Source organism: Erwinia wuhanensis (genome assembly GCF_030484085.1).
Taxonomy (GTDB): domain Bacteria; phylum Pseudomonadota; class Gammaproteobacteria; order Enterobacterales; family Enterobacteriaceae; genus Erwinia; species Erwinia aeris.
Genome location: NZ_JAUJUH010000001.1, coordinates 57672 through 173014, shown reverse-complemented (window position 1 = coordinate 173014; position 115343 = coordinate 57672). Strand labels below are relative to the sequence as shown.

Annotated in this window: 114 protein-coding genes and 1 pseudogene (2 of these 115 cut by a window edge); 38 read left to right on the top strand and 77 right to left on the bottom strand. The window is 55.3% G+C overall.

The annotated features are described in order from the left end of the window. Positions 1-602, top strand: partial view of a septum site-determining protein MinD gene (gene minD / locus QZH36_RS00795; RefSeq protein WP_125287791.1) — the 3' portion only. The gene continues 211 nt to the left of window position 1, outside the view; the window shows 602 of its 813 coding nt (coding positions 212-813); the start codon falls outside the window, past its left edge; it ends in the stop codon at positions 600-602. A 3-nt stretch (positions 603-605) separates the two neighbouring features. Continuing rightward, the gene (gene minE / locus QZH36_RS00790) at positions 606-875 is read left to right on the top strand and encodes a cell division topological specificity factor MinE (protein ID WP_253453681.1); all 270 of its coding nucleotides are present in this window, start codon (positions 606-608) and stop codon (positions 873-875) included. Between the two features lie 67 nt (positions 876-942). On the opposite strand, the gene rnd is transcribed toward minE, so the two are convergent. The 6 genes from rnd to QZH36_RS00760 form a co-directional block, all read right to left on the bottom strand. After that, positions 943-2049: a ribonuclease D gene (rnd, locus tag QZH36_RS00785; protein WP_301729718.1), complete on the bottom strand. Its 1107-nt coding sequence runs from the start codon at positions 2047-2049 to the stop codon at positions 943-945. Positions 2050-2158: 109 nt separating this feature from the next. Beyond that, positions 2159-3835: a long-chain-fatty-acid--CoA ligase FadD gene (gene fadD, locus QZH36_RS00780; protein WP_253453677.1), complete on the bottom strand. Its 1677-nt coding sequence runs from the start codon at positions 3833-3835 to the stop codon at positions 2159-2161. A 210-nt stretch (positions 3836-4045) separates the two neighbouring features. Further along, positions 4046-4645, bottom strand: coding sequence for a Slp family lipoprotein (locus QZH36_RS00775; RefSeq protein WP_253453674.1), 600 nt, complete (start codon positions 4643-4645; stop codon positions 4046-4048). Positions 4646-4755: 110 nt separating this feature from the next. Then, complete coding sequence (gene tsaB, locus QZH36_RS00770; RefSeq protein ID WP_253453671.1) at positions 4756-5451, bottom strand: tRNA (adenosine(37)-N6)-threonylcarbamoyltransferase complex dimerization subunit type 1 TsaB; 696 nt, start codon at positions 5449-5451, stop codon at positions 4756-4758. Between the two features lie 61 nt (positions 5452-5512). Beyond that, positions 5513-7414, bottom strand: coding sequence for a DNA repair helicase YoaA (yoaA, locus tag QZH36_RS00765; protein ID WP_253453668.1), 1902 nt, complete (start codon positions 7412-7414; stop codon positions 5513-5515). Positions 7415-7913: 499 nt separating this feature from the next. Continuing rightward, positions 7914-8333, bottom strand: a complete 420-nt coding sequence (locus QZH36_RS00760; RefSeq protein WP_253453664.1) for a DUF4186 domain-containing protein — start codon at positions 8331-8333, stop codon at positions 7914-7916. 138 nt (positions 8334-8471) lie between these two features. Between QZH36_RS00760 and QZH36_RS00755 the strand changes: the two genes are divergently transcribed. Continuing rightward, positions 8472-8816: a RidA family protein gene (locus QZH36_RS00755; RefSeq protein WP_301252791.1), complete on the top strand. Its 345-nt coding sequence runs from the start codon at positions 8472-8474 to the stop codon at positions 8814-8816. Positions 8817-8848: 32 nt separating this feature from the next. Here the strand turns inward: QZH36_RS00755 and QZH36_RS00750 are convergent, their stop codons facing one another. Continuing rightward, positions 8849-9100 carry a YoaH family protein gene (locus QZH36_RS00750; protein ID WP_253460853.1) on the bottom strand — a complete coding sequence of 84 codons (252 nt, stop codon included), beginning with the start codon at positions 9098-9100 and terminating at the stop codon, positions 8849-8851. Positions 9101-9210: 110 nt separating this feature from the next. Between QZH36_RS00750 and pabB the strand changes: the two genes are divergently transcribed. The 4 genes from pabB to pdeD all read left to right on the top strand — a co-directional run bounded on the left by pabB (position 9211) and on the right by pdeD (position 14561). Further along, positions 9211-10572, top strand: coding sequence for an aminodeoxychorismate synthase component 1 (gene pabB, locus QZH36_RS00745; protein WP_301729458.1), 1362 nt, complete (start codon positions 9211-9213; stop codon positions 10570-10572). After that, positions 10565-11137, top strand: coding sequence for a CoA pyrophosphatase (locus tag QZH36_RS00740; RefSeq protein WP_253460847.1), 573 nt, complete (start codon positions 10565-10567; stop codon positions 11135-11137). The genes pabB and QZH36_RS00740 overlap by 8 nt, the downstream gene beginning before the upstream one ends. 332 nt (positions 11138-11469) lie before the next feature. Continuing rightward, positions 11470-12834: an L-serine ammonia-lyase gene (gene sdaA, locus QZH36_RS00735; protein ID WP_253460844.1), complete on the top strand. Its 1365-nt coding sequence runs from the start codon at positions 11470-11472 to the stop codon at positions 12832-12834. A gap of 164 nt (positions 12835-12998) precedes the next feature. Continuing rightward, positions 12999-14561, top strand: coding sequence for a cyclic di-3',5'-guanosine monophosphate phosphodiesterase PdeD (gene pdeD / locus QZH36_RS00730; protein ID WP_301729457.1), 1563 nt, complete (start codon positions 12999-13001; stop codon positions 14559-14561). A 13-nt stretch (positions 14562-14574) separates the two neighbouring features. Here pdeD and QZH36_RS00725 read toward each other — a convergent pair whose 3' ends face one another. From QZH36_RS00725 to QZH36_RS00700, 6 genes are all read right to left on the bottom strand, one after another. Continuing rightward, positions 14575-16134 (bottom strand): TerC family protein, encoded by a 1560-nt coding sequence (locus QZH36_RS00725; RefSeq protein WP_301729456.1) that lies wholly within the window; start codon positions 16132-16134, stop codon positions 14575-14577. A 282-nt stretch (positions 16135-16416) separates the two neighbouring features. Next, positions 16417-17277, bottom strand: a complete 861-nt coding sequence (gene rlmA, locus QZH36_RS00720) for a 23S rRNA (guanine(745)-N(1))-methyltransferase (protein WP_301252796.1) — start codon at positions 17275-17277, stop codon at positions 16417-16419. 160 nt (positions 17278-17437) lie between these two features. Beyond that, complete coding sequence (gene cspE, locus QZH36_RS00715) at positions 17438-17647, bottom strand: transcription antiterminator/RNA stability regulator CspE (RefSeq protein ID WP_001062678.1); 210 nt, start codon at positions 17645-17647, stop codon at positions 17438-17440. A 53-nt stretch (positions 17648-17700) separates the two neighbouring features. Next, a complete protein-coding gene (locus QZH36_RS00710; protein ID WP_253461303.1) occupies positions 17701-17802 on the bottom strand; it encodes a DUF2627 domain-containing protein in 102 nt (33 codons plus the stop codon). 543 nt (positions 17803-18345) lie between these two features. After that, the gene (locus tag QZH36_RS00705; protein ID WP_301729455.1) at positions 18346-19344 is read right to left on the bottom strand and encodes an MBL fold metallo-hydrolase; all 999 of its coding nucleotides are present in this window, start codon (positions 19342-19344) and stop codon (positions 18346-18348) included. Positions 19345-19368: 24 nt separating this feature from the next. Beyond that, positions 19369-19620 (bottom strand): YebO family protein, encoded by a 252-nt coding sequence (locus QZH36_RS00700; RefSeq protein WP_301729454.1) that lies wholly within the window; start codon positions 19618-19620, stop codon positions 19369-19371. 205 nt (positions 19621-19825) lie between these two features. Here QZH36_RS00700 and QZH36_RS00695 point away from each other — a divergent pair, with 205 nt between their 5' ends. After that, positions 19826-20062 carry a YobH family protein gene (locus QZH36_RS00695; RefSeq protein WP_253460826.1) on the top strand — a complete coding sequence of 79 codons (237 nt, stop codon included), beginning with the start codon at positions 19826-19828 and terminating at the stop codon, positions 20060-20062. A 35-nt stretch (positions 20063-20097) separates the two neighbouring features. Here the strand turns inward: QZH36_RS00695 and kdgR are convergent, their stop codons facing one another. Then, entirely contained in the window at positions 20098-20889 is a 792-nt protein-coding gene (gene kdgR / locus QZH36_RS00690; protein ID WP_253460823.1) for a DNA-binding transcriptional regulator KdgR, read from the bottom strand. Between the two features lie 161 nt (positions 20890-21050). Here kdgR and QZH36_RS00685 point away from each other — a divergent pair, with 161 nt between their 5' ends. Further along, entirely contained in the window at positions 21051-22466 is a 1416-nt protein-coding gene (locus tag QZH36_RS00685) for an MFS transporter (RefSeq protein ID WP_437177820.1), read from the top strand. A 51-nt stretch (positions 22467-22517) separates the two neighbouring features. Here the strand turns inward: QZH36_RS00685 and htpX are convergent, their stop codons facing one another. From htpX to msrC, 4 genes are all read right to left on the bottom strand, one after another. Further along, entirely contained in the window at positions 22518-23399 is an 882-nt protein-coding gene (gene htpX / locus QZH36_RS00680) for a protease HtpX (RefSeq protein ID WP_125287812.1), read from the bottom strand. 233 nt (positions 23400-23632) lie between these two features. Beyond that, positions 23633-25660 (bottom strand): carboxy terminal-processing peptidase, encoded by a 2028-nt coding sequence (gene prc, locus QZH36_RS00675; RefSeq protein ID WP_301729453.1) that lies wholly within the window; start codon positions 25658-25660, stop codon positions 23633-23635. Positions 25661-25679: 19 nt separating this feature from the next. Next, positions 25680-26360: an RNA chaperone ProQ gene (gene proQ, locus QZH36_RS00670; RefSeq protein WP_125287814.1), complete on the bottom strand. Its 681-nt coding sequence runs from the start codon at positions 26358-26360 to the stop codon at positions 25680-25682. 96 nt (positions 26361-26456) lie between these two features. Beyond that, positions 26457-26957 carry a free L-methionine (R)-S-oxide reductase MsrC gene (gene msrC / locus QZH36_RS00665; protein WP_253460817.1) on the bottom strand — a complete coding sequence of 167 codons (501 nt, stop codon included), beginning with the start codon at positions 26955-26957 and terminating at the stop codon, positions 26457-26459. Positions 26958-27154: 197 nt separating this feature from the next. Between msrC and yebS the strand changes: the two genes are divergently transcribed. The 3 genes from yebS (at position 27155) to rsmF (ending at position 32528) form a co-directional block, all read left to right on the top strand. Then, positions 27155-28399, top strand: a complete 1245-nt coding sequence (gene yebS, locus QZH36_RS00660; protein ID WP_253460815.1) for a membrane integrity lipid transport subunit YebS — start codon at positions 27155-27157, stop codon at positions 28397-28399. Next, positions 28368-31004, top strand: coding sequence for a PqiB family protein (locus tag QZH36_RS00655; RefSeq protein ID WP_253460812.1), 2637 nt, complete (start codon positions 28368-28370; stop codon positions 31002-31004). Before yebS ends, QZH36_RS00655 begins: the two co-directional genes overlap by 32 nt. An 87-nt stretch (positions 31005-31091) precedes the next feature. Next, positions 31092-32528 carry a 16S rRNA (cytosine(1407)-C(5))-methyltransferase RsmF gene (gene rsmF, locus QZH36_RS00650; RefSeq protein ID WP_301729452.1) on the top strand — a complete coding sequence of 479 codons (1437 nt, stop codon included), beginning with the start codon at positions 31092-31094 and terminating at the stop codon, positions 32526-32528. A 3-nt stretch (positions 32529-32531) separates the two neighbouring features. Here rsmF and QZH36_RS00645 read toward each other — a convergent pair whose 3' ends face one another. From QZH36_RS00645 to QZH36_RS00630, 4 genes are all read right to left on the bottom strand, one after another. Further along, on the bottom strand, positions 32532-33179 hold the full coding sequence (locus tag QZH36_RS00645) for a metallophosphoesterase (RefSeq protein ID WP_253460810.1): 648 nt from the start codon (positions 33177-33179) through the stop codon (positions 32532-32534). Positions 33180-33382: 203 nt separating this feature from the next. Next, the gene (yjbD, locus tag QZH36_RS00640) at positions 33383-33682 is read right to left on the bottom strand and encodes a DUF3811 domain-containing protein (protein WP_125287823.1); all 300 of its coding nucleotides are present in this window, start codon (positions 33680-33682) and stop codon (positions 33383-33385) included. A gap of 278 nt (positions 33683-33960) precedes the next feature. Next, positions 33961-34158, bottom strand: a complete 198-nt coding sequence (locus tag QZH36_RS00635; protein WP_253460807.1) for a hypothetical protein — start codon at positions 34156-34158, stop codon at positions 33961-33963. Positions 34159-34278: 120 nt separating this feature from the next. Next, positions 34279-34479 carry a hypothetical protein gene (locus QZH36_RS00630; protein ID WP_253460804.1) on the bottom strand — a complete coding sequence of 67 codons (201 nt, stop codon included), beginning with the start codon at positions 34477-34479 and terminating at the stop codon, positions 34279-34281. A 174-nt stretch (positions 34480-34653) separates the two neighbouring features. Here QZH36_RS00630 and QZH36_RS00625 point away from each other — a divergent pair, with 174 nt between their 5' ends. Next, a complete protein-coding gene (locus QZH36_RS00625) occupies positions 34654-34824 on the top strand; it encodes a hypothetical protein (RefSeq protein WP_253460801.1) in 171 nt (56 codons plus the stop codon). 278 nt (positions 34825-35102) lie between these two features. On the opposite strand, the gene QZH36_RS00620 is transcribed toward QZH36_RS00625, so the two are convergent. Further along, complete coding sequence (locus tag QZH36_RS00620) at positions 35103-35564, bottom strand: OB-fold protein (protein ID WP_253460798.1); 462 nt, start codon at positions 35562-35564, stop codon at positions 35103-35105. Between the two features lie 261 nt (positions 35565-35825). Between QZH36_RS00620 and QZH36_RS00615 the strand changes: the two genes are divergently transcribed. Beyond that, entirely contained in the window at positions 35826-36077 is a 252-nt protein-coding gene (locus tag QZH36_RS00615) for a hypothetical protein (RefSeq protein ID WP_253460795.1), read from the top strand. A 355-nt stretch (positions 36078-36432) separates the two neighbouring features. On the opposite strand, the gene QZH36_RS00610 is transcribed toward QZH36_RS00615, so the two are convergent. Next, positions 36433-36852, bottom strand: a complete 420-nt coding sequence (locus tag QZH36_RS00610) for a PH domain-containing protein (RefSeq protein ID WP_253460792.1) — start codon at positions 36850-36852, stop codon at positions 36433-36435. Between the two features lie 582 nt (positions 36853-37434). On the opposite strand from QZH36_RS00610, the pseudogene QZH36_RS00605 reads away from it, so the two are divergent. Then, positions 37435-37649: pseudogene (locus QZH36_RS00605) on the top strand (site-specific integrase); the annotation flags it as partial. Between the two features lie 347 nt (positions 37650-37996). On the opposite strand, the gene QZH36_RS00600 reads toward QZH36_RS00605, so the two are convergent. Genes QZH36_RS00600 through yobA form a run of 3 tightly spaced genes read right to left on the bottom strand, consistent with a single transcriptional unit; the run spans position 37997 to position 39636 of the window. Continuing rightward, positions 37997-38335, bottom strand: coding sequence for a YebY family protein (locus QZH36_RS00600; protein ID WP_125287886.1), 339 nt, complete (start codon positions 38333-38335; stop codon positions 37997-37999). 49 nt (positions 38336-38384) lie between these two features. After that, positions 38385-39263, bottom strand: coding sequence for a copper homeostasis membrane protein CopD (copD, locus tag QZH36_RS00595; RefSeq protein WP_301729451.1), 879 nt, complete (start codon positions 39261-39263; stop codon positions 38385-38387). Between the two features lies 1 nt (position 39264). Next, positions 39265-39636 carry a CopC domain-containing protein YobA gene (yobA, locus tag QZH36_RS00590; RefSeq protein WP_370734224.1) on the bottom strand — a complete coding sequence of 124 codons (372 nt, stop codon included), beginning with the start codon at positions 39634-39636 and terminating at the stop codon, positions 39265-39267. 149 nt (positions 39637-39785) lie between these two features. On the opposite strand from yobA, the gene QZH36_RS00585 reads away from it, so the two are divergent. The 3 genes from QZH36_RS00585 to exoX all read left to right on the top strand — a co-directional run bounded on the left by QZH36_RS00585 (position 39786) and on the right by exoX (position 41524). Beyond that, on the top strand, positions 39786-40016 hold the full coding sequence (locus QZH36_RS00585; protein WP_125287889.1) for a DNA polymerase III subunit theta: 231 nt from the start codon (positions 39786-39788) through the stop codon (positions 40014-40016). Between the two features lie 74 nt (positions 40017-40090). After that, positions 40091-40849 carry a carbon-nitrogen hydrolase family protein gene (locus QZH36_RS00580; RefSeq protein ID WP_253460783.1) on the top strand — a complete coding sequence of 253 codons (759 nt, stop codon included), beginning with the start codon at positions 40091-40093 and terminating at the stop codon, positions 40847-40849. A gap of 12 nt (positions 40850-40861) precedes the next feature. Then, positions 40862-41524, top strand: coding sequence for an exodeoxyribonuclease X (gene exoX / locus QZH36_RS00575; protein ID WP_301729450.1), 663 nt, complete (start codon positions 40862-40864; stop codon positions 41522-41524). Here the strand turns inward: exoX and QZH36_RS00570 are convergent. Together QZH36_RS00570 and QZH36_RS00565 are read right to left on the bottom strand one after the other, a co-directional pair. Continuing rightward, positions 41521-43584 carry a prolyl oligopeptidase family serine peptidase gene (locus tag QZH36_RS00570; protein ID WP_301252254.1) on the bottom strand — a complete coding sequence of 688 codons (2064 nt, stop codon included), beginning with the start codon at positions 43582-43584 and terminating at the stop codon, positions 41521-41523. The genes exoX and QZH36_RS00570 overlap by 4 nt on opposite strands. A 138-nt stretch (positions 43585-43722) precedes the next feature. Then, the gene (locus tag QZH36_RS00565; protein WP_301729449.1) at positions 43723-44367 is read right to left on the bottom strand and encodes a tellurite resistance TerB family protein; all 645 of its coding nucleotides are present in this window, start codon (positions 44365-44367) and stop codon (positions 43723-43725) included. A gap of 208 nt (positions 44368-44575) precedes the next feature. On the opposite strand from QZH36_RS00565, the gene QZH36_RS00560 reads away from it, so the two are divergent. Further along, positions 44576-45406, top strand: coding sequence for a sugar phosphate isomerase/epimerase family protein (locus QZH36_RS00560; RefSeq protein ID WP_301729448.1), 831 nt, complete (start codon positions 44576-44578; stop codon positions 45404-45406). Between the two features lie 153 nt (positions 45407-45559). Here QZH36_RS00560 and QZH36_RS00555 read toward each other — a convergent pair whose 3' ends face one another. Next, positions 45560-45922 carry a YebG family protein gene (locus QZH36_RS00555; protein ID WP_301252185.1) on the bottom strand — a complete coding sequence of 121 codons (363 nt, stop codon included), beginning with the start codon at positions 45920-45922 and terminating at the stop codon, positions 45560-45562. 138 nt (positions 45923-46060) lie between these two features. On the opposite strand from QZH36_RS00555, the gene purT reads away from it, so the two are divergent. Further along, positions 46061-47239: a formate-dependent phosphoribosylglycinamide formyltransferase gene (gene purT / locus QZH36_RS00550; RefSeq protein ID WP_301729447.1), complete on the top strand. Its 1179-nt coding sequence runs from the start codon at positions 46061-46063 to the stop codon at positions 47237-47239. Between the two features lie 233 nt (positions 47240-47472). Here purT and QZH36_RS00545 read toward each other — a convergent pair whose 3' ends face one another. The 10 genes from QZH36_RS00545 to QZH36_RS00500 form a co-directional block, all read right to left on the bottom strand. Beyond that, complete coding sequence (locus tag QZH36_RS00545; protein ID WP_253460768.1) at positions 47473-48111, bottom strand: bifunctional 4-hydroxy-2-oxoglutarate aldolase/2-dehydro-3-deoxy-phosphogluconate aldolase; 639 nt, start codon at positions 48109-48111, stop codon at positions 47473-47475. A gap of 207 nt (positions 48112-48318) precedes the next feature. Next, positions 48319-49794 carry a glucose-6-phosphate dehydrogenase gene (gene zwf / locus QZH36_RS00540; protein ID WP_301252187.1) on the bottom strand — a complete coding sequence of 492 codons (1476 nt, stop codon included), beginning with the start codon at positions 49792-49794 and terminating at the stop codon, positions 48319-48321. Between the two features lie 491 nt (positions 49795-50285). Next, positions 50286-51509 (bottom strand): MFS transporter, encoded by a 1224-nt coding sequence (locus QZH36_RS00535; protein WP_301729446.1) that lies wholly within the window; start codon positions 51507-51509, stop codon positions 50286-50288. A gap of 18 nt (positions 51510-51527) precedes the next feature. Then, on the bottom strand, positions 51528-52796 hold the full coding sequence (locus tag QZH36_RS00530; RefSeq protein WP_301729445.1) for an ATP-grasp domain-containing protein: 1269 nt from the start codon (positions 52794-52796) through the stop codon (positions 51528-51530). Positions 52797-52953: 157 nt separating this feature from the next. Then, a complete protein-coding gene (locus QZH36_RS00525; protein WP_253460755.1) occupies positions 52954-54138 on the bottom strand; it encodes an aminotransferase-like domain-containing protein in 1185 nt (394 codons plus the stop codon). Positions 54139-54339: 201 nt separating this feature from the next. Beyond that, complete coding sequence (locus QZH36_RS00520; RefSeq protein ID WP_253460752.1) at positions 54340-54687, bottom strand: hypothetical protein; 348 nt, start codon at positions 54685-54687, stop codon at positions 54340-54342. 4 nt (positions 54688-54691) lie between these two features. After that, positions 54692-55675, bottom strand: a complete 984-nt coding sequence (locus QZH36_RS00515; RefSeq protein ID WP_253460749.1) for a TauD/TfdA family dioxygenase — start codon at positions 55673-55675, stop codon at positions 54692-54694. Between the two features lie 46 nt (positions 55676-55721). Then, complete coding sequence (locus QZH36_RS00510; RefSeq protein WP_253460746.1) at positions 55722-56453, bottom strand: SDR family NAD(P)-dependent oxidoreductase; 732 nt, start codon at positions 56451-56453, stop codon at positions 55722-55724. Continuing rightward, the gene (locus QZH36_RS00505; RefSeq protein WP_301252192.1) at positions 56437-57162 is read right to left on the bottom strand and encodes a 2OG-Fe dioxygenase family protein; all 726 of its coding nucleotides are present in this window, start codon (positions 57160-57162) and stop codon (positions 56437-56439) included. Before QZH36_RS00505 ends, QZH36_RS00510 begins: the two co-directional genes overlap by 17 nt. A gap of 4 nt (positions 57163-57166) precedes the next feature. Next, a complete protein-coding gene (locus tag QZH36_RS00500) occupies positions 57167-57997 on the bottom strand; it encodes a hypothetical protein (protein ID WP_253460740.1) in 831 nt (276 codons plus the stop codon). 660 nt (positions 57998-58657) lie between these two features. On the opposite strand from QZH36_RS00500, the gene pyk reads away from it, so the two are divergent. Continuing rightward, the gene (gene pyk, locus QZH36_RS00495; RefSeq protein WP_125287906.1) at positions 58658-60100 is read left to right on the top strand and encodes a pyruvate kinase; all 1443 of its coding nucleotides are present in this window, start codon (positions 58658-58660) and stop codon (positions 60098-60100) included. Positions 60101-60251: 151 nt separating this feature from the next. Further along, positions 60252-61481 carry an MFS transporter gene (locus QZH36_RS00490; RefSeq protein ID WP_301729444.1) on the top strand — a complete coding sequence of 410 codons (1230 nt, stop codon included), beginning with the start codon at positions 60252-60254 and terminating at the stop codon, positions 61479-61481. Positions 61482-61510: 29 nt separating this feature from the next. Here the strand turns inward: QZH36_RS00490 and lpxM are convergent, their stop codons facing one another. From lpxM to znuA, 3 genes are all read right to left on the bottom strand, one after another. Continuing rightward, positions 61511-62479 carry a lauroyl-Kdo(2)-lipid IV(A) myristoyltransferase gene (gene lpxM, locus QZH36_RS00485; RefSeq protein WP_301729443.1) on the bottom strand — a complete coding sequence of 323 codons (969 nt, stop codon included), beginning with the start codon at positions 62477-62479 and terminating at the stop codon, positions 61511-61513. A gap of 128 nt (positions 62480-62607) precedes the next feature. Next, positions 62608-63939 carry a murein DD-endopeptidase MepM gene (gene mepM, locus QZH36_RS00480; RefSeq protein ID WP_253460731.1) on the bottom strand — a complete coding sequence of 444 codons (1332 nt, stop codon included), beginning with the start codon at positions 63937-63939 and terminating at the stop codon, positions 62608-62610. Between the two features lie 12 nt (positions 63940-63951). Further along, complete coding sequence (znuA, locus tag QZH36_RS00475) at positions 63952-64899, bottom strand: zinc ABC transporter substrate-binding protein ZnuA (protein WP_253460729.1); 948 nt, start codon at positions 64897-64899, stop codon at positions 63952-63954. Positions 64900-64976: 77 nt separating this feature from the next. Between znuA and znuC the strand changes: the two genes are divergently transcribed. Both znuC and znuB read left to right on the top strand, forming a co-directional pair. Next, the gene (gene znuC / locus QZH36_RS00470) at positions 64977-65729 is read left to right on the top strand and encodes a zinc ABC transporter ATP-binding protein ZnuC (protein ID WP_253460726.1); all 753 of its coding nucleotides are present in this window, start codon (positions 64977-64979) and stop codon (positions 65727-65729) included. Further along, positions 65726-66511, top strand: coding sequence for a zinc ABC transporter permease subunit ZnuB (gene znuB, locus QZH36_RS00465; RefSeq protein ID WP_301729442.1), 786 nt, complete (start codon positions 65726-65728; stop codon positions 66509-66511). The genes znuC and znuB overlap by 4 nt, the downstream gene beginning before the upstream one ends. Before the next feature lie 54 nt (positions 66512-66565). Here the strand turns inward: znuB and ruvB are convergent, their stop codons facing one another. The 6 genes from ruvB to aspS form a co-directional block, all read right to left on the bottom strand. Next, on the bottom strand, positions 66566-67570 hold the full coding sequence (gene ruvB / locus QZH36_RS00460; RefSeq protein ID WP_125287913.1) for a Holliday junction branch migration DNA helicase RuvB: 1005 nt from the start codon (positions 67568-67570) through the stop codon (positions 66566-66568). Positions 67571-67578: 8 nt separating this feature from the next. Continuing rightward, a complete protein-coding gene (ruvA, locus tag QZH36_RS00455) occupies positions 67579-68196 on the bottom strand; it encodes a Holliday junction branch migration protein RuvA (protein WP_125287914.1) in 618 nt (205 codons plus the stop codon). A gap of 73 nt (positions 68197-68269) precedes the next feature. Then, positions 68270-68794: a crossover junction endodeoxyribonuclease RuvC gene (gene ruvC / locus QZH36_RS00450; RefSeq protein WP_253460721.1), complete on the bottom strand. Its 525-nt coding sequence runs from the start codon at positions 68792-68794 to the stop codon at positions 68270-68272. A 34-nt stretch (positions 68795-68828) separates the two neighbouring features. Beyond that, positions 68829-69572, bottom strand: coding sequence for a YebC/PmpR family DNA-binding transcriptional regulator (locus tag QZH36_RS00445; RefSeq protein WP_125287916.1), 744 nt, complete (start codon positions 69570-69572; stop codon positions 68829-68831). A gap of 178 nt (positions 69573-69750) precedes the next feature. Beyond that, positions 69751-70185 carry a dihydroneopterin triphosphate diphosphatase gene (gene nudB, locus QZH36_RS00440; RefSeq protein WP_253460715.1) on the bottom strand — a complete coding sequence of 145 codons (435 nt, stop codon included), beginning with the start codon at positions 70183-70185 and terminating at the stop codon, positions 69751-69753. Between the two features lies 1 nt (position 70186). After that, positions 70187-71965 (bottom strand): aspartate--tRNA ligase, encoded by a 1779-nt coding sequence (gene aspS / locus QZH36_RS00435; protein ID WP_301729441.1) that lies wholly within the window; start codon positions 71963-71965, stop codon positions 70187-70189. Between the two features lie 267 nt (positions 71966-72232). Between aspS and QZH36_RS00430 the strand changes: the two genes are divergently transcribed. From QZH36_RS00430 to cmoB, 5 genes are all read left to right on the top strand, one after another. Beyond that, complete coding sequence (locus tag QZH36_RS00430) at positions 72233-72796, top strand: hydrolase (protein WP_301729440.1); 564 nt, start codon at positions 72233-72235, stop codon at positions 72794-72796. Positions 72797-72853: 57 nt separating this feature from the next. Continuing rightward, positions 72854-73678, top strand: a complete 825-nt coding sequence (locus QZH36_RS00425; protein WP_301252219.1) for a DUF72 domain-containing protein — start codon at positions 72854-72856, stop codon at positions 73676-73678. An 85-nt stretch (positions 73679-73763) separates the two neighbouring features. Further along, a complete protein-coding gene (locus QZH36_RS00420) occupies positions 73764-74159 on the top strand; it encodes an MAPEG family protein (RefSeq protein WP_253460703.1) in 396 nt (131 codons plus the stop codon). Between the two features lie 73 nt (positions 74160-74232). Continuing rightward, positions 74233-74973: a carboxy-S-adenosyl-L-methionine synthase CmoA gene (cmoA, locus tag QZH36_RS00415; protein WP_125287922.1), complete on the top strand. Its 741-nt coding sequence runs from the start codon at positions 74233-74235 to the stop codon at positions 74971-74973. Next, a complete protein-coding gene (gene cmoB / locus QZH36_RS00410) occupies positions 74970-75938 on the top strand; it encodes a tRNA 5-methoxyuridine(34)/uridine 5-oxyacetic acid(34) synthase CmoB (RefSeq protein ID WP_253461296.1) in 969 nt (322 codons plus the stop codon). Before cmoA ends, cmoB begins: the two co-directional genes overlap by 4 nt. A gap of 260 nt (positions 75939-76198) precedes the next feature. Here cmoB and QZH36_RS00405 read toward each other — a convergent pair whose 3' ends face one another. Next, positions 76199-76816, bottom strand: coding sequence for a LysE family translocator (locus QZH36_RS00405; RefSeq protein ID WP_301252220.1), 618 nt, complete (start codon positions 76814-76816; stop codon positions 76199-76201). A gap of 152 nt (positions 76817-76968) precedes the next feature. Here QZH36_RS00405 and QZH36_RS00400 point away from each other — a divergent pair, with 152 nt between their 5' ends. Further along, on the top strand, positions 76969-78066 hold the full coding sequence (locus QZH36_RS00400; protein WP_301729439.1) for a glycerol dehydrogenase: 1098 nt from the start codon (positions 76969-76971) through the stop codon (positions 78064-78066). A 19-nt stretch (positions 78067-78085) separates the two neighbouring features. Here QZH36_RS00400 and QZH36_RS00395 read toward each other — a convergent pair whose 3' ends face one another. Then, positions 78086-78928 carry a hypothetical protein gene (locus tag QZH36_RS00395; protein WP_301252223.1) on the bottom strand — a complete coding sequence of 281 codons (843 nt, stop codon included), beginning with the start codon at positions 78926-78928 and terminating at the stop codon, positions 78086-78088. Between the two features lie 157 nt (positions 78929-79085). Next, on the bottom strand, positions 79086-79847 hold the full coding sequence (gene cutC, locus QZH36_RS00390) for a copper homeostasis protein CutC (RefSeq protein WP_253460691.1): 762 nt from the start codon (positions 79845-79847) through the stop codon (positions 79086-79088). Between the two features lie 100 nt (positions 79848-79947). Here cutC and QZH36_RS00385 point away from each other — a divergent pair, with 100 nt between their 5' ends. Next, positions 79948-81096, top strand: coding sequence for a MalY/PatB family protein (locus tag QZH36_RS00385; RefSeq protein WP_301729438.1), 1149 nt, complete (start codon positions 79948-79950; stop codon positions 81094-81096). Here QZH36_RS00385 and QZH36_RS00380 read toward each other — a convergent pair. After that, a complete protein-coding gene (locus QZH36_RS00380; protein ID WP_301729437.1) occupies positions 81085-81651 on the bottom strand; it encodes a VOC family protein in 567 nt (188 codons plus the stop codon). The two genes, QZH36_RS00385 and QZH36_RS00380, sit on opposite strands and share 12 nt — an antisense overlap. A 306-nt stretch (positions 81652-81957) precedes the next feature. Between QZH36_RS00380 and QZH36_RS00375 the strand changes: the two genes are divergently transcribed. Beyond that, the gene (locus QZH36_RS00375) at positions 81958-82086 is read left to right on the top strand and encodes a hypothetical protein (RefSeq protein WP_301252226.1); all 129 of its coding nucleotides are present in this window, start codon (positions 81958-81960) and stop codon (positions 82084-82086) included. A 196-nt stretch (positions 82087-82282) separates the two neighbouring features. Then, entirely contained in the window at positions 82283-84013 is a 1731-nt protein-coding gene (argS, locus tag QZH36_RS00370) for an arginine--tRNA ligase (RefSeq protein ID WP_301729436.1), read from the top strand. 78 nt (positions 84014-84091) lie between these two features. Here argS and QZH36_RS00365 read toward each other — a convergent pair whose 3' ends face one another. Together QZH36_RS00365 and QZH36_RS00360 are read right to left on the bottom strand one after the other, a co-directional pair. Continuing rightward, complete coding sequence (locus QZH36_RS00365) at positions 84092-84613, bottom strand: hypothetical protein (RefSeq protein ID WP_301729435.1); 522 nt, start codon at positions 84611-84613, stop codon at positions 84092-84094. Then, positions 84610-84969 carry a tlde1 domain-containing protein gene (locus QZH36_RS00360; RefSeq protein WP_301729434.1) on the bottom strand — a complete coding sequence of 120 codons (360 nt, stop codon included), beginning with the start codon at positions 84967-84969 and terminating at the stop codon, positions 84610-84612. Before QZH36_RS00360 ends, QZH36_RS00365 begins: the two co-directional genes overlap by 4 nt. An 869-nt stretch (positions 84970-85838) precedes the next feature. Here QZH36_RS00360 and QZH36_RS00355 point away from each other — a divergent pair. After that, positions 85839-86153, top strand: a complete 315-nt coding sequence (locus tag QZH36_RS00355; protein ID WP_301729433.1) for a hypothetical protein — start codon at positions 85839-85841, stop codon at positions 86151-86153. Between the two features lie 559 nt (positions 86154-86712). Here QZH36_RS00355 and flhE read toward each other — a convergent pair. The 21 genes from flhE to QZH36_RS00250 form a co-directional block, all read right to left on the bottom strand. Next, on the bottom strand, positions 86713-87105 hold the full coding sequence (gene flhE, locus QZH36_RS00350; protein WP_301252233.1) for a flagellar protein FlhE: 393 nt from the start codon (positions 87103-87105) through the stop codon (positions 86713-86715). Further along, positions 87105-89186, bottom strand: coding sequence for a flagellar biosynthesis protein FlhA (gene flhA, locus QZH36_RS00345; RefSeq protein WP_253460668.1), 2082 nt, complete (start codon positions 89184-89186; stop codon positions 87105-87107). Before flhA ends, flhE begins: the two co-directional genes overlap by 1 nt. Then, a complete protein-coding gene (gene flhB / locus QZH36_RS00340) occupies positions 89186-90331 on the bottom strand; it encodes a flagellar biosynthesis protein FlhB (protein WP_253460665.1) in 1146 nt (381 codons plus the stop codon). The genes flhA and flhB overlap by 1 nt, the downstream gene beginning before the upstream one ends. Before the next feature lie 157 nt (positions 90332-90488). Then, a complete protein-coding gene (gene cheZ / locus QZH36_RS00335) occupies positions 90489-91133 on the bottom strand; it encodes a protein phosphatase CheZ (RefSeq protein WP_125287937.1) in 645 nt (214 codons plus the stop codon). Positions 91134-91142: 9 nt separating this feature from the next. Further along, the gene (gene cheY / locus QZH36_RS00330) at positions 91143-91532 is read right to left on the bottom strand and encodes a chemotaxis response regulator CheY (protein WP_034935773.1); all 390 of its coding nucleotides are present in this window, start codon (positions 91530-91532) and stop codon (positions 91143-91145) included. A 41-nt stretch (positions 91533-91573) separates the two neighbouring features. Further along, on the bottom strand, positions 91574-92623 hold the full coding sequence (locus QZH36_RS00325) for a protein-glutamate methylesterase/protein-glutamine glutaminase (protein ID WP_253460662.1): 1050 nt from the start codon (positions 92621-92623) through the stop codon (positions 91574-91576). After that, positions 92623-93489 carry a protein-glutamate O-methyltransferase CheR gene (gene cheR / locus QZH36_RS00320; RefSeq protein WP_301252236.1) on the bottom strand — a complete coding sequence of 289 codons (867 nt, stop codon included), beginning with the start codon at positions 93487-93489 and terminating at the stop codon, positions 92623-92625. The genes QZH36_RS00325 and cheR overlap by 1 nt, the downstream gene beginning before the upstream one ends. Before the next feature lie 332 nt (positions 93490-93821). Continuing rightward, a complete protein-coding gene (locus tag QZH36_RS00315; protein WP_253460655.1) occupies positions 93822-95480 on the bottom strand; it encodes a methyl-accepting chemotaxis protein in 1659 nt (552 codons plus the stop codon). Positions 95481-95795: 315 nt separating this feature from the next. Then, a complete protein-coding gene (locus QZH36_RS00310) occupies positions 95796-97457 on the bottom strand; it encodes a methyl-accepting chemotaxis protein (protein ID WP_301729432.1) in 1662 nt (553 codons plus the stop codon). A gap of 208 nt (positions 97458-97665) precedes the next feature. Further along, positions 97666-98163, bottom strand: a complete 498-nt coding sequence (gene cheW / locus QZH36_RS00305) for a chemotaxis protein CheW (RefSeq protein ID WP_125287941.1) — start codon at positions 98161-98163, stop codon at positions 97666-97668. Between the two features lie 24 nt (positions 98164-98187). Further along, on the bottom strand, positions 98188-100173 hold the full coding sequence (cheA, locus tag QZH36_RS00300) for a chemotaxis protein CheA (RefSeq protein ID WP_301252255.1): 1986 nt from the start codon (positions 100171-100173) through the stop codon (positions 98188-98190). Between the two features lie 10 nt (positions 100174-100183). After that, positions 100184-101209, bottom strand: coding sequence for a flagellar motor protein MotB (gene motB / locus QZH36_RS00295; RefSeq protein WP_253460650.1), 1026 nt, complete (start codon positions 101207-101209; stop codon positions 100184-100186). Then, positions 101206-102084, bottom strand: a complete 879-nt coding sequence (motA, locus tag QZH36_RS00290; RefSeq protein WP_125287943.1) for a flagellar motor stator protein MotA — start codon at positions 102082-102084, stop codon at positions 101206-101208. Before motA ends, motB begins: the two co-directional genes overlap by 4 nt. Before the next feature lie 129 nt (positions 102085-102213). Next, on the bottom strand, positions 102214-102792 hold the full coding sequence (flhC, locus tag QZH36_RS00285) for a flagellar transcriptional regulator FlhC (RefSeq protein WP_125287944.1): 579 nt from the start codon (positions 102790-102792) through the stop codon (positions 102214-102216). Then, complete coding sequence (gene flhD / locus QZH36_RS00280) at positions 102792-103145, bottom strand: flagellar transcriptional regulator FlhD (protein ID WP_253460647.1); 354 nt, start codon at positions 103143-103145, stop codon at positions 102792-102794. The genes flhC and flhD overlap by 1 nt, the downstream gene beginning before the upstream one ends. 931 nt (positions 103146-104076) lie before the next feature. After that, complete coding sequence (otsA, locus tag QZH36_RS00275; RefSeq protein ID WP_253460644.1) at positions 104077-105501, bottom strand: alpha,alpha-trehalose-phosphate synthase; 1425 nt, start codon at positions 105499-105501, stop codon at positions 104077-104079. Beyond that, positions 105476-106279: a trehalose-phosphatase gene (gene otsB / locus QZH36_RS00270; protein ID WP_253460640.1), complete on the bottom strand. Its 804-nt coding sequence runs from the start codon at positions 106277-106279 to the stop codon at positions 105476-105478. The genes otsA and otsB overlap by 26 nt, the downstream gene beginning before the upstream one ends. 427 nt (positions 106280-106706) lie before the next feature. Continuing rightward, positions 106707-107879 (bottom strand): HD-GYP domain-containing protein, encoded by a 1173-nt coding sequence (locus tag QZH36_RS00265; RefSeq protein WP_253460637.1) that lies wholly within the window; start codon positions 107877-107879, stop codon positions 106707-106709. A 214-nt stretch (positions 107880-108093) separates the two neighbouring features. After that, complete coding sequence (locus tag QZH36_RS00260) at positions 108094-108345, bottom strand: hypothetical protein (protein ID WP_301729431.1); 252 nt, start codon at positions 108343-108345, stop codon at positions 108094-108096. A gap of 115 nt (positions 108346-108460) precedes the next feature. Then, positions 108461-108709, bottom strand: a complete 249-nt coding sequence (ycgZ, locus tag QZH36_RS00255; RefSeq protein ID WP_253460631.1) for a regulatory protein YcgZ — start codon at positions 108707-108709, stop codon at positions 108461-108463. 294 nt (positions 108710-109003) lie between these two features. Beyond that, the gene (locus QZH36_RS00250; protein ID WP_253460628.1) at positions 109004-109918 is read right to left on the bottom strand and encodes a manganese catalase family protein; all 915 of its coding nucleotides are present in this window, start codon (positions 109916-109918) and stop codon (positions 109004-109006) included. 503 nt (positions 109919-110421) lie between these two features. On the opposite strand from QZH36_RS00250, the gene QZH36_RS00245 reads away from it, so the two are divergent. Together QZH36_RS00245 and QZH36_RS00240 are read left to right on the top strand one after the other, a co-directional pair. After that, entirely contained in the window at positions 110422-111507 is a 1086-nt protein-coding gene (locus QZH36_RS00245) for an aldo/keto reductase (RefSeq protein WP_301729430.1), read from the top strand. A gap of 215 nt (positions 111508-111722) precedes the next feature. After that, the gene (locus QZH36_RS00240) at positions 111723-112607 is read left to right on the top strand and encodes an ROK family protein (RefSeq protein ID WP_301729429.1); all 885 of its coding nucleotides are present in this window, start codon (positions 111723-111725) and stop codon (positions 112605-112607) included. Between the two features lie 221 nt (positions 112608-112828). Here QZH36_RS00240 and QZH36_RS00235 read toward each other — a convergent pair whose 3' ends face one another. Beyond that, positions 112829-113521: a DUF421 domain-containing protein gene (locus QZH36_RS00235; RefSeq protein ID WP_253460619.1), complete on the bottom strand. Its 693-nt coding sequence runs from the start codon at positions 113519-113521 to the stop codon at positions 112829-112831. Between the two features lie 365 nt (positions 113522-113886). Here QZH36_RS00235 and umuD point away from each other — a divergent pair, with 365 nt between their 5' ends. Together umuD and umuC are read left to right on the top strand one after the other, a co-directional pair. Beyond that, positions 113887-114321 (top strand): translesion error-prone DNA polymerase V autoproteolytic subunit, encoded by a 435-nt coding sequence (umuD, locus tag QZH36_RS00230; RefSeq protein ID WP_253460616.1) that lies wholly within the window; start codon positions 113887-113889, stop codon positions 114319-114321. Continuing rightward, a protein-coding gene (gene umuC, locus QZH36_RS00225; RefSeq protein WP_301729428.1) for a translesion error-prone DNA polymerase V subunit UmuC crosses the window boundary here: on the top strand, positions 114305-115343 show its 5' portion. It continues 224 nt past the right edge of the window; the window shows 1039 of its 1263 coding nt (coding positions 1-1039); it begins with the start codon at positions 114305-114307; its stop codon lies beyond the right edge, outside the window. The genes umuD and umuC overlap by 17 nt, the downstream gene beginning before the upstream one ends.

The window sequence follows — 115343 nt, the reverse complement described above, 5'->3', positions numbered from 1 at the left end:
ATCAGGCGCTGATTAAAGATAAGCGTACTGAAAATCTGTTTATCCTGCCTGCTTCACAGACGCGTGACAAAGATGCCCTGACCCGCGAAGGCGTGGAAAAAGTGCTTAACGATTTAGCCACGATGGCGTTTGATTTCATCGTATGCGATTCACCGGCGGGTATTGAAACCGGCGCGCTGATGGCGCTCTATTTCGCTGACGAAGCGATTATCACCACCAACCCGGAAGTCTCCTCTGTCCGCGACTCCGACCGTATTCTCGGCATTCTCTCTTCCAAGTCTCGCCGCGCGGAAAACGGTCAGGATCCGATTAAAGAACATCTGCTGCTCACCCGTTACAATCCGGGGCGCGTTAGCCGCGGCGATATGCTGAGCATGGAAGACGTGCTGGAGATCCTGCGCATTCCGCTGGCGGGCGTGATCCCTGAAGATCAGTCCGTGCTGCGCGCATCTAACCAGGGCGAACCGGTCATTCTGGATATCGATTCCGACGCGGGCAAAGCCTATGCCGATACCGTCGATCGTCTTCTGGGTGAAGAACGTCCCTTCCGCTTCATTGAAGAAGAGAAGAAGGGTTTCCTGAAACGCCTGTTTGGGGGATAAAACATGGCCTTACTTGATTTCTTTTTATCCCGTAAAAAAAGCACAGCCAATATAGCCAAGGAACGGCTGCAGATTATCGTGGCGGAGCGCAGGAGGGGCGACGCCGAGCCTCACTATCTGCCGCAGCTGAAAAGAGACATTCTGGAAGTTATCTGCAAATACGTGAAGATCGATCCGGAAATGCTGAGCGTTAAACTGGATCAGAAAGATGACGATATCTCCATTCTGGAGCTTAACGTGACGCTGCCCGAGGCAGAAGAAACCCCGAAATGAGCCTTTGCCACGCCTGACTTTCCCCTGCCTGTTTGCAGGGGAAAAGGGCTGCGGGCAGCCCGCGTCGTTAATAATCTGCCAGCAACGCCAGAATGTCGTCGCGCAGCAGATCGCCCCGCCAGCCGTCGAGCAGCTCCGGCGTCCCCATCGGTTTCAGCTTCCAGTGCCAGTTCAGCAGCTGATTAATCTGCCGCCGCGAGGCCAGCAGTTCCTGACTGACGCCGTTTTTCTCCGCCGCTTCCGCCATTAGTGCCTTCAGCGCTTTAAAGACTTTTTTATAGGCGGGATTGTCGATCAGGTTAGCGACCGGCTCTGGCAGTTCGCTTTCCGGCAGCGCATTGGCCTGCGCCACCATCGCCACCAGCGCCTTGCCGTGGAATCGTATTTCCTGGCCGCCCAGGCCAAGGTGATCCAGTTCGCCCAGCGAACCCGGCATATACCGCGCCACCTTCCAGAGGTTCTCTTCCCGCACCACAAAATTCACGGCCATGTCTTTTTCACGCGCCAGCTCCAGACGCCATGCGGCCATCAGGCGCAGCGCGGCAAGCTGGCGAGGACGCAGCTGCCAGGCATTGGCGATGTCGCGCCAGGCCTCTTCCGGCACCACAACGGTACGGCGACGCTGACACAGCAGGCCACACTCGTTCAGCGCGGCGTCGAGCCGACCGGCAGCTTCGGCTTCCGCCATCAGTTTCTGCGCAATCGGCAGCAGATACCAGACGTCCGCGGCGGCATAGTGACACTGCTTTTCCGTCAGCGGACGCGCCAGCCAGTCGGTGCGCGATTCGCTCTTATCCAGCGCGATGCCGGTAAAAGATTCCACAATGGTGGCAAAACCGCAGGAGAGCGGCCGGCCGGTGAAAGCAGCCAGGATTTGCGTATCAATCATCGGTTCCGGCAGCACGCCATACTCATGCAGGAAAACTTCCAAATCCTCGCTGCCCGCGTGCAGATATTTAATGACGTTTTGATCGAGGAGCAGCTCACGAAACGGCGTCCATTCGCTGATGGGCAGCGGATCGATCAGTGAAACCCGCTCGCCGTCAAACAGCTGAATCAGTCCAAGGCCGGGATAATAGGTGCGGGTGCGAACAAACTCGGTGTCCAGCGCCACGGCGGGAACCTGACGGGCGGCCTGGCACACTTCGGCCAGCGCCTCGTTGGTGGTTATCATGGTGTAATTCAAGGTGATCCTCTCGCTGCGGCTTCTTGTGCCTCAGTGTGGTTCAATAAAAACGCCGGCTTAACCGGCGTAGAAGTTACTGGCGTGCGCCTGACTACGGCTACGGCGTCGTTTTTGCCGACGCGTCGCGCAGCTCGCGGCGCAAAATTTTGCCGACGTTGGTTTTCGGCAGCTCGTCGCGGAATTCGACAATCTTAGGAATTTTATATCCGGTCAGATGCTTCTTACAGTGGGCGATTAACTCTTCTTTGGTCAGCGAGGCGTCTTTTTTTACCACGCAGATCTTCACCGTCTCGCCTGCTACCGCATCAGGAACGCCTACCGCCGCCGCCTCGCGCACTTTGGGATGCAGCATAGCCACATCTTCGATCTCATTAGGATAAACGTTAAAACCGGAAACCAGAATCATATCTTTTTTCCGATCGACGATGCGAATAAATCCTTCCGCATCGACGGTAACAATGTCGCCGCTGTGCAGCCAGCCGTTTTTCAGCACCTCGCCGGTGGCCTGCGGATGATTCCAGTAGCCCGGCATAACCTGCGGCCCTTTAATGCAAAGCTCGCCCGGTTCGCCCGGCGCTACCTCGTTACCCTCGCCGTCCACGATGCGGATATCGGTCGACGGCACCGGCAGGCCGATGCTGCCGCTGTGGTAACGGATATCGTAAGGATTCACCGAAACCAGCGGCGAACACTCCGTCAGGCCGTAACCTTCCAGCAGATAATGACCGGTAAGCTTCTCCCAGCGTTCGGCAACGGCTTTCTGCACGGCCATGCCGCCGCCCGCCGATAGCGACAGGCTGGAAAAATCCAGCTGCTGGAAGTCTTTGTCGTTCAACAGCGCGTTAAAAAGCGTGTTGACGCCGGTAATGGCGGTAAAGCGGTTTTTCGCCAGCTCTTTCACCAGCCCCGGAATATCGCGCGGATTGGTGATCAGCAGGTTCGCCCCGCCCAGATCGATAAACAGCAGGCAGTTCACCGTCAGCGCGAAAATATGATAAAGCGGCAAGGCGGTCACTACCGTTTCTTCGCCCGCTTTCAGCAGCGAGCCATAGGTCGCCTTGGTCTGCTCCAGGTTGGCCTGCATATTGCGATGGGTCAGCATCGCCCCTTTCGCCACGCCTGTCGTCCCGCCCGTATACTGCAAAAAAGCCAGATCGTCGTTCACGATCGCAGGCCGGACATACTGCATCCGGTAGCCTTCTTGCAGCACGCGACGGAAGGAGATAGCGCCCGGCAGATGGTATTTCGGCACCATCCGCTTGATATAGCGCACCACAAAATTAACCAGCGTGCCCTTAGCCGGGGAAAGCTGGTCGCCCAACCGGGTCAGGATCACGTGCTTAAGCTGCGTTTTCGCTACCACTTTTTCCAGCGTATGGGCGAAGTTTGACACGATGACGATGGCGCTGGCGCCGCTGTCGTTAAGCTGGTGCTCCAGCTCGCGCGGCGTATAGAGTGGATTGACGTTAACAACAATCATGCCTGCACGCAGAACGCCAAACAGCGCAATCGGATACTGCAACAGGTTGGGCATCATCAGCGCGACGCGATCGCCCTTTTTCAGTCCCAGTCCCTGCTGGAGATAGGCGGCGAAAGCCCGGCTGCGCTCTTCCAGTTTACGATAGGTCATCGCCTGGCCCATGTTCATAAAGGCGGGCCTGTCGGCATAGCGGTTAGCGGCGTGTTCGAAAAGATCGATCAGGGAAGGATAACGATCGGCATCGATTTCTGCGGGAACATCTGCAGGGTAGCGGTTCAGCCAAACCTTATTCAAGGAAACACCTCGGAAACTCAACGTTGTCGTCATCACAACCTCTTAACTGCTCCATCTGTTAACATTATATTAACTCAGCGTACCAGTTTGCTGGCCCGTTCCGTTTTGAGGTTGCGAAGCATATCACTAATTTCTTCTCGTTTTGAGAAGCCAAAAAATAACCCGACGGCCGGAAACCAGCCGTCGGGTCTGTAACGCTCGGTCTGAGCGCTATTCGGTCAGGATAGTTTGCACTTCCGCTGGCCCTGGATTATAGAACATCATTCCCGGCGGCGGGCCCCAGTAGCCGCCACGATGGCGACCGCGCGGCGGGCCATACCAGATCCAGGGATCCATCGGCGGCTGCGGTGAAACAACCTGCTGCGTCAGGCGCCAGCGCTGATAGCCCGTCACGGCGACCGTGACAAACTGGTAGCTCGCCTGGCCGATTTCGCCCTTTTCCGTGCCTTTGATCGTACCGACAACCGTCACCATCTGATTATTGAGGTCGACAGGATCGACAAAGCCGTTGATATCCGCATAAATACGGCCAATCGACGGACTGCCCAGCAGCGGACGCGCAAAATCGTCCAGCCGCATGGCGGCAATCTCCAGCCGGGTCGAGCCGTTCTGATTGGTGACCTTCACCACCTTGCCGCCAAAGCGCGACTCCTGGCCGACATACAGCTGCGGCGCATTCAGCACCCGCGCCAAATCCTGCTGCGGCGTAGGCGAATGCCCTTTGACGGAATCCGGCACGCTGGCGCAGCCCGCCAGCAGCAGGGAGATTAACAGCAAACTACCTGACCGCAATAACCGTTTATTACGCATAAAAACTCTCCAGGGATACTAGTCACTTTGACTCCTTTCGGGCCAATTAGTTGCTGAGTTTTTCTCTGCCCGGCTCGTTTCACGCAGCTTAAGGCGCGGCGCGGCCAGACTTATTCCCTGCCCGGCAGCTTTTTCCAGGTGACTTCGTTGCGCAGGTAGGTCGGTTCCGCCTCTTCCGGCAGCACCGTATTGCCTGCCGCCAGCTCAAGCGCCGCCAACGGGATCATATCTTCCGCACAGGGCAGCGTTACCTCGGTCGCCTGTAAGGTCAGCGTACTCTCCGCGCTCAGCTGCGGATACGCCTGCCAGCCGGTTCCCACCATCGCCCAGCTACCGTTCAGCTGCGTCATACGCGCCAGCGCGTCCTCTGGTTTGAGCACCGCTTCGGTCTCTTCTCCCTGCCAGACGCCCTGCTCGTCGCGCTGATACTGTGCCCAGTACACTTCGCCCATACGCGCATCTATCGCGGCCAGCACGCGATCGGCGCCCTGTAAACGCCAGGCGCTCTGCGCCATGGTCTTCAGCGTCGACACGCCGATTAACGGCAGCGCCGCGCCCAAAGCCAGCCCCTGCGCGATGCCGGTTCCGATACGGACGCCGGTAAAGCTGCCCGGCCCTTTACCGAAGGCCAGTCCGTCCAGTTCGTTCAGGGTCAGCGCTTCTTGTTGCAGCTGCGCCTGCACCAGCGGCAGGATACGTTGCGTATGTTCGCGGGCGCACAGCTCAAAATGCGCCGTGACCTTGCCATTATTCAGCAACGCGACCGAACAGGCCTCGGTGGCCGTATCAATAGCTAAAATTCGCATGGATTTTTACCTCAGGCGGGACAAAATTTTCGGCGCGCAGCATAGCATACTGCGCGGGTAATTACTGCGGCCGCAGGAAATCCACCGCCTGTTGAATATCCCGCGTACGCGGCGTGGGCGGCAGGCTGTTCAGAAACACCGCGCCGTAGGGACGCATCACCAGGCGGTTATCGCAGATCACCAGCACGCCGCGATCGTCAACGTCGCGGATCAGGCGGCCGACGCCCTGTTTAAGCGTGATAACCGCGTCCGGCAGCTGCACCTCGTCAAACGGATCGCCGCCGCGCAGCTTACAGTCTTCCATGCGCGCTTTCAGCAAGGGATCGTCAGGCGAGGTAAACGGCAGCTTGTCGATAATGACCAGCGACAGCGCATCGCCGCGCACGTCCACCCCTTCCCAGAAGCTGCTGGTCGCCACCAGCACCGCGTTGCCTGCCGCGATAAACTGTTTTAACAGCTCGCCTTTGCTGGTTTCTCCCTGTAGTAATACGGGCAGCGTCAGCATGGCGCGGAACTGCTCGGCCAGCTCGCGCATCATCTGATGCGAGGTACAAAGGAAGAAGCAGCGGCCGTTGTTAGCCTCGATCAGCGGCAGCAACATGCGCGCCAGCTGTCTGGCGCCACCGGGCTGATTGGGCGAAGGCAGATTGCGCGGCACGCACAGCAGCGCCTGGCTGGCGAAATCGAACGGGCTATTAAGGATCAGCGTTTCTGCGCCAGCGACGCCCAGCCTTTCAACAAAGTGGGTCATCTGCTCATTCACCGCCAGCGTGGCGGAGGTGAAAATCCAGCTGGCTGGGCGCTCGTCCATTACTTCCCGGAAGCGATCCGATACCGACAGCGGCGTCAGCGCCAGCACAAAATGGCGGCTGTTGCACTCATACCAGTAGCTGAAACCGGGCTGCGAGACATCTTTCAGCCGCTTCAGCCTGCCGCGATAGAGCGCCGCCCGTTCAAAGGCCGCATCCAGCAGCGCCGAACGGCCCAGCGACAGCTTCGCGACGTCATAACAAAGCTCCAGCGCATCGTCCAGCAGCAGCAGCGCGCGCTGAATATTGGCGTTATTAAGGACTTCCCGCAGATTGCCGCGAAAGCCGGGATCGCCCAGCGCCAGGCGGAAATCCTGCGCGCTTTGCGCCAGCCGATCGGCAGATTTTTGCAGCTGCTGGGCGTCACGCACCTCGGTGCGATAGGCGATGGTAATGTCTTTGGCGAGATCCAGCAGCTGCTTGCTGGAAAGCTGCTGGCCGAAGTACTGGCTGGCGATATCCGGCACCTGATGCGCTTCATCAAAGATCATCACGTCCGCCTCCGGGATCAGCTCCGCAAAACCGCTCTCTTTTACCACCATATCGGCCAGAAAGAGATGATGGTTCACCACCACCACATCCGCGTCCATCGCTTTGCGGCGCGCTTTCACCACGAAACAGTCCTGATAGAGAGGACAGTCGCTGCCCAGGCAGTTGTCATTGGTGCTGGTGACCAGCGGCCAGACCGGGCTGTCTTCCGCCACGCCGCCGCAGGTGCTGATATCGCCGTCCACCGTTTCGCTCGACCAGCCGCGCAGGTGCACCAGATCGCTCATCGCCTGTGCCGCCAGCTCGCCGCCCGCCATCGACTGCTGCTCCAGCCGCTCCAGGCAGAGGTAGTTCGAGCGCCCTTTCAGCAGCGCCAGTTTCCCTTTAAATGCTAATGCACGGGCGACCGTAGGCAAATCGCGGCTGTAAAGCTGATCCTGAAGCGCTTTAGATCCGGTAGAAATAATGACTTTTTTACCCGAGCGCAGCGCCGGTGCCAGATAGGCATAGGTTTTGCCGGTTCCGGTGCCCGCTTCTACTACCAGCTCGCGCTTGTTATCGATGGCCGTTGTGACCGCCTCCGCCATCAGGCGCTGAGGTTCGCGTGGCTTAAAGCCTGGAATGGCCTGCGCCAGCGCGCCGTCTGCTGCAAAATCGTTTACCACGTATCCTCACCGCCCGTTAAAAAAAGCAGGCTATTATGGCAGTATTACCGTAAGGATACAAACCAATACAAATCAAAAGGTTATAGCTGAATCAGGCATGTTATGCCGCGAACGGACACAAAGAAAGGGGGTCAGAAAAGGAGGAGGCTGCGCCACTGTAGCGAGGCGCTTATAGTATTAACACTGCTTTATTTTCCCTGGTGAAAGAATCATCTTTAGCGGTGTGGGTAAGGCCAGCTATGATCCCAGCCCGACGCCGAAAGCAAGCCGGTCGCGATAAAATAGACCAGCAAAACCGCAAAAACGGCTATGGCTATTTTTTCAATTAAAACAATAATCTTAGAAGATTGCATACGAATACCCCTTATTTTACCAGTGGATTTGCCTGCCAGAGCAAAACTAGAATGTTACCGGTAAAATCGCAAGCCTTTCCCTTTATCAATTCAATTAACTTTGTTAATGCATATTTCGTTTTTATAGCCACATCCCGCCACGGGCCTTACAGCAGCCTGAGCTGTTTATCCTTTGTCGGGTCTTTTTTGCGGCGCGGCGCGGGAGGCTGCGGCCGCTGCATCTCCAGCCGCAGCCAGTGCAGGATCGCCTGCACAACCCACGCCTGCTGCGCTGCCGTTAGCGGCTGGTGCGCAGGTATCTGGTGCCATTTGCTCAGGCAGCCGCGACAGCAGGTGGCCGTGGCATGCTGGGCAATAAATACCGGATGACCGCGCATCGGCGTTTGCTTGCCGTCATTAACAGGCTCTGCGGGAGCAAGGCGCTCACGAATAAAGTCAGCAGCATGCGCGACGATCTCCTCTTCGCCCTTGTCCAGGCAATAGCGGTATTCGCGGTGGCCTAAATGGAATTTTTGCCGAAACGGCGAGCGCGACAGGCGCAGAAAAAGATCGTCAATGGCGGGCATAATCAATCCAGGCAGAAAAAGTAAGGCAGAGCGCCAGCATAGCATTCTCCTGCCGCCGACAGGAATGCTGAGGGATGACAACCACGCAGGCATTATGCCAGGCTATCGGCCACTAAAGTGATAACAAGAGAGAACCTGATGCCTATTGATCGTCTTGACCCGGAACACCGCATGTCGGAAGCGGTTGTGCATAACGATACGATTTATTACACCAGCGTGCCGGAAAACCTGGACGAGGACGCCGAAGCGCAGACGGCTAACGCGCTGGCGGTAATCGACCGCATCCTGACCCGCCTGGGCTCGGATAAAAGCCGTATTCTGGACGCCACTATTTTTCTGGTACACAAAGAGGATTTTCCGGCGATGAACCGCGCCTGGGACGCCTGGGTGTCGCCAGGCAACGCGCCGGTGCGCTGCACCGTGCAGGCCGGCCTGATGAACCCGAAATATCTGGTTGAGATCAAGATCGTCGCCGCCAGATAAACTTATGGCGCACCGGGCGGTGCGCCATTTACTTACTCTTCTTCTTCGTCGTCAGCGTGGTGAGCGTCGTGGTAGTTAGCCCGCTCGCGCGCCTCGTCTTCATCCTCTTCATCTTCATCGTCAAAACGAACGGCAATCATCTCGCCCGTGTGCGTTTCGCGAATTTCAGCCGCCACCAGCTGGATAGCCTGTCCGCTGCTCATGCCGTCGGCCATCAGCTCCTGGATACGCTCCACTGCCTGCTGTTGCTGCTCAAGCGACAGCGCCGGTAAACCACTAATCATAATTGCTCCTGTTTCAGTCGCGGGAATTATTCCACGCGTAACAAACAGATGCCAGCAGCAGAAAAATATGTCAGGCTTGCTGCCTGTTTTAGTTCTGATCTGCCTTAATCATGCCACCTGTTTATTATCCTCTGGAGTATACGCCCGAATCGCTCGGGGATCTGTTTACTGTTATCGCCCATCAGCCCTGGGCGATGCTGCTGGACTCCGGCTTTGCGGAACACAGCGACAATCGCTTCGATATTATGGTCGCCGACCCCGTCGCCACGCTGACCACCTGCGGCGGTCTGACCTGCGTAGTACGTGACGGCCTGGTGACGGAAAGCGAACAGGATCCGCTCGTTCTGCTGCATCAGACGTTGCAGGAGAGCAATTTGCAGGCGGCTGAAAGCAGCGACTACCCTTTTCAGGGCGGCGCGCTGGGGCTGTTCGGCTACGATCTGGGGCGGCGGTTCGAGAAGCTGCCGCAGCGGGCGAAGCCGGATTTAACCACGCCGGATATGGCCGTGGGCATTTACGACTGGGCGCTGATTGCCGATCACCATCGCCAGACCCTGACGCTGATCACGCATGGCGACGCCGCGCAACGGCTGCGCTGGCTTGATGAACAAACGCCGCAGGTGCCCGAGCCTTTTCGCCTGACCAGCGCCTGGGCTTCCAATATGAGTCGTGAAGCCTACGGCGAGAAGTTCCGTCAGGTGCAGGCGTGGCTGCGCAGCGGCGACTGCTATCAAATCAATCTGGCCCAGCGCTTTCAGGCCAGCTACAGCGGCGATGAATGGCAGGCATACAGATCGCTGACCCGCCAGAACCGCGCGCCCTTCAGCGCCTTTCTTCGCCTGCCGGACAGCGCCATCTTAAGCCTTTCGCCCGAACGCTTTCTGCATATGGCGGCGGGCGAAATCGAAACCCGCCCAATTAAGGGCACGCTGCCGCGCCTGAGCGATCCCCAGGCCGATCGCCGTCAGGCGGAGAAGCTGGCGCAGTCGCCTAAGGATCGGGCGGAAAACCTGATGATTGTCGACCTGCTGCGCAACGATATTGGCCGCGTAGCCGTACCCGGCACGGTAAAAGTGCCGGAGCTGTTTGTCGTAGAGCCTTTCCCGGCGGTGCATCATCTGGTCAGTACCATTACCGGCACGCTGAAACCCGGGCTTACGGCCTGCGATCTGCTGCGCGCCTGTTTCCCTGGCGGATCTATCACCGGTGCGCCTAAAGTACGGGCAATGGCTATTATCGATGAGCTTGAACCGCACCGCCGCAACGCCTGGTGCGGCAGCATCGGTTATCTCAGCGTCTGCGGCCGCATGGATACCAGCATCACCATCCGCACCCTGACGGCGGAAAACGGCCAGCTTTACTGTACCGCTGGCGGCGGTATCGTGGCCGACAGCGACGAGCAGTCGGAATATCAGGAAACGTTCGATAAGGTAAACCGCATTCTTCCCTGTCTGGAGCACTATCATGCCTGACGCGTCACCGGCGCTGGAGCGTTTTATCACCCGTTTTCAGCTACAGCGGCCCGAGCCTGCCGTGCCTCAGCTGCCCACGCGCCAGGCGGCGGTGCTGGTGCCGATTATTAACCGTCCGCGTCCTGCGCTGCTGCTGACCCGACGCGCCGCCACGCTGCGCAAGCATGCCGGGCAGGTCGCCTTCCCCGGCGGGATGCGGGATAATGAAGATCGGTCACTGATTTACACCGCGCTGCGCGAAGCGCAGGAAGAGGTCGCTATTCCGCCTGAAAGCGTAAAGGTGATCGGCGTGCTGCCGCCCGTGACCAGCAGCACCGGTTTTCAGGTTACGCCGGTAGTAGGCATTCTGCCTGATAATCTTGCCTGGCACGCCAATGAAGCGGAGGTGGAATCGGTTTTTGAGATGCCGCTTCAGGAAGCACTCCGGCTGGGGCGCTATGCACCGCTGGATATCCAGCGCCACGGCATAACGCACCGGATCTGGCTTTCCTGGTTTGACGACTATTTTATTTGGGGCATGACCGCGGGCATTATCCGCCAGCTCAGCCTACAGGTAACAGAGTAGCGGTTTCGCACAAAATAGCGTCGCTTGCCCGCTTTGCCAGAGCTTTACAGCAAAACGGCAAAGAAATTCCCTCTTTTAGTTTGCCTTACCCCTTCACAATTAGCGTAAATCCTTTATATTGCAGCGCAAAAGACCGGCCCCGAATCATAGCGGGCCGGTTTTTGTTTGCCTTAGTTCAGGTCAGGCAGAAAAAAGCAGCGGACGCCAGTGTGATGCAGCCCGCAATAACTTTTCTGTCTGCAGAAGATTAGTTTATTTCATGCGACTATCGTTCACATGATGATTACCATTAAATATTATCCAGCGATTAACTGCGGACCCGGGAGCAGAATGTGATTAGCGTTTTCGACATGTTTAAGATCGGCATAGGCCCATCCAGTTCCCATACGGTGGGGCCGATGAAAGCCGGCAAACAGTTTGTTGACGATCTGGTCAGCCTGGGCAAATTAACCGATGTGACGCGCATCGCCGTCGACGTTTACGGTTCGCTTTCTCTGACCGGTAAAGGGCACCACACCGATATCGCGATTATTATGGGCCTGTCGGGCGCCTCGCCGGAAAGTGTGGATATCGACGGCATTCCGGCCTTTATTCGTGATGTAGAGGCGCGACAGCGTCTGCTGCTGGCCGGCGGCGCGCACGAAGTCGATTTTCCACGCGAAGGCGGCATGGTGTTTCGCAGCGATAATCTCTCCCTGCATGAAAACGGTATGCGCATTCATGCCTTCTCGGGCGACGAGCTGATTTACAGCAAAACCTACTATTCCATCGGCGGCGGCTTTATCGTCGATGAAGAGCATTTCGGCCAGTCCACGCTGAACGAAGTGTCGGTGCCCTATCCGTTCAACTCAGCGAAAGAGATGCTGGCCCACTGTCATGAAACCGGCCTGTCGCTTTCCGGTATGGTGATGAAGAACGAACTGGCGCTGCACAGCCGGGCGGAGATCGAACACTATTTCGCGGACGTCTGGCAGAGCATGCGCGACTGTATCGATCGCGGCCTGAATACCGAAGGCGTTCTGCCTGGCCCGCTGCGCGTACCGCGCCGCGCCGCCGCGCTGCGCCGTTTGCTGGTTTCCTCCGACAAACTTTCCAGCGATCCTATGAACGTGATCGACTGGGTAAACATGTTTGCGCTGGCCGTTAACGAAGAGAACGCGGCGGGCGGCCGGGTGGTGACGGCCCCAACCAACGGCGCCTGCGGCATCGTGCCGGCCGTGCTGGCCTATTACGATCACTTTATCGCTTCGGTCAGTCCCGATATTTTTATCCGCTATTTTATGGCGGCGGGCGCTGTCGGCATCCTGTACAAGATGAACGCCTCGATTTCCGGCGCGGAAGTGGGCTGCCAGGGCGAGGTCGGCGTGGCCTGTTCAATGGCGGCGGCGGGTCTGGCCGAGCTGCTGGGCGCCAGCCCGGAGCAGGTTTGCGTGGCGGCGGAAATCGGCATGGAGCACAACCTGGGCCTGACCTGCGATCCGGTTGCGGGTCAGGTGCAGGTTCCCTGCATCGAACGTAACGCCATTGCTTCGGTAAAAGCGATTAACTCCGCGCGCATGGCGATGCGGCGTACCAGCGAGGCACGCGTTTCGCTGGATAAAGTGATCGAAACGATGTATGAAACCGGCAAGGATATGAACGCCAAATACCGTGAAACTTCTCGCGGCGGCCTGGCGATAAAAGTACAGTGTGACTGATTTTTCGCCAGCGCCTTCTGCGGCGCTGGCGCTTTCCTTTTCCCCTCTCTTTCTGCTGTTGGCAACCCGCTGTTTAACCCCGTTTTTCATTTCTCAGGACTAAACTTAATCTTACTTTTGCCGATAACAGGCTGGTTCGCGTTTCGCTTTAAGGATGGTCATTAATGCAAGTGTCACAGGAAGCCACTGGGGCGTTTCGCCGCAGACGCTTGTTAATTGCTGTGGTAGTCGCCGCACTGGTGCTTATCCTTACCCTGGCTTTACGCTTTATCGTCGAAAAAAATCATATCGAAAAGCTGTCGCACACTTTTGCCAGCAAAGCGATCCAGCGTTTCGATCGCCTTTTTTCGCCGCTTGACGTGGCGGCTAATAATACGCTGGGGCTGGTGGGCCTGCCGTGCGATCAGGTTCGTTTTCCGCTGGTAGAAAAGCTGGCCTCGCTGCAAACCGTGCGATCAATTATCCTGGTCGATCGGGACAATATGTACTGTTCCAGCATTTATGGCAGTACCAATCTTGCCTTCAGCGCCACCTATCCCGAACTGGCCGTAAACAATCAGCGAATGTTGCTAAGCACCGACGATCATCTGCTTAAGGGATCACCGGTACTGCTGCTGTGGACGCCGCTGGAAGCAGGCAACAGGGCCGGGATCCTGCAACTCGTTAATATCGAGCTGATGAGCAACTACCTGCTTGAGCCTGAGTTGCCGTGGGTGGAACGCGTTATTTTCAACGTAGGCGAACACAGCCTGGAATACGGCAATCCCCTGATTGAAAAAGCGCTGCCGTCCGAGGATGAAGTCAGCTATCAGGACGCCTCGCTGCGCTATCCTTTTTCCGTCACGCTGTATGGGCCGGCGCCCGCCAGGCTGGCGCTGCTGGCGCTGCCTGAACAGCTGCCGCTGGCGCTGCTGCTGAGCCTGCTGTCCGGCTACATTGTCTGGCTGGCGACCGCGAACCGCATGAGCCTTGCCTGGCAGATCAGCTACGGCATTAACGCGCGTGAATTTATGGTGTACTGCCAGCCGCTGATTAACGCCCGCAGCGGCGAATGCGAAGGCATCGAGCTGCTGCTGCGCTGGCATAACGACCGCCAGGGCTGGGTATCGCCAGATCTTTTTATTCCGCTGGCCGAGCGGCATAATTTAATCGCGCCGCTGACGCGTTATGTGTTAACCGAGGTGGTCAGCCAGCTGCCGCTGCTGCCGGCCCGCTCCGATTTCCATATTGCCATCAACGTCGCTTCCAGCCATTTTCATGACCGGCAAATCGTGACGGATTTGAAGCAGCTCTGGTGGCCGGCGAACCCGGCTCCGCAGCTGATTGTGGAACTGACCGAGCGCGATGCGCTGCCGGAGGTTGACCAGCGCGTGGTGGCTCAGCTGCGCCAGAACGGCGTGAAGCTGGCGATTGACGATTTCGGCACCGGCCACAGTTCGCTCTCCTATCTGAAAACGCTTAGCCCGGACGTGCTGAAAATCGATAAGGTTTTTACCGCGGCGATAGGGACAGACGCGATTAACGCGACCGTTACGGATATGGTGATTTCCCTGGCGCAGCGGCTGAATATCAGCCTGGTTGCGGAAGGCGTGGAAACGGCAGCTCAGGCGGCCTACCTGCGTGAGAAAGGCGTGGATGTGTTGCAGGGATATCTGTTTGCCCGACCGATGCCGCTGGAAAGTTTCCCTCAGTGGCTTAGCGAACATCAGCCGCCCGGCGGCGGCTGATGTTTCGTCAGGTTTAGCCTTCTTCCACCGGGGCTTTTTCCCGCGTCACGCGGACCAGATCAATACGATAGTCGGTAGCAGAGACAATCTGGAAGGCGAACGGCGGCAGTGCTATTACCTCGCCCGCCTGGGGCAGCTGGCCTTTCTGGGCAATCAGCAGTCCCGCCAGCGAAGCATGATCGTCTGCCGGCTTCACCAGCATCTGGGTATCCAGCAGCTGCTGCAAAGAATGCAGATCGGTGCCGCCCTTCACCAGCCAGCCTTCGCCATCAGCGACGATATCAGGCGTTTCATCCTCATCCGGGAACTCGCCCGCAATCGCCTCCAGCACGTCCAGCGGCGTTATCAGACCCTGCACCACGCCGAACTCATTGCTTACCACCACAAAGCTGCCCCTGGCGCGACGCAGCACGCCCAGCAGATTGATCGGATCCAGCGTTTCCGGCACGATCACCGGCGGCATAGCGGCAGCGTAGGTGGCAACATCAATGCCCTGCTCCAGGGCCACCAGCAGCTCTTTTGCCCGCACGACGCCGACAATCTCATCCAGCTCTCCCCGGCAGACGGGGAACAGGCTGTGCGGCGTATCCAGCAGCTGCACGCGGATTTCATCCGCCGGACGCTCGGCGTTGACCCAGGAAATATCGCCGCGCGGCGTCATAATGCTGCGTACCGAGCGCGAGGCCAGCGTCAGCACGCCGTTAATCATATAGCGCTCTTCATCTTTAAAGGTTTCCTGCGGCATCAGCTTGAGGGTTTCGCTCTCCTGTTCGCCGTTATCCGTATGGCCGCCGCGTCGTCCCCCCATAAGCCGCTGAATAGCTTCGGCGGTACGCTCACGCATCGGTCTTTTGGACTGATGGCGAAGAAAATTCACCCGCGCGATCTGATTAAACAGCTCGATCAGAATAGAGAAGCCGATAGCCGCGTAGAGGTAGCCTTTTGGAATATGGAAGCCAAAGCCTTCCGCCACCAGGCTAAGCCCGATCATCAACAGGAAGCTGAGGCAGAGCACCACGACCGTAGGATGCGCGTTGACAAACCGGGTCAGCGGTTTTGAGGCCAGCAGCATCACGCCCATCGCGATCACCACCGCCGTCATCATAATCGCCAGGTTGTTGACCATGCCAACGGCAGTGATTACCGCATCCAGCGAGAAGACGGCATCCAGCACTACAATCTGGATAACCACGGACCAAAAGCTGGCATAGCCCTTAGCGCCTCCGCCCATGTGCTCACGGTTTTCCAGCCTTTCATGCAGCTCCATCGTCGCTTTGAACAGCAGAAAGAAACCGCCGACCAGCAGGATCAGATCGCGCCCCGAAAAGCTGAAATCCGCGACGCTGAACAACGGACGCGTCAGGGTCACCATCCAGGAGATCAGAGAAAGCAGACCCAGGCGCATAATCAGCGCCAGAGACAGGCCTATCAGACGGGCTTTATCACGCTGCTTTGGCGGCAGCTTATCGGCCAGGATGGCGATAAAAACCAGGTTATCTATTCCCAACACGATTTCAAGGACGACCAGCGTCAGCAGACCGGCCCAGATTGACGGGTCTAAGAGAAATTCCATGACAGGCTCCGAACAGAGATAGGGGAAAAAGAAACTGGCAACACCATCGCGCAGCTTATGGCTGGATACAAGGAAAGATAAGCGCCATCAAAAGGCAAAGTCAGAGTGGCCGCGTAGGCCGGTGGCTTAGTTAAACAACTTCGGTGACGATCCATAGGGAGGGCGCAGGCCCGTGGCTCCTGTAAAAATTAAGGAGTTCTACTGTAAACAGCGCAAGGGACAACGTCAAAATATTTGCTTACATTTACAGAAGACCGTTCTGTAACAAACGGCCCTGCTCCGCTATTCGCCAGAAGAAGGCGCCTCTGCCTGCTGCGCAGCCTCAGGCTTTTCCTTTTGCCACAGGCGCAGCGTAAAGTCCGTTTCAACCTCAAACGACGGCGTGGTAGCCAGTACGCCCCAGACTTCAGGACGGGCGCGCCACGCAAAAGGCGTCATCTGCAAGAGTGCGGCGGACGTCTCACTGTTAAGGCTCATTAAATAATTAAGCGAATGCTGCTCTACCAGCGTAAAGCCCGGCAACGCTTCGGGCGTTTCATCATGCAGGCGTGCTTCCTGATAGATTAGCTCTTTGAACTGCAGCAGGTGACGCGGCCCCGGCGTAACGGTCAGGACGTAGCCGTGGGGCTTTACTACCCGCGCCAGCTCCTCCGCCTTGCAGGGCGCATAGATACGCAGCACGGCATCAAACTGTTCGCTGGCAAACGGCAACCGGTGGCTGGACGCCACGCAAAAACGAACGTTGCGATAGCGTTTAGCGCCAGCACGCACCGCGACTCTGGATACATCCAGCGCGTGGACTTCCGCCTCGCCGTTTTTTTGCAGCATATCGGCCACCGCGTGGGTGTAGTAGCCTTCGCCACAGCCAATATCGAGCACGCTGGCGTTTTCGGGCGGCAGGATGCGCTGGAAAATATCGCAGACGCTGGACTGGAGAGGCTGATAGTGCCCGGCATCCAGAAATTCACGTCGCGCCTGCATCATCTCGGCGCTGTCGCCCGGCTGCTTCGATCGCTTGTGCTGCACCGGCAGCAGATTGACGTAGCCCTCTTTTGCCCGATCGAACTGATGCCGGTTTTCACATCGCCAGCCGGAAGCATCGGGCAGCAAGGGATGATGGCAAAGCGGGCAAAGATAAGACATAACAACTCTCCGGTAACGTTAAGAGCGGCAGTTTACCGGAAATATGCAGGCCAGGGCAGGTTTTCATGGCCGGAAAGGAAAAAGCCCCGCCGATACCGGCAGGGCTTTATTATTCTGATGCTTGCCTGAACCGTCGCGCGGGCAACGGCAAGATCGAAAATTAGATAGCGGTGACGTTCACAGCAGCAGGGCCTTTCTGGCCGTCCTGAATTTCGAACTCAACGTTCTGGCCTTCAGCCAGAGTTTTGAAGCCATTGCCCTGGATAGCAGAGAAGTGTACGAACACGTCTTTGCTGCCGTCTGCAGGGGTAATGAAGCCAAAACCTTTAGACTCGTTGAACCACTTAACCTGACCTTTAATCTTTGCCATTTTGCAAATTCCTTAGAGTGTTAATTCGCCCGGGGGCGTGACGTACAGAAAAATCAGAGACACAACTGCATGAGGCATAAATTAAGGCTCGGCAAGGAAGCGGTATTCAACGTAACGTCTTTACTCAGAACTTCTTTACTGAAGATGCCATACATAAACAGAACTGTACCCCGTTTTACCAAAAGCGTTATCACATATTCGATTATTAATGGCAAGTCATTTTTATAAGGTCGTCGGACTGTCGCACATATTTGAAACGTCTGCGGCACTTATTGCACATCAACAAAGGAATTATTGAACGTCGCCAGAGTAAAACCGAATGGCACAGGCCCGTCGGTCATGCAATTTTCTAAGCACATCTTAGCCTGCCGCCGCTGCCAAGTCTACGGCTTCTCGCTGCGCTCCGGGCGATTTTCCATCTGGCTTATTGCAGAAATATGACATTGCTTACTCAAAAATCTTCATTTAAAGATGGCTCCGCGCCACGCAAAATTAGAATGGCATTGGGGTATCAAAAGGAGCATATGGTTCATATTTAAATTTAAACTGCACCAAAATCAGGAAAATGTATTTTTGCCTGCCCCATTTAAATGCAGCCTCCTTCCCGATTAATTGCCATTAGTACCATCAATCTATTTGGATTAACCGGCATTGATATCAGCGCGTACGCATTTTAAATTCCCTTACCAGGATTATTCTTAATTTATATTTTTAAGGGGCATCCTCGCGCCAATTTTCCACGCGCTGAAACGGTGCTCGTCCAGCTTTGCTGCCTGCATCTTTTCGCTCAGCACGCGCGGCGGCTCGTCCAGCGATTCGTCCGCCAGCTCGAATACGCCCCAATGAATGGGAATGGTGACGGGCTGGCCCAGCGCCTGATGTAGCGAAATGGCCTCGTCCGGATCCATATGCTGTCCGCGCATAAACCACTGCGGCGCATAAGCGCCCGTTGGCAAAGCAGCCAGGTTGAAAGGCCCCAGCCTGCGCGGGATCGCCAGCAGCCTTTCGGAATAGCCGCTGTCGCCGCTGAACCAGAAATTTACGCCCTGACTCTTTACTACCCAACCGCACCATAAAGAGCGGTTGCGATCCCAGGGCGTACGCATACTCCAGTGACGCGCCGGAACGGCAAAGATCTGCATTTCGCGATCGGTGACGCTTTCCCACCAGTCCAGCTGCGTGACCTTTTTCGCCCCGCGTTTTTTAAACCAGGGCGCCAGCCCCAGCGGCACCACAAAATGCACGTCCGGAAAATGACGCAGGATCAGTTTGATGGTAGGCCAGTCAAGATGGTCGTAATGGCTGTGCGAAATCAGTACGCGATCCAACGCGGGCAGGTCTTCGACTTTCAGCGCGGCAGGCGTTTTGCGCTGCGGCCCGTAAAATTGGAGCGGCGACGCGCGCGACGCCAGCGCGGGATCGATCAGCGTGTATTTGCCCGAGGTGCGCAGCAGCAGGCAGGCATGGCCCAGCCACCAGACGGCATCCTCCTCGCCGCTTAAATCGGCAGGCTGCCACCACTGACGAATAAACGCATCGTAGCCCTGCGCCGGTGGAAAAGGCAGCCCCTGCGCCTTGCGCTCTTTGCGCCAGCGCTGTAAATCACCGGGCTGGCGGAGATCCTGTTCAGGGTTACGGAAGCCTTCCGGCGTGTGGTGCGCTTTTTGCGGATCGTACCAGGGGTTTTGCCAGGCCATACGGTGCTCCTTGTGCCGGAGCGATTAGCGCTCCGGAATTAAACGAATAAAATCAGTCTCATTGTTATCTTCAGCCGGCACCTGCCGCGCGCCGACAAGCTTTATCAGCAGCTGGTTCTGCCGTTTCTGCTCGTCAAGCAGCTCCTCCAGCAGGCGGATCTGTTCATTAGCTCTGACGCTGGCGCGAGTAATAAAAAACCAGGCGACCAGCCCGACAAGCATAATGCCGATAAGCAAGCCGGCTCCCGCCGCGCCATTGGCGACCTCGTTTAACATACCTATACTCCTGATGTTACATATAATTATAATGAGCCGAATTTTACCTGCTCATCAACGAATTGATAGCGCGCTGATGGAAATTTAGGAACCTTCGCGCAGGCTTTATGGCGGCACTGCTGTATGCTGACAATGTTTTGCGTATCTGCTCACAATGTACTGGCGTCGGCGACTACGGGAAAGGCCGACGCATAAAGGAGAAAGCATGAAATTTTTTGTTCGTCTTGTTGGCCTGCTGGTCGTGATTTGGCTGGCTCTGCTGGTCACCGGCTATGGCGTACTGGCCGGAAGCCATAAGAATGTCGCAGGGATGGGGCTGCAATGCCAGTATCTTACCGCTCGCGGCATGACCACCGCCCAGTATCTGCACAGCGACAGCGGCATTGTCGGCGTCACCGACTGCCCTTTGCTGAAAAAAAGCAGTGAAGTGATCGATAACTGAAACCGCGACGGGCCGAGTGCTGTCGGCCCGTCGGTTCAGAAAGGATAGTCCCGATAGCCCATCTGTTCCGATATCAGCCTGCCCGCACGGTGCAGCATCGCAACATAGTTGCCCTTCTCTTCTTCCGTAAAACGGATGGTCGGGAAGGAGATGCTCAGTCCGGCAATCACCACGCCAAAGCGATCGAATATCGGCACGGCAATGCAGCGCAATCCCTCTTCCTGTTCTTCGTTATCTTCGCCAAAGCCCTGTGCGCGTACCCGTTCCAGCTGGGTTATCAGCGCGTCCGTAGACGTAAGCGTGCGGGAGGTATTCTTCTGAAAGCTGACCTCTGCCAGGATGCTTTTCACCTCTTCCGGATCGCGCCAGGCCAATAGCACTTTACCAATAGCGGTGCTGTAAAGCGGATTGCGTCGGCCAATGCGCGAGTACATGCGCAGATTGTAAAGCGAGTCGATTTTGTGAATATAAACAATACTGTCTTCTTCCAGCGCGCCCAGGTGGATCGTCTCGCGGGTGAGGCGGGAAAGTTCGCGCATCTGGATATCGGCGCTGCGTATCAGATCGACATTCTGTAACGCCTTTGCGCCCAGCTCAAACAGCTTCAGGGTCAGGCTATATTTTTCCGTGTCGCCTTCCTGCGCAACGTAGCCCAGCGACTTCATGGTCTGTAAAAAACGATAAACGGTGCTTTTCGACATCATCACCCGCTGTGACAGCTCGGTAATGCCGTGCGCTCGCTCTTCGCCTAACGCCTGTAAAATGCCAAACACTTTCAGTACGGAAGAGACCGAATCGGGCTGTTTATCCACCTCATCCTTCGCCATAACGCTTTTGCCTTATTGTTTTATAAAAAATGGAACACTATTCCCAGTATACTTTTTGCCGCAGCGGCAGCGCAACGCTAACCTGTCGGCAGCACAGACACATTTGCTGATGGTTGAGCGCGCTGAATAAATGGTAAGGCAAGGAAAAAATCATTAGCATTATGATATTCACTCTCCTGACTATTTTCTCTATGCCGCAAACTCTTCCATCGGATGGCCTGCCCGTTCCGCAGCGCTATGGCGCGATTTTAGCTATCGCACTGGGTATTACCGTTGCCGTGCTGGACGGCGCTATCGCCAACGTGGCGCTGCCAACTATTGCCCGCGATCTTCAGGCCAGTCCGGCGGCCTCGATCTGGATCGTCAACGCCTATCAGCTGGCGATTATCGTCTCGCTGCTTTCGCTCTCTTTTCTGGGCGATATCCTGGGCTACCGCCGCGTCTATCAGTGTGGACTGGTGGTATTTACCTGTACCTCGCTGTTCTGCGCGTTTTCCGACTCGCTGGGCATGTTGACCTTCGCCAGGGTGCTGCAGGGTTTTGGCGGCGCGGCACTGATGAGCGTGAACACCGCGCTGATCCGCATCATTTATCCGCAGCGCTACCTGGGGCGCGGAATGGGCATTAACTCCCTCATCGTCGCCGTCTCAACCGCCGCTGGCCCGACCGTGGCCGCTGCCGTGCTCTCTGTCGCCTCCTGGCAATGGCTGTTCCTGATTAACGTGCCGGTAGGCCTCGGCGCGCTATTTCTCGCCTTCCGCTTTCTACCCGATAATCCGCAAAAAGCCAGCGAACAGCGCTTTGATATTCCCAGTGCCATCATGAACGCGCTGACGTTTGGCCTGTTAATCTCTGCGCTGAGCGGTTTCGCCCAGGGTCAGAGCGGCAAACTGGTTGCGGCGGAACTGGTCGCGCTGGTAGTTATTGGCGTGGTGTTTATTCGTCGGCAGCTGCGGCTGCCGGTGCCGCTGCTGCCGGTCGACCTGCTGCGTATCCCGGTATTCTCGCTGTCGCTCGGCACCTCGGTATGCTCCTTTTGCGCGCAGATGCTGGCGATGGTGTCGCTGCCGTTTTTTCTGCAAACCGTGCTGCATCGCGACGAGGTAGCGACAGGCCTGCTGCTGACGCCGTGGCCGCTGGCAACGATGGTGATGGCACCAATAGCGGGCAGACTCATCGAGCGCTACCATGCCGGGCTGTTGGGCGCTATAGGGCTGGGATGCTTTGCTATCGGCCTGTTTTCGCTGGCGCTACTGCCAGCTTCGCCGGATAACTGGAACATTATCTGGCGCATGATGATCTGCGGCGCGGGCTTTGGCCTGTTTCAGTCGCCCAACAACCACACTATTATCAGTTCGGCGCCACGTCATCGCAGCGGTGGCGCGAGCGGCATGTTGGGCACGGCGCGCCTGCTGGGTCAAACCAGCGGCGCGGCGCTGGTCGCGTTAATGTTCAATCTGTTCAGCGATCAGGGCACGCACGCCTCGCTGCTGCTGGCGGGGGGATTTTCTACGCTGGCCGCCATCGTCAGCGCGCTTCGGCTGACGCAGCCGGGGCCGCAACAGAAAGCGGGCTGATCGACAGGCAAAAAAATGCCGGTCAGCGACCGGCATTTATCATCTTAACGACTATTTCAGGTACTGGCCGCTGCGCAGCGCCTCGATACGCTTATCCAGCGGTGGATGCGACATAAACAGCTCGCTCAGCGACTTCGATTTGCCGTTAATGCAGAACGCCATCATGGTGCTTGCTTCCTGCGGCTCATAGCTGGTTTTCAGACGTTGCAGCGCGGCGATCATTTTCTCGCGGCCAACCAGACGCGCCGAACCGGCATCGGCATGGTATTCACGATGGCGCGAGAACCACATGGTGATAATGCTGGCCAGAATACCGAACACCAGCTCCAGCACCATCGACACCGCAAAATAGACCAGCGGGTTGCCGTTGCTGCTTTCGCCCTCTTCGCGATCGCCCGACATAAAGCCTGCGGCTATCTGCGCGATAATACGCGAGATAAAGATCACAAAGGTGTTTACCACGCCCTGGATCAGCGTCATCGTCACCATATCGCCGTTGGCGATATGGCTGATCTCATGCGCCAGCACCGCCTCGGCCTCATCGCGGTTCATGTTTTGCAGCAGCCCGGTAGAAACCGCAACCAGTGAGGCATCGCGGCGCGCGCCGGTAGCAAAGGCATTAATGTCCGGCGCATGATAAATAGCGACCTGCGGCATAGCAATGCCCGCCTGCTGCGCCTGTCCGGCAATGGTCTGCATCAGCCAGCGCTCGGTTTCGTTACGTGGCTGCTCAATGACCTCACCGCCTACGGAGCGCAGCGCCATCCATTTAGACATCAGCAGTGAGACAAACGCACCGCCAAAGCCAAACAGACCCGCCATGATCATCAGGCCCTGAACACTGCTTGACTGAATTCCCGTCAGACTGAGGATCAGTCCAAAAACCAACATTACGCCCAGGTTGGTTAACAGGAAAAGCGCAATACGCATCATAAAATTTCTTCTTCCTCAGTTAAAAAATCGCTTATAGCGGATAACTATCCTATGGGCGCGGCAAAACATTTCAAGCGGCAAAGGGCATTAAGTGTCTAAAAAGACATAACTTTACATTTTGTCTTAACTTTTAACGTTCAGGAAAACATTGACTGTCAGGAAAGGCAAAGTTACCGCGTGGATTGGGAAAGTTCAGGTAAAAATAAGGCACAGCTTGCGCTGTGCCCTGGTGGTTATTTGGTGCTCTGGCTTTTTTCCAGCTGCGCCAGATCATTGGCGATACTGACCGTTTCGTCCAGGTAAGGATCCGGCTCTTTGTAATCCTTCGGCAGATCCTCAAGCTTCGCCAGCGGCTTTTTGCCTTCCACTTTAAAGCGGGCGTTGATCCGCTCCAGCCGCAGCGCGTCATCCTCGTGATTTTCTTTCTCGCGCTCGGCAAGATTCAGCGAGATGATATTGCGCTTATCCTTCATCGCGTTGAAGCGGGCAATATCTTTCAGGATGTACTGGAACTCCATATCCTTCGCGATACGATCCTGATGCGTCTTGAGCAGCTGCGGGATCAGCGGTTTAACATCGCCGGTTTTGGTATAGGCCGCCGCATCAATGCTGTCCCACGGCAGCGCGTTATCCTCGAATTTCTCACCGGTTTCCACCGCTTCCACGCCGGTCGGCATCAGCAGATCCGGCGTAACGCCTTTACGCTGGGTACTGCCGCCGTTAACGCGGTAGAACTTCTGGATGGTGTAGGTGATGGATCCCAGCGCAGGCCATTCGGGACGCAGCATCTGATCGTAGATACGGTTCAGCGAGCGATACTGCTGCACGGTGCCTTTACCAAAGGTCGGTTCACCGACGATCAGCGCGCGACCATAATCCTGCATGGCGGCGGCAAAGATCTCGGAAGCCGAGGCGCTGAAACGGTCTACCAGCACCACCAGCGGGCCTTTATAGTAAACCATGCTGTCGGTATCGCTGTCCTGACGCACCTTGCCGTTGTTATCGCGCACCTGCACCACCGGGCCGCCCGGAATAAACAGGCCGGAAAGCGATACCGCCTCCGTCAGCGCCCCGCCGCCGTTGGTACGCAGGTCGATCACTACGCTGTCGACATTCTGCTTCTGCAGCTTTTGCAGCTGCACTTTAACATCGTCGGTCAGACCCACGTAGAAGCCCGGAATATCCAGTACGCCGACCTTCTCTTTGCCGACGTTATGCACGCTCATTTTCACCGCGCGATCTTCCAGACGGATTTTTTCACGGGTCAGCGTAATAATACGGGTTTTGGTGCCCTTGCCGGCCGGCAGGATCTCCAGACGCACTTTGCTGCCTTTCGGGCCTTTAATCTGCGCCACGACGTCATCCAGACGCCAGCCGATCACGTCCTGAACCGGTTTGCCGGGCTGGCCGACGCCGACGATACGATCGCCCACGGTAATCGCTTTGCTTTTGGCTGCCGGGCCGCCCGCAACCATGGAGTTGATCACGGTGTAATCATCATCCATTTGCAGTACGGCGCCGATACCTTCCAGCGACAGACTCATTTCAGTATTGAACTGATCGGTATTGCGCGGAGACAGGTAGCTGGTATGCGGATCGATTTCACGCGCGAAAGCGGTCATCGCCAGCTGGAAAACGTCCTCGCTATTGCTCTGCGCCAGACGGCGGATAGCAAACTGATAGCGCTTGGTGAGAACCTCGCGGATCTCCTTTTCCTCTTTGCCCGTCAGCTTCAGGCTCAGCTCGTCATATTTGACTTTGGCATCCCAAAGCTGGTTCAGCTCCGCAGTGGTTTGCGGCCAGGGTGCCTTGCTGCGGTCGATATCAATAGTATCGTGACCGCTAAAATTCATCGGCTTGTTCAGCACCGTCAGCGCGTATTGATAGCGCTCAAAACGGCGTTTCTGCGCCAGGTTATATAAATCGTAAAAAACATCCAGCTGACCCGATTTCAGTTCATCGCCCAGCGTGGTTTTTTTGGTGTTGTACTGCGCCACGTCAGAAGCCAGCAGCACATTGTGGTTGTAGTCCAACAGATTCAGATAGCGGGCGAAAATTTTCGCGGAGAAATCTTTATCCAGGTCGAACTGACGATAGTGGGAACGCGTAAAGCGCGACGTCACGCGCTCGCTGACGGTCGCGTGCTGCGGTTCCTGATGAAGCTGCGGAATTTGCTCGGCGCGCGTAATAGCATCGGCGGCGAAAACATGTCCGGTAAACAACAGTGCAGCAATAACGGTGGTTTTAAAAAAGTTGTTCATGCCCTGATTGGCCTCCGTATCAGAACTGCAAGTGTTCTGCGCGCACTATCATTGCCAGGCCGGAAGCCAGCTGTACCCGGACGCCATCTTTTGTAATCTCAAGAATGGTTGCATCCATCGCACTTTTGCCTGCCGTGACTTTGATGTTTTGACCCACCTGCAATGCTGCGGTATCCGTAACGGGTGTCGTGCGTTGCGGTTGGCGTTCTGCGGAAGGCGCGCGGCCAGGATTACGCTGCGGCTTGCTGCGTGCGGCCCGAGGCTGCTCGCCTTCAGCAGAAGGTTTACGAACCGGCTTGCGTGGACGACGAGGGGCAGTTTCTTCACCCGCTTCGCGTTTTTTCGCCTGCTGCTGCTCGCGCTGCGCCTGAACGCGCGCCTTGGCCTCTTCGAGCTGCTTACGGGCGTGTTCCACGTGCTGCTCGTCCAGAACGCCGCAGGCGTTGCCGTCCAGGTCAACGCGGGTGGCACCAGCTTTGATGCCGTATAAATAGCGCCAGCTTGAAGTATAAAGGCGCAGCGCGGAACGAAGCTGAGTTTTACTCAGGCCCATTTCGCCCTGCACGCGGTCGACTAAATCCTGAAAGATGCCGATTTTTAGCGGTCGCGCTTCGCCTTCGGCACTGAAGCACTGTGGGAACCGCTCCGCCAGAAAGGCGATTACTTCTTTACTGCTATTCAACTTAGGTTGATTTTCCATGAAATTTCCTGATTACAACGGGTTTGCCAACCAGCGCAGGCATGAACAGGCGTCATTATAATGACACCATCAGCAAATGCTACGTGATCCAGCACTTTAGCTGCGTTTCATGTGAATAAATTTTTCCACGTCCGTGCCGGCAAGCACTTCACACAGCCCGTCAACCAGCGTAATCAGCCCGTTTTCGTCTTCCTGGTCGAAGCGATTATATTCCACGCTGTCGATATCCAGTACGCCGATCGTCTCGCCGTTTACCACCAGCGGCAGCACGATTTCGGCATTGCTGGCCGCGTCGCAGGCAATATGCCCGGGGAAGGCATGGACGTCGTCCACGCGCTGTACGGCGCTCTCCGCCACCGCCGTTCCGCAGACGCCGCGGCCTACCGGAATGCGTACGCAGGCGATTTTGCCCTGAAACGGTCCCAGCACCAGGGTCTTCTCTTCCGTCAGCAGATAAAACCCGGCCCAGTTAACGCCTTCAAGGCGCTCAAACAGCAGCGCGCTGCAGTTGCCCATCGCGGCCAGAAAACTGGTTTCGCCGGCGATAAGCGCGCGTAAATCACGATTGAGATCCGAGTAAAATTCTTTTTTAGTCATTTTTTAACCATTATTAAAACTGTTACGAAGCCCGGAATGGCTTCGCCTGATAAAATAAGCATTAAATGTCCAGACGGACAAGGTGAATGATTCCGTTAGTTAATATACCCTTGTTGGTCTGAAGCTTTAAAAACAAACGTAAGAGTGGTTCGCCGGGGCGATTTTGCCTGACCGTACCCTGCAAATCCGGATAATTCGTGAAAATATACGCTATCAGCCAAATTCTGCCTCAGGAACGTTATCAGCGTTGTCCGCAATGCGATACCCTTTTTTCCTTACCAGATGTTAAATCGAACCAGTCGGCGCACTGCCCGCGCTGCAACGCCCGTATCCTTAACGGACGCGACTGGTCGATGACGCGGCTGGCGGCAATGGCCGTCACTATGCTGCTGCTGATGCCGTTTGCCTTTAGCGAACCGCTGCTGACTATCCGGCTGCTGGGCACCACTATCCGCGCCAGCCTGCTGGAAGGCATTATCCAGATGGCGCAGCAGGGCAACGTGATTACCGCCTCTATGGTGGCCTTTTGCACCATCGGCGCGCCCGCCACGCTGGTGGCGTCAATCGGCTGGCTTTTTTTTGGTGACCGGCTGGGTTTAAATTTGCGGCCGGTGCTGCTGATGCTCGATCGGCTGAAAGAGTGGGTCATGCTGGATATCTATCTGGTCGGTATCGCCGTCGCTTCTATCAAGGTGCAGGACTATGCGGATATCAATCCCGGCACCGGCCTGCTCGCCTTTCTGTCGCTGGCCGCGCTGAGCCTGGTGACGCTTATTCATATCAACGTTGAACAGCTGTGGCATCGCTTTTATCCGCAGCCGCAGCCGCATATCGCCCCCGAGCAGCTGCGCGTTTGCCTGAACTGCCATCATACCGGCCTGCCTGACGAACGGGGCCGCTGCCCGCGCTGCCATACGCCGCTACGACTGCGTCGTCGCCACAGCCTGCAAAAATCCTGGGCGGCGCTGATCTCTGCGGTGGTATTGCTGATCCCGGCCAATCTGCTGCCGATTTCCGTTATTTATCTCAACGGCGCGCGCCAGGAGGATACTATTCTTTCCGGTATTCTTTCGCTCGCTTCCGGCAATATTCCGGTAGCGATCGTGGTTTTTATCGCCAGTATCCTGGTGCCTTTCACCAAGGTTATCGTGCTGCTGACGCTGCTGCTCAGCATCCATTTTAAATGTGAACAGGGTCTGAAAACGCGCGTTCGTCTGCTGCGGGTAGTTACCTGGGTCGGACGCTGGTCTATGCTGGACCTGTTTGTTATCGCCTTAACCATGTCGCTGGTGAATCGCGACCAGCTTCTGGCTTTTACTATGGGACCGGCTGCCTTCTATTTTGGCTCAGCGGTTATTCTTACTATCCTTGCCGTCGAGTGGCTGGATAGCCGTTTACTTTGGGATGCACATGCAACAGGAAACGCCGACTACACCGACTAGCGCACGCGTGAAAAGCCGCCGCAAAATTTCGCCGTTCTGGCTGCTGCCTTTGATTGCGCTGTTGATAGCGGGCTGGCTCGTCTGGAACAATTACCAGGAGCGCGGCACCACGGTTACCATCGATTTCGCCACCGCTGACGGCATTGTGCCTGGCCGAACGCCGGTGCGCTATCAGGGCGTCGAGGTGGGTCTGGTGCAGGGCATCAGCATGACTGACGATCTGCGCACCATTAAGATCAAGGCCAGCATCAAGAGCGATATGAAAGACGCGCTGCGCGATAAAACGCAGTTCTGGCTGGTGACGCCGAAAGCGTCACTGGCGGGCGTGTCGGGCCTGGATGCGCTGGTGGGCGGCAACTATATCGGCATGATGCCGGGCAAAGGCAAGCCGCAGGAGCATTTTGTGGCGCTGGATACGCAGCCGAAATATCGCATGAACACGGGCGAGATGATGATCCATCTGCACGCCGCCGATTTAAGCTCGCTGAATACCGGCTCGCTGGTCTATTTCCGTAAAATCCCGGTTGGCCGCGTCTATGACTACAGCATCAACCCTGGCAATCAGGGCGTAACCGTTGACGTGCTGATCGAGCGCCGATTCACCAACCTGGTGAAAAAAGAGAGCCGCTTCTGGAACGTCTCCGGGGTGAAGGCCGATGTGGGCCTGAGCGGTGCCAAAGTGCAGCTGGAGAGCCTGGCGGCACTGGTCAACGGTGCGATTGCGTTTGACTCGCCAGCCGACTCCGCGCAGGCAAAAAGCGATGACAGCTATCAGCTCTACCCGGATTTGGCGCACAGCCATCGCGGCGTGATTATCACGCTTGACCTGCCCGGCGGCAAAAACCTGAAGGCGGGCAGCACGCCGCTGATGTATCAGGGACTGGAGGTCGGCACGCTAACCGCGCTGAACTTACAGCCCGACGGCAAGGTAAAAGGCGAACTGACCATCGATCCGTCGGTAACCGGCCTGATGCGTACCGGCACCCGCATTGAGATGCGCAGCCCCAAAATCACCCTCGCCGATACCAGCCTCAGCAGTCTGTTGACCGGCAGCACGCTCGAACTGGTGCCTGGCGAAGGCGAACCGCAGGATCGCTTTACCGTGCTGCAAAGCAACGAGTCGCTGCTGCAACGGCCTGACACGCTGGAAGTGAAGCTGACCGCGCCGGAAAGCTACGGTATCGATGCGGGCCAGCCCGTGATGCTGCACGGGATGCAGATTGGCCAGGTGGTCAGCCGCAAGCTCAATGAAAAAGGCGTGAATTTTATTATCGCTGTTACGCCTGAGTATCGCGAACTGGTGCACGGCGACAGCAAGTTTATTATCAACAGTCGGCTGGACGTTAAGCTGGGGCTGGACGGTATGGAAGTGCTGGGCGCCAGCGCACGCGAATGGATCGACGGCGGCATTCGCCTGGATCCCGGCAGCAAGGGCGCGCCAAAAGAGAGCTATCCGCTGTTTGCTAATGCGGAAAAAGCCGCCGAAGGCATCACCACCAACCAGCTGCCTACCACCCTGACGCTGACCGCCAACAGCCTGCCGGATATTCAGGCCGGTTCAGTGGTGCTCTATCGTAAGTTTCAGGTCGGCGAGATCGTGGAGGTCACGCCAAGAGCTAACGAGTTCGACGTGCGCGTGCATATCAAGCCGGAATACCGCAAGCTGCTGACGCCGAACAGCGTATTCTGGTCGGAAGGCGGCGCGCGCGTGCAGCTTAACGGCAGCGGCCTGACCGTGCAGGCTTCGCCGCTTAACCGCGCGCTGAAGGGCGCGATCAGCTTTGATAACCTCAGCGGCGCCGGTGCGGGCCTGACGAGTAAAGACAAGCGCACGCTGTTTGAATCAGAAACGGCGGCCAGAGCGGTCGGCAGTCAGATTACGCTGCATACCTACGACGCCAGCAAGCTCTCCTCAGGGATGCCTATCCGCTATCTCGGCATCACCATCGGCCAGCTGGAATCTCTGGCGCTCAATAACGACAAGAATCAGGTGATTGCCAAAGCCGTGCTTTATCCGGAATACGTACAGGATTTCGCGCGGCTGGGCAGCCGGTTCTCGGTAGTGTCGCCGGAGATTTCCGCAGCGGGCGTTAATCATCTGGATACCCTGCTCCAGCCTTATATCAATGTCGATCCCGGCAAAGGCCGCGCGCAGCGCACCTTTGAACTACAGGAATCAACCATTACCGACGCACGCTATCTGGATGGTCTGAACGTGGTGCTGGACGCGCCTGAAGGCGGCTCGCTGTCTGTCGGTACGCCGGTACTGTTCCGGGGAATCGAGGTCGGTACGGTAACGGGCACCTCGCTGGGATCGATGGCCGATCGCGTGCAGATTACGCTACGCATCAGCAAAAAATACCAGCATCTGGTGCGCAATAACTCGGTGTTCTGGCTGGCCTCCGGCTACAACTTCAAGTTTGGCCTGATTGGCGGCGTGGTGAAAACCGGCACCTTCCAACAGTTTATTCAGGGCGGCATTCAGTTTGCCACCCCGCCGACCGTGCCGCTGGCACCACAGGCCACCAGCGGCAAGCATTATCTGCTGGAGGACGAGGAGCCGAAAGACTGGCGTAAATGGGGCACGGCGCTGCCGGCAAAATAATCGAAACGGGCAGCCTGGCTGCCCGTTTTTTTTGCCGCCGCAGAGTGTGATAAACTCGCCCCACTTTATTGCCAGCGGAATCTTTCAGTGTCTTCTTCTTCACGCGTGTACTTCCCGGATCTTTTCTTAAATCAGATGCGCGAGCTGCTGCCCGACAGCGCCGAGTTCGAGCAGTTTATTGCCTTCAGCCAGCAGCCGCTGCGCCGCAGCCTGCGCGTTAATACCTTGAAAATCAGCGTTGAGGCGTTTCTGGCGCTGGTCGAGCCTTATCAATGGGCGCTGACGCCCGTCCCCTGGTGTAAGGAAGGGTTCTGGATCAGCCGTGACGATGCCGACACGCTGCCTTTAGGCAGTACGGCGGAACATCTGGCGGGGCTGTTTTATATTCAGGAAGCCAGTTCCATGCTGCCGGTAACCGCGCTGTTTGCCGGTTCGCCCGCGCCGGAACGCGTAATGGACATGGCCGCCGCGCCGGGATCTAAAACCACCCAGATTGCCGCCTCGATGAGCAACAAGGGCGCGCTTCTCGCCAACGAATACTCCGCCAGCCGGGTCAAGGTGCTGCACGCCAACATCAGCCGCTGCGGCGTCAGCAATACGGCGATCGCCCATTTCGACGGCCGCGTCTTCGGGCCGGCGCTGCCGGAAACCTTCGACGCCATTTTGCTGGATGCGCCCTGCTCTGGCGAAGGCGTAATCCGTAAGGACGCCGACGCGCTGCGCAACTGGTCGCTGGAAAGCACCGAGGCGATTGCCGCCACTCAGCACGATTTAATCGATAGCGCCTTTCATGCCCTTAAACCCGGCGGGACGCTGGTCTATTCCACCTGCACCCTGAACCGCAGCGAAAATCAGCAGGTCATCGCCTGGCTGCTGGCGCGCTATCCGGACGCCGTTGCCATCGAACCTTTAGACGACCTGTTTGCCGGCGCCGAACGGGCCAGCACCCCGGAAGGCTTTTTGCACGTTTTCCCACATATCTTTGACAGTGAAGGCTTTTTTGTCGCGCGACTGCGCAAAACAGCGGGCGTGCCGCCCATGCCCGCGCCAAATTATAAACTGGGTAAGCTGCCTTTTACGCCGGTAAAACGTAAAGATGAGCAGGAAATTACGGCCGCTGCCGCTAAATCAGGGCTGGCGTGGGACAGCGCTGCCCATGCGCTTTGGCAGCGTGATAAGGAGCTCTGGCTGTTTCCGCGCGCCGTGGAGCCGCTGCTGGGCCGGGTTCGCTTTTCGCGTATCGGCCTGAAGCTGGCTGAAACCTTTGCCAAAGGCTATCGCTGGCAGCACGAAGCGGTTATCGCTCTGGCGCAGCCGCAGGCGTCAAATCGTTTTGAGCTGACGCTGGCGGAAGCCGAAGAGTGGTATCGCGGACGGGACATTTATCCTGAGCGTGCGCTGCCCGCCGACGAAGTGATTGTCACCTGTCAACAGCAGCCGATTGGCCTGGCAAAGAAAGTATCGAGCCGGATTAAAAACAGCTACCCGCGGGAGCTGGTGCGGGACGGCAAGCTGTTCTCCTGAGCATTACTGTACCTGCACCATTGTGAGCCGGTTGCCGAATACGGCGCCGGTATCGATAAAGTGCAAATTCGCCGCACTCAGCGGCTTGCTTAGCGGCGTGTGGCCAAAATAGAAAGCGTCCGCGCCGCTGATGGCCTTGCCCTTTCCTTGCTGTACCTGTTCAACGCGGCTGCGGCTCCAGACGACCTTAAAAGGATCGACTGCTGCCTCCCACGCATAGCGTTCGGCCGGATAGTCGGCATGAGCGACCACCACCACGCTATTTTCCAGTTCCAGATGAATAATTAAGGGCATCAGGCGACAACGGCTGAGCGCATGTTTCGCCTCAATCATTTTCATGCCTTCCAGCTTATAGAACCAGTCGCCGCCGTTGCCGATCCACTGCTGATGATCGCCCCGCGTCAGCGCCCCGATAGCCATCTCTTCATGATTGCCGCGCACGCTGCGAAACCAGGGCTTATTCAACAGCGCCACGCAGCCAGGGCTGTCCGGGCCACGATCGATCAAATCGCCTACGGCTATCAGCAGATCCTGCCCGGCATCGAATCGCTGAGCCTCTAACTCTTCGTGCAGCATGGCGAGACAGCCATGAATATCACCCACAATATAGATATGCCGCCACGCCGTGCCGTTAAGGTATTGATACACCATAGTTGCATCCTGAAGGAAAAATGACTGGAATGTTTACGGAATGTTCAGTTAACAGGCTCTAAAGTATAGTCTGTTAACTTATCAGGGAGCGGCAATAACATGGAAACAGATCAACAGTTCAGTCTGATGCTGGCACTGGTTATCATCGGCGGCGCCTTGCTGCTGGAAGTCTTATTCAGGGCGCTGCATTTAGTGTTTATCGGCTAGCTGCCTTTTAGCGCCCGTGGATTTTTGCGCAGGGAGGCAGACCAGTTAAACTCTTTGACTTCGCTTTCTTTGGCGGCGGCGGGCTTGCGAGGTTTTTTAGCCACGACGGCTTTGCTGGTCTCTTTGATGACGCGATCCTTCATTACCAGCCGTTTGGCCTCTTTCAGGATCTCTTTTTCTTCTTTTTGCGAAGGAACATGGCCTTTTTTCAGCGTGAGGGCTTTCACTTTAGCGTCAATCAGCTCTTTTTCGCTGTCGGTAAACTGATCGATCGAAATCTCTTTGCTACTTTTCATCAGGCTTGCTCCTGCCAGTACGCCAGACGCGTAAATCGCGTGGCGTGGAAACGGCAGCGTAGAGCTTTCATCTCTGATAAACAAGCCTGAAAGGTAAAGTATCGTGCTGAAAAGCACTTTACCCGGCACCAGAAGAATAAACGTTCGGCGTTTATTCACCCTTACCCAGGGCTGTGTACCTTTTTTCATATTAACGCGCTAGCGGGCCCGGAGTCAGTACCGATCCTATACCAGCCAGAATCGTTACCAGACGGCAGATTTATTTGCTTAAGCGCGCGTCAGCCGTTAAACCACTGCCAAAAACGTACAGCATCCTGCCACAGCGCGACTATACCCCGAATAATAAAAATCCAGGTAAGCAGCAGAAAAGGATGGAAGATGAGATCGTGGGCCGGCAGGCAAGTATGCGACAGAAAAAAGAAAATGGTTATCAGGCTGCCGTAGTAACAGACCCGATATTTGCGGCTATGTTTCATTGCACTCTCCTTTGCAAGGTGCTTTTCCTTTTTTCAGAAGCTAAAGAATAGCGCTGTCCACAACCCTAAAGCAATCGTATAACCTGCGGGCATCAGGCCCGCAGCGGGCCTGAGTAAACCTTATTTTTCCTGATAAGGATCTTTTTTATCTGCCTGGCTATCATCGCGAGTCCGCGGCACTTCACCGTGTTCATCAGGCGCATCCTTGGCCGGATAATCGTCTTCCTCGTAAGCATTACCAGCCGAAGGCGCGGCTTCCGGCAGACCTTTATGCACGTCGCCTTCATCTTTACGTTCTTTATTCGTTTCATGTTTAAACATAACTGCCTCCTTTAGTTTGCAGTTAGTTAAGTGTAGTAGAGGATTTTTCTGTCACCGTCCGATAAAGAAGCAGGAAAATTTTTCCGCTCTGTTTTTGTCAGGCCGCTGCTGGCAATCAACAAACGCCAGGCTACGCTTAAGGCTCTGAATCTTTTTCAACCCACGGAAAATATTATGAAAAATTGCACTAAAGGTCTTATCGCTCTGCTGGCCGTTTTATCCCTGGCGGGTTGTATGAATCGCAGCAGCGCGGTAGGTAACGACGGCCGTCCTCATGCACCAAGCGCGCAGTCCGTGCCGGGCGGTACGCTGGGCGCAGGCCCGGTAGGTCAGCCGCAGTCGTAATCAAGGCCGTTACGCTTTTCGATACCGGCTTCCCGCCGGTATTATTTTGCAGCAGCGTCTCTCCTTTCCCTGTTTGATGAGTTAAAATAGGCCGATAATCCAGACCGCTTAATACGGGATGCGGCCCTTATTTCCGGGATAGTTTGACCCTGTTAAATTGATAGCTTACTTTGCGCCTGCTGCGGCAAAAATAAGCCCCGGCTCGGTGGCCAGGGCGTTCACGCTATTTTAAGCCAGCCGGAAGCCGGGCTGTGTTTCAGAAATAGTCCGTGCGCACGTTAATTAAATACGCAGCGACGGCCAGAAGGCGTGCCGATAACGCGTGACATGCGCTGACAAACCACCTCAACCTGACTGCCCTTCTTGAGCGTTAAAGCCGTGTTTTTCTCAGAATCCTGCATCTCCATACTGGCGGCCATAAACTGATTCGGGGTTTTCAGTCTGATAATAATGGCATTGGTAAAATCTTTATCGATAGACTGTACCGTGCCCGTTACGGCAATAAGTTTCCCTTTCATCGCCTCATCTGTGGCAACTTCGTTTGCTTCATAATCTTTAAAAAGTTTAGTGGCGGAAACATGGTAAACCTCTTTTTGCGGTGAAGAGGATGCTGTCGCGCTACCCTGCTGCGCCTGGCCGGTATTTGCCGCGTTTTTACTCTGCTCGCTGGGGCCGGTAAGCGCGCGAATCACAATTAGCGCAACAATAACGAAGAACACCCATTTTACTACTTTTTTCATTTTTTATTCCTTGTTAAAAAACACCATGTGTTTAAAAAACAGACCAGCCGTCACTCATATTGGCAGGCTGAAACTACAATAGTCAGAGGCTCTTATCGGCAACAGAATTGAAAAAATTAGGTTAAGTAGCAAAAAAAATGCGTATGGCGATTGCACTAACGGATGGTGCCAGTACCGCAAACGATTAATTTGTACTCGTAGACGCTTTGTTTAAATTATCAGCATTACTATGGAAACTGGCATTATTAAAAGGAACTTAAAATGTTAATGAAATATATTGCGCTGGTGAGCCTTTCCCTTACCCTTGCGGCATGCTCAAACCCACAGCCTCAGGACAAGACGCCTTCCCTGAAAATTTGCAAAGGGTTTGGCTGTGATAGCCTTCCGGGTAAACCCCCCAGCAGGGCCGATACACATAAGCCAACAAAAGATGAAAAAATTCGGGCAAGACGAGGAGAATCACCTGATTTTGGTTCGGAGGAGTTAAACGTAGGGGGCCGTTTTCCCTGGTAATAATTGTACGGAAGACCCACTTTTCTGCTTAACGCGATGTCCTTTTTACCCGCTGGGTTATCCCGAAAGTACATCATAAATACTTTCTCAGGCAGCCGACGCATAAAGCAAGCCCGGCAGATAGCTGAGGCTTGCTTCTGCCAGGCAACTAACTGCATTTTTCCTGACGCTGCCGCGAGGGATGGATGAGCTGTCCGCTGCCATTACGCCAGTCGGCAAAAAAAGCTTTCTGGCATTATTCAATATGGTAGCCGAATATACAGCTACCACTATGCATTAAACAATGCAGCATTACAGTCTTCAGCCGATAAAAAACCCAGCGCTTCGGCTGGGTTAGACTGTACGTGCTGCGCGATTACTTCACGTCATTCTCTTCCTGTAGCTCAAAAAAACGGCGCCTGAACGCCATAGGATCCTTTATATATTTTATAGGGGCACGGGATGCACCTACATCGCAAATAATTAAAGAACCATAGCCGAGAATACGGCCTGCGATACTTTGTTTTATTTGCAGACTGGAAACCTTATTCAACCCTATCTCGATTGTATCTCGCTTGATAATACCAGTTTTAGCAATTACGCGCCTGTCCGTTATCCCGGCTTCGTTAGAACGTATTACAAAATAGCCAAAAGGTATCAACAACAATCCTAAACCTGCCGTAATAGCGCCTAAAAGGACACCCCAAATCACCCAGGGCAGTAAGGCCCATAATGTTACCTCACCGCGATAAAGCAGCGTTTCGTTTTTGATAAGATTAGCATCGATGTAAGCCATGGCTTTATAAGTCCCTTATGAGTCATTGCAGAATAGCATCCTATCACCCCCGCTATAAACTGGATAATTTATTTCTTTTTTTCCTTTAAAAAATAATTAAGTTATACATTTAAAAAACAGTCAGGCAACCTTAATTCAACGTAATTCTGGCACGCGAGAGTGGCCGGGCTGAATCACGTTGCCGTACTACGCTCAAATTAAGGCATTACTGACCGCGTGCATGAAGTACGTGCAGACCGTTGATACCGGCACGCCGAATATTGTCTGGCCGGGAAAGCCAGCATGATACCAATCCCCGCCCGGCGGGGATTATCTGATAAACATACCTGATGCCGGGATGTTTAATTCTGCCACGCAATCATTTCATCCAGCCGTTTCAGTATCTCAGGAAAATAACTTTCGTTGATACTGAAATCTCCTTTAATCCGGACACTGTCAGCATGTGCTTCTGGTCTAAGAACATACTCAATAATCACACTATCAACATCATTCAGTTTCCTGAGCACCAGATCTAATTGATGGCGTTCACTACGGAATTCAAAAGGCTTTATATCACTTTGCGCGATTAATGCTTCGTAATAGTTACCAGAAGGCCAAATGAGCCACGGCGTGCGTCACGGCTTTGCCAGCCACTTTATGATGGCCGGAGGTAATATCGTGGTATTGCTACGCATCTCAGGCCATTCCGATATCGGCGTGACCATGCGTCATGCGCACCTGACCATTTGGAAGAGGCCATAACCAATATTCCACTGGCAAGAATGGCGCTAAAAAGTGACTACAAAGTGGCTTCATAGGTTCTTACAGGGGGTAATAGGGTACAACTGGGCGAGGATTAAATGATTGATTTAGCTGTAAGTTACTGTTTCAAAATCCTAAACAAAAAAAGACCAAAGACGATTCCTGTCTTTGGTCCAGGGGAATGGCTCTGGTAGGAGCCGTGCGCTAAAAGTTGGCATTTATGCAGGCTATGACGCCTTGCTCTTTATAAGGTAGTTCAGGCGCGGAGATTTTCCAGCTGTAGGGTTCAGGGCCAGCTAAAATATGACAGCTCTGTGATCGTAACGGCAGAAACAGTGACAAGATGGCAGGAGTGGACAATTACTGCTACCGCGCTGGCCGGGAAGCCAGCGCGGCAAAACGTTTAATCACACAGCTTTTGCGCACGCTCAATAATTGGCGTCAGGCTCTTTTTCTGGCCCGGCTGCGCAGGGTCATCAATCTGAATAACGTCGATCGGCTGGCCTTTCACCTGCCCGCTTTTCAGCTGCTGCTTTGCGATATCGTTCAGCGGATACTGCATCAGCGTGCTGGGATTAATTGCGTACAGCGCGCCGTCTTTGGTACAGGTCAGCATCACCTCTTCGCGGTTAAAGGCCCATTTGTCCTTGCCCACTTCAAAGCGGCTGACGGTAATCACCTCTGACGCCATCGCGCTGGAACAAAAACTTAAAGCTAGCATCAGGCCGACTAATTTTTTCATGATGTTGCACTACCTCTTGTAGAAACGCCCAACAGCAGGCGGTAAAAATTCAGGCTGGCTCCAGAGTAGCAAAGACGCTCACCAGCGCTATTACCAGCGCGGCAAGCAGCAGCTCGGCCAGCGTGGTCAGGATAAAAAGGTGCCGGGCGCGCTCCCCGTCGGGCTGAAAGCGCGGCACCAGCCAGTAACGATTAAACAGCGCGACGCCGCACATCACCGCTACCAATAGCGCCTTCAGCATTAACAGCTGGCTGTAGCGTCCAAATGCCGGCGGCCAGCCAGGCAGCAGGATAAAAGCGTCAATCGTGCCGCTGATAATAACCAATGCCACAGCCAGATGACCGTAACGGGAAAAGCGCATCAGCGTACGGATAGCGTCATAGCCCGCCGGGAAACGCGCCATATCGCGCATCAAAATCACTACCGGGAGCAGGCCGCCCGCCCAGAAGGCAGCCGACAGCAGATGTACGCTATGATTCAGACGCTGTAGCCAACCGGCCGTGCCATCCAGCATGGTCGCATGGCCCACAAAGGCCAGCCCAACCAGCTGCCCCGCCCCACTCAGTAATAACAGCCACTGCCGCAGCTGTCCCCTGGCTGATAAGGCGACGACGCCCAACAGCGCGGCGAGCAGCTGCCATTGCCAGGCCTGCCCGAAACGCGTTTGCAGCACCGCCTGCCATATGGCGCTATCGCCAATATCGTGCCAGCCGTCGGCCATCAGACCGGTTTGCGCCACCAGCAGCATTATCGCCGTTGCCAGCGCAAGCAGCGAAGCCGCCACCAGCAGCCGGTGAAGACGCCGTGCCAGATGCGGCCGGAAACGCGCGGGCGCCAACAGCGTGGTGTAGATTGCGCCGCCCGTCAGCGTCATCAACGCGGCAAAATGCAGCCAGCGAGAAAGCAGATAAAACAGGCTGAGGGACATATTACTGCACGCTAAAGGTGTAGGTTCCTTTAGTTTTATGACCATCAACCGACAGCACATGCCAGTTGACCTGATACTGTCCGCTGCTCAGCGGCTTCGCCAGCGGCACGATTAGCTGATTATGCTGCTTTGGCGCACGCTCGGCTTCGGAGAGCGGCATGGCCTGCTGCTGACCGTTCGTGACCTCAACGCCGCTGAAAGCCGGTTCGATATCTTCCGAAAACGTCAGCGTCAGCGCCTGCGGCGAAGCTTCCACATTGGCATTCGCTGCCGGGTACTGGCTTTTAAGGTGGGCGTGAGCAGAAACCTGCTGTGAAAAAGCGGCGGCACTCAGCGCCAGCGCGAAAATCATTGACCTACGCATTGAATCCATCCCGTTTGGTGCAGCCCGGGGCTGCGACAAGGCCGAAAGAATACTCCGCTACCAATAAAGTGTCGAGTCGTTAAGGGCTTTACCCCGCCGTCAGGCTTGCGAAACGCGGCCGTCTGCTTTATTTTTGCCGCGAGTCAATGGAGGCCATCATGAACTACAATCTGGCGGTGCTGCCGCAGGAAGAAAAAGACAAAATCAATGTTGATATAGCTGCCGCAGGCGTGGCGTTTAAAGAGCGCTACAATATGCCGGTCGTGGCGGAGATGGTGGAGCGCGAGCAGCCGGAGGCCCTGCGCGACTGGTTTCGTCAGCGGCTGACGCATTATCGACAGGCGTCGCTCAGCCTTTCCCGCCTGCCGTATGAGCCGAAGCAAAAATAGTTACGCGAATAACTTGTGTTTCCTGGTCGCTTCGGTTGAGATAACGTCTCAAAAACCGTATCGCGAGTATATTTATGTCCGTCTGGAGCATCGCCGCCGCGCAATCAGGGTCTCGTCCCGGAGAAATCGAGTGGAATATAGAACGCCATCTGGCTTTTGTTCGTCAGGCCGCTGAACATCAGGTTGATTTACTGCTGTTCCCGGAGCTTTCCATCACCGGCTATGAGCTTGCGCTTGCCAGCCAGCTGGCGATGTCGATAGACGATGTGCGCCTTAACGCTTTTGCCGAAGCGGCGACAGAATACCGTATGAGTATTGTTACCGGCGTTCCTTTGCAGGATGGCGATAAAATACGCCTTTGCGCGCTGGCTTTTTTGCCTGACGGCACGCGCCTGGCCTATTTTAAACGCAATCTGGTAGAGGCGGAAAAACCCTTCTTCCATCCCGGACAAAGCGTTCCCGTGTTTGGCTACCAACATCATCATGTGGCGATGGCGGTCTGCGCCGATATCAGCGTGGAAGACTACGCTCGCGATGCCGCGCATCGTGGCGCTAATCTTTATGCCACCAGCGTGCTCCTTTCTGAAAAAGGTTATCACAAGGATTGCGAATATCTGGCGCGCTGGTCGCGTAAGTTCAATATTGCCGTGCTGATGGCTAACCACGCTCTGCCCACGGGCGGTTTTGACAGCGCGGGGAAAAGCGCCGTCTGGGATGAAAATGGCCGGCAGGTTATCGCTGGCGGTCGTGGCGAGCAGCTGGTTATCGCCCGACGTCAGGACAGTAAATGGCAGGGCGAAGTACACGATTTACGCACGGCTACCGCCCTCTGAAAGAGAGAAATTATGTTACGCGTAATAGATACCGAAACCTGTGGCTTGCAGGGCGGCGTAGTGGAAGTCGCCTCCGTTGACGTTATCGACGGCAGGATCGTGAACCCTATGAGCGATCTGATTAGTCCGGATCGGCCCATCAGCCGTCAGGCTATGGCCATCCACCGCATCACTGAAACGATGGTGCTGGGCAAGCCCACCATTGAAGAAGCGATTGGCCGCTACCACGGCAGCCCTTACTACGTCGCTCACAATGCCAGCTTTGACCGTCGGATGCTGCCGGAAATGCCGGGCGAATGGATTTGTACTATGACGCTGGCGAGAGGCCTGTGGCCCGGAAAAAAATACGGCAACCAGGCGCTGCGTGAAGCTTTACAGCTGAACGTGACGCCGCCAGCGGATCTCCACGCTCACCGGGCACTGTACGACTGCTACGTTACGGCGGCTTTGCTGATCCGTATTATGGAATTTTCCGGCTGGGATGCGCCAGAAATGGTGCGCCGGATGCAGGTTCGCGGCTCCAGCGCCACTTTCCCGTTCGGCAAATATCGCGGTAGCCGTATTGATGATGTGGTGAAGCGCGATCCGGGATACCTGAAGTGGATGCTAAAAAATATCCCGGATCTGAAGCCCGATCTCAAAAGCGCGATGGAAAGGGCTCTGTCGGCGGATTAACGGGCGCTGGCGGCGCTTAGCGTCTCCTGCGCCAGGCCAATCAGGAAAGCGTATTCCAGCGCCACGCCCTCATAAGATTTAAAACGGCCTGATTTACCGCCGTGCCCCGCATCCATATCGGTACAAAGCAGCAGCAGATTATCGTCCGTTTTAAGCTCGCGCAGCTTCGCAACCCATTTGGCCGGTTCCCAATACTGAACCTGGGAATCATGCAGTCCGGTGGTCACCAACATATGCGGATAATGCTGCGCGGTGACGCAGTCATAAGGGCTGTACTGACGCATATAGCGATAGTAACGCTCGTCTGCCGGATTGCCCCACTCATCATATTCTCCCGTGGTCAGCGGGATAGATTCGTCCAGCATCGTGGTGACCACATCCACAAACGGCACCTGCGCCACCACGCCGTGAAAGCGCGTCGGCGCCATATTGATAACTGCGCCCATCAGCAGGCCGCCAGCGCTGCCGCCCATGGCATAGAGCTTTTCCGGGTTACCATAGCCTTTTTCCACCAGCGTATTGGTCACGTCGATAAAATCATGGAAGGTATTGAGCTTGTTCAGCAATTTGCCATCTTCGTACCACTGCTGGCCCAGCTCGCCGCCGCCGCGAATGTGCGCCAGCGCGAAGACGAAGCCGCGATCCAACAGGCTCAGGCGGCTGGAGCTGAAGTCCGCATCCATACAGCTGCCGTAAGAGCCATAGCCGTAAACCAGCATCGGGCTTTTACCAGGTCGATAGTGCTGTCGATGATAGACCAGCGAAACGGGCACTTCCACGCCGTCACGGGCCTTGATCCAGTGATGTTCGCTGCGGTAGTCGTTGGCGTCAAAACCCTTAACTTCCGTCTGCTTGAGGATTTTCCGCTCGCCGCTGTCCATATCCAGCTCGAACAGCGTATCCGGCGTGGTCATTGAGGAGTAGCCATAGCGCAGCTTGCTGGTATTCGCCGTGGGATTGACGGAAAGCCAGGTGACATAGGCCGGATCGTCAAAAGCGATACCGTAATCTTCTCCGCTCTGCCAGTTAATCTGCCGCAGGCTGGTCAGGCCGCGCTGACGCTCTTCCACCACCAGCCAGTCGCGAAACAGCGCAAAATCCTCCAGCATAACGTGATCGCGCGGCGCAATCAGCGTTTGCCATTTTTCCTCTTTCACATGATCGGTGAGATACAGGCCGAAATTTTTGCCTTCGCGGTTGGATCGCACGTAAAAATGGTGATCGTAATGATCCAGGCTGTATTCGTGATCCTTACGGCGAGGGCAGAATATTTGCGGCTGTGCATCGGCAAATTCGGCGTCCAGCAGCCGGATTTCGCTGGTAGTGGTGCTATTGAGCACAATCAGAATAAAGTGCTCGGACATCGTTTTATGCAGGCTGACGTAAAAAGTCTCATCCTGCTCTTCATAGACCAGTTCGTCATCCCGCTGTGGGGTGCCCAGCCGGTGACGCCATACCTGCCAGGGCAGCAGCGTCTGTTTATCCTTCAGCACATAGTAAAAAGTGCGGCTGTCGCTGGCCCAGACGAAGCTGGAAGAGACGTGATCCAACACCTCCGGATACCAGTTGCCGGTTTTAAGGTTGCGGAAGCGGATGCCGTACTGACGGCGTGACAGAAAATCCTCCGCCAACGCCATCACTTCATTGTTTGGGCTGATGCCGAGGCCGCCCAGCGTATAAAATTCGCTGTGGGCGGCGCGCTGGTTGCCGTCAACGAGCACCTCCCACTCTTCCGGCGTGGCGGTTTCTTCCGGCTGGCGGGTGTAGACGGCATATTCGTTGCCCTCATCATAGCGTCGCTGGTAGCGATAGCCGTTTTTGACGTAGGGAACGGAACTGTCGCGCTGCGGCACGCGATCGACCATCTCTTTCAGTAATTTTTCCTGCAGCGCCTGCTGCGTCTGCATTACGGCCTGCCCGTAGTCGTTTTCCGCATGCAGGTAGTCCAGCACGGCCGTATCTTCACGCTTGTCGTCACGCAGCCAATAGTAATTGTCTATGCGCGTCTCGCCGTGCGCGCTCATCTCGTAAGGTATTTTTTTAGCGACTGGTGGTTTTATCATTTGCTGCCCCGCTGAATCAGTTATACAGAGTAAGGGTGGCAGCTACGGCGGTGATTGCCAAGCGCAGCGCGTTGACAAGAGTTGATAAACAACGTTAAAAAAGCTTTCCGGGCCGGGTAAGGCGCCCGGAAAGAGTCAGGCGACCAGCTTTTGCTTCTCCTGCTGGATATCTTTCGCCATGCTCTCGCGGACGTCCTGCGGAATTTTCAGCTCGTCGCCCAGCGCCTGCAGATAGCTGCGCTCCATAAAGTGATCGACATCAATGACCAGATTACTGAGGAAGTAGAGTTCCAGCGCTTCCTCTTCGTTTTTCACATCCTGCGCCAGCATTTTAGGATCCAGCGGCATATCGATAGCGCGCTGCAACAGCTGCTCGCCTTCCGCGCCCAGCCCCGCCTGATGAATATGCTCATTGATGGCCTTACGTTCTTCGCCGTCAATATGCCCGTCGCTTTTTGCCGCAAACACCAGCGCCTGCACCAGCCGCTCCGCGCGTCTGCCCACTGCGGTGGCCTGCTGCCCAAACTGCGGCTCTTCACGATGCGTTTCGCTGACGCGCTGCTTGTACTTGTTCCAGAGCAGCGCGCCCGCCGCCGCGCTGCCGCCAATAATCAGCGCGTTTTTACCGTATTTGCTCAGCAGGTTACGGGAAGATTTATTGGCGATCAGCAGCCCGGCCAGGCCGCCTAAAGCGCCCGGCGCCAGCATTTTACTCAGGCCCTCGCCGCCGCCCTTGCCTTTCCCTAACACGGTTTGAATTTGTTGCAGCCAGTTAGTCATATGCTCTCCTTATTGTAAAAAAACCAGCATAGAGCGGCTAACGTCAGGAAGCGTCAAGTCAGGCAAAGCCTGGAAAACCTTTAGCGCGCTGATGAGGCTGGCGAATCGGCACAGGTCGCTATACTTGTCAGCAGGCGAGAGTCAAAAGGTCGGACCGTTTACCGGCTCTCTGTCCATTTTTTTGCTATTGAGCTTTAAGGGGAACAGGATGCGTTTTCAACATAATCCACTTTTTATTAATACGGTTTTACTGAGCGGCACAACGGAAGAGAAAATTATCGCCGCCGCTCAGGCTGGCTTCAGCCAGCTGGAATTGTGGCGGCAGGATGTGGACTCGGCTGAAGGTACGCCTCAGGCTGTAGCCAGCCTGCTTGAGGAACAGCGGCTTGCCCTGACGGATTACCAGGTGCTGCTGGATTTTGACGGCGCACCGGACGATCAGCGCGAGGAAAAACGCCGCGACGCGCTGAAAATGATGGAGACAGCGGCGGCGCTGGGCGCCACCACCCTGCTGACGCCAGCCTCTACACAAAAAGAGTGTATCGCCGGGCGTGAAGAAGAGGATATTCGCTGGCTGGCGCAGGAAGCGGGAAAGCGTGGGCTGCGGGTCGCCTTTGAGGCGATGGCATGGAGCACCCATATCAATACTACGGCCGCCGCCTGGCAGCTGGTACAGCGTATTAACGAGCCTAATCTGGGCCTGGTCGTGGATGCCTTCCATATTTTTGTACGCAACCGAACCGTGGCCGACTTAAACGGCATCCCGATGGACAAAATTTTCCTGGTACAGCTTTCCGATTTAGCCACGCTGCCTTCCGGCAGCGAACTGGTGGAAACGGCAAGGCACCATCGGCTGTTGCCGGGCCAGGGCAACTTCCCGCTCTATACGCTGCTGGACTATCTGGAAGCGGAAGGCTACAGCGGGCCGGTTGGGCTGGAAGTCTTTAATGATGAGATTAAACAGCGCTCGCCTTCCGATGCGGCGAAAGAAGCCATGCACGCGCTGAAACGCTGCTGTGCGCAGGCGACAATCGCCTGAACCTGAAAAGCTGTGGTCTGTAAACGCTAAACAGAAAGATAAAAAGCCTGTCCGAGGACAGGCTGCTACTGATAACGCCCTCTTATCAGGGCATCTGGTAGCGACAGGGCTGGTAAACAAGCCACAACGTCACACACTACAGACGAGACCGCCTCACGCTGCTTTAATGCGCCCCGCTTTGGGCTTCTTCTCTTCCGCATCGGCATCGGCATCGGCATCGGCATCGGCATCCTCAGCGGTTAACGCGGCGACTGACGCAACGGGACGGGAGGACTCCGCTTCCGGCATTTTGCTGGTACGCAGGATATGCTGCACGGCATCTTTGTTTTCCGACAGGAACATCCCCAACGCCTCGCGCTGATTTTCATCCATATCCAATGGCGCAGCGCTCAGCCAGTCGCAGAACACTTCGGCCATATCCAGCATTTTGTCATAAGCGTCGGCTTCTTTCTTACTGGCGAAAGTCATCTTTTCCTCACCTTTTCTGACGACAACATATTTGATTTCAACAGCCATAGTGCCCACCTCGTTTAACTGTATTTTTATACAGTATATCAGGCCGGGAATTTTTCTCAAGCCCGGAAATCGGATGAAGACGCAATCGTTTTCGTTTATACTGCGCCCGCATTTTTTCCTCTAATCAGGTAGAGATTTATGACAACTCTTGGTACTGCGCTGCGTCCTGCGGCAACGCGTGTAATGCTGCTTGGCTCTGGCGAGCTGGGTAAAGAAGTGGCGCTGGAATGTCAGCGTCTGGGCGTTGAAGTCATTGCGGTGGATCGCTATGCCGATGCACCGGCGATGCATGTCGCCCATCGCAGTCACGTAATCAATATGCTGGATGGCGAGGCGCTGAAAGCGCTGGTGGCGCAGGAGCGTCCGGACTATATCGTGCCGGAAATCGAAGCCATCGCTACCGATATGCTGATTGAGCTGGAAAAACAGGGGCAGCGCGTGGTGCCGACGGCTCGCGCCGCTCGTCTGACCATGAACCGCGAAGGTATCCGCCGCCTGGCTGCAGAAGAGCTGGCGCTGCCGACCTCTTCTTATCGCTTTGCCGACAACGTGGCGGACTTTAATCAGGCCGCGCAGGAAATTGGCTTTCCCTGCATCGTGAAGCCGGTCATGAGCTCTTCCGGCAAGGGGCAAAGTTTTATCCGCGAGGCCGCAGGGCTTGCTGCCGCATGGGAATATGCCCAACAGGGCGGACGCGCCGGTGCAGGCCGGGTGATAGTGGAAGGCGTAGTGAAGTTCGATTTTGAGATCACGCTGCTGACCGTCAGCGCTGCCGATGGGATCCACTTCTGTGCGCCGATTGGCCACCGCCAGGAAGATGGCGACTACCGCGAATCCTGGCAGCCGCAGCAGATGAGCGAGCTGGCTTTACAGCGCGCGCAGCAGATTGCCGAGAAAGTGGTTATCGCACTGGGCGGGCACGGGCTGTTTGGCGTGGAGCTGTTCGTTTGCGGGGATGAAGTGGTGTTTAGCGAGGTTTCCCCTCGCCCGCACGACACCGGCATGGTAACGCTGATTTCTCAGGATCTTTCGGAATTTGCGCTGCATGTCCGCGCTTTTCTTGGCCTGCCCGTTGGCGGCATCCGCCAGTATGGCCCGGCGGCCTCGGCGGTGATCCTGCCGGAACTGAGCAGCGATAACGTGCAGTTCGCCAATCTGGATACGGTACTTGGCGCGGGCTTGCAGCTTCGTCTGTTCGGCAAGCCGGAAGTTCAGGGCAAACGTCGCATGGGCGTTGCGCTGGCAACCGGTGACGATATTGATGAGGCCGTGCAGCGTGCTGTCGCCTGCGCCGCTGGCGTAAAAGTCAGCGGTTGACGCCGTGCGCGCTACTGCATAATTAGCGTAAAATCTGCGGCTGATGCTGCCCCGCTTCTGCGCTGCTGGCGTAAAAGTCAGCGGTTGACGCTGTGCGCGCTTCTGCATCGTTAGCGTAAAATCAGCGGCTGATGCGCTCCCGCCTCTGTAAAGCTGGCGGCCGGCGCTGTACCCGCCTCAGCAAAAAGGATGGCCGCCAGCCATCCTTTTTTAGTTTTACGCTCTGAACGGCATTAGCGCGCGCCTGCTACCGCCTCTTTAGCCAGCTGCGTAATGCGATCGTAATCCCCTGCTTCCAGCGCATCCGCCGGCACCAGCCACGAACCGCCGATGCACAGCACGCTTTTCAGCGCCAGATAGTCCCGGTAGTTGGCCGGAGAGATGCCGCCGGTCGGACAGAAGCGAACCTGTGGGAAAGGTCCGCTGATGGCCTGGAGCGCTTTCACGCCGCCGTTGGCTTCCGCCGGGAAAAATTTAAACTCGCGCAGGCCGTGATCCATGCCGGCCATCAGCTCAGATACGGTACTGATCCCCGGAATTAGCGGGATTGGCCCTTCCACGGCAGCCTGTAGCAGCGGCTCGGTGATGCCGGGACTGATAACAAATTTCGCGCCCGCCTGGGTCACTTCCCGCAGCTGCTGCACGTTCAGCACCGTGCCCGCGCCGACGATGGCTTCAGGCACTTCTGCGATCATCGCTTTTATCGCATCCATTGCGCAGGCCGTTCTCAAGGTTACCTCAAGCACTTTCACCCCGCCCGCGACCAGCGCTTTCGCCATCGGCACCGCATGTTCCAGCTTGTTGACTACGATGACCGGTACGACCGGCCCGGTGGTAAGAATTTTTTCAGCGCTTGTTTCCCAGTTACTCATCGTCCTGCTTCTCCTGTCAGGCCTGCCTGCTTCAATAAGGCGGGCAAAAACGACGCGCGCGGCGTCCGAAAAGTGATCGTCTGCTACCATACAGGATTATGAGCGGGTGCGTCCATGCGCCAAAGATATTTTTGAAACTGCGGTTCAATTTTTTACAGGCCGACGCCAGGCGTAAAAAAACCCGCCGAAGCGGGTTAGTCGAGCGTTTTATTCGAACTCGTTCCAGGAACGGCCGTCGCGGGTAATCATCGCGACTGAGGCAACCGGCCCCCAGGTCCCGGCCTGATACGGTTTAGGCGCTTCGTTATCGGCCGCCCAGGCTTCCATGATGGAATCGACCCACTTCCAGGCCTCTTCCACCTCGTCGCGACGTACAAACAGCGCCTGGATGCCGCGCATCGTCTCCAGCAGCAGACGCTCGTAGGCGTCGGCCAGGTGCGACTGGTTAAAGGTTTCCGAGAAGCTTAGATCCAGTTTGGTGGTTTGCAGATTGTGCTTGTGATCCAGCCCCGGTACTTTATTCAGGATCTGGATATCCACCCCTTCATCCGGCTGCAGACGAATGGTCAGCTTGTTCTGCGGCAGTTCCTGCCAGGAATCTTTAAACAGATTCAGCGCCGGGTTTTTAAAATAAACCACGACTTCCGAACACTTGGTCGGCAGACGCTTGCCGGTACGCAGGTAGAACGGCACGCCAGCCCAGCGCCAGTCGTCGATATCGACACGAATAGAGACGAAGGTTTCGGTATTGCTGGATTTGTTGGCGTCTTCTTCCTCAAGATAGCCAGGGACTTTTTTGCCCTGCACAAAGCCGGAGGTGTACTGTCCGCGCACGGTTTTATCGCGCACGTTAGTGTGGTCGATACGGCGCAGCGAGCGCAGCACTTTGACTTTTTCATCGCGGATACGGTCAGCGGTCAGATCGGCCGGCGGCGACATCGCAATCATGGTCAGAACCTGTAACAGGTGGTTCTGGATCATATCGCGCATCTGGCCCGCTTTATCGAAGTAACCCCAGCGTCCTTCGATACCCACCTCTTCCGCCACGGTAATCTGCACGTGATCGATGGTGCGGTTATCCCAGTTAGAGGCAAACAGCGAGTTGGCGAAGCGCAGCGCCAGCAGGTTCAGTACCGTCTCTTTTCCCAAATAATGGTCGATACGGAAAACCTGGTTCTCTTCGAAGTATTCGCCCACCTGATCGTTGATCTCGCGCGAGGTTTCCAGCGAGGTGCCCAGCGGCTTCTCCATCACGACGCGTGCAGGCTGCGCGTTCAGTTTAGCGGTGCCCAGACCTTTACAGATAGCGCCGAACGTTCCCGGCGGCATAGCAAAGTAGTTGATGGTGACGCGCTTTTTCTGGTCAAGCATTTTGCCCAGTTTGGTAAAGTGGGCCGCGTCATTAACGTCCAGATTACAGAAGTCGAGTCGGCTGCTCAGCTTATCCCAAAGCGCCTCGTCGATGGTTTCCTTCATAAAGGTTTCCAGCGCTTCACGAACGACTTTGGTATAAGCCGCTTTATCCCATTCCGCGCGGCCCACGCCAATAATGCGTGACTCTTCATGGATTTGTCCGGCTTTTTCCAGCTGGTACAGGGAAGGCAACAGTTTCCGGCGTGCAAGGTCGCCTTTGGCACCAAAAATCACCAGATCGCATGCCTGGGCTGTTTGTGTAACCGCCATTCTATTCTCCTCGTTGCAGGATAAACCCGACCGGCGGATCCCAGCGCGGTCAGGCTTTTAATTTTCTTTCAATACAATGTACTGCTTTTGCCGGGTCGGCGTAAACCTGGCGACGCCCCGCCAGCACAGAGTAGCCAGTCTCAAAGCTTTTTGCCGCCCAATACACAGGCAGTTTGTGCTTAAAATTTCCGCTCGCTTACTAAGCGTTCCGACCAGAAGCACACGGAATATAACGAGGATAATGCGTTAAAATCAGCGAAAAGCAGCTCAACGACAGTTAACTAACGCTTTTTACCGCAGCAAAAAATCATCGATTTCGCCTTTAAAAGAAATCGACGAAACAGATAGTAAAAAAGCACTGTCACTGTTTAAAGTTACAACAGAAGTTGCGCCAGTCTTTTCATAATCCGCCATGCAGCAGTATCCAGAATGTCGCGAAGAGAGCTAAACCTTCCCCCTTGCAGAACGCGAGCATCAGCGATGGCAAAATATCAGCTCGCCTCTTTTGGCACCTGAGGGAAATATTTTTTATAGCCAAACTTTAGTCGACCAACAAAAAGCAGGACTATGGTCAGTACAAACGAGAGCGCAAAGGCCAGTAGAATGATGTTCTGCAGCGTGGTCTTTTCAGAGAGCAGGCTTACGGCGAGGCCGCCTACTGGAATAGAAAGCAAATTCAACATGCCGACCACGCCGATTACCCTGGACAAAATTGCAGCAGGAATAATCGTGCTACGCATAATTCTGATATAAACGCTGAAGCCTCCGTCAAAGGCGCTCAGAAGCGCATAAAGCGCCACGTAAGCATAATAATTACCTGCCAGTCCAAGAAACAGGCCGCTCGCTAATATGATTAACAGTGAAAGTTGCCCAATCAGCGTCACGCTGAAGCGAAGCGTCAACCGAGGAATAAGGTAAAAAAGCAGCACTGACGCTAAAGCCGCAACGCTTTGCATCAGGCCTAACGCTCCCGACTCCAGCTTAAAATGCTTAAGGATAACGGCCGGAGAGATAGCTAAAACCACGCCATAAATGATATTGACAATCCATGTCATAGTGCACAGATAAATAATTTTCTTGTCTTCGAAAAGATAAACAAAGGCTTCGCGATTAGAGCGCAGGATATCTTTGACCTTAGTCACTCCTGCGGATTCAGGCGAGGCAATAAATAATGTTAAAAGGTTCGCGGCCGACAGCAAAAACAGCGCGGCCGAGATCAAAAGAATGCCATTTACGTGTGCGTGGCTATAAATAACAATGGCGATGGCTGGCCCAAGGATCTGTGAAAATTGCTCTACCGTCTGTATCCTGGAATGCACTCTGGCATACTCTTCACGTGGAACATTGGCCGGTATAATGGACTCGATCGAGACAAAATTCAGGACGTAACACAGAGACATGATGGCCATCAGCGTGGTCAGCGTGGCAAATATGCCGGTGATGTTAACCAGTAAAAAAGCAGCCGCCAGGGCTGCGCATCTGAAGACATCTAACGACAAAAATATTTTTTTGAAGTTTTTCCCCTGCAGTAAACTTCCGGCAATCGGAAAAAACAGCACTCGGGGTATCCACTCGATAACAAATGATAAAGCAGACAGGCTGGTCGAACCGGTTGATTTAAGGATAGCCAAAGGAACGGCGAACATCAGAAACTGATCGCAAAGGGCGCCCAGTCCTCTGCTAATGATGAATTTATGAAAATTAAAAGCGCCCAAAACGACTCCTTTACTCTGTTACACAGATTCCGTTATAAAAGTTTGCGCTGAAAGCGTTTTTGCCATTTCAAGATGTCGGGTAAACAGCGTTTCACTTTGCGTTTCGCCCGGCCAGAAAAATTCGATAATACCTTCCCGGTTACGCCACGAGTCCAGCGGAAAAATCTGTTGGCCCTGTACGGCCATGACATTGAGATGCAGGATTTCTTCAGGCAACGAGGCAGGCACGTTTATCTGCGTAAGCCTCCCCGTTTCCGCTTTCATAAAAGCAATAGCGGCAATGCCTTTGGCGGAGTCGAGGCGGGAAGCGAAAACCATTTCAGGATTAATATAGGATGAGACATGCAGCTGATAAGGGTTATAGCCATAAACCTTTTCAACCAGACTCATGATGCTATCACCGCCCGTCCTGGCGGCTACTTCAATAATTTTAATCTCGCCCTTAGCGCTGACTTTGGCTTCGAAATGAGCAATACCGTATTTAATCCCTAACGTACGACAGGTTCTTTCAGCAAGTTCAATAAGATCGCGATGGGAGGTAAATCGGGAAGGTACTACATGCCCCAGTTCAACGAAATGCGGCGGCGCGCCAAGGTATTTATCCGTCACGCCAATAACACGGCTAAAATCAGGGGTATTCAGGACTTCCACACTGACTTCAAACTCATATGCGATAAATTCTTCGACAATAAATAAACTTTCGTCGGCATTGGCTTCGCCATTGATGCTTTTGACATCGGCAATGCTTTTTTCGAAAGCGCGCACCAGCTCTTCTTCCGAAGAAAATTTTATTACGCCCAGGCTGCCCGCCATCAGGCGTGGTTTAATAATGGCCGGATAACCTGTCTGCGCAACGGCGCTACGTAGCTCGTCAAGTTTGGCAACCTGATAATATTTTGGCACCGGCAGGCCCGCATTTTGCAAACATTCCCGCATGATAAATTTATCTCTGCATCTTTCGACAACGGAGAGATCGTTGTGGGGTAATCCGTAATGTTTAGCAACGAAGGCAGCAGTAACTACGGTAAAATCATTGGTAGGAATAACCGCCCTCGGCGTTCTTCCGGTTAATTCCTCGTACCGTATAACTTCCTTTAGAACTTTCTCATGATCCGAGATGGGTGCACAAATATAGCCATCAAAATATTTAAGCGTATGAGAAAAAATAGTATTACTGACGGTAAAAACATCCATTCCTTCAGAAGCGCGTAAAGCGCCGGCAAAGGCACGTTCGCGGAAAGGGACTTCTGCCCCTACCAGAAGGATATAATCGCCATGCTTATTCATAAACTTCCCTCTAAATAATCTTATGTTTTACTGTCTGCCGCTGCATTTTTTACATACGTAACCTGCCCCGTTCATTAACAGCAGGCACGATTAAGGGCGGCAAAAGCCGCGCTGCGATCGAGAACCATTAGCCGTAAAGCTAACGATCCTTATTGGACTATTTTATTTTTTTCAGCGCCCTGGAAATTCGTATCACTGCTTCCCGCGCCGTTTCTGCGGTAAGCATGGAATAAGAGAGCCGCAGTGAATTTTTTTGCGGATCCCGCGCAAAAAACACTTCTCCGGGTACGAACACGACATTTTCTTTAATACATTCCTGCAAAAGCTGCGAGGCGTCGATACCCTCCGCGAGGTGACACCACAGGAACATTCCCCCATCAGGCGTATTCCACGTGATATCGCCGCCTGAATATTCATGTAAGGATCCAATCAGGTAATCGCGTCGGTCTTTGTAGGTGGCCTTTAATATCTCCACTCTTTCATTGATTCTACCGGACTCAATATAATGTGCGGCTATGCTTTGATTTAAAGTAGAAGTATGCAAATCTAATGCCTGCTTGGCGACAACCGTTGCCATGTGGAAATGTTCGGGCACGGCCAGCCAGCCCAATCGTAATCCTGGTGAGAAGATTTTTGAGAAGCTGGACATATAGCAGACGTTATGATTTTTACCGAACAGACTTTGCGCGACAGAAAATATTGAGGGAACGGGGTCACCGCTGAAGCGCAGATGCCCATAAGGATCGTCTTCAATAATAACCACCTGGTATTGTTGCGACAGCTTAGCGATTTTCACGCGCTGTTCATAACTGATGGTATTACCGGTAGGGTTGGCGAAGTTTGGCGTAAGGTAAACCATTTTCACCCCGCCTGCCGCCATCTCTTTTTCCAGCAGGTTCAGTTCAATACCTTCAGAATCATATTCCAGCTCAACGACCGTGGCGTCGGTATAGCCAAAAATTTGCAGCGCCGCCAGATAAGTTGGCCGTTCAACAAATACTTTGTCACCCTTTTCAAGGAAAACGCGACTTAAAAGATCGATAGCCTGTTGCGACCCGTTAGTAATAATAATGCTTTCCGCATCCACATTCAGATTATGCCCGCTGTTCCAGCGAGAAAGCTGCTCACGCAGGTGTTCCTCGCCTTCGGTAACGCTATACTGGAATAAACCTCTGTGCTCACGAGATAAAATATCTTTGAGAACGGTATCGATACCTTCAACATCGATAAGATCGGTGGCAGGAATTCCTCCTGCAAGCGATATAACACCGGGAATTTTGCTGAATTTCAGCAATTCTCTGACAGCAGAGGATTTGATACCAGCGGACTTTTTAGAAAGCATTGCTCACTCCCAATGAAAATTATTTTTTTAATCGCCGTTTTATCTTACTGTTAAAATTCTGTAACTACAATAATGTGAGGAGCCTAATTGCGCGGTAATCATTACTTTTTTCCATGTAAAAAAGCCGCCCGCAGCAAAGCCAGGCAGCGTTTGTTAGCTTCTATTTTTTTGCAACATAAACCGGGGAAATGGCTACCTGAATCAGACCTTATTTATAAATACAAGGTTTTTTGAGGTTAAAAATTGCGTATAGATTTTTAACTTCTCTTGATCGAGGGCGGTATAGTTGAAAATTTTAGTTTCTTCCGAAATTCTGGTAAGAATCCCTGCTAATCCCAGTAATATGTTGTCCCACTTATCTTCCTCGAGTGAAATAACAATATTTTCACTGTCGGCTACAGCTTCATGTAGACTGGAGCCGATGGCAACAAAGGGAGAAGTATCCGCTTCTTCCGGATAGTAACCTTTCACTACGCAAGCGTTATCGGTCAGCGCCGCATCGATTTTACTCAGGTTGACGACTGAATCACTGATGATAAGATTTTTCATAATATTAATAAGTTAACCCAAGGTATCTTTTTGATTCATCTGCCGCGTGATGGCGGGCCATGTTTGCACTACCGTACAGGCGCACCATCCAGCGATCCAGCCCGTTATATCGGGCTACAAACTTCTGTCGGGAATGCAGGGTACGCTGATTTTTAAACAGCAACATATCGCCTGGTGGAAGCTGAAGGCGGTGATAATGCTTAACCTTCTTGGTGGCTTCCATAAAAATGTTTAAGCTGACCAGCGCAGGATAGTCAACAGGAATAACCGTATCCATATCTGTCCTGTTGTAGTACATCCCGTCTTTGATGCCAAGGATAGCTAGCGGCCCTTTCAACTCATCGCCATTAAATGACGATGGCATCCGAAAGTAGTATTTTTTCTCACATAGCTCGTCAATAACGCGTTGTTCAAGCTGTTGCAACACCTCATCCAGCTCCACGACTTCTGTGAAGACGTCCGGATCCGGGCGTATACCATAGAAAGATAAAATTTCCGGCGAACCTGATACATTATTGGTTTCCTCCGGGATTATCGGCAGGATCGGATTTGAAACATGCATATCCAACGTTAATGCGCTGCCGTGAGAGCTGACTCTTTTTGCCCTTTTTCGCGTCGGCACCACGTGACGGAACAGGAGCCCTTTGTTCTCACGCAGATAAGATATCGGGAAAATACCGCAGGCTGCGAAAACAGCAAACTGCATGACGCTGGCTATCGGCAGATCGGCGTTATCAACATAGCCGGTATAAGGTGTCTCTTTAACGTTATAGTCAAAAGGCAGACCGTTGACGCGCAGAATATTTCCTTCACCAGGCATAAAACCAATTAGAGCGGCGAACGTCTCCGGGCTAAGGATATTTTTAACTTGTTCTTTCAGACTTGAGAGCGAGGAAAAAAGCATCTCATCATCAAACTCTTTAAAACTTTCAGCCAGTCTTTTCAGGCCCTGCTGTTCTTCCCATGAAATCCATACGGTTTCGATCACTGATATTCTCCAGTAATTATTTAACGCAGCTGTTAACAGACCGCTATTACAAATCTTTGCCGCAGGTCCATCCGCCATCAATAACAAAATTCGCGCCGTTGATAAATTGCGAATTTCTGTCGGAGAGCAGATTAACCACGGCGGCAATATCCTGGGGTTCGCCTGTTCGGGTTGAATACATTCCACTGTATATTTTTTTCATGGTGGCTTCTTCATGAAAATAGTGTTCAGTCATTCCCGTACGGGTAATAGCCGGTGATACTGAGTTACACCTTATTCCTTGACGACCAAACTCCAGAGCGAACTGTTTTGTCAGGCCAATTAAAGCATGTTTCGACGAGACATAGGCGGTTCTGTCAGGTTCAGCCAGAATCCCGCTTACAGAAGCAATGTTAACAATACTTCCCTCTTTGTTTTGTGCGACCAGCTTTCTGCAAAAGTTTCTCGAAATTAGAAAAGGCGCGGTGGTATTGATTGCATATACAGCCGACCAGTTTTCAAGACTCAGGTCCAGCAAGGGTACGATCTCCCTGATACCGGCAGCGTTGATCAGAAGGTTGTATTCGCCGAACGGTAAGTCATTGAATGAATTTTCATTCAGAGCATTCAGGTCCATCAAATCCGTTCTGATAAATTTAAAGCCATCACGAACTATATCGTTTTCAAGATCCAGTCCGAATACCTGATAGTTCCTCTCGAGCAGGGAGTAAACGATTTCTTTGCCAATACCGCCATTACTTCCGGTAACAATTGCTATATTTTCATTCAATACCTTCACCCGTTTCCCTTTTTTGGAAAGTTACCAGGATGATATCCCTGTGCAAAAATGCATTATCGTCATATTCCTCTGGCACACTCATTGGCGTGACCGCATGAAAACAGCGATGATTAACCACTAACGTATCAAAGGTTTTTTTCATCCTTAATACACGGTCAATCCTCTTAGGATGCTTAGCTATTATGCTTTCTCCGCCGACAAGATCTTCCGAAACATCCACCAGATGCATAAAAACGACGTCCTCATCATCTTTGTGTAGCCATGCAGGAGAACTGTACGCCGGTTCTTTTCCCGCGTTATAGCGAAACAGATGTACACCAATCATTAACTCTTCAACGGGCGGCATGTCTTCGATATTTTTTACAATGTCGATATCTGTTTTCACTATCTTATTGAACAGCGCTGTTTTGAGGATTTCCGCACCGATATTTTGATAGTCTCTGACCACGCCACCTGTTACGGGATTATATCTTTTAGTTTGCTGATAAGGTTCAAACTTTCCATAAGTTACCTCGTTGTTCTGCCAGGCAACCTGAATATAATTTCTTAATCGATTTCCTTCAGAATAGGTATCCAAAGGCATATCGGCAAAATTAGCCTTTAAAATTTTAAGCTCATCTTCAGCAATGGTGAAATCTGTGAAGTTCTTAAGATTAAACTTAGCGTAACCCTGCCCTTGTAAATCCTGAACAATATTATCTATTTCCATTTTTCTACGTCCACCAGACCACTTTATTATCGATATAACCGATAAAGCGACCGGAGCTGATCCTCTCGTTCTCTACCGAACTGGTCACGCCATGGAGATAGGAAGCATTGAGAAAATAAAGATCGCCAGGTTTTAAACGCACTGTGAAACTTTCAAAGCTATCAGCGAACGCCAATGGATAAGGATAACCTGTGTCCAGAACATCAAATTCTTTACGGATATTGTCATCCGGCCTACAGTTCCACACCTTCAGTTCCCCGCCGTTAGCAGCATCGCAAACGCACAGATTGGAAGAAATAACGTTTTTAGCCGCTGCAATTTCATAACCGTCTTGCTCAGCAAATTTTAACTGGGCGCTGTCATCATGTGGCCATAACGACATATTACCGTTGTCCAGCCATCGTCTGGTGGTGGCAAAATTGGCATTATGGCTTTTAAACGCCGACGGTCGATAAGAAATTTTTTCCTGAGAAAAGAAATTTTCCAGCTGTTTATCCATATAAAGCGTTCTCACTACATCATCAGACATACCCTGATATAAATTCAGAACGTCCGCATCCGACTCCAGGGTGGCATTGATGTATTCCATTCCGGTTTTATGGAATTGTGAAGAACCTATCTGTTCTGTTTTCACAAAGCCGTCATCCGGGCGGTGATTGCCTTTTATCCGCATAATTTCATAAAAATTACTTTTTATTTTTTCACAGACCGCCGGGTCTACCGCATTACGAATGATATAAAGCACTCTGCCATCAGCATTTCCTTCCAGGATGATTTTTGATATTTTATATAAGTCCAGGTCTTCGATAACGTCTTCATAGTATTGGAACGGCATACACCCTCACAAAAGTTATTATTGTTATTCCCCTGATACAAAATAATAAATCAATTGTTATAATATGGTTATGTTTTAACACCTGGTTTTTTTAACGTCAACATTATTACTCATTGGGCATTGTCATCGGCGACCAAATTCCACTTTTGTTTTAAGCGTGAAAGTCCTCTCTGTGGATAATAAACTTAAGTGATAATTATTTCGCGAGCGTTGTGAATGATTACTGTTGATAAATTAGTCGCTACTATCCGTTGGTTTGCGGCTTCGCTCTGGCATTAAATGCTGCGCCCGTGAGAATAGCGGCGTACAGAGTGGCTACAGTCTGTCGGAAAACACGGCTAATTTAAGGCATTTTCTCGGCGGTTTTTTTCTTCAGAATCGGAATAATCGCTTAAGCTTTTTGCTCCCTTTTTGCTACCGGATCGTCTGGTGAGATTACGCCGCCTGTTAAAATTGCGGCGGCGGACGGAGACAAGGTGGTGACTTCAGCCACGCGTCCCAGTATTGTATCCATTGAGGGCTTTGCCGCCCGTCTGCAGAACCAATACTAAAAGAAACAGAACGGTTCCCGCTTTGTTTCATCAGTATAGATGTGCACAGATGCACCGCGGGTGACGGCCTGACCTTTCATCCGTGGTTTTTAAACACAAGGAACTCCCCATGACTCGACGTTTAAGAAGAACCAAGATCGTTACCACCCTGGGTCCGGCTACCGATCGCGACAATAATCTCGAAAAAATTATCGCTGCCGGGGCCAACGTGGTTCGACTTAACTTCTCACACGGGACGCCAGAAGATCATATGCAGCGCGCCAGCAACGTGCGCGCAATTGCGGCAAAGCTGGGCCGTCATGTGGCCATTCTGGGCGATCTTCAGGGCCCTAAAATTCGTGTATCCACCTTTAAAGAAGGCAAAGTCTTCCTTAACCAGGGCGACCGCTTTTTGCTGGATGCCAGCCTGAGTAAAGGCGAAGGCGATAAAGAAAAGGTAGGCATCGACTATAAAGGCCTGCCGGCCGACGTTGTGCCGGGCGATATCCTGCTGCTGGACGACGGCCGCGTACAGTTGAAAGTACTGGAAGTCCAGGGCATGAAAGTCTTTACCGAAGTCACCGTCGGCGGCCCGCTTTCCAATAATAAAGGCATCAATAAGCTGGGCGGCGGGCTGTCTGCCGACGCGCTGACGGAAAAAGATAAAGCGGACATTATCACCGCCGCTAAAATCGACGTGGATTATCTGGCCGTCTCCTTCCCACGCTGCGGCGAAGATCTGAATTACGCTCGCCGTCTGGCTCGCGAAGCAGGCTGCGAGGCGAAAATCGTGTCTAAAGTTGAACGGGCGGAAGCCGTAGCGTCGCAGGAAGCCATGGATGACATTATCCTGGCGTCGGACGTGGTGATGGTCGCCAGGGGCGATTTGGGCGTTGAAATTGGCGATCCGGAACTGGTCGGCATCCAGAAAGCGCTGATCCGCCGCGCTCGCCAGCTGAACCGTTCGGTTATCACCGCAACCCAAATGATGGAGTCGATGATCACCAATCCTATGCCGACGCGCGCAGAAGTTATGGACGTGGCGAATGCCGTGCTGGACGGAACCGATGCCGTTATGCTGTCGGCGGAAACCGCAGCGGGCCAGTATCCGGCGGAAACCGTCACAGCCATGGCTAAGGTCTGCCTTGGCGCGGAGAAAATCCCGAGTATCAACGTCTCCAAGCACCGTCTGGACGTGCAGTTCGACAATATCGAAGAGGCCATCGCCATGTCCGCGATGTACGCCGCCAACCATCTTCAGGGCGTTACCGCGATTATCACCATGACGGAGTCCGGCCGCACCGCGCTGATGACCTCACGCATCACTTCCGGCCTGCCGATTTTTGCGATGTCGCGCCATGAGCACACGTTAAACCTCACCGCGCTGTATCGCGGCGTGACGCCGGTCTATTTCGACAGCAACAATGACGGCGTGGTTGCGGCGCATGATGCGATTAATCTGCTGCGTGATAAAGGCTTCCTGATGTCTGGCGATCTGGTCATCGTCACCCAGGGCGACGTTATGAGCACCACCGGCACCACCAATACCAGCCGCGTGCTGCGGGTAGAATAACGCTTACGGTTATCGGGCCTTCGCGCCCGATAACTTTTTCCACCCTGCTGTTCCCTTTTCCGCTATTTTTTCAGCAACTTTTTGTCCGCCCGTCATACAACTCCCGTATGCTGTCGCGATTTAGATCCTGTTTACTCTGGAAGGAGCCTTAATGCCCGCTTTTGTTCCGGTGACGGCCATCACTCGTCGCCATTTGATTTTTCCCCTTTCGCTGGTGCTGTTTGAGTTCGCCAGCTATATCGCCCATGACATGATCCAGCCCGGAATGCTGCTGGTGACCAACGAGTTCGGCGTCGGCCCGGAATGGGTTTCCGCCTCGCTAACCGCCTATCTGGCCGGCGGCATCGTGCTGCAATGGCTGCTGGGGCCGCTTTCCGACAAGCTTGGCCGCAGGCCGGTGATGCTGGCAGGCGTGGCCTTTTTTACCCTGGCCTGCGTGGGGACGCATTGGGTCGGCTCCGTCGGGCAGTTTATTCTGATGCGCTTCCTGCAGGGCACCAGCCTCTGTTTTATTGGCGCGGTCGGCTATGCCGCCATCCAGGAAGCCTTTAACGAAGCCCTGAGCGTGAAAATGATGGCGCTGATGGCTAACGTAGCGCTACTGGCACCGTTGGCAGGCCCGCTGGCCGGTGCCGCCTTTCTCTCGGTGGGCGACTGGCGTACGATGTTCTGGCTGTTCGGCGCCGTCAGCGCGGTGGCGCTGGTCGGCCTGTGGCGAACGATGCCGGAAACTGCGGGCGACCGCAGCACCTCCGTTTCAGTTAAGTCGCTGGGCAAAGGCTATCTTAGCCTGGTGCGGGATCGCCAGGTGATGAGCGGTTCGCTGGCTATCGGCCTGGTCAGTATCCCCTGCCTGGGCTGGGTAGCGCTGTCGCCGGTGATCCTGATCCATGACGAGCATCTTTCCCGTATGACCTACGCGCTGCTCCAGCTGCCGGTGTTTGTGGCGATGATTATCGGCAATCTGACCCTGGGCCGTCTGTCCGGCCGCGTACCGATTGAGCAGCCGCTGAAGCTGGCCACGTGGCCGATCCTGATTGGCCTGGCGGTAGCAACGCTTGCCAGCGCGCTGAACGCCCACAGCTACCTCTGGCTTACCGCAGGCCTGAGCCTGTACGGTTTTGGCACGGGGCTGGTTAACGCCGGCCTTTACCGCCTGACGCTGTTTTCCAGCTCGTCGGGCAAAGGCAGCGTCGCCGCGATGCTGGGCATGGTAAGTATTCTGGTCTTTACGTTAGGGATCGAAGCGGTGAAAAGCGCCTATTTCAGCGGCGGCAGCTTCTGGTTCAGCCTGGTCAATCTGGCCTGCGGACTGCTCTGGTTCTGGCTGGTGAAAGCCTTTCTGCGCGAGCGTAACCGACGGATAGCGCTGGCACAGTAAAAAAGCCCCGCCAGACGGCGGGGCTTTTTTTATTTTTTAGGGAAAAGATCTTTGCGGCGGTAAGGCTCAGTCTCACCCTCTTTGCGGGTCTTCAGCAGCTTCAAAATCCAGGCGTACTGCTCAGGATTAGGCCGCACCAGAAGCTCCACTTCCTCATTCATTCTGCGCGCCAGCGTTTTATCATCCGCTGCCAGCAGATCGTCCATTGGCGAGCGCAAATAGATATCCAGCCGATGCGTTTTGCTGTTGTAAACCGGGAACAGCGGCACCACGCGGGCACGGCAGACCTTCATCAGCCTGCCTAACGCAGGCAGCGTGGCCTTGTAGGTGGCGAAGAAATCCACGAATTCGCTGTGCTCTGCGCCATGATCCTCATCCGGTAAGTAATAGCCACAGTATCCCTGGCGCACCGAGCTGATAAACGGCTTGATGCCGTTATCCCGGGAGTGCATACGGCCGCCAAAACGGCGGCGCACCGCGTTCCAGATATAGTCCATTACCGGGTTCCGCTGGTGATGGAACATGGCCGCCATTTTATGCCCTTCCGAAGCCAGCGCCATTGCCGGGATATCCACCGCCCAGCCGTGCGGTACCAGAAAGATGATGTTCTGATTTTGCGCGCCGATCTGCTCAATAATTTCTTTATTATGCCAGGTGATACGCTGCACTGCATGGGCCGGACGCAGAGCCAGCTCGGCCATCATCACTATAGACTGCGGCGCCGTGGCGAACATTTCATCAATGATTTTTTCGCGATCGGCTTCTGCTACCTCAGGCATACAGTAAAACAAATTGATTTGCGCACGACGTCGCGCGCTCTTCGCGTATTTTCCGGCGAAGCGCCCCAGCGCGCCCAGTAACGGATCCCGCATTTTTGCCGGGAGCCAGGCCATTCCGGCGCAAAGCCCAATCGCCAGCCAGCTTCCCCAATAGCGCGGCAGCAGAAAGGATTTCCGAAAGGTGGGAATAAATTCATTATTGCTTTTCTTGTTTTCCATGCACTCGCCTCAAATTCTGAGCGGCTAATGATAGTGCCGACGCACAATTTTGCAATGCCCGCCTCATTTTACCCATAAAGAAAAGCCGACGGCTAAAGCGTCGGCTTTTTTGGCGGGAAAGTTAATGCTTACTTAAAGCGCAGCTGTGGCGTGACTTCGCGAACCTGCGCCAGATAATCGCTGCGGTCTTTACCGGTCAGCCCTTCCATACGCGGCAGCTTCGCCGTAAGCGGATTGACGGCCTGGTTGTTGATCCAGACTTCAAAGTGCAGATGCGGCCCCGTTGAGCGACCGGTATTGCCGCTCAAACCAACGCGCTCGCCGCGCTTCACTTTATCGCCTGGCTTCACCAGCAGCTTTTTCATATGCATATAGCGCGTCATATACTGACGGCCATGACGAATGGCAACATAGTTGCCCGCGCCGCCGCTGCGTTTCGCCACGATCACTTCACCGTCGCCTACCGCCAGCACCGGCGTGCCCAGCGGGATAGCGAAGTCCACGCCCTTATGCGGCGCGACACGACCGGTCACCGGATTCAGGCGATGCGGGTTGAAGTTGGACGACACGCGATACTGTCTGGCCGTCGGGAAGCGCATAAAGCCGTGCGCCAGTCCGGCGCCGCTGCGATCGTAGAATTTGCCGTCGGCAGCGCGAATCGCATAGTAGTCTTTGCCGCCGGTTTGCAGACGAACGCCGGCAAGGCGGCTCTGCTGGCTCTTGCCATCCATCATCTCGCGCGACATCAGCACGGAGAAACGGTCGCCGTTACGCAACTTACGGAAGTCCATCTGCCACTGCAACGCTTTGATCACGGCGCTGATTTCGCCGCTGCTCAGCCCGGCGTTTCGCGCGCTGGTCACGAAACTGCCCTCCACCGTGCCGGAGAGCACGTTGTTTTGCCACTCGCCCTGCTGAACCGCAGCGGAGGATTTAAAGGTGTTGCCGGAACGATCGTAGGTGCGGGTTTCGCGGCGCGACGCTTCCCAGGTCAGCCGCTGCAGCTGGCCGTCGTCGGTTAACGTCCAGGAGAGCTGCTGACCAATTTGCAGGTTACGCAGATCCTTATCCACCTTGACCAGCTGGTTGATATCTCCCATATCGATGCCATACTGATTAAGAACGCTGCTTAACGTATCTCCCGATGACACCACGTAATCATGCGTGCCGGTTTCGCTGGGCACATCCTGGTCTATCTCATCTTTCGGCACGTCGTCATCAGGCGAAGGCATATCCTGATCGATTGGCTCGCTGGCTTCCGGCAACAGCGTACGCAGCTGTTCTTTATCCAGCTCTATGCTTTTGACGATCGGATTTTCACCGCTGACGGTGGGATGGTAAACGAAAGGCCGCCATACGGAGACGGCCAGCGTAACAACGGTGAGCGAACCCAGCATAACGCGGTGGGTTCGCGGCAATGTATTAAACGCCATAGCGACAGCGCGGGCAATTTGCTGCACGTATTAGTTCCTCTAAGCTCCTTTCAGGCAGCTCGCGTACTGGCTGGACAGCTGTGAGAGGAATTTCACATAGCTGTCTCTTCCCGGAGTGATGTCCGTTCCCAGCGGATCCAGCGTTCCTGTACGCACTTTGGTTCCTCTGGCAACAGCATCGATCACGGCCGGCCTGAATTGTGGCTCAGCAAAGACGCAGACGGCCTTTTGCTCAACCAACTCTGTTCGAATTTGATGTAAACGCTGAGCGCCGGGCTGGATTTCAGGGTTGACGGTAAAATGACCCGCAGGAGTCAGACCGAAATGTTTTTCAAAGTAGGTGTAAGCATCGTGAAAAACGAAATAACCCTTCCCTTTTACCGGCTCAAGCTGAGCGGCTATTTGCGTATCAGCCGTGGCCAATTCTGCCTCAAAATGCTGCAGGTTCGCGTCTAGTTTGTCTCTGCTCTGCGGCATAAGTTCCAATAATTTTGCATGGATTGCAACCGCAGATTGCCTTGCGATTTCCGGGGACATCCACAAGTGCATATTATATTCGCCGTGGTGGTGTGCATGGGCATGTTCATCCGCTGCTTCAGCGCCCTCCTCATGCTCGTGCGCATCGTCATCCGCCCCACGAACCAGCAGGGGTTTAACCGCCGTTAACTCAGCCAGTTCGAGGTTTTTTTGCGCGGGCAGCGCGGCGACCGCCTTCGGCAAGAAAGCCTCCATTTCCGGCCCGATCCAGACCACAAGATCCGCGCTCTGCAGGCGTTTAATGTCCGAAGGACGCAGCGCGTAGTCATGCTCTGAAGCCCCATCCGGCAGTAAAATTTCCACCGGCGTAACGCCATCGGCAATAGCGGCAGCGATAAAGCCCAACGGTTTAACAGAGGCCACTACCGCAGCCTGGGCGGTAGAGGTCAGCGAAGCGGCAAATCCCAGGGCAGAAAGCAGCGTTAACAAGGGCTTGGTTTTATGTAACATAATGATTCAGTCCATCGTGACAGGTCGAAGAATTGTGATATTATAACATTCGATAACTTCTGCAACCCGTAATCACTATGACCTCACTGATTAGCCTTGAAAAAATTTCCGTCAGCTTTGGTCAGCGCGCCGTGCTTTCTAACGTTTCGCTGACGCTGGAGCCGGGCAAAATATTAACGCTGCTCGGGCCTAACGGTGCCGGTAAGTCTACGCTGGTGCGCGTGGTACTGGGACTGATTTCGCCAACGCGAGGCAGCGTGGTGCGCCACGAACAGCTGCGTATTGGCTACGTGCCGCAAAAAATTCATCTGGACGCTACGCTGCCGCTGACCGTCGAGCGCTTTATGCTGCTGCGCGGCGGCGTCAAGCGCGGCGATATCCTGCCCGCGCTGAAAAGGGTGCAGGCCGCACAGCTGGTGGACGCGCCGCTGCAAAAGCTCTCCGGCGGGGAAATGCAGCGCGTGCTGCTGGCCCGCGCCCTGCTCAACCAGCCGCAGCTGCTGGTGCTGGACGAGCCGACGCAGGGCGTTGACGTGAACGGCCAGGTGGCGCTTTACGATCTGATCGATCAGCTACGGCGCGAGCTGAACTGTGGCGTGCTGATGGTTTCCCATGATTTGCATCTGGTAATGGCAAAGACCGACGAGGTGCTGTGCCTGAATCAGCATATCTGCTGTTCCGGTACGCCGGAGGCGGTCTCTCAGCATCCGGAATTTATCTCTATGTTTGGCCCGCGCGGCGCCGAGCAGCTGGCTATCTATCGCCATCAGCATAACCATCGTCACGACCTTCAGGGACGTATCGTTTTACGCAGAGGACAAACCAAGTGATTGAACTGTTGCTGCCCGGCTGGCTGGCGGGTTTCTTTCTGGCGCTGGCGGCTGGCCCGCTCGGCTCGTTTGTGGTCTGGCGCCGCATGTCCTATTTTGGCGATACGCTGGCGCACGCTTCACTGCTTGGCGTGGCTTTTGGACTGTTGCTGAACGTCAGCCCGTTTTATGCGGTGATCGCCGTTACGCTGCTGCTGGCGCTGCTGCTGGTCTGGCTGGAGCGTCGGCCGCATCTGGCTATCGATACGCTGCTGGGCATTATGGCGCACAGCGCGCTGTCGCTGGGCCTGGTGGTGGTCAGCCTGATGTCCGGCGTGCGGGTGGATCTGATGGCCTATCTGTTCGGCGATCTGCTGGCCGTAACGCCGACCGATCTTTATACCATCGCCGCTGGCGTGGTCGTGGTGCTGGCGGTGCTGGCGGCTAACTGGCGCTCGCTGCTTTCCATGACCATCAGCCCGGAGCTGGCCCAGGTAGACGGCGTCAATATCCAGCGGACTAAGATGGTGTTGATGCTGGTAACGGCGCTGACCATCGGCGTGGCGATGAAGTTCGTCGGCGCGTTGATTATCACCTCGCTGCTGATCATTCCTGCCGCAACGGCACGACGGTTTGCGCGCTCGCCGGAGCAGATGGCTGGGGTCGCGGTGCTGGTGGGGATTCTGGCGGTGACTGCCGGCCTGACCTTCTCCGCCTTTTACGATACGCCGGCCGGGCCGTCGGTGGTGCTGGGCGCGTCGCTGATGTTTATGCTCAGCATGGTAAAAAAACCGGCGGTCTGAAACGTCCGTCAGGGAAAGAAAAAACCGGTCGTCGCTGACCGGTTTTTTTATGGCTTACTCTTCCCGCGTGATGCCGAAGTGCTTATAGGCATGCTGCGTCGCCATCCGGCCGCGCGGCGTGCGCTGAATAAAGCCCTGCTGGATCAGATAAGGCTCCAGCACATCCTCAATGGTTTCGCGCTCTTCGCCGATCGCCGCCGCCAGGTTGTCCAGCCCGACCGGGCCGCCGGTAAACTTATCGATGATCGCCAGCAGCAGCTTGCGGTCCATGTAATCAAAGCCTTCCGTGTCCACGTTCAGCATATCCAGCGCTCTGGCGGCCACGTCGCCGCTCAGGCTGCCCTGCGCTTTGACCTCGGAGAAATCCCTGACGCGGCGCAGCAGACGGTTGGCGATACGCGGCGTGCCGCGCGAGCGGCGGGCGATTTCCAGCGCGCCCTCTTCGCTCAGCGGCAGGCCCAGACAGCTGGCGCTGCGGCCGACGATATGCTGAAGGTCTTTCACCTGATAAAACTCCAGACGCTGCACGATACCGAAACGGTCACGCAGCGGCGACGTTAGCGAGCCGGCCCGCGTCGTCGCGCCAATCAGGGTAAACGGCGGCAGATCAAGCTTGATGGAGCGCGCGGCCGGGCCTTCACCGATCATAATATCCAGCTGATAGTCTTCCATCGCCGGATAAAGCACCTCTTCCACCACCGGCGAAAGACGATGGATCTCATCAATAAAGAGCACGTCGTGCGGTTCAAGGTTGGTCAGCATGGCGGCCAGGTCGCCCGCTTTCTCCAGCACCGGCCCGGAGGTGGTGCGCAGGTTGACGCCCAGCTCGTTGGCGACGATCCCGGCCAGCGTGGTTTTCCCCAGCCCCGGCGGGCCGAAGACCAGCAGATGATCCAGCGCGTCGCCGCGCATTTTGGCGGCCTGGATAAAGATCTCCATCTGCTCGCGCACTACCGGCTGGCCGACATACTCTTCCAGCAGCTTCGGCCGGATGGCGCGATCAATGACTTCTTCTTCGCTGAAGGTTCCCGGCGATACCAGGCGATCGGCTTCAATCATGCTTTACCTCAAATAGCTGCGCGCAGGGCTTCACGGATCAGCGTTTCACAATCTGCATCCGGGCGGCCGACTTTGCCGATCATCCGGCTGGCTTCCTGAGGTTTATACCCCAGCGACACCAGTGCGGCAACGGCTTCCTCTTCCGCGCTGTTGCCTGCGGCAGGCGCCTGCACTTCGCTGGTCAGCGCGAAAGGCGCATCGGCGGCAAACAGGTCGCCATGCATCCCTTTAAAGCGGTCTTTCATTTCGACCACCAGACGCTCGGCGGTCTTTTTGCCCACGCCCGGCAGCTTCACCAGCGAGGCGATCTCTTCGCGCTCTACGGCCGTAACAAACTGCTGCGCCGACATGCCGGACAGGATCGCCAGCGCCAGCTTTGGCCCAACGCCGTTAACCTTGATCAGCTCGCGAAACAGCGCTCTCTCCTGACGGCTGTTGAAACCGAACAGCAGCTGCGCGTCCTCGCGCACCACAAAGTGGGTGAACAGCGTTGCTTCGTGATCCAGCTCGGGAAGCTCATAAAAACAGGTCATCGGCATATGCACTTCATAACCCACGCCGCCGACTTCCAACAGCACCAGCGGCGGCTGTTTTTCCAGAATCTTGCCTCTCAGACGACCTATCACCGTAAGCTTCCTTCAGAAATGTGTTAATGCGGGGATTTATATCATAAAAAAAGCTGGATAGATATCCAGCTTATCAGGAACGCAGGCGACCGCGCGCCAGGTTGAGTTTGCCTTCGCCCAGCCGGTTAATATTCTGGCTGAGATGGCAGTGGGTGATGGCGATAGCCAGCGCATCTGCCGCATCCGCCTGCGGGCTGGCGGAGAGCTTCAGCAGCGTTTTCACCATATGCTGCACCTGGCTTTTCTCTGCGCTGCCGATGCCGACCACGGTTTGCTTGACCTGACGCGCGGCGTATTCGAACACCGGCAGATCGTGATTGACCGCCGCCACGATGGCCGCGCCGCGAGCCTGGCCCAGCTTCAGCGCCGAATCGGCGTTTTTCGCCATAAAGACCTGCTCAATGGCGAAGTATTCCGGCTGAAACTGGGTGATAATCTCGCTGACGCCCGCATAAATCAGCTTCAGGCGGGACGGCAGATCGGTCGAATTGGTGCGGATGCAGCCGCTGCCCAGGTAGGTCAACTGGCGACCTACCTGACGGATAATACCGTAGCCGGTTATCCGCGAGCCGGGATCGATACCTAAAATGATCGCCATTACGCCTCTCCCGGCCGTTGCGTGAAGTGCGCCATTACAGCGTTGCCGCGACCTCGTCGGAGATCTCGCCGTTATGGTAAACTTCCTGCACGTCGTCGCAATCTTCCAGCATATCGATCAGGCGCAGCAGCTTCGGCGCCGTTTCCGCATCCATATCCGCTTTGGTGGAAGGGATCATGGTGACTTCGGCGCTGTCGGCAGTCAGGCCCGCTGCGGCCAGCGCGTCTTTCACTTCGCCCAGCGATTCCCACGCGGTAAAGACATCCATCGCGCCGTCGTCATAGGTCACCACGTCGTCCGCACCCGCTTCCAGCGCGGCATCCATCAGGGCGTCTTCTTCCAGACCCGGAGCGAAAGAGATCACGCCTTTGCGGGTAAACAGATAGGCCACGGAGCCGTCGGTGCCCAGGTTGCCGCCGGTTTTGGTGAAGGCGTGACGCACTTCGGAAACGGTACGGTTGCGGTTGTCGCTCAGGCATTCCACCATCACCGCCGTGCCGCCAGGACCATAGCCTTCATAGATGATGGTTTCCATGTTGCTGTCGTCTTCGCCGCCCACGCCGCGCGCGATAGCACGGTTCATGGTATCGCGCGTCATGTTGTTGGACAGCGCCTTATCCATTGCCGCGCGCAGGCGCGGGTTAGAACCCGGATCGCCGCCGCCCAGCTTAGCTGCCGTAACCAGCTCGCGGATAATTTTGGTGAAAATTTTACCGCGTTTGGCATCCTGAGCCGCTTTACGGTGCTTGGTGTTAGCCCATTTACTGTGACCAGCCATTAACTCTTTCTCCAGATATAGATCGGACAGGCTATCCTGCGCGTGATGTTGTCCGCTGGCAGTGTCCGCAGTCCTCACGGACGCATGCCGGCAGCGAACAAACTCACCGCGCCGATAAAAGCCTGAACATTTAACTAATTCCATCCCTTTACCCGGCCATTAGCCAGAAGCCAGGGAGCTAAACTACAAATTCTTCAATGGCCTGGCGGTTGCTCCAGGACTTGCACAGCGCCGCACCTTCTGCGGCCGCCATCCAGCGCCAGGCCAGATGCTCGCTTAGCGTGACCGGCTGTTCGGCAGGCAGCGCCAGATAAAACCAGTGTTCGCTGTTATGCGTGACCTCCGGCGCGTAGCGGTGGCGAAAATGCGCAAAGATTTCGAATTCTATCCGACGCCGGCAGTCCACTAATGTGAGCTGCCCGGCGTTGATATCAATCCCTGTTTCTTCCAGCACTTCCCGCCGCGCGGTTTCCGCCAGGCTTTCGCCCTCTTCCTGACTGCCGGTAACGGATTGCCAGAAATCCGGATCGTCGCGCCGTTGCAGCATCAGCACCCGCCCGGTATCGCGGGCGAAGATCACCACCAGAACCGATACGGGCCGCTTGAAAGCCATCTTAGTTGCTCTCAGGCTTATCCTTTTTTATCACCTGGATCCCCAGCTCCGTCAGCGAAGCCGGATTGGCGAAGCTTGGCGCTTCGGTCATCAGGCAGGCCGCCGCCGTGGTTTTCGGGAAGGCGATAACGTCGCGGATGTTGTCGGTGCCGGTTAACAGCATAACCAGACGATCCAGACCAAAGGCTAAACCAGCGTGCGGCGGCGTACCGAACTTCAGCGCATCCAGCAGGAAGCCGAACTTCTCACGCTGCTCCTGCTCGGTGATGCCCAGAATGCCGAATACCGTCTGCTGCATGTCGCCACGGTGAATACGCACCGAGCCGCCGCCCACTTCGTAGCCGTTGATCACCATGTCATAGGCGTTGGCGATCGCCGTTTCCGGCGCGTTTTTCAGATCGATTGGTGTCATGTCGCGCGGCGCGGTGAACGGATGGTGCATCGCAGTCAGCCCGCCTTCGCCGTCGTCTTCAAACATTGGGAAGTCAACGACCCACAGCGGCGCCCAGGCGTTGCCGTTGGTAATATCCAGGTCGCGACCCAGCTTCAGGCGCAGCGCGCCCAGCGCGTCGGCCACGATTTTCTCGCTGTCCGCGCCAAAGAAGATCGCGTCGCCGTCAGCGGCCTCGGTACGGCTCAGGATCGCTTCCACGATGTCCGCGTTCAGGAACTTGGCGACCGGGCTGCTGACGCCTTCCAGACCTTTGGCGCGTTCGTTGACTTTCATCCACGCCAGGCCTTTCGCGCCGTAGATTTCGACAAACTTGCCGTATTCATCAATCTGCTTGCGGCTGAGCTGAGCACCGCCCGGCACGCGCAGCGCGGCGACGCGGCCTTTGGCATCGTTGGCCGGGCCGGAGAAGACCTTGAACTCTACGTCTTTCAGCAGGTCTGCCACGTCCACCAGCTCCATCGGGTTACGCAGATCCGGCTTGTCGGAACCGTAACGGCGCATCGCTTCGGCGAAGGTCATCATCGGGAAATCGCCCAGATCGACGCCTTTCACGTCCTGCCACAGCTCGCGCACCATTTTCTCCATGATTTCCCGCACCTGTGGCGCGGTCATAAAGGAGGTTTCGACGTCGATCTGGGTAAATTCAGGCTGGCGGTCGGCGCGCAGATCTTCATCGCGGAAGCATTTGACGATCTGATAGTAGCGGTCGAAGCCGGACATCATCAGCAGCTGCTTGAACAGCTGAGGCGACTGCGGCAGCGCATAGAATTTGCCTTTGTGCACGCGGCTCGGCACCAGATAGTCGCGCGCGCCTTCCGGCGTGGCTTTGGTCAGCATCGGCGTTTCGATATCCAGAAAGCCGTTGTCGTCCATAAAGCGGCGCACGAAGCTGGTGATTTTCGCGCGGGCCTTCAGGCGCTGCGCCATATCCGGACGACGCAGATCCAGATAGCGATATTTCAGGCGCGCTTCTTCGCTGTTGGTCTGATTGGGATCCAGTGGCAGCGGCTCGGCGCGGTTGATAATGGTCAGATCGGTGGCGAACACTTCTACTTCGCCCGTTGCCATCTCGCTGTTTTTGTTTTTTTCGTCACGCGCACGCACGGTGCCGATCAGCTGGATACAGAACTCGTTACGCAGTTCAGAGGCCAGCTGAAAGGCTTCCTGGCGATCGGGATCGAAAAAGACCTGCACGATGCCTTCACGGTCGCGCATATCGATGAAGATCAGGCTGCCCAGATCGCGGCGGCGGTTAACCCATCCGCAAAGTGTCACCTGTTGGCCTACGTGAGACAGGTTGATCTGTCCGCAATACTCGGTACGCATAACGCTATCCTTTTAACTTCGCCGCTCGCGGGCAGCATCTTTAGTTATCTGTTCGGGGCGATGCCGCCGCGAAAAAGGCGGCTATTATAATGGAAAAAGCCCGGCGCGATAAGAGTCGCTTCCTGCAAGCTATGCCGAAAGTCGCTACAATTAGCCTGCGCCTCACAAAAGCTAACAAATTTCCCGCGTCTCTGACATTGTTGTTATCGCGCATTAAGGCTGACTGCCTGTATTCTCAACGGTTTTCCCCAAACACCCGGAGCAAGTATGTTGGAATTAAACGCTGCAACCACCGCGCTGGTGCTGATCGATTTGCAGGAAGGCATTCTGCCTTTCGCTGGCGGCCCTTATAAGGCAGAAGACGTGGTGGCCCGTTCGGCAAAGCTGGCCGATAAATTCCGCGCCGTCAATGCGCCCGTCGTGCTGGTGCGCGTGGGCTGGGCGAAAGATTTCGGCGACGCGCCGAAGCAGGTAGTTGATAACAGCCACGGCGGCCCGCTGCCGGAAAACTGGTGGGACTGGCCGGCAGCCCTGGGCAAACAGGACAGCGATATTGAAGTGATCAAACATCAGTGGGGCGCGTTTTACGGCACCGATCTGGAGCTGCAGCTGCGTCGTCGCGGTATTGATACTATTGTGCTGGGCGGCATCTCGACCAATATCGGCGTGGAATCTACCGCCCGTAACGCCTGGGAGCTGGGCTTTAACCTGATCGTCGCGGAAGATATCTGTAGCGCGGGCAGCAGCGAAGAGCACAACGGCAGCTTTAAGCATATTATCCCCCGTCTGGGTCGTGTACGCACCTCAGACGAGATTATGGCCGCGCTGTAATTTTCCCCGCGATCGCAGGGAAGCGATCGTTATCGTCGGCATGATAAGAGAGGAGCGATGAAACCTTTTTATCTGGGTCTGCCGCAGTGGCAGCATCCGCAATGGAAAAAGTTGGGCATGGAAACCCTTGCCGACTACGCGCGTTATTTTAACTGTGTGGAAGGCAATACAACGCTCTACGCGCTGCCGCGCCCTGAGATCGTCCAGCGCTGGTACGATATGACCCATGACGATTTCCGCTTCTGCTTTAAGTTTCCTGCCACCATCAGCCACAAGGCCGCGCTGCGCGACAGCGGCGATCTGACCGCCGAATTTTTCAGCCTGCTGACGCCGCTCGCCTCCCGCATCGGTCAGTACTGGCTGCAATTGCCCTCCGCGTTTTCGCCGGCGGATCTCCCGGCGCTTTGGGCCTTTCTTGACGGCCTGCCGAAAAGCTTCAGCTACGGCGTGGAAGTGCGTCATCCGGAATTTTTTGCCAAGGGCGAGGCTGAAAAAGCCCTGAACGCGGGGCTGCATCAGCGCGGCGTGAATCGGGTGATCCTGGATACGCGCGGCGTCCATTCCGCCATACCCAGCAATCCGGCCATTATTGACGCGCAGCGCAAAAAACCGCACCTGCCGGTGCATGCGGTGATGACAGCCGACCAGCCAATGATCCGTTTTATCGGCGGCGACGAGGTAAGCGCCAACCTGAAATGGTTTGCAGCCTGGCAAAACAAGCTGCCGCAGTGGTGCGAACAGGGCCAGCCGTGGCTGTTTATTCATACGCCTGACGTGGCCTTTGCGCCGGCGATGGTGCAGAGCCTGTGGGGGGCGTTGCGCCAGGCGGTGCCCGATATCGGCGAGCCGCCGGACTGGCCGCAGCAGGACAGTCTGTTCTGATCCCGGGCGACGCTGCACATATGCTGACAGCTGCTCTTTTCACCGCTATGATGGCGCCAGAAATTTTCGACCGGGTGGAGTAAGGATGGTCAGCGCGCTGTATGTAGTGCTGGGAGCACTGTTTATTATCAAGTTTTCTTTTGACGTAGTGCGGCTGCGTCGCCAGTATCACGTGGCGCACGGCGACGGCGGCTTTTATGAATTGCAGACCGCCATTCGTATTCACGGCAACGCCGTAGAGTATATTCCGCTCGCCCTGCTGCTGCTGGTGATTATGGAAATGAACGGCGCGGAAATGTGGATGCTGCACCTGACCGGCCTCTTCTTTTTCCTGGGCCGCGCGCTGCACAGCTACGGTATGCGCACCAGCACGCTGCTGTGGCGGAAAAACGGTATGATCCTGACGCTGGCATCGCTGCTGGGCATGATCGTGCTTAACCTTGTTTTTCTGCCCTGGGATTTGGTTTTCACGCTGGGCTGAGGCGGAAAAGGTGCAGCCCGCGCCGCTTTCTGCCAGAATACGCCCTTTCCGTTTTTGTTCCGGACTTACCACTATGTCTAACCGCGATACGCTGTTCTCCGCGCCGATTGCCAAACTGGGCGACTGGACGTTTGACGAGCGCGTGGCCGAAGTTTTTCCCGATATGATCCAGCGCTCCGTGCCTGGCTATTCCAATATTATTTCGATGATCGGGATGCTGGCCGAGCGTTTTGTACAGCCGCACAGCCAGGTTTACGATCTGGGCTGCTCGCTGGGCGCCGCCACCCTTTCGGTGCGCCGCAATATCAAAGCCGAAGGCTGCAAAATTATCTCCGTTGATAACTCGCCCGCGATGGTGGAGCGCTGCCGTCGCCATATTGACGCTTTCCGCGCCGACACGCCGGTCGAAGTGATTGAGGCCGATATTCGCGCCGTTCCGATTGAAAACGCCTCGCTGGTGGTGCTGAACTTTACGCTGCAGTTTTTAGAGCCTGCCGAGCGGCAGAGCCTGCTGAATACCATCTGGCAAGGCCTGCGTCCCGGCGGCGCACTGGTGCTTTCCGAAAAATTCAGCTTCGCCGACGCCAGCGTGGGCGAACTGCTGTTCAATATGCATCATGACTTCAAGCGGGCTAACGGCTACAGCGAACTGGAGATCAGCCAGAAGCGCAGTATGCTGGAAAACGTTATGCTGACCGACAGCGTGGAAACGCACAAAGAGCGCCTGCGCCTGGCCGGTTTTGAGCATGCCGAACTCTGGTTCCAGTGCTTTAATTTTGGCTCGTTAATTGCGCTTAAGGCTGGGACGGACTGATGGATTTCGGTAATTTTTATCAGCTGATCGCCAAAAGTCCGCTGTCGCACTGGCTGGAAACGCTGCCTGCACAGATTGCCGCCTGGCAGCGCGAACAGCTGCACGGGCATTTTAAAAACTGGGATCGCTCGGTTGAGCATCTGCCGACCATCGTGCCAGAAACGTTGGATCTGCTGCACGGTGTCACCGCCGACAGTAGCCAGCTCAGCGAGCGCCAGCGCGGCGGTATCGAAAGCCTGCTGCGTAATCTGATGCCGTGGCGCAAAGGCCCCTACTCGCTGTATGGCGTGCATATTAATACCGAATGGCGCTCCGACTGGAAATGGGACCGCGTGCTGCCGCATATTTCCCCGCTGGCGGGCCGAACCGTGCTGGACGTCGGCTGCGGCAGCGGCTATCACATGTGGCGCATGGTTGGTGCGGGCGCAAATCTGGTGGTGGGCATCGATCCGATGCAGCTGTTTATCTGCCAGTTCGAGGCCGTGCGCAAGCTGCTGGGCAACGATCAGCGCGCGCACGTGCTGCCGCTCGGCATCGAGCAGCTGCCGGAGCTGAAAGCGTTTGATACGGTTTTTTCGATGGGCGTGCTCTATCATCGCCGCTCGCCGCTGGATCACCTTTATCAGCTGAAGAACCAGCTGGTCAGCGGCGGCGAGCTGGTGCTGGAAACCCTGGTGGTCGAAGGCGACGAGCACGCGGTGCTGGTGCCGGGCGAACGCTATGCGCAGATGCGCAACGTCTATTTTATTCCCTCTACCGGCGCGCTGAAAAACTGGCTGGAGAAATGCGGCTTTGTTGATGTGAAGATCGCGGACTATTCCGTGACGTCGACGGAAGAGCAGCGCCGCACCGACTGGATGACCAGCGAATCGCTGGCGGAGTTTTTGGATCCCAACGACAGCAGCAAAACCGTCGAAGGCTATCCGGCGCCGCTGCGTGCCGTACTGGTGGCGCGCAAGCCTTAGCACGACCGGCGTCGCCGTGGGCGTAAAGCCTTAGCTTTACTCGTGGCTCATAACTGCCAGCTTTAGCTACCCGTGCGGCTGACGCGGTGCGCAAGCTTCGGGCATAAGCGGCCTGACTGATAGCCAGCCTTAGTTCGTCCGGCGCGGGTGGCTGCTGGTTTTAGCCTCGCTGTAGTAAATAAAGCCGGACGACCATTTTCGCGCAGGGACGCGCGAAAAGTGCGTTCATTATCCGTGCTTTCCCCCTTCCCCGGCAGGTCTTAACGCTTCGCCAGCGCCAGCTTTGCGGCAAAGCCGATAAAGACGCAGCCGGTCAGGCGATCCATGATTTTTATCACCGCCGGCTTACGCAGCTTTTCCGCAAAGTAATGCGTGCAGGCGATCAGCATCCCGTTCCACAACGTGCCGACGACCACGTGGGTAAAGGCCATGCCGATACTCCAGAGCGCCACCGAGCCACCAGCAGGAATAAATTGCGGCAAAAACGAGACGTAGAAGATGCCGACCTTAGGGTTAAGCAAATTGCCTAAAAAACCACGCATAAATACGCGGCGATAGCCGTCCTGCTTAGCCTGCGGCAGAGCGTCCTGGAAGGCGCTGCGCGGTTTTAACAGTAGCCCCACGCCGAGCCATAGCAGATACGCCGCGCCCGCCAGCCTTAAAATGTTATAGGCCACTTCCGATGCCAGAAGCAGTGCGCCAAGCCCCACGCCCACCGCAGTGCCCCACGCCATACAGCCGGCATTGACGCCCATGCTGGTCGCCAGCGCTTTTTTCCAGCCGCTGGCGGCGGACGTACGCAGGATCAATGCCGTATCGAAACCCGGCGTCATGGTCAGCAGCGTAATGGCGAACAGAAAGGTTAATAACGAGGTCATACTGGTTTCCCTGGAAAGGAAAAAAAGTTTAGCGATTACGCGGCTGATTGCCTACTACCAATTTTCGTTATGTCACATTTCCATCCCCCTTTTTGCGTTAAAAGGTCTACGGTTGAACCTGTACGACTTTTATTTCACCAAAAGGAGTTCCCATGAGTAAGTTCGTATTCTCTTCACCGCGCAAGTACGTTCAGGGCGCTGGCGTCATGGCTCAGCTGGGCGACTACGTAGCGGAACTGGGCAATAAAGCTTTTGTGGTGGCGGATGAAATCGTCTGGAAACTGACGGGCAAGACGGTGCAGGATGCTTTGCAGCAGCGCAACGTCGAGTTTCATTATCAGCAGTTCAACGGCGAGGCTTCCGGCAATGAGATCGCTCGCCTTACGGCGCTGGCGAAAGAGGCCGATGCGCAGCTGGTGATCGGCGTAGGCGGCGGCAAAACGTTGGATACGGTTAAAGCAGTGGCCGACGAGCTGAAGCGGCCGGTGGTGATTGTACCGACTATCGCCTCGACGGATGCGCCGTGCAGCGCGCTTTCCGTGATCTACTCCGACAGCGGCGTATTCGAAAGCTACCGCTTCTATAACAAAAACCCGGATCTGGTGCTGGTGGATACGCAGGTCTGCGCCCAGGCGCCGGTCAGGCTGTTCGCTTCCGGCATCGCTGATGGTCTGGCGACCTTTGTCGAAGCGCAGGCGGTCAAACGTTCGCACAGCAAATCCATGGTGGATGGCGATCCGACGATTGCAGGTATGGCGATTGCCGAAGCCTGCGAAAAAACGCTGCTGACCTGGGGATACAGCGCTTATCAGGCGGTAGAGAAAAAAGTGGTTACGCCAGCCGTAGAGGCGGTAGTGGAAGCCAATACGCTGCTTTCCGGCCTGGGCTTTGAAAACGCAGGTTTAGCGGGCGCGCACGCTATCCATAACGGCTTTACCGCTATCGACGGCGACATCCACCATCTGACGCACGGTGAAAAGGTCGCCTACGGCACGCTGACGCAAATGGTGCTGGAGCAGCGGCCCGATGAAGAGATTGCGCGCTATGTCCGCTTTTATCGCGCGATAAAAATGCCGACCATGCTAAAAGAGATGCATCTGGAAAACGAAAGCTGGGAGAACCTGCTGAAAGTGGGCGAACTGGCTAACAGCGAAGGCGATACGCTGAAGAACCTTAACCCTAACCTTAGCGCGCAGGATATCGCCAGCGCTATCCTGGCAGTAGACGCTTTCAGCCAGACCGTGAAATAACAGCGTTTGGCGCGGGCGCTTATTTGTCCGCGCCTTCCGCTTTATCCCAGTATTCAAAGCGGTAAGCCGCGCTGATATTGCGCAGCACTTCACCGTGCGCAAAGACTTCTCTCTCATGCGAGTAGCTTAGCGTGCAGTTGCCCCGCTCGTCCCACAGCTGGCATTCATCCTGCGTGGTCAGCTCGCTATCGGGGTTATGCGTTTGCATCAGTAGCCCCTTTTCCCGCTTTTTATCGTCATAGCTCCACTGCATTTCGCTGTTGCCCGAGCGGCTGGCGATCAGCAGATTTTCCGCATTCCAGCTATAGTGAAACTCGCCGTTGGCCTGCGCGTCCGATCCTCTCGCCACGCTTTTTATCAGCCGCTGACGGCTGTCGTAGCTGTTAGTGGTTTCCGTAAAGCCCTTTTTTCCCTGCAACAGAAACGCCTCGGACGAGCTGGTAATGGTGCCCGTTTTACCGGTCAGATAGTTGACGGTTCCCTGTTTATTGCTGACTTCCACCAGCTTGCCCTTTTGCAGCACGAAGACCGACAGAACGTAGTCGGCCTGCCAGCCGGTGGCGACGCGCGTGACGCTTTGCACCATTCTGAGCGCGACGTTACCTTCGTTCTTGTCAAAGCTGATATCCGCCCGCAGCAGCGCGCCACAGCGATCGAACTCACCGAGAATGCGTTTTTGCTGGTCGACATCCTTACCAAACTCGCCCATTACAACCTGTTTTATCGGCCCTTTCGCGGTACCGCCCAGCAGCAGCAGGCTGTTGCTGTCGTTAACCCGTGCGGCGTTGGCGGGACAGGTATCTGCGCCCTGTGCCGCGCCCGCCAATAGCATGAGCGGCAGCAGAAAAACGTTGGCGGTCATTATGACTTTCATCAGTGAACTCGCAGCAGCCAGAGATGTGTTCAGTGTAAGAGGAATTTCGGTTCTGCGGCAGAAAAAAAGCCTCACCAAAATGATGAGGCCTGGTACTTGCAAACATCACGTCGTTAACCTGGCGTGCTGTGCGGCAAAATCGGGGTCAGGCTACGCTTGCCGACGAGCCAAACGAGAGCGAGAGCGAGGCTTTCATGGCTTCCACCATATCGCCGTCAACGCAGGCGCGGCTGAACTCGTCCGTTTCCGCGACGGAAGTCATGGAAACACCGGCTTTACGGTAGCGCATTGCAGAGGCGATTCGCTGGCTGGCGGAGCTGTGTAGCTCACGCAATCCGGCTTCCACAAACTTATGCAGGTTGCTCATGCGGACGCCAGCGCCGGCCATAATGATTGGACCCTGGGTAAGCTGATTAAGTTCCCTTAATAAAGGTAAACCGCTTTCGGCGCTTTGTTGCTGGCCGGAAGTCAGGATGCGCGCCACGCCCAGGTCGGTAAGCTGCCGCAGCGCCGTCAGCGGGTTGTGACAGAGATCGAAAGCGCGGTGGAAGGTCACCTCCATGCCTGCGCAAAGCGCCATGACCTGCTTCATCCTGGCGATATCAATATGCCCGTCCACATCCAGTATGCCGACCACCACGCCCGGAAAACCAAGCTCGCGGATCCAGGCGACATCGTCTTTAATCTGACGAAACTCGTTGTCACTGAAGCAGAAATCACCGCCGCGCGGACGCACCAGGGGATGAACGGGTATGGACACGGTTTCGCGAGCCTGCAACAGGCTGCCAGCCGAAGGCGTTAATCCGCCTTCCGAAGGCGCAGCGCAAAGCTCCACCCGATCGGCGCCAGCGGTTTGCGCGGCCAGCGCGCAATCAATCCCATAGCAGCATACTTCCAGTTTTAACATTTCATTCTCCTGTTAATGACTGCCGGCTGGTTGTGTAAATCTGTTTCGCTGTTTAGTCTGCTTTCGAACATTAAAAATAATAGTAACGGGAATCACCAACATGACATGCACTTTCGACCAGCGTATCGATCGCCGTCACAGCGATAGTCTGAAATGGCAGAAATATGGCGGTCAGGATATTTTGCCGCTCTGGGTAGCAGATACCGATTTCCGCTCGCCGCAATGTGTGATTGACGCGCTTCAGCAGCGCGTGGCCCATGGTATTTTCGGCTATGGCACCACGCCGGATGAGCTGATTGCCGTCACCACGGCGCGAATGCTGGCGCGCTATCAGTGGAAAATCGATCCGGAATGGCTGGTTTTACTGCCGGGCGTGGTCAGCGGGCTGAATTTAGCGGTACGCGCTTTTACCGAGCCGCATCAGGGCACCATCGCGCCCACGCCGATTTATCCGCCGTTCCGCTCTGCGGCAAAGCTGGCCGACCGCGCGCAGCTTAACGTGCCGTTAAAACTGCATGAGGGACGCTGGCTGGCGGATTTTGACGAGCTGTCACCCGCCATGACCGGCAACGAAAAACTGTTAATGCTGTGCAATCCGCAAAATCCCGGCGGCACGGTTTATCGTCGCGAGGAGCTGGAGGCACAGCTGCGCTTTGCGCAACGTCACGATCTGATCGTCTGCTCTGATGAAATTCACTGCGACCTGCTGCTGGAAGACGGCGTGCAGCATATTCCTTTTGGCAGTCTTAACGAAGACGCGCAGCGACGCTCCGTGACGCTGATTTCGCCCTCAAAGACGTTCAATATTGCCGGGCTGGGCGCTTCGCTGGCCATTATTCCCGATAAAGCGTTGCGCGCGCGTTTCAACAAAGCACGCCTGGGCATTGTGCCGCAACCGGATATCCTGGCGCTGGTCGCCGCGACGGCCGCCTGGCGAGACGGGCAGCCGTGGCTGGACGAGCAGCTGGCCTATCTTAAAACCTCAAGGGACTGGCTGACCGAGCGCGTCAACGCTATTGAGGGGCTTTCGCTGGCCCGCCCGGAGGCGACCTATCTGGCGTGGATTGACGCCAGCCAGCTTAACGTTGCCAGCCCGGCGCTGTTTTTTGAACGGCACGGGCTGGGCTTTTCCGCCGGGCGCGATTTTGGCGACGATAGCTTTGTACGCTTTAACTTTGGCTGCCCGCGCGATCTGATTGTGGAAGCGGTGCGACGGATGGAAAAAGCCGTGCGGACGTTACGACGCTAGCTCGCTCTCTACAATCTCTTTCAGGCTCCAGGGATGGAACTTGATCGTCACCTGGCCGTCGCTGACCGCGAGCGTCGGATTAGGCAGCCTTTCGCCCTCTCCTTTCGGCGCGCTATTTTTAATGGCTATCCCTGGTTTAGAGAGGCTCTCATCCGACAACAGCGCCAGCGCACGCACGCTCAGCTGCGCTTCATCGCCCGGCAGCACGATCTCAACGTGCTCCCAGCCTTCATGCCGATAGACTTTTTCACCGGGCCAGGGCAGCTCCACCATGCTGATTTGCCATGGCCCGACCCGTAATGGTTCATGCAGCTCAAACAGCGCGACCGGCCGTCCGCCTATCATCTTTTCTGAAAACAGCACGCCGTGCTGCAAAAAACCTTTTTTCCAGCGTTCCGCCGTCGCGACCTGATGGCAGCGTACGGCGATGTGATCGGCATGATGCGCAGCCAGATCCAGCCCGAGCCGCGTCGCCAGATGGTTAATTTTGTGTAGAAACTCTCCAGAATCCTTAACTAAATCGTTTAATTCTTCCGCTACTTTACCTGAAAACATGCCTTCCTCGTTAAATTACTTAAAAAATATTAATCATTTTTATGCCATCACACCCCGTTTTCGGGCCAGCTTTCCTGATGAAGAAAAACGTAACAGCCCAGGATAGCTCGATAATTGCGGATTATTATCCTTTTCTTTAGTTAAATTTGGTTTAGTCCCAGCATATTATTTAGAAAATTTGGCTTAACTTAATGTTTTAATTTAGTTAAATTTATACAATGCGACTATTCTTAAATCCCGTTCGTCGACTCCAGGGTATTCTTATTTCTTATAGATTCGTTTCGCTTCTCACACAAGGAATAGCAAATGCTGATGTTAATACTTATTGCAGCGCTTATCGTTATGACGGGCTTTGCTCTGGTGAGGCACTGGAAGCTTCGTAACGAAAAGACGACTATCGCCAGCCCGCATCGCCCTCACCGTCGTCGCACCTGACCAGACAACCAGGAAGCAGCGCCCGCTGTTTCCTGTGCCCTCTCCTGTTTACACGCCTGGATAACTACAGCCTAAATGCAGTATACTTTTTCCCTTCTTTTTTAGCGGTAGCGAACAGCCACTCTGCTGTCCGACTCCGTTTAGTATGACGGCCTGGCCTCAGCGCGCAGGCGTTTTTGCATATAAAGGTAATCCGGTGAATATTCAGGCTCTTCTCTCAGATAAAGTCAGTCAGGCGATGATCGCGGCAGGGGCTCCGGCCGACTGCGAGCCGCAGGTGCGTCAGTCCGCTAAGGCACAGTTCGGCGATTACCAGGCAAACGGTATTATGGCCGTTGCGAAAAAACTGGGCAAGGCGCCGCGCCAGCTTGCTGAAGAGGTGCTGACCCATCTCGATCTACAGGGGATCGCCAGCAAGGTTGAAATCGCCGGACCGGGTTTTATCAATCTGTTTCTTGACGCCGACTGGCTTGCCGCCCAGGTAGACCGCGTTGTCGACGCGCCGCGCCTGGGCGTGTCGCCGGTCGAACCGCAGACTATCGTTATCGACTACTCTGCGCCTAACGTCGCCAAAGAGATGCACGTTGGTCACGTTCGCTCCACCATCATTGGTGATGCGGCGGTGCGCACGCTCTCCTTCCTGGGCCACAACGTGATCCGCGCCAACCATGTGGGCGACTGGGGCACGCAGTTCGGGATGCTGATCGCTTACCTGGAAAAACAGCAGAACGAAGCCCATGAAGAGATCGCTTTATCCGATCTGGAAGCCTTCTACCGCGAAGCCAAGCGTACCTATGACGAAGATCCGGCTTTTGCCGAACGCGCGCGCGGCTACGTGGTAAAACTTCAGGGCGGCGATGAATACTGCCGTAAAATGTGGAAGCGTCTGGTGGACATCACCATGTCGCAGAACCAGAAAGTCTACGACCGCATGAACGTGACGCTGAGCCGCAAAGACGTCATGGGCGAAAGCCTGTACAACGATATGCTGCCGGGCATCGTTGCCGATCTGAAAGCCAAAGGCCTGGCGGTAGAAAGCGAAGGCGCTACCGTGGTTTTCCTGGACGAGTACAAAAATAAAGATGGCGAGCCGATGGGCGTTATCATCCAGAAAAAGGATGGCGGCTATCTTTATACCACCACCGATATCGCCTGCGCGAAATACCGTTATGAAACGCTTCATGCCGATCGCGTGCTCTACTATATCGATTCACGTCAGCACCAGCATCTACAGCAGGCGTGGACCATCGTGCGTAAAGCCGGTTATGTGCCGACGTCCGTGCCTTTAGAACACCATGCGTTTGGCATGATGCTGGGCAAGGACGGCAAGCCATTTAAAACCCGCGCGGGCGGCACCATCAAGCTTTCCGATCTGCTGGACGAAGCGGTCGAGCGCGCCACGAAGCTGGTTAGCGAGAAAAACCCGGATATGCCAGCCGACGAACTGGCGAAGCTTGCCAACACGGTGGGTATCGGCGCGGTCAAATATGCGGATCTTTCTAAAAGCCGCACCACGGATTATGTGTTTGACTGGGACAACATGCTGGCCTTTGAAGGCAACACCGCGCCGTATATGCAGTATGCCTATACGCGTGTGCTTTCCGTGTTCCGCAAGGCGGGCATTGAAGAATCCGCCGTCACGGGCAAAACCGTGATTGCTGAAGATCGCGAAGCGGCGCTGGCCGTACGCCTGCTGCAATTTGAAGAAACCATCACCCAGGTCGCGCGCGACGGCACGCCGCACGTGATGTGTGCTTACCTCTACGATCTGGCCGGTCTGTTCTCTGGTTTCTACGAGCACTGCCCGATCCTGTCTGCCGAAGACGAAGCGACGAAGCAGAGCCGCCTGAAGCTGGCGCTGCTGACCGCGAGAACCCTGAAGCAGGGTCTGGATACGCTGGGTATCGAAACCGTCGAAAGAATGTAACAGGCAATCTGCAAAGGGACGAGCTTTCGTCCCTTTTTATCGCTAAAGATTTAGTCTGTTTTATTCTGCCTGGAAAATTTACCCGGAAGCCCGTACCGGATTAAAGCTTTTATTTCCCCATTTCATCTCGCCTCGCTCATCCTCCTGCTGAATTTCCGCCATAGCTGCCTGCATAATATTCAGGCACTCTGCGGCTGGTTTACCTGCTTTTTTAAGCGCTTCCGTTGCCAGAGCGTAATATTTCAGCACAGAAGATTTCGTGTAAGACATGATGGCAGGTACAGAGCAAATGCTGCCGGAATCAAATCGCTGAACAAGCGTATCAGCGGATGTCCCTATTTCTTCCGTTGCCTGAAGCGTTGCCAACGGCTTATTGATCAATGCAAAACTTATTGCCTCAACGAGCTCAATAGCCTGTGGGTCGGTAATTGAATGACTTATCGCTTTTATTTTTCCAGGCAATACCGCAATCGTCTGGCTATTCCCTTTTGCAATATTGCTAATAAATTGCCCCCAGTTTTCTTCGACCATCACTGAGCTACAGGCTGCGGAAGTGGAAAACAGACATAACGTCATCAACAAGAAAGATAGATTTTTCATCTTATTACCTCCAGCTCTCTGTCATGGGAAGACCAGATACGATCCCGGGTCGCAGACCTCAGGATAATACATCCCTGGGAAGCAAAGCCTGCTGGTTTGCCTATACGTTCGCCATGAATACGAAACTCCGTGCGCCCAAAGGTTTCACCAGTGATTTGCCTGAGCACGATCCTCATTGGCCCTTTTGTGTGGGTACGCTGCGTGATACGCCATTTACCACGCGGGATCGGCCCCATTCCTCTTACCTGCTGTCGGTCGGGATTATTCTTATTAGTCAGCACACCTGAATAACCACGGTCGATATACTCGCTATCGTGATAAAGATTTCCCGTAGATTGCTGATAAATCCATGCCATGTGCATTATCCTTATACAAATCTGTGCGGTTCCAGGTGGCCTGATTAGGTGATTTAGCCACCAGGATATGCCAAAATTATTCTGATTTAGCTGAAGCGGACTGCCCCTTATACGCTCTATCCTTTTCGAAAATAAGTAGCATAATGAGTGGGATACCCGCCGTTATTTCCCCCTCTTCCTGAAAAGCGGGCAACGTATTTTCATCACACATTGCGCCGCAAAAAAATGATTAAGTTCACCTTATTGCACTATTTACGGTTTGTCTGTTATGACAAACCGCTCCCTGATGCCGTCGCCTGCCCTACAATGACTTCTGTAACCTGCCGCCCATGCCGCAACGACCTTTTCCGCAGACTTGCGTAACCCATCGCCAATCCCGCACCATCCTTACCGCCACGCCGCTGCCTGACCGCAGTAAGAGGCCATGCGGATAAGCGGACTGATTCAGCCTGTTTATCAGGAACTGCACAAAATATTTGAAAATAACACCGTTATATAATAATACTGCCGAGCTACTTTCGTTTCCCACCTTCTGACCGCATTGTTATTTAATTATCGGAAGTTAAACAGGATTAATGCTGAGTTCTTTGCAGACAATAAATAGCCGTGCGATCTCACGCCCCTTGCTTGCGGCCTGCCTCACAAAAAAATAAGCAACACCTGTTTATTTTCATCTTATTTTACGAGCAGCTTTCCATAAATAAATAAAGGCACAATCCTTTGAAAGAAAACGATCTATGGAGTATTGACGGCGTAAAGAAAAAGCATAGAGTTGATGGGCGACGCCTGAAGCGAAGCAGAAATAGCGAAGCCCGCCAGTGGTGGAACACTGACGAGCCTCTGACCACAATGTTATGAGGACTAACATCATGGCTGTAAAACAGTGTACCCAAACTCGCCCTGAGTTTACAAATTTTTCCTCGCTACCTGCGGGAATGGACTTTATCGATCTGGCGGAATATAACGAGCGTCTGGTTGCCGCCTTAATGGAAACGGATAATGATATGGAGCGTCTTTCTCTTTATAAAAAAATGGCCGCCAGCCTTGAACAGCTGGCGACGACTTATGAAGAACCGGTGCCTGACGAGCGCCTTCCACAGCTAACGGCGTCGAATATTACGGCTTTTCATCCTGTCCTTTTATTGCGGAACCGGAAAGAGTCACCCAATATTGCCAGGCTTTAACCCGGCTATTAATTCACAACCTGATTGATGCGGAAGCCAGACTGACGCTCAACGATCTGCTGTTTGATCTGGTCAATTATCAGGTGGACGATCTGAAAGCCCCGCGCTATATGGAAACCTGGAACGGTTTAGTCCAGGTTCGCTAAATTCGCCGGGAAAGACAGGCCGCATTCAGTCCGCAGCGGTCTGTTCTTTTGCTTTTCTTCAGTGCCGCAGCGACCTTTGCAACCCATCGCCAATCCCGCCTTTGCAACCTATCGCCAATCTCACCGCCATTCTTACCGCCACGCCGCTGCCTGACCGCAGTAAGGGGCCGTGCGGATAAGCGGACCGTTTGGCGCAGGGACGCGCCAACCGAGCCTCCACGGATGGATTTACGGCGCGTCCGTGTTCCGCACCGTCCCTTGCTGCCTGCCACTTGACCCGCAGCGACTTCTGTAACCTGCCCCAAGTCACAGCGGCTTTTCTCCGGCTTCAGAACGCAAAAAAGGGGCGAATCGCTTCGCCCCTTTCTGCACTGCCTGCTTTTGCCCTGCACTGCCTGGCTTTGCCCGCCAGGCTACCGGTAATTCACCATCACTTCATTACTCAGCACGCGCAGCGTCTGCGGCAGCCGACCTTGTCCCTGCACGCCATAGACAAAGTGCAGCGTTTCTCCGGCATGAATATTGGTTAACCCTCGCGTCGCGCCGCTCGCGCCGTCAAGCGGCACGCAACGCCTTTCGGCACAAAGCCAGGCGGCAAAACCGGAAGGCATTGGGCCGGTCAGCTCATAGCGCCAGCTGATCTCCGTTATCGCGCCGGTCACCGTCTCCGACGCCTTCAGCGCGGGCGACGTTAACTGCATCCCGCGATTCAGCAATCCCGGCCCCGGCGCGGAGGCGTGCCAGGCGCCGCCGGCAGCCAACGCCAGCTGTGGCAGACAGCACAAAAACAGCAGCGCCTTTTTCATCAATGACCACCAATAGTCGACGTCATACGGATCTGACGATTATCGGTCAGCTCCAGGTTAGAAATCACCATCAGCTGCGGCAGGTTGCGACGCAGGAAGCGGGCCAGCAGCGCGCGCAGCGGATGGTTAACCAACAGCACCGGCGGCGCACCCAGCGACTCCTGATGCGCCAGCGCGCCCTGCGCCTGCGCCAGCAAACGATCCGCCAGGCCCGGCTCCAGACCGCCGCCGCCCTGCAACGCCTGCAACAGCAGACGTTCCAGCGTGGTATCCAGTCCGATAACCTGCACTTCGCCATTGCCCGGATACCACTGCTGGGTAATCGCCCGGCCCAGCGCCACACGCACTACGGAAGTCAGCTCGTGCGGATCGGTCTGCACGGTCGCGTGCTCTGCCAGCGTTTCAATAATGGTGCGCATATCGCGGATGGAAACGCGCTCCGACAGCAAATTCTGCAACACCTTATGCAGCGTGGTCAGCGTGATCACGCCAGGGATTAAATCTTCCGTCAGCTTCGGCATATCCTGGGTGACGCGATCCAGCAGCTGCTGCGCTTCCTGACGGCCAAACAGCTCGCTGGCGTACTGGCCAATCAAATGGTTCAGGTGCGTCGCGACTACGGTACTCGCTTCCACTACGGTATAACCCTGGATCTGCGCCTGCTCTTTCAGCGCGCTGTCGATCCAGATAGCGGCCAGACCAAAGGCTGGATCCACCGTCACTTCGCCCGGCAGCGTGCCTGCGGCGGTGCCGGGGTTGATCGCCATCCAGCGGCCCGGATAGGCGTCGCCGCTGCCGATTTCTACACCCTTCATCAGAATACGGTAGCGCGCTGGCGGCAGCTCCATATTGTCGCGGATATGCACCACCGGCGGCAGAAAGCCCATCTCCTGCGCGAATTTCTTACGAATGCTGCGGATACGACCCAGCAACTCGCCATCCTGCGTATTGTCCACCATGGGGATCAGTCGATAGCCGACTTCCATGCCCAGCGTGTCTTCCAGCTGCACATCGGTCCAGGACGCTTCTACATTCACCGGCGTTTCCGCGCTTTTCACCATGCTGCTCTGCGGCATGGCTTTCGGTTTGGTCTCCTGACCGCGCATATACCACGCAAGGCCCAGCAGCGCGGCGGTAAACAGCAGGAACACCAGGTTCGGCATTCCCGGGATCAGACCCAGTAAACCCAGCACGCCTGCGCTCAGCATCATCACGCGTGGATTTTTGAACAGCTGGGTAACCATCTGTTCGCCAACGTCCTGATCGGTCGCCACGCGGGTCACGATAACGCCGGCTGCGGTTGAGATAACCAGCGCCGGGATCTGAGCAACCAGACCGTCACCGATGGTCAGCAGCGTATAGGTTTCGCCTGCGTGCCCCATATCCATACCATGCTGCACCACGCCCACCAGCAGACCGCCGATAACGTTGATGACCATGATCATAATGCCTGCGACGGCGTCGCCGCGAACGAACTTACTCGCACCGTCCATTGACCCGTAGAAGTCCGCTTCCTGGGTGACTTCCGCACGGCGTTTTTTCGCTTCGTCTTCACCAATCAGGCCGGCGTTCAGGTCGGCGTCGATCGCCATCTGCTTACCGGGCATCCCGTCCAGCACAAAGCGCGCGCCCACTTCGGCGATACGGCCAGCACCCTTGGTGATAACCATAAAGTTGATGATAACGAGGATGATAAAGACCACGATACCGATGGCGAAGTTGCCGCCCACCAGAAAGTGCCCGAAGGCCTCAACCACCTGTCCGGCCGCCGCCGCGCCCGTATGCCCTTCCATCAGGATGATACGGGTTGAGGCGACGTTCAGCGCCAGGCGCAACAGGGTGGAGAAAAGCAGAATGGTCGGAAACGCAGCGAACTCCAGCGTTTTCTGGGTAAACATCGCTACCAGCAGCACCATTATCGACAGCGCGATATTAAAGGTGAACAGCAGATCGAGGATGAACGGCGGCAACGGCAGCACCATCATCGCCAGGATCATCATAATCAATACCGGCCCGGCCATAATCTGCCATTGGGTATCTTTCATATTCGGTAAGCGCAACAATGTGGCCAGATTCGCCATCAGTCTTTCTCTCCAGAGCCAAAGTCCAGCGCTTCCGGCACCGGTAAATTAGCAGGTTTTTTCGGGGCCAGGCCGCCTTCCAGCTTCCAGCGACGGAGCTGCCAGACCCAGGCCAACACTTCTGCAACAGCCGCATATAACGTACCGGGAATATGCTGACCAATTTCACTATGTCGATAGAGCGCGCGCGCCAGCGGCGGCGCCTCCAGGACAGGAATACGGTGTTCTTTACCTAATTCGCGAATACGCAGCGCCACTTCGCCTGCGCCTTTCGCCACCACTTTGGGCGCGCTCATTTTCCGTTCGTCATACTGCAAGGCGACGGAATAGTGCGTCGGGTTGGTCACGATAACGTCCGCTTTCGGTACATCCGCCATCATGCGTCGGCGGGCCGCCGCGCGCATCTGCTGACGAATACGCCCCTTAACGTGCGGATCGCCTTCCTGCTGTTTATATTCGTCACGGATTTCCTGGCGAGTCATGCGCAGCCCTTTGTAGTAGCTGTACAACTGCCAGAAAACGTCAAATCCCACCATCGGCGACAGGCCCAGCACCACCAGCACGCAGCACATGGCAATCATGTTCAGCGAGCTGGCCAGCGCGGTATAGGGCGATTCGCTGATCAGGCGCATCATTTCCGGCCAGTTATGGCTGACATACAGCCAGGTCACGCAGCCGACCAGCACCGCTTTCAGAATCGATTTCACCAGTTCCGTCGCGGTCTGCGCGGAGACCAGCTTGGCTAAGCCTTTAATTGGATTCATCTTGCCAACGTCGAACTTAATCGCTTTGCCGCTGATCAGCACGCCGCCCAGCAGCATCGGCGCGGCAATCGCTACCAGCACCAGCCCCGCCATCATCGGCAGCAGCGTATACACCGCCTGCACAAAAAGTCTGCCGATCAGGTGCAGCATCTGGCTGGTATCGCTGACCACCGAGTGGTTGAACACTAATCCCTGAGCCAGCAGCTGACCGATTTTGCGGGCCATGCTTTCGCCGCCCATCCACAAAATACCCAACCCCGCCACCAGCATCAGCACCGAGGTCAGCTCGCGCGAGCGCGGAACCTGCCCTTCTTCTCGTGCTTTTTCAAGTCGGTGGGGGGTTGCGGATTCGGTCTTTTCCTCTTCGCTGTCACCAGACACAGGCTATCCTCAGGGAATTTCTGGAGTACGGAATGAATGCGGTTAGGATGCCAAAAAGGCGCAGGGATGATGCCGCGAGTAAACGCGTAAAAAGGGGGTTATTCAGGTAATAGCAAAAAAGGGCCGATAAGGATCGGCCCTGAGCGGAAGGACAAGCTTAAAACCCGAGGCTGTCGAGCAGGTCGTCGACCTGATCCTGGTTAGCCACCACGCCGGGCGCTTCACCGTTAATCTGCGGGCCGTTTTTCAGGCTGTCCGCATCTTTCTTCGGACGGGCAGGCTGTTCCGGCATGTTTTCCAACAGCACCATCAACAGCTGACGCTCGATTTCCTGGATCACATCCATCATGCGCTTGATGACCTGACCGGTCAGATCCTGGAAATCCTGCGCCATCATGATTTCCATCAGCTGCGCGTTGGTGAAGCTCGTATGCTGCGGCACCGATTCCAGATAACCACGGGTATCCGAAACCAGCGAGCGGGCATCTGCCAGTTCGATAGGATTCTCAAACCACTCATCCCAACGGCCTTTCAGCGCTTTAGCTCCATTCTCCATCTCTGTCTGACGTGGCTGCGCGGCTTCCACACAGTTCAGCGCGCGTTCAGCCGCCTGAGCGGTCATTTGCACTACGTAGTCCAGGCGATCGCGGGCGTCGGGAATGGCTTCCGCCGCTTCAGCAATGGCCTGATCCAGTCCCAGCTCACGCAGGCTGTCGCGCAGCATCCGCGTCAACGAACCAATTCGGGAGATAATGTCGTTCGCGGAAGCCGCGTCGACACTTGGTTTCGGAAGTTCGCTCATCTCGGCTCCTTACATACCCAGCTTTTCGAAGATCTTGCCTAACTTCTCTTCAAGGGTCGCTGCGGTAAAAGGTTTAACGACATAGCCGCTGGCACCCGCCTGAGCAGCCGCAATAATGTTCTCTTTTTTGGCTTCGGCCGTGACCATCAGCACCGGCAGCTTGCCGAGCGTGCCGTCTGCACGAATGGTTTGCAGCAGCTGCAGACCGTCCATGTTTGGCATGTTCCAGTCAGAAATCACGAAGTCAAAGCCGCCGGCACGCAGCTTAGCCAGCGCGTCAACGCCGTCTTCTGCTTCTTCAACGTTATTGAAGCCGAGCTCTTTCAGCAGGTTACGGACGATACGACGCATCGTGTTGAAATCGTCGACCACCAGAAACCGCATATTTTTGTCAGCCATAATTACTCCTGTTTGTGTAGCCCCGCGGGACGGGCGCTGCGTTAGATACGTAATGCCTGTCCGGCGCTAATTTTTGCCAGCATGTGCTGGCTGATTTGGTGGAGATCCACCACTTCACTGGCGCCCCCGAGCGCAATTGCTTCGCGGGGCATACCAAATACGACACAGCTCGCTTCGTTCTGGGCGATGGTCCACGCGCCTGCTTTGTTCATAGTCAGCAGGCCTGCGGCACCGTCGTTGCCCATTCCGGTCAGGATCACGCCAACGGCGTTGCGACCGGCATACTGCGCGACTGATTTAAATAACACGTCTACCGAAGGCTTATGCCGATTGACCGGCGGGCCGTCGTGCAGTTTCACCTGATAGTTTGCGCCGCTGCGTGCCAGCTCCATGTGCATCGCGCCCGGCGCGATATAGGCATGGCCCGGCAGCACGCGCTCGCCGTCTTCTGCCTCTTTTACCGTGATCTGACACAGCTTGTTCAGCCGTTCGGCAAAAGAGCGGGTAAAACCTGGCGGCATATGCTGCGTAATCATCAGCGCCGGACTGGTGGCCGGCAGCGGCTGCAACACATGCCTGATCGCTTCCGTACCGCCCGTAGAGGCGCCGATTGCGATCAGCTTTTCACTGCTCAGCATTGGCCCGGCTTTCAGCATCACCGGCGCTGGCTGCGACCGACGCACGTGCAGCTTCGCCCTTGAAGCGGCGCGCACCTTATCGGCAATCATCTGGCTGTAGGCCAGCATGCCTTCGCGGATACCCAACGACGGCTTGGTGACAAAATCCACCGCGCCCAGCTCCAGCGCGCGCAGCGTCACTTCGGAACCCTGGCCGGTCAGCGAAGAGACCATCACCACCGGCATCGGCCGCAGGCGCATCAGCTTTTCCAGAAAATCCAGTCCGTCCATGCGCGGCATTTCCACGTCCAGCGTCAGCACGTCGGGATTGAATTCTTTAATTAAATCGCGAGCCACCAACGGATCGGGCGCCGTCGCCACCATCTCCATGTCCGAATGACTGTTAATAATCTCCGTCATCAACTGACGCATCAGCGAAGAGTCATCAACACATAACACTTTGATTTTGCCCATTATCTTTCCTTAGTCAGCCCGTAAACCGTCTGGCCTCGCAGGTAAAACTCTTTGCTGATCTGGCTGAAGTTTTCAGAGTGTCCGGCAAAAAGAATGCCGCCAGGTTTCAGCATCGGGACAAAACGCCGCAGGATCTTTTCCTGCGTCTCTTTGTCGAAATAGATCATTACGTTGCGGCAAAAAATCGCGTCGAACGGGCCGGGAACGGCCCACTCGTTGCCCAGCAGGTTGAGCTGGGAAAATGTAATGGTGTTAGCCAGTTCAGGCCGAACGCGCACCATGCCAGCGTGCGGGCCGGTACCGCGAAAGAAGAAGCGTTGCAGCTGCTGAGGCGACAGCGTGCGCAGCTCTTCCTGGCGATAGACGCCCGACAGCGCTTTTTCCAGCACCTGGGTATCGATATCGCTGGCGTGAACCTGGAACTTGCCTGCGCCTAACGTTTCCGCCAGCGTCATGGCGATGGAGTAAGGCTCCTCGCCCGTCGACGCCGCCGCGCACCAGACGTTGAAACTGCCGCCGCGCCGCTTAGCGTGATCGGCCAGAATCGGAAAGTGATGCGCCTCGCGAAAGAACGCCGTCAGGTTAGTGGTCAGCGAGTTGATAAAGGCCTGCCACTCTGCACTGCCGGAATCACTCTCCAGCAGCGCCAGGTAACGACCAAAATCGTCGATGCCTAACGTCCGTAACCGGCGCACCAGGCGGTTATAAACCATCTCGCGCTTATGGTCGGCGAGAACAATGCCGGCCCGCTGATAAATAAGCTGGCTGATGCGCTTAAAGTGCGCATCGGATAACGGCAGGCGCTGTACCATCTGTGACAACAGCGTTGCGTTCTCCGGCGGTGCTACCAACGTCGATTTTTTCATCCAGATCCACCCTGCAAAGTACAGATTAAGGGGTTAAAACAGTGTGTTCCCTGTGGGTCAGTATCCGAGGCGGTTTGCCTTCTCCTGAACCAACCCGAGCGTGCCTGGGCTGCTGCCGCTTCCACTACCAGCGCGGCGTTCTGTTGCTCTGCTTTGCATCGTCCGGTGGCTATGACACTGGCTAACTACAAATTCAGATTGCTTAACTGTTTATCGGCAGCAATTCGATCTTCCTGAGGCCAAATTGCGTTAAAGCCTTATTTTTTACTGCCTGCCGTCTTAATAACCAGCCTCGCGCCGCCCTCCACAGACGGCGGCGCGGGGTTCAGGGATTAGAACGTTTCCCAGTTATCGTTGGAAACCGGGGCGGCCTGCGCTTTCTTCGGCGCGGCGGCAACGGCCATCGGCTTGCTGGTAGCCTGCACGACGCTGTCCTTACGAATGCGGAACACGGCGACGGCCTGGGTCAGACGGCTGGCCTGCACTTCCAGCGCGGCGGCGGCGGCGGCAGATTCCTCAACCAGCGAGGCGTTCTGCTGCGTCACGCGATCCATCTCGGTTACGGCGATGCCGACCTGATCGATACCGCGACTCTGCTCGCCCGATGCGGAAGCGATTTCGCCCATGATGTCGGTTACGCGGGTAACGGCGTTCACAATATCCGCCATCGTTTCACCCGCGCTTTCCACCAGCTGCGATCCGGTATCGACACGCGCCACGGAATCTTCAATCAGACCTTTGATTTCTTTGGCGGCCTGCGCGCTGCGCTGCGCCAGGTTACGGACTTCACCGGCCACGACCGCAAAGCCACGGCCCTGCTCACCGGCACGCGCTGCCTCTACCGCGGCGTTCAGCGCCAGGATATTGGTCTGGAAAGCGATGCCGTCGATCACGCTGGTAATATCGGCGATTTTCTTCGAGCTGCCCGCGATGTCACTCATGGTTTTCACCACGCCGTCCACCACCTTGCCGCCCTTCTGCGCCGTTTCCGACGCGCTCAGCGCCAGCTGCGAAGCCTGACGGGCGTTCTCGGCGTTCTGCTTCACGGTAGCGGTCAGCTGCTCCATGCTCGCGGCGGTTTCTTCCAGCGAGGCGGCCTGCTGCTCGGTACGCGAAGAGAGATCGTTGTTGCCCGCAGAAATTTCGCTTGCGCCGGTATAGATAGCGTCGGAGCCGTCGCGCACGTCGCTGACGGTACGCACCAGCGACTGCTGCATATCGCGCAGGCTTTCCGCCAGCAGAGTCATTTCGCTACGGCCTTCCACTTCGATGGTCTGCGTCAGGTCGCCGCTGGCGATGTGACGAATGTGCTCGATATTGCTGTTCAGCGGCAGCAGCAGCAGTTTACGGATGCCGCTCCACGCCAGCGCGATGACCGCAGCGGAAACCAGCAGCACGCCCAGCAGCAGCCAGATAGTCTGGTGGTAAGCGTCTTCATTGGTTTTAATACCCTGCGCCGTCAGCTGATTAACCACTTCCAGCCAGTGGTTATAAGCCTGCTGGAACTGTTCCTGATAGCTTTGGGTCGGCTGCGCGACGAAGTCGTCAAAACGGCCGGTTTCCATCATCACAATCAGCTCGGAAAGCGCGGTGTGGAACTGCTTGTAGTTAGCCAGCAGCGTCTGCACGTCCTCCGCTTTTTTCCCGTCTTCGGTCAGCGTGGCGTTGAACACCGCCAGGGATTTATCGGCAGCGGCCAGGTCGGCCTTTGCCTGCGTCATCAGATCGGTGGCAGAGGTGCCCGCGCCCGATTTGCTGACATCCTGCAGGTAACGAATACCGGCGCGGTTCAGCGTGTTGCGTGCCTGCACCAGCGACACCCATGAGTTGCCCATGGACTGTTGCAGGATGCGCATCTGCTGACTTAATTCAAAATTCTGTTTGTCGCTGTGCACGGCTTTGAAGAACAAACCGCCGGTCCCCAGCTGCAATACAGCAAACAACACCAGCACGCTCACCAGGCCGGTCACTACTTTTATACTCTTGAACATAACTACCTCAGTTGGGGGCTATTTGTTTTAGTTATCGGCAGACGCGGGGGGATCTTTATTGAGCTGTAGGGCGCTTTCCGGAAAGCACTACAGGGCTGTGCCGATGTGTCTGGTTCATGCAGAACGGCTGGTTAATTGTTTTGGAAAACCTCTGCCAGGCACGATTTCCTGCCGGTATCGGCAGCCAGAAAGGTGGCTTGTGGCGACGGCTTCCTTCTACCCGCCTCGCGACGGCTAAAAAGAAGCCCGCTCGGGCACGGTGCCGGAGCGGGCTGATTAACATGCTGTTAAGGATTAAGCGCTTGTGCTCTTTACTTAAAACGTTTCCCAGTTGCCTTCTTCAGCGCCTGGCGCGGCGGCTTTACGCAGCGCGGGCTTCAGCGTACGCGGCGCAGGTGCAGCGGCACGAGCGGCCTGTTCTTTGCGTACGCGGAACACGGCAACGGCCTGAGTCAGACGGCTGGCCTGATCTTCCAGCGCTGCGGCGGCCGTGGCGGACTCTTCCACCAGCGAGGCGTTCTGCTGCGTCACGCGATCCATCTCGGTTACGGCGGTGCCAACCTGGTCGATACCGCGGCTCTGCTCGTCGGAAGCAGAGGCGATTTCACCCATGATGTCGGTCACGCGGGTAACGGCGTTGACGATATCGTTCATGGTTTCACCGGCGGTGCCCACCAGGACGGAACCGCTGTCCACGCGCGCCACGGAATCTTCAATCAGACCTTTGATTTCTTTGGCGGCCTGCGCGCTGCGCTGCGCCAGGTTACGGACTTCACCGGCCACGACCGCAAAGCCACGGCCCTGTTCGCCGGCACGCGCTGCCTCTACCGCGGCGTTCAGCGCCAGAATATTGGTCTGGAAGGCGATGCCGTCGATCACGCTGGTAATATCGGCGATCTTCTTCGAGCTGCCCGCGATGTCGCTCATGGTTTTCACCACGCCGTCCACCACCTTGCCGCCCTTCTGCGCCGTTTCCGACGCGCTCAGCGCCAGCTGCGAAGCCTGACGGGCGTTTTCGGCGTTCTGCTTCACGGTAGCGGTCAGCTGCTCCATGCTCGCGGCGGTTTCTTCCAGCGAGGCGGCCTGCTGCTCGGTACGGGCAGAAAGATCGTTGTTGCCCGCCGCGATTTCGCTTGCGCCGGTATAGATAGCGTCAGAGCCGTCGCGCACGTCGCTGACGGTACGCACCAGCGCCTGCTGCATCTCTTTCAGGCTGTTGGCCAGCTGCGCCATTTCGTTACGGCCTTCCACTTCAATCGTGTGGGTCAGGTCGCCGCCGGCGATATGGCTGATGTGCGCGATATTTTCCTGCAGCGGCTTGATCAGCACGGAACGCAGACCGACCCAGCACAGCGCGATCAGCGCGACAACCAGCGCCATGACCGTGCCAATCACCCACAGCATATTGGTGTAGGCGCTTTCGTTATCCGCCACGCCTTTCGTGGTCAGCACGTTCTGCGCGTTACGCCAGGCCTGGTAGGCATCCTGCATATCGTTCTGCTTCTGCTCGATATTCATCTTGAACATCTCGGCCAGCTGCCTGTTTTCCATCAGCGTCACCATCTGGCCCAGCGCTTTGGAATAGGTTTCGTAATTTTTTTCTAACGCTTCGGTGATCAGCGGATCCATCCCTTTGGTATTGGGAATGCCCTGGTAGCGCGCATAAGATTTATCAGCATCAGCCAGCAGCGATTTGCTCTGGTTGCTGATATCGGTCAGCGAGGCGCTGTTAATGCTGTTGGCCGTTTCGCTTTGCAGGCGCAACATGCCGCGGTTAATGCTAATACGGGTCTGATTTAGCGCAACCCAGGCGTCAGTAAAAGCGGCGACGTTCTCACTGGAGTTCTGAGCAATAGAAAAGTTAGTTTTATCGCTGGTCAGCGCGTTAATAAATAATCCGCCCGCCAACAATTGGAGTGAGCCGAATACCAGCAGCACTAACAGCAGGCTGGTGACGACCTTAATGCGTTTAAACATAGGGTACCCTTGGTAGAAGTAAAATGAATCAACACCGAATATATCGGCGTAAATTAATGGAACTTTATGTGCGCCCGAAACAGATTTACTGAAGTGATACTTTAATAACTAAATTAATTATCCAGCCGCAAGACTTTATTCAAACCATAAAAAACACCCTGCCAGCATAATACCAACAGGGTGCCTGATACTTTATTTAAGGCGGCAATTACGCGCTGCGCAGCGTATCCATCAGCGCCATCTCTTCGCTGTTCAACAGCTTCTCGATGTCGACCAAAATCAGCATGCGTTCGCCCAGCGCGCCCAGGCCGGTCAGGTATTCGGTCGACATGGTGACCGCAAACTCTGGCGAAGGACGGATCTGATCGGTGGTCAGCGACAGCACGTCGGACACGCCGTCAACCACGATACCAACCACGCGCTGCTCAAGATTCAGTACGATCACCACGGTATTATCGTTATAAACCACATCCGGCTGCGCGAATTTAATACGCAGGTCGATAATAGGCACGATAACGCCGCGCAAATTAGTGACGCCTTTAATAAAAGCAGGCGTGTTGGCGATGCGGGTTACCTGATCGTAACCACGGATCTCCTGCACTTTCAAAATATCAATGCCGTATTCTTCGTCACCCAGCGTAAATACCAGGAACTCCTGGCCTACGGTTTCGCCAGCGAGTTTAGTGACAGTTGCCATTCCAGTCATAGTTCTACCCTTAATCGGTTAAAGTCAGGCTGCGGCTCCCGCCACACGCTTTTCACGGTTGAGAGACTGCAGAGCCGACACGTCGACAATCAGCGCCACGCTGCCATCACCCAGGATGGTCGCTGCCGAAATGCCCGGTACTTTGCGATAGTTGCTTTCAAGGTTTTTGACCACCACCTGGTGCTGGCCAATCAGCTGGTCCACCAGCAGCGCATAGCGTTTGCCCGCGCTTTGCAGGATCACCACGATGCCCTGAGTCGCCTCGGTTTTCGCGCCCTGCACATCAAAGACATTCCACAGCTCAACCAGCGGCAGGTATTCGCCACGGACTTCCAGCACGCGCTCGCCACCGGCCAGCGGGTGCAGATCGTCAGCCAGCGGCTGCAGAGATTCCATTACCGCGTTCAGCGGCAGAATAAAGACTTCGTCAGCGACGCGAACGGACATGCCGTCCAGGATCGCCAGCGTCAGCGGCAGCAGGATACGAATGGTCGTGCCCTTGCCCTGCTTAGAAGCAATTTCTACGTGGCCGCCCATCTCCTGGATGTTACGTTTCACCACGTCCATGCCCACGCCACGCCCGGAGACGTCGGTAACCTGCTCGGCGGTGGAGAAGCCCGGCGCGAAAATCAACATGCCTACTTCTTCATCGCTCATCGCGTCGCTCACCGGCAGGCCGGAAGAAAGCGCTTTCGCCAGGATACGTTCGCGGTTCAGACCGGCGCCGTCATCGATCACTTCGATACAGATATTGCCGCCCTGGTGCTCTGCAGAGAGCGTCAGGTTGCCGACGCCCGATTTCCCGGCCGCCACGCGTTTTTCCGGCGATTCGATGCCGTGATCCAGACTGTTACGCACCAGGTGCGTTAACGGGTCGATAATGCGTTCGATCAGGCTCTTGTCCAGCTCGGTGGAGCTGCCCAACAGCGTCAGTTCAACTTCTTTACCCAGCTTGCTGGCCAGATCGCGCACCAGGCGTGGGAAGCGGCTGAAGACATATTCCATCGGCATCATACGGATGGACATCACCGATTCCTGCAGGTCACGGGCGTTACGCTCCAGCTGGCCCATGCTGTTCAGCAGGTCGCCATGCGCTACCGGATCCAGCTCGTTGGAACGCTGGGCCAGCATGGACTGCGTGATCACCAGTTCGCCGACCAGGTTAATCAGCTGATCGACCTTTTCAACCGCTACGCGGATGCTGGTGGATTCGCTGGCTTTGGCCGCCGCCGGTTTTTTGGCCGCTTCACGTTTGGCCGGAGCCGCCGCTTCCGCTACCGCAACGGGCTGAGGAGCTGGCGCAGGCGCTTCTTCCACGGCAGCCGGCGCGGTTTCTGTCACGGCAGGAGCCGACGAAGCATCCAGGAATTTGATCTGCGATTCTTCAATCACAAAGCAAAGCACGGCGACGATATCGTCCTGACCGACCGAGGAATCCAGCGTGACCTCTACCGAGGTTTCGCCTTTGATCACGTCGGAGACGGTGCCCAGATTGCCCAGCTCTTCCAGCATCAGCGGGATTTCAGTGGGTTTCAGGTTCACCAGCGCCATCCGCAGGCCGGCCGGAGCCGGAGCAGCGGCAGACGCGGCCGGCGCCGCTACGGCTACGGGCGCGCTTTCGCCTTTGGCTTCCAGCGCCAGCTGACGCAGCGCCTGACAGATATATTCAAAGGTTGCAGCGTCCGGCTCGGTCGCGGTTTTATAGGCATCCAGCTGTTCCTGCATAATATCTTTGGTTTCCAAAAACAGGTTGATGATAGGCGTGCTTAGCTGCATTTCGCCGCGTCGCGCACCGTCAAGAATGTTCTCCAGGATGTGCGTGGTTTCCTGTAATACAGTAAAACCAAAGGTGCCCGCGCCGCCTTTAATGGAGTGGGCCGCACGGAAAATAGCGTTAAGCTGCTCCGCATCCGGTTCCTGCGGGTCTAACCCCAACAGGTGTTGTTCCATGTCGGCTAACAGTTCGTCAGCCTCATCGAAAAACGTCTGATAAAAATCGCTGATATCCATGCTCACGGTATCACCTCTGCTGTGAGTCGCGATCGGTCTGGGCCGCTGGCACAGGCGATGCTGGTGTTAAAGTTGGTGCTGCCTGTTCGCCTGGCGGCTCGGCCGGGTTTGGTTTTTTTGCGGCATCGCCCGGAACGGACGGTGCCACGATTTGCTGTAATGCTGCCGGCTCGCTGTCGCTGATCTGTACCGCGTCGCTTTCCGAGTTCTCTTTCTCAATCTGCGCTTCGGTGTCATGGTTCAGCACCAGCAGGCTGATACGGCGGTTGACGGCGGCGTCGCCGCCACGGTTCTTCAGCTTCATGGTGTCGGCCATGCCCACCACGCGCAGCATTTTGTCGCTGGCCAGCCCGCCGATAATCAGCTCCCGCCGCGAGGCGTTGGCCCGGTCGGCCGACAGTTCCCAGTTGCTGTAGCCGCGCAGGCCGTTAGCGTACTGAATATCGTCCGTATGGCCTGCCAGGCTGATCCTGTTCGGAATATCGTTCAGGATCGGCGCAATGGCCCGCAGGATATCGCGCATATAAGGCTCGACGTCCGCGCTGCCGGTTTTAAACATCGGTCGATTCTGGCTGTCGATAATCTGAATACGCAGGCCCTCTTCCACCATGTTGATAATCAGGTGCGGGCGCAGCGCCTTCAGACGCGGATCGGCTTCAATCAGCTGATCCAGCTTTTCGCGCAGACGGTTTAAGCGGATATCGTCCAGCTTGCGTTTCTCCGCGTCCATATCGATAACCTTGTGCACTTCGCCTTTCTGCTGGCTGGGATCCATACCGCCGCCAGGAATAACGCTGGTGCTTTCGCTGGTTTTGGTGCCGCCGGTGATAGCCACCCGCAGCGGCGTCTTAAAGTAATCGGCAATCCCCGCTAATTCCTGAGGCTTGGCGATCGCAATCAGCCACATCACCATGAAAAAGGCCATCATCGCGGTCATAAAGTCGGCATAGGCAATCTTCCAGGAGCCGTGGCCGCCCGCGTGCGCGGAATGCTTTTTCTTCTTAACCAGGATAATCGGGTGATTGTCGTTCTTCATGCGTCCTGACCTTTCGCCGGCGATTTCGCGTTACGAACGTGCTCTTCCAGCTCAGAGAAGGATGGCCGCTCGGTGGAGTACAGCGTTTTACGGCCAAACTCAACGGCGATCTGCGGCGCATAGCCATTCAGGCTGGAAAGCAGCGTGACCTTGATACACTGCATCATCTTGGTGGTTTCAGCACATTTCTGACGCAGCAGTCCGGCCAGCGGGGAAATAAACCCGTACGCCAGCAAAATACCCAGGAAGGTACCGACCATCGCGTGAGCGATCAGCTCGCCCAACTCGGCTGGCGGACGATCTGCCGACGCCAGGGTGTGCACCACGCCCATCACCGCCGCCACGATACCAAACGCGGGTAAAGAGTCGCCTACCGTACCGATAGCCGTAGCCGGTACGTCACATTCGTGTTCGTAGGTTTCAATCTCTTCATCCATCAGGGCTTCGATTTCAAATGCGTTCATATTGCCGCTCACCATCAGTCGCAGATAATCGGTGATAAAGTCCACCAGTCTTTTATCGGCAAGGATGCGCGGGTAATTAGCAAAAATTTCACTTTCCTGCGGACTTTCAATATCGGCTTCCAGCGAGAGCATCCCCTGCTGGCGCGATTTGGCCATCAGGCGATAAAGTAACGCCATCAGATCCATATAAACCGCTTTATTGTATTTCGAGCCTTTCATCAGCAGCGGCATCGCTTTTAACGTTGCTTTAATTGCCTTGCCGTTATTGCCCGCTAAAAATGCGCCAATGCCCGCTCCGCCGATAATTAACAGCTCGGAAGGTTGATAAAGCGCGCCCAGATGTCCGCCTACCATTGCGTAGCCGCCCAACACCGACCCGAGAACCAGGATATACCCCAAAATAACTAACACAATAAATCCTTACGTCTGGCGACGTGTGGGTTAAAGATGAACCGGATTAGGTCAGGTTTATTCCGTCGCGTGGGCAAAAAAAAAGCAGCGGTATTTAACCGCTGCTGGATTCACTCCACGTGGCGAACATTAAACGGCAAGTTTTACCTGTTCATCCAGCAGTTGTGAAATGTTATCGGCAGGTTCTGCGATAAGTTTACGTCTTTTTACCGCACGAGAAGGCGGCTGGCACAGGCTGCAAACAAAGCTGCCGACCGGCTGGTGCGCGTGGTTAATAAAGCTTCCGCCGCAGCATTTGCAGTCGGAAAGCTCCAGCATGCCGCTCTCAACAAACCGGACTAAGGTCCAGGCGCGGGTGAGCGCCAACAGCGGGCCTTCGTCCTGTTGCGGGCATTGCTCCAGGTAGAGACGGTAGGCTTTAATCACCGCGTCCACACCGGTGCTCAAACCGCTTTTGAGTAAAAACTGCCAGGCGTTACAGAACATAGAAGAGTGAATGTTCTGTTCCCAGGTCATAAACCAGTCGGTAGAAAAAGGCAGCATGCCTTTTGGCGGCGGGCTGCCGCGCAGTTCTTTATAAAGTTTAATTAAGCGGCCGCGGCTTAGCTGCGTTTCGCTTTCTAACATTTGCAGGCGAGCGCCTAAAGTAATTAATTCAATCGCCAGCTGAATATCACGCGCTTCCTGAACAATACTTTTTTCACTCATTAACTCGCCCTCTTTTTCGGCAGTTCGTCATTTTTAGCTGATGCATTACGCAATAAACGGCTGGATAACAAAATGCCGGTGTGGATTTGCTGCAAATCATCCACGCGAGATTCCTGAGTTAAGCGATTAATCGTTACGTGATCGGTAAAGCGAAACTGGCATATCAGCTGATTTGTCTCGGCCAGCTTCACCATTTCTGGCAGCGTTAAGTGAGCGAGCGCATCGGCCATCTGCTCATCAATGCCCAGACGAAACATTGCTGAGGCTTTTTCCTGATTAATAAGGCGTTGAGCAAGTAATAAATAAGACAAGTTGATATCGTAAATATTTTTTAGTAATTCTGATGTACCCATTTTTATCCGTCCTGACTGACACGACTTAAACGTTGGCGGATTGCGCCGCTACCTTTGTTGCTGCTGGTAAATCTTATTGTGGCAAAAAATTAAGTGGCAAAAGCCAAACGTTCGCGAAGCTCCAGGCGGCCCTGAAAGCGGCCTGCAGAAAGTAGTCATTAACTCATTTTGCCGGTTACTGCTCCCTTGTTTTCGTCCGCTTCCCTGACGTTCTCCCTGACTGAAAGTTGCTCTGGTTTAGGACTATTCCGAAAACAACGCAACTTTATCTGCTCTAATTTCCGGATACAACGGAGGCCAGCTAAAATTTTAGATAAAGTGTGATCCAGATCACACTTTTGGGGGTAATTTGACAAAATTATCCTTCAGAAACGCTGTTGATTAGTTCACTAACTAAGCAAATTTGGACTTTTTTGTTAAATTTTAACCCTACGCGATCATTTACCGATGAAAATGGTTCCTTTTACGTCGATTGAATGGAGGAATGATGTGTTTACGCGCACAACTGGATGTAAAAACGCATAAAAGACAAATATGCAGAGGAATATGCTGATTTTTGTATGTTAAGCATGTGTAAATCGTAATCACCAAAGGTAACTATCGACAGGGGCAATGATGCGTGCAGAGTAAGATATTGCAGGTTTACGACAGGAAGTGTTTAGGGAGTGTAAGCCGCGTCAGCCCTGTGTTTAGCGGGTGCCAGCGGATGTAACCAGGGGTAACATTAGCAACGCGAATGTTTGTGCCAAAAATTTAACCTCAGGCAGTAGGTATCGGCACGCGCCTTGTTTTCTTTAGTAAAAAGTGATTTTTTTCCTTTTTTTTCTTTCCGGTGGTCCTTTTAAGGCACTTTTTTGAGCAATACGGACTTAAAAAATTAAAAAAAAAGGGCGACCCACGGTCGCCCCTAAATTAACTGGCATGACTTATGCTAGACGGAGAGCGTCGCCGCTTTATCCGCCCCGCCCTGTGCCTGGCTACGTACCGGCAATGCCTGGAGATCTTTCAGATAGGATTTGCGCCAGTGCGTAATATCGTTCTTACGCAGCACGTCCATCATGTCGTTGTAGCGTGAGATACGCTCGTCCAGCGGCATGGTTAACGCCTGGTTCAGCGCGGCAGCCACTTCATCACGATCGTAAGGGTTAACGATAAGCGCGGAGGTCAGCTCGTTGGCCGCCCCGGCAAAGCGTGACAGCACCAGTACGCCAGGATCTTCCGGATTCTGCGCGGCCACATACTCTTTTGCCACCAGGTTCATCCCGTCACGCAGCGGCGTCACCAGACCAATATCGGTCAGGCGGAAGATTTTCATCAGCAGGCGGCGATCGAAATGCTGGTTCAGGTAGTAAAGCGGCGTCCAGCCCAGCGTGCCGTATTTACCGTTAATGCGGCCTGCTTCCGTTTCCAGCTGATGACGAATATCCTGATAGGCCTGCACGTCGCCGCGCGAGGTTGGCGCAATTTGCGAATAGCGGATTTTCCCACGATGCTCGGGGAAGTTTTCCAGCAGCGCTTCATAGGCAAGGAAACGCTCCGGCAGCCCTTTCGAGTAGTCCAGGCGCTCACAGGCAATAATGTTTTTGGCGTCGCCGAGGTCGCGTTTCATCGCGGCCATCTTCGGCGGCAGCGGCCCTTCAGCCATCTCTTTAATGCTGTCCGGCTCGATGCCTATTGGATACACCTCGGTAGAGAACTGATTACCGAACGCCACGTGCGTTTTGCCGTTGGTCTGCACATTGGTCAGTAGCGCCAGTGACTCCAGGAACGCCATACGGTCGCTCTCTGTCTGGAAGCCCAGCAGATCGTAATCGCACATCATCTCCAGCAGCTCATTGTGCGGCGGCAGCGCGTTGAAGATTTCCGGCGTCGGGAAAGGAATATGCAGGAAGAAGCCGATGCGGTTTTTCACGCCCAGCTTGCGCAATGCGGCGGCGAACGGCAGCAGATGATAATCGTGGATCCACAGCACGTCGTCCGGCTCAATCAGCGGCAGCAGGCGTTTCGCCAGCATGGTGTTGACGTGACAGTAGCCATCCCAGGCCTCGCGCTGGAAGTTTACCAGGTCAAGGCGGTAGTGGAAGGCTGGCCAGACGACCGCATTGGAAAATTGCAGGTAATAAAGGTCGTAATCGTTTTGATTAAGGCCAAAAGAAGCGTAGGTGACGTTATCTTTTTCAAACAGATCCATCTCCTTGTCTTCTTCGCCGATCTCGTTGATTTCCCCATTCCAACCAAACCACAGGCCGCCGGTGGTTTTCAGCGCATCCATAATGCCAACGGTCAGTCCGCCCGCGCTGGTTTTTGACCCATCCGGTACGGCGATGCGGTTAGATACGACTACTAAGCGACTCATAACCTTGACTCCTTAATGACTTATCGTCTTGATCTAGTTTTAATAATGTTTGCTCAAGCCAGTGATAAACGGCCTCGACGTCAGCCAGGCGATAGCCCGCTTTTGTCTCACCTTCACCTACCTTGATTGCGATGCCGTCCAGGGCATTGACCGCTTCAAAACCTGCCTCATCGGTCAAATCATCACCTAAAAATACCGGCGTTCTGCCGGCAAAAGGGGCCTGCTGCATAAAATCGGCAATGGCGGCACCTTTACTGACGCCTTTCGGCTTTAGCTCCACCACGCATTTGCCTGGCTGTAGCGCCAGCTCGGGAAAGCGTTGGGTCATCGTTTCCGCCAGCGTCAGGATAGCCTGCTGATAGTGCGGTGCGCGGCGGTAGTGCAGCGCAAATGCCATGCCCTTCGTTTCCAGCTGCGTATCCGGCATCTTCGCCACGGCTTCGCTCAGCAGCGACGTCAATGAGGCAGAGACGTCGTCCGGCAGGGAAAGCCGCTCGGTATGCCCGGCTGCATCGCGACGCTCCGCGCCGTGCACGCCGGCCAGCGGAAAGCGCAAAGGCGCCACCAGCGCATCCAGCTCGCGCGTCGGACGGCCGGAAACCAGCGCCAGCGCGCCGTCGCTCAGTTCGGCCAGGCGGGAAAGCGCGGCTTTGGCCGCAGCAGGGATAAAAACCTCTTCCGGGCGTGACTGGATAGCGGCCAGCGTGCCGTCCACATCAAAGAAAAAAGCGTAACGTCCTTCAGGCACTAAAGGGGGTACGGATTCCAGCGTATTCACAAATATTCCTCCTGATTATGTGTGCCACGGCGCTACGTCGGCCCAATGTCTGGACTGACGTTGGCGGAAACAGACGTCAGGTCTGCTTTGCCCACAACGCACGAGGAAAAAATTTTTGTCAGCGGATGTGGCGGAGCGAGAAAGAGGATGCGTTAGAGAGGGTATTCGGCGCTGATTCCTTCTGCATAATCTCTGCACGCCTCGTGCAGTCTGTCTCATCTCGTTGCCACATACGTAACAACATCAGCTATCAGTATAGTCACTGATAGCGGCTCTGCCAGACGTGCTGGCTCCGGGGCCGCTTGTTACGCCTCTAACATGGCAAATAATCGCGACAAAAACCCCAGGAGTAATACGAAATTGTGAAATTTTTGGTAGAAACAGGAAAGTTGGTGTTGAAATGTTAGCGCGCTGTTGTTCCTGCCCGTCAGGCGACGGGCGACATCCACAGCGTATTCAGGTTGTAATGGCTCCAGGTCTCCGCCTCTTCCGGCCCGGCAATACTGTCCCAACAGTAGCGATCGGCCAGATCGATTACTTCCGGCCGCAGCATATGATTGGCGGAAAGCGAATAGAACACGCAAACCCTGGGCAGCAGCAGCGAGCTTTCGCCCGGCTCAATCACCACGGCCACGCGACCGGAAGCCAGACGCACGATTGAGCCGACCGGATAGATGCCGACGGCTTTCACAAAGGCGTAAAAGATTTTGCGATCGAAATGCCCTTCCCAGCTGGCCATCTGGTGCATCGCGCTGGCCGGATTCCAGCCCGCTTTATAAGGACGATTGGAGGTGACGGCGTCATAGACGTCGCAAATCGCCGCCATGCGCGCCAGCTGGGAGATATCTTTGCCTTTCAGGCCGTGCGGGTAGCCGCTACCGTTGATTTTTTCATGATGATGCAGCGCCACGTCCAGCACCGCTTCGTTTTCACCGCTGCGGCGCAGCAGATCCTCGCCCATGACCGGATGCTGTTTCATCACATCGAACTCATCGTCCGTGAGCTTGCCGGGCTTGTTGAGGATCTCCAGCGATACGCCCGCCTTGCCGACATCGTGCAGCAGGCCGGCCGTGCCTGCCAGGCGCGTCTGTTCATCATTGAGGTTAAGCTGGCGGGCGAGCGATACCATCAGCGCGCAGACCGCCACGGAGTGCAGGTAGGTATAATCATCGTGCGTTTTCAGCCGCACTACGCTCAGCAGCGCGGCCGGATGGCGGCTGAGGGAACCGCCGATTTCGTCCACCAGCGGCAGCGTGCTGCGGGTATCAATCGTTTTACCGAGGCGCGCATCGTTGAACATGCTCATCACTTCGCCTTTGGCATGCAAGCAGATCGCCTGCGCCTGCGCGATCTCTTCATGGATACCCGATACCCTGGGCAGGGCAAGCTGTTCGTGAAGCGGATCCTGACTGTCCGGGCCACGCCCTTTCTCCAGATCGATCCAGACTTCTTTTATGCCGCTTTCCACGATGACGTCAATCTGCTGCTGCGTGGTAAGCAGCATATGGTTACGCACGAGGGGATGCTTCAGCCAGAAAACTTCCAGCTTGTGCACGTACATGCCGGTGCGCAACTCGTGTATCTGAATTCTTATTATCATTTCCCCCCTCCTGCCCCTCCTGCCTTTTCCTCCAATCTGCACAGGTATCGGCGGCACGAAAAAAACCTTCAGCCATTGTCGCCGCTTATTTTGCTTTTTTCGATTTATTTACATTGCCCGGGGCAGGCTGCTCGCCAGCCTGAAAAAGATAAGCCGTTTTCAGGCTGGAAGGCGAAGAAGGCATTACGCCGCACGGAGGTCGGCTTCAGGAAGATTAGTGAATAACGTTGTCGTCGCTGGCGGAACGGCGATTCAGGGCTTCACCGGCGCTGACCTGAGCATGGCGAAGCTCTCTGATAGCGGCAAGGCAGGCCTTGCGGTGTTCTTCATCCGTTTGTCGGACCGCCAGCGCGCGCAGTTCATTAATAAGCGAGGCAAGATTAAGCGGGCGCTGCTGCTCAAGAAGCGCCAGCGTGGCTTCTCCCAGCATCAGATCCCGTAATTTTTCAGAATGGCGATGGTCCATGGAAACTTCTCTGGCTTGTCTGCCGCGTGGATCGCTTTCCGCGTGGCAGGACGGAACGCCTGAACCCACGCGGAAAGAAAAAGCAGGTCGAACGAGCGGTGGGCTACGCGGGCGTTTAGCTTTCGCGACCAAACAGCATAGCAATCAGTTCGTGATGATGTTTTTCGAGGTCGGGCTCACTGACATCGGCCAGGCGGCTCAGCAGCTTTGCACAGATTGACTGGCGATTAACCGTCATGCCGGATTTTAAAATCTCCATCACTACCTCACCCAGCGTTTCCTGATGAGAAGGTACAGCAGCGTCATGGGCGCCGAAGTAGAGGCTCATGTCCGCGGTTTGTGTGTTGAAATTATCCTGACGCATAATGGATCCTCTTAAGCAGGTGAAAGAATGCCCGAAGGGGGTAACGTTTCTACCCTGTACAGCTTTTCAATTAATGTACAGTATCTTAAAAGTCTGGGGCGGATTTTTTTTGCAAAAAATGCTTTTTTGAGACATAAAAGGCGTTATTTGGTCACATTTTAGTTAATAACTAACAACCTTTTCTCAAAATATTTAGCCGGTTATAACAAAAACAGGAAATGACAGGCTTCAGGGCAAACTTGTACAAGCGTGAGTAAAAACGGGGGAGAACGGCTGTCTCCCCGCGATGACACCTTATTTTTTCGGTACGTTTACTGCAGATTTGCCTACGGTTTCGTTTTCGATTGGCCCTGATGCGCCAAGATCGGTGCCGGTGACCGGATTCACCGTGGTATCGGAAGCGGTACGCAACGCCAGATTATCCAGCTCGGTTTTCTGATCGGACGGCAGCGTGATGCTGGCATAACCGTCGCCGCCATCTACCGCCGGTGCCGGATCGGCTACGTAGGTGAAGTTTTCGTCCGAGTTCCAGCTTCCACGCACCTCGCCGCCTTCTGACATATTGTAATAAACGTTTGAGTACTGCTCGATAGGCGGCAGCTTGCCGACCGGGAAGTTATTACGAATGGAATAAAGCGCCTTTTCAAAAGAGATCTGATGCGCAACTTCGCGGGTCATCAGAAAGCCTAACGCATCCTTAACGCCCGGATCGTCCGTTACGTTAATCAGGCGCTCATAGAGGATTTTAGCGCGCGCTTCGGCGGCGATATTAGAGCGCAGATCGGCTGTAGGTTCGCCGATGGTATCAATATAGGCTGCCGTCCACGGCACGCCGCCGGAGTTGGTCAGCGCCGGGCCGCCGCCGTAAAGAATCGACGTCAGGTGGCTGTCGTTACCATTGCCGGTGATGGAGCGGTACAGCTCGCCCTCTTCTTCCGTGCCTTCGGCCAGCTTGCCTTTGGCGCCTTTGTTCAGCATCCCGACCAGCGAACCGATAATTTCCAGGTGGCTCAGCTCTTCGGTGGCAATATCCATCAGCATATCGCGACGGCCTTCGTCTTCGTCCGACAGGCCCTGGGTAAAGTAGCGGCAGGCCGCGGCCAGCTCGCCCTGTGGCCCGCCGAACTGTTCCAGCAGCAGGTTAGCCAGTCCGGGATTTGGCTCGGCAACGCGAACGGTATACTGCAATTTTTTTACGTGTCTGAACATAGCTCACTCCAGTCAGAAAAGGCTTCCGGCAATCTGCTCTGCGGCAGATCTCTCCGCTCTTTATTGCTGGTTTTCATACCTGAGTTATGGCGGCAGAAATAGATTACATGGGGTATTTCTGCTTGAGGATATTCAACGTCACTATTCAGGTTTAAAAACCTCGTTTAAAGCATAGTTTACTTTTTTCCCCTGCAAGGTATCTGAGCGGAAAGTAAAACGAATAAGATTAGTCCTGGGTGTTAATTACGGCCAGGGAAAAACAGAATTGCGTCCTGCCAGGCTAAATAGCTGTTTTAACCCGCCGTCTTAGCGAAATAATTATCATTAAGATTGCCATGCGAATTACGCAGCGATGATTGCTGCCGTATGGGATTTCTTATTTCGTGTTGGCCGGAATAAAACACCTGAATAATCTGCATTTGTACGAAATAGTTTCCGCGCGGCCTGGTCTGGTTTTTTGTGGTCTATGCTTGCCCTCGGGTTTTCATAGTGAGGAGAAAGCAATGAAGTACAGAAAACTGGGCCATTCCGGCCTGATGGTTTCTGAGCTGACGCTCGGGACGTTAACCTTTAACGGCCAGGCCGGCTTTGAAAAAACCGGCAACGTCGATGTTCGCCAGGCCCGCCGTTTTATTGAGATAGCGCTGGAACGAGGCGTCAATACCGTGGACACGGCCGACCTTTATTCCAAAGGCGGGGCGGAAGAAACGCTGGGCGAGGCGCTGGGTTGCAATCGTCAGCGCGTTATCCTGGCCACGAAAGCCCGCAGCCCGATGAGCGACGATCCTAACGACAGCGGCGCCACACGCTTTCATCTGATTAAGTCCTGCGAGAACAGCTTAAAGCGTCTGAAAACGGATCATATCGATCTCTATCAGATCCATAACTGGGACGGCGTGACGCCGGTGGAAGAGACGCTGCGCGCGCTGGAAGATCTGGTGAAAAGCGGCAAAATCCGCTATTTCGGCACCTCGAACTATACCGGCTGGCAGATGATGAAAACGCTGGGCTGCGCCGAGGTGAATCATCTGCTGAAGCCGGTAAGCCAGCAGATTTACTACACGCCGGAGTCGCGCGAGGCGGAGTTCGAGCTGCTGCCGATGGCGCTGGATCAGAATATCGGCACGCTAATTTGGGGGCCGATGGGCGAAGGTCTGCTGACCGGCACCGTACAGCGCAACGTGAAAACGCCAGCGACCTCCCGTCAGGGCAACGGCTGGCCGGAACCCTACGTGCACGATATGGAGCACGCTTACCGGGTTATCGACGTGCTGACCGAAGTGGGCAAAGAGCATAATGTATCGACCGCGCGGGTCTGCCTGGCCTGGCTGCTGACGCGTCCGGGCATCACGTCGCTGATTGTTGGCAACCGCACCGAACAGCATTTACAGGACAACCTGGCCGCAGCGGAGCTGACGCTGAGCGAAGCGCAGATCAAACGTATTGAGCAGGCGACGCGTCCTGCGCCGCGCTATCCGTACTGGCACCGTTTCACCAGCGGCATGGACAGACTGGATCCTGCGGAAAAAGTTTTTCTGGATGAGTATCAGCAAACGCTGGAAGAACGGAAAGATCTCGACCGTAAATAATCTTTTTGCGGCTAACGAACCCGGCTGACGGGTTCGTTTTCGCGTTTATCGTTGGCCCTTTTATATCTTGTTCACCTGCCTTTATATTCCGCCTTAATCCGTAGCCTCGCCCGTAATAAAAAACAGGCCGCCGCACTTTTGTTATCGCTGTCCGCACAACGCAACGGCGCAATTGGTCTGCGGCTATACTGATAAAAAAACAAAAGGAGAAGGATATGAAATTTGCCGTATTTGATATTGGCGGTACCTCGTTAAAAATGGGCGTTGTAACGGATAAAGGCGACATTCTGGCCAGTGATAAAGCGGATAACGAAGGATCGCGCGAGGCTATTCTGGGCGCTATCCTGGACTGGCTGGAAAAAAACCCCGGCTGCGAAGGCATTGCCGTTAGCGTGCCGGGCTATGTCGATCCGCACAACGGGTTTGTGTCGATGGGCGGCACGGTCAGGGCATTTGATGATTTCCACCTGAGTAAATGGCTGACGGAAAAAACCTCCCTGCCCGCCACCGTGGAAAACGACGCGCACTGCGCCCTGCTGGCCGAACGCTGGCTGGGTAAAGCACGCAATATGTCCGATTTTTTGATGATCACCATCGGCACCGGGCTGGGCGGCGCGGCCTTCTGCAACGACGCGCTGGTACGAGGCAAGCAGGATCGCGCCGGCGAGTTCGGCTGCCTGCTGGTGGCGCGTCCCGCTGGCGGCAGCGTCAGCCACTATACGATGGGCGACAACTGTACGATGACCGCGCTGCGCAAAAGCTATGCGCTGCACAGCGGGCGTGATGTGGACGAGGTCAGCGGCAAAGACGTTTTTTCCGGCTGGGATAATAAAGAGCCGGTCGCCACCAGGCTGGTCACCACCTTTTATCAGGATCTGTGCGCCGGCATTTATAACCTGGCGAACGTATTCGATCCCGAATGCATTTTTCTGGGCGGCGGCATCACCGAGCGCGAGGATTTTCTGGAGGAGGTGAAGTTTCATCTGGCCTGGTTCGGCAAAACCATCCCGGTGGATACGGCCACCTTCGGCAACGATTCCGGGATGTTAGGCGCGGCCTGGCACTTCCTGCAAAGTAACCAGCGCGATACCCACGGCTGACAGGCGTATCAGCGCGCACGGGCGCCATTGGCAAGGCTAAGCCCAGCAACATCGCTGGCGCGCTTGTCAGGCAATCCACAGGCGCCAACGGCAAGGCTAAGCCCAGCAACATCGCTGACGCGCTTGTCAGGCGGCCCGCGGGCGCCATTGGCAAGGCTATACCAATAACCCTGTCAGCACTCGTTGGGCAGCCTGCCGTTATGCTGGCTACGCCAGCCTCGCTAGCGCGCTCGTTGGGTGGTCAGCGCCAGCGACCAGAGATTGCGCTGGCAGCGGGGGCAACTCAGCTGCTGCTGCGCCTGTAGCCGCTGCGTTTCTCCGCAATGGTTGCAGGCGTAGAGGCCATCTGCGGGCACGCAGGTATAATCCTGCCGATGTTGAGGCGGCAACACGGAAAGGCCCGGCCGCACTTCTTCGCGATCGTAGTAATAGGCGCTGATATCGCCGTCCAGCTCGATCAGCGCCAGCCGGATCTGACCCAGATGCTCCACGCCCTCCTGCCGCAGCTCCATAAAGAATTCGTCCTCAGAAATGTTCAGCCCGTCCAGGCTGTCCAGCACATACAGGCCGTCCTGAATCAGTGTGATCACTTCGCCCTCCACCCATCGGGCGACCCGTGAGCTGCGTGCGGTCAGAAAAGTCGTAAAACGATAAAGTACCAGCAGCACCAGGAAGACCATCGCGACCGGCAGCACAGGCACATCATCATAAAAAGTGACGTCTCCTGAGGCCGATCCCAACGTCAGGATAATCACCAGCTCAAACAGCGACAGCTGGCGAATGCCGCGCCTGCCGGAAACTTTCAGAAAGAGAAAAACAACGATGTAGGCGAAGAGTACCCGAACCGCGACCTCGCCTAAAAAAGTAATGGAAAGATCGTTCAAGAAAAAGCGGTGCCAGTCGAAAGAAAACATAAGCGTGCGTGATTATCCCAAAGAAAAAAATGATAAGGCGTCAGTGGAAAAGTTGATATTTTATGACATTTTCCTGCGCAGAAAGCCATTATTAAGATGCATAAAACGAGGCTGGTGGCCCTGCGTCCACGCTGTATTTTACTTAGCGCAAAAAAGAAATAAGCGGCTCTTATCCTTCTGCTCCGGCGCAACTATTATTCCCGCTGCAGTATAAGCTGCTTTATTAACCGGGGACGCACCTTTAAGAAAAAGCGAATAAATTCCTGTTATTACAATCTGTTGCCGGAAAGTTCCGATCAATGCCTTGCCTGCCGCCCGCATTCAGCGATACTGTATATAAACACAGTTAAACCGGAATAAGCATTATGCAGCCGATTTCCCCTGCTGAAATTATGGAAGATCTTTTTTTACCGCTGTTTATTGAGCGCGTACCCTGCGGCTTTCCCAGTCCGGCCCAGGATTATATTGAGGACCGTCTGGATTTGAATAAGCTGGTGCTGCGTCATCCCAGCGCCACCTATTTTATCAAAGTAAGCGGCGACTCGATGATTGAGGCCGGGATCGGCCATGACGATCTGCTGGTGGTGGATCGTTCGCTGACCGCAGAGCATGGCGATATCGTGGTAGCGGCCGTGGCCGGTGAATTTACCGTTAAAGAGCTACGCCTCCGCCCTTTTTTACAGCTGATGCCGCGCAATCGTCACTATTCTCCGATTACGTTTCACGATGCGGAAGAGCTGGAAATTTTTGGCGTGGTCACTTTTATTCTGAAATCCACCAAAAATGTTCGCGCTGGTTGACGTCAACAGCTTTTATACCTCCTGCGAAACGGTGTTCCGTCCCGATTTGCGCGGCAGGCCGGTGGTGGTCGTTTCCAACAACGACGGCTGTATTATTTCCCGATCGGCCGAGGCAAAAGCGCTGGGCATTAAAATGGGCGAACCTTATTTTAAAATTAAACAGGATCTCCAGCGTCAGCAGGTGCAGGTTTTCAGCTCAAACTATGCGCTGTATGCCGATCTCAGCCATCGGGTGATGACCCTGCTTGGCGAGCTGGCGCCTGCGAGCGAAATTTATTCTATTGACGAGGCTTTTCTGGATCTGACCGGCGTCAGCAACTGTCTCTCGCTGGAGGATTTTGGCCGCGACATCCGGCAGCAGGTGCTGAAAGCTACCGGCCTGACGGTCGGCGTCGGCATCGCGCCAACCAAAACGCTGGCCAAGCTTGCTAACTATGCGGCGAAGAAGTGGAGCAAAACCGGCGGCGTGGTCGATCTCTCCGATCCGGCGCGCCAGAGCAGGCTGCTGCCGCTGGTGCCGGTTGAAGAAGTCTGGGGCATTGGCCGTCGCGTCGGCAAGCGTTTGCAGCTGATGGGCATTAAAAACGCGCTGGATCTGGCCGACAGTCCCGTCCCCACCCTCCGCAAGCACTTCAGCGTGGTGATGGAGAGAACGGTGCGCGAGCTGCGCGGCGAATCCTGCCTGGCGTTAGAGGAAATGGCACCCGCTAAACAGCAGATCGTCTGTAGCCGCTCTTTCGGGCATCGCGTCACCGACTATCAGGATATGCATCAGGCGATCTGCGCCTGGGCCGAACGCGCGGCGGAAAAGCTGCGCGGCGAGAAACAATATTGCCGCTTTATCAGCGTTTTTATCCGCACCAGCCCGCACGACGACAACGGCACCGGCTACAACAACCAGGCCTCCGGCAGGCTGCTGCTGCCCTCGAACGATACGCGCGATATTATTCGGGTGTCGACCGAGGCGCTGGACCGTATCTGGCGCGAAGGCGAACGCTATATCAAAGCGGGCGTGATGCTGA

Coding starts and splice junctions, on each gene's coding strand:
- minE (WP_253453681.1), top strand. CDS start 606: ATGGCCTTACTTGATTTCTTTTTATCCCGTAAAAAAAGCACAGCCAAT.
- rnd (WP_301729718.1), bottom strand. CDS start 2,049: ATGATAACCACCAACGAGGCGCTGGCCGAAGTGTGCCAGGCCGCCCGT.
- QZH36_RS00775 (WP_253453674.1), bottom strand. CDS start 4,645: ATGCGTAATAAACGGTTATTGCGGTCAGGTAGTTTGCTGTTAATCTCC.
- tsaB (WP_253453671.1), bottom strand. CDS start 5,451: ATGCGAATTTTAGCTATTGATACGGCCACCGAGGCCTGTTCGGTCGCG.
- QZH36_RS00760 (WP_253453664.1), bottom strand. CDS start 8,333: ATGCCCGCCATTGACGATCTTTTTCTGCGCCTGTCGCGCTCGCCGTTT.
- QZH36_RS00755 (WP_301252791.1), top strand. CDS start 8,472: ATGCCTATTGATCGTCTTGACCCGGAACACCGCATGTCGGAAGCGGTT.
- QZH36_RS00750 (WP_253460853.1), bottom strand. CDS start 9,100: ATGATTAGTGGTTTACCGGCGCTGTCGCTTGAGCAGCAACAGCAGGCA.
- pabB (WP_301729458.1), top strand. CDS start 9,211: ATGCCACCTGTTTATTATCCTCTGGAGTATACGCCCGAATCGCTCGGG.
- QZH36_RS00740 (WP_253460847.1), top strand. CDS start 10,565: ATGCCTGACGCGTCACCGGCGCTGGAGCGTTTTATCACCCGTTTTCAG.
- pdeD (WP_301729457.1), top strand. CDS start 12,999: ATGCAAGTGTCACAGGAAGCCACTGGGGCGTTTCGCCGCAGACGCTTG.
- QZH36_RS00725 (WP_301729456.1), bottom strand. CDS start 16,134: ATGGAATTTCTCTTAGACCCGTCAATCTGGGCCGGTCTGCTGACGCTG.
- rlmA (WP_301252796.1), bottom strand. CDS start 17,277: ATGTCTTATCTTTGCCCGCTTTGCCATCATCCCTTGCTGCCCGATGCT.
- cspE (WP_001062678.1), bottom strand. CDS start 17,647: ATGGCAAAGATTAAAGGTCAGGTTAAGTGGTTCAACGAGTCTAAAGGT.
- QZH36_RS00710 (WP_253461303.1), bottom strand. CDS start 17,802: ATGTATGGCATCTTCAGTAAAGAAGTTCTGAGTAAAGACGTTACGTTG.
- QZH36_RS00705 (WP_301729455.1), bottom strand. CDS start 19,344: ATGGCCTGGCAAAACCCCTGGTACGATCCGCAAAAAGCGCACCACACG.
- QZH36_RS00700 (WP_301729454.1), bottom strand. CDS start 19,620: ATGTTAAACGAGGTCGCCAATGGCGCGGCGGGAGCCGGCTTGCTTATC.
- QZH36_RS00695 (WP_253460826.1), top strand. CDS start 19,826: ATGAAATTTTTTGTTCGTCTTGTTGGCCTGCTGGTCGTGATTTGGCTG.
- kdgR (WP_253460823.1), bottom strand. CDS start 20,889: ATGGCGAAGGATGAGGTGGATAAACAGCCCGATTCGGTCTCTTCCGTA.
- QZH36_RS00685 (WP_437177820.1), top strand. CDS start 21,051: ATGATATTCACTCTCCTGACTATTTTCTCTATGCCGCAAACTCTTCCA.
- htpX (WP_125287812.1), bottom strand. CDS start 23,399: ATGATGCGTATTGCGCTTTTCCTGTTAACCAACCTGGGCGTAATGTTG.
- prc (WP_301729453.1), bottom strand. CDS start 25,660: ATGAACAACTTTTTTAAAACCACCGTTATTGCTGCACTGTTGTTTACC.
- proQ (WP_125287814.1), bottom strand. CDS start 26,360: ATGGAAAATCAACCTAAGTTGAATAGCAGTAAAGAAGTAATCGCCTTT.
- msrC (WP_253460817.1), bottom strand. CDS start 26,957: ATGACTAAAAAAGAATTTTACTCGGATCTCAATCGTGATTTACGCGCG.
- QZH36_RS00655 (WP_253460812.1), top strand. CDS start 28,368: ATGCAACAGGAAACGCCGACTACACCGACTAGCGCACGCGTGAAAAGC.
- QZH36_RS00645 (WP_253460810.1), bottom strand. CDS start 33,179: ATGGTGTATCAATACCTTAACGGCACGGCGTGGCGGCATATCTATATT.
- yjbD (WP_125287823.1), bottom strand. CDS start 33,682: ATGAAAAGTAGCAAAGAGATTTCGATCGATCAGTTTACCGACAGCGAA.
- QZH36_RS00635 (WP_253460807.1), bottom strand. CDS start 34,158: ATGAAACATAGCCGCAAATATCGGGTCTGTTACTACGGCAGCCTGATA.
- QZH36_RS00630 (WP_253460804.1), bottom strand. CDS start 34,479: ATGTTTAAACATGAAACGAATAAAGAACGTAAAGATGAAGGCGACGTG.
- QZH36_RS00625 (WP_253460801.1), top strand. CDS start 34,654: ATGAAAAATTGCACTAAAGGTCTTATCGCTCTGCTGGCCGTTTTATCC.
- QZH36_RS00620 (WP_253460798.1), bottom strand. CDS start 35,564: ATGAAAAAAGTAGTAAAATGGGTGTTCTTCGTTATTGTTGCGCTAATT.
- QZH36_RS00615 (WP_253460795.1), top strand. CDS start 35,826: ATGTTAATGAAATATATTGCGCTGGTGAGCCTTTCCCTTACCCTTGCG.
- QZH36_RS00610 (WP_253460792.1), bottom strand. CDS start 36,852: ATGGCTTACATCGATGCTAATCTTATCAAAAACGAAACGCTGCTTTAT.
- QZH36_RS00600 (WP_125287886.1), bottom strand. CDS start 38,335: ATGAAAAAATTAGTCGGCCTGATGCTAGCTTTAAGTTTTTGTTCCAGC.
- copD (WP_301729451.1), bottom strand. CDS start 39,263: ATGTCCCTCAGCCTGTTTTATCTGCTTTCTCGCTGGCTGCATTTTGCC.
- yobA (WP_370734224.1), bottom strand. CDS start 39,636: ATGGATTCAATGCGTAGGTCAATGATTTTCGCGCTGGCGCTGAGTGCC.
- QZH36_RS00585 (WP_125287889.1), top strand. CDS start 39,786: ATGAACTACAATCTGGCGGTGCTGCCGCAGGAAGAAAAAGACAAAATC.
- QZH36_RS00580 (WP_253460783.1), top strand. CDS start 40,091: ATGTCCGTCTGGAGCATCGCCGCCGCGCAATCAGGGTCTCGTCCCGGA.
- exoX (WP_301729450.1), top strand. CDS start 40,862: ATGTTACGCGTAATAGATACCGAAACCTGTGGCTTGCAGGGCGGCGTA.
- QZH36_RS00565 (WP_301729449.1), bottom strand. CDS start 44,367: ATGACTAACTGGCTGCAACAAATTCAAACCGTGTTAGGGAAAGGCAAG.
- QZH36_RS00560 (WP_301729448.1), top strand. CDS start 44,576: ATGCGTTTTCAACATAATCCACTTTTTATTAATACGGTTTTACTGAGC.
- QZH36_RS00555 (WP_301252185.1), bottom strand. CDS start 45,922: ATGGCTGTTGAAATCAAATATGTTGTCGTCAGAAAAGGTGAGGAAAAG.
- purT (WP_301729447.1), top strand. CDS start 46,061: ATGACAACTCTTGGTACTGCGCTGCGTCCTGCGGCAACGCGTGTAATG.
- QZH36_RS00545 (WP_253460768.1), bottom strand. CDS start 48,111: ATGAGTAACTGGGAAACAAGCGCTGAAAAAATTCTTACCACCGGGCCG.
- zwf (WP_301252187.1), bottom strand. CDS start 49,794: ATGGCGGTTACACAAACAGCCCAGGCATGCGATCTGGTGATTTTTGGT.
- QZH36_RS00530 (WP_301729445.1), bottom strand. CDS start 52,796: ATGAATAAGCATGGCGATTATATCCTTCTGGTAGGGGCAGAAGTCCCT.
- QZH36_RS00525 (WP_253460755.1), bottom strand. CDS start 54,138: ATGCTTTCTAAAAAGTCCGCTGGTATCAAATCCTCTGCTGTCAGAGAA.
- QZH36_RS00520 (WP_253460752.1), bottom strand. CDS start 54,687: ATGAAAAATCTTATCATCAGTGATTCAGTCGTCAACCTGAGTAAAATC.
- QZH36_RS00505 (WP_301252192.1), bottom strand. CDS start 57,162: ATGGAAATAGATAATATTGTTCAGGATTTACAAGGGCAGGGTTACGCT.
- QZH36_RS00500 (WP_253460740.1), bottom strand. CDS start 57,997: ATGCCGTTCCAATACTATGAAGACGTTATCGAAGACCTGGACTTATAT.
- pyk (WP_125287906.1), top strand. CDS start 58,658: ATGACTCGACGTTTAAGAAGAACCAAGATCGTTACCACCCTGGGTCCG.
- QZH36_RS00490 (WP_301729444.1), top strand. CDS start 60,252: ATGCCCGCTTTTGTTCCGGTGACGGCCATCACTCGTCGCCATTTGATT.
- lpxM (WP_301729443.1), bottom strand. CDS start 62,479: ATGGAAAACAAGAAAAGCAATAATGAATTTATTCCCACCTTTCGGAAA.
- znuA (WP_253460729.1), bottom strand. CDS start 64,899: ATGTTACATAAAACCAAGCCCTTGTTAACGCTGCTTTCTGCCCTGGGA.
- znuC (WP_253460726.1), top strand. CDS start 64,977: ATGACCTCACTGATTAGCCTTGAAAAAATTTCCGTCAGCTTTGGTCAG.
- ruvB (WP_125287913.1), bottom strand. CDS start 67,570: ATGATTGAAGCCGATCGCCTGGTATCGCCGGGAACCTTCAGCGAAGAA.
- ruvC (WP_253460721.1), bottom strand. CDS start 68,794: ATGGCGATCATTTTAGGTATCGATCCCGGCTCGCGGATAACCGGCTAC.
- QZH36_RS00445 (WP_125287916.1), bottom strand. CDS start 69,572: ATGGCTGGTCACAGTAAATGGGCTAACACCAAGCACCGTAAAGCGGCT.
- nudB (WP_253460715.1), bottom strand. CDS start 70,185: ATGGCTTTCAAGCGGCCCGTATCGGTTCTGGTGGTGATCTTCGCCCGC.
- aspS (WP_301729441.1), bottom strand. CDS start 71,965: ATGCGTACCGAGTATTGCGGACAGATCAACCTGTCTCACGTAGGCCAA.
- QZH36_RS00430 (WP_301729440.1), top strand. CDS start 72,233: ATGTTGGAATTAAACGCTGCAACCACCGCGCTGGTGCTGATCGATTTG.
- QZH36_RS00425 (WP_301252219.1), top strand. CDS start 72,854: ATGAAACCTTTTTATCTGGGTCTGCCGCAGTGGCAGCATCCGCAATGG.
- QZH36_RS00420 (WP_253460703.1), top strand. CDS start 73,764: ATGGTCAGCGCGCTGTATGTAGTGCTGGGAGCACTGTTTATTATCAAG.
- cmoA (WP_125287922.1), top strand. CDS start 74,233: ATGTCTAACCGCGATACGCTGTTCTCCGCGCCGATTGCCAAACTGGGC.
- QZH36_RS00405 (WP_301252220.1), bottom strand. CDS start 76,816: ATGACCTCGTTATTAACCTTTCTGTTCGCCATTACGCTGCTGACCATG.
- QZH36_RS00400 (WP_301729439.1), top strand. CDS start 76,969: ATGAGTAAGTTCGTATTCTCTTCACCGCGCAAGTACGTTCAGGGCGCT.
- QZH36_RS00395 (WP_301252223.1), bottom strand. CDS start 78,928: ATGACCGCCAACGTTTTTCTGCTGCCGCTCATGCTATTGGCGGGCGCG.
- cutC (WP_253460691.1), bottom strand. CDS start 79,847: ATGTTAAAACTGGAAGTATGCTGCTATGGGATTGATTGCGCGCTGGCC.
- QZH36_RS00385 (WP_301729438.1), top strand. CDS start 79,948: ATGACATGCACTTTCGACCAGCGTATCGATCGCCGTCACAGCGATAGT.
- QZH36_RS00380 (WP_301729437.1), bottom strand. CDS start 81,651: ATGTTTTCAGGTAAAGTAGCGGAAGAATTAAACGATTTAGTTAAGGAT.
- QZH36_RS00375 (WP_301252226.1), top strand. CDS start 81,958: ATGCTGATGTTAATACTTATTGCAGCGCTTATCGTTATGACGGGCTTT.
- QZH36_RS00365 (WP_301729435.1), bottom strand. CDS start 84,613: ATGAAAAATCTATCTTTCTTGTTGATGACGTTATGTCTGTTTTCCACT.
- QZH36_RS00360 (WP_301729434.1), bottom strand. CDS start 84,969: ATGGCATGGATTTATCAGCAATCTACGGGAAATCTTTATCACGATAGC.
- QZH36_RS00355 (WP_301729433.1), top strand. CDS start 85,839: ATGGCTGTAAAACAGTGTACCCAAACTCGCCCTGAGTTTACAAATTTT.
- flhE (WP_301252233.1), bottom strand. CDS start 87,105: ATGAAAAAGGCGCTGCTGTTTTTGTGCTGTCTGCCACAGCTGGCGTTG.
- flhA (WP_253460668.1), bottom strand. CDS start 89,186: ATGGCGAATCTGGCCACATTGTTGCGCTTACCGAATATGAAAGATACC.
- cheZ (WP_125287937.1), bottom strand. CDS start 91,133: ATGAGCGAACTTCCGAAACCAAGTGTCGACGCGGCTTCCGCGAACGAC.
- cheY (WP_034935773.1), bottom strand. CDS start 91,532: ATGGCTGACAAAAATATGCGGTTTCTGGTGGTCGACGATTTCAACACG.
- QZH36_RS00325 (WP_253460662.1), bottom strand. CDS start 92,623: ATGGGCAAAATCAAAGTGTTATGTGTTGATGACTCTTCGCTGATGCGT.
- cheR (WP_301252236.1), bottom strand. CDS start 93,489: ATGAAAAAATCGACGTTGGTAGCACCGCCGGAGAACGCAACGCTGTTG.
- QZH36_RS00315 (WP_253460655.1), bottom strand. CDS start 95,480: ATGTTCAAGAGTATAAAAGTAGTGACCGGCCTGGTGAGCGTGCTGGTG.
- QZH36_RS00310 (WP_301729432.1), bottom strand. CDS start 97,457: ATGTTTAAACGCATTAAGGTCGTCACCAGCCTGCTGTTAGTGCTGCTG.
- cheW (WP_125287941.1), bottom strand. CDS start 98,163: ATGACTGGAATGGCAACTGTCACTAAACTCGCTGGCGAAACCGTAGGC.
- cheA (WP_301252255.1), bottom strand. CDS start 100,173: ATGGATATCAGCGATTTTTATCAGACGTTTTTCGATGAGGCTGACGAA.
- motB (WP_253460650.1), bottom strand. CDS start 101,209: ATGAAGAACGACAATCACCCGATTATCCTGGTTAAGAAGAAAAAGCAT.
- flhC (WP_125287944.1), bottom strand. CDS start 102,792: ATGAGTGAAAAAAGTATTGTTCAGGAAGCGCGTGATATTCAGCTGGCG.
- flhD (WP_253460647.1), bottom strand. CDS start 103,145: ATGGGTACATCAGAATTACTAAAAAATATTTACGATATCAACTTGTCT.
- otsA (WP_253460644.1), bottom strand. CDS start 105,501: ATGAGTCGCTTAGTAGTCGTATCTAACCGCATCGCCGTACCGGATGGG.
- QZH36_RS00265 (WP_253460637.1), bottom strand. CDS start 107,879: ATGATAATAAGAATTCAGATACACGAGTTGCGCACCGGCATGTACGTG.
- QZH36_RS00260 (WP_301729431.1), bottom strand. CDS start 108,345: ATGGACCATCGCCATTCTGAAAAATTACGGGATCTGATGCTGGGAGAA.
- ycgZ (WP_253460631.1), bottom strand. CDS start 108,709: ATGCGTCAGGATAATTTCAACACACAAACCGCGGACATGAGCCTCTAC.
- QZH36_RS00250 (WP_253460628.1), bottom strand. CDS start 109,918: ATGTTCAGACACGTAAAAAAATTGCAGTATACCGTTCGCGTTGCCGAG.
- QZH36_RS00245 (WP_301729430.1), top strand. CDS start 110,422: ATGAAGTACAGAAAACTGGGCCATTCCGGCCTGATGGTTTCTGAGCTG.
- QZH36_RS00240 (WP_301729429.1), top strand. CDS start 111,723: ATGAAATTTGCCGTATTTGATATTGGCGGTACCTCGTTAAAAATGGGC.
- QZH36_RS00235 (WP_253460619.1), bottom strand. CDS start 113,521: ATGTTTTCTTTCGACTGGCACCGCTTTTTCTTGAACGATCTTTCCATT.
- umuD (WP_253460616.1), top strand. CDS start 113,887: ATGCAGCCGATTTCCCCTGCTGAAATTATGGAAGATCTTTTTTTACCG.